Origin of the sequence: Mesorhizobium sp. WSM4904 (assembly GCF_029674545.1) — a bacterium.
Lineage (GTDB): Bacteria > Pseudomonadota > Alphaproteobacteria > Rhizobiales > Rhizobiaceae > Mesorhizobium.
Genome location: NZ_CP121354.1, coordinates 5,467,203 through 5,577,737 on the forward strand (window position 1 = coordinate 5,467,203; position 110,535 = coordinate 5,577,737).

The window sequence follows — 110,535 nt, forward strand, 5'->3', positions numbered from 1 at the left end:
GTCCTCCTTGTGCTCCAGCCCCGGCTCGCGGAAATGCACCTGGCTATCGACGACGCCCGGCAGGATGTGCAGGCCGCGGCAGTCGATCGACTCGCCGGCGGAGGCCTGGCCTAAATCGCCGATAGCGGCAATGCGCCCTGCCCTCACGCCGACGTCGCGCAGACCTTCGCCGTCATGGTTGACCACCGTGCCGCCTGTCAGGATGAGGTCGAAGGTGGTTGCCATGAGCAGGTCCAATCTCTTGCCGGAGGAGTGCGGCCGGCTTACGTAATGGCCAACAATTTTGCAAGATCAGGCCGCTCATGCCCTATGCCCTGCTGAAAGACCGCTCGCTCATTTCCGTGTCAGGCCCGGATGCCGAGCATTTTTTGCAGAACATCCTGACCACCGATCTCGACGCGCTCGGCGCCGGCGAAGCGAAGCCAGGCGCGCTGCTGACCCCGCAGGGCAAGATCCTGTTCGATTTCCTGATATCGCGTGCCGGCGACAACGGCTTCCGGCTGGACTGCCGGTCTGACATCGCCGACGATCTTATGCGCCGGCTGACGCTTTACCGGCTAAGGGCAAAGGCCGAGATTGCCAAGCAGGATCAGGTGGTTGTCACGGTTGCGTGGGGCGATGATTCAACCGCCTCATTTTCTGATTCAACGGCGCTTGCCGACACTCGCTTTCGCGACGTTGCGGTCAAGCGCGCCTATGGCGACGCGGCGCAGAACGGCGGCGATGCCGGCGCCTGGCAGGCGCTGCGCATAGGCAACGGCATCGCCGAAAGCGGGTCCGATTACCAGCTCGGCGATGCCTTCCCACATGACGTGCTGCTCGACGAGACCGGCGGCATCGGCTTCAAGAAGGGCTGCTATGTCGGACAGGAAGTGGTCTCGCGCATGCAGCATCGCGGCACCGCGCGACGCCGCGTGCTGATCGCCGCTGCCGCCGGCTCGCTGCCCCCGACCGGCACCGAGGTGACCGTCAATGGCCGGCCCGTCGGCACCCTGGGTTCGGTAAGCGGCGGACGCGGCCTCGCCATCGCCCGCATCGACCGCGTCAAGGCGGCGCTTGATGCCTGCGACGCGATCATGGCCGGCGAGACAGCAATCATGCTCGCCATCCCGGCCTGGGCGAAGTTCTCCTTCCCGCAGGACGCAGCCAGCGCGGAGGAGGCCTGATGGCAGCCGACAGGGCAGGCGCGCCCCCGCGCGCCTGGCAACGCATGCTCTCCGGCCGGCGGCTCGACCTGCTCGACCCTTCACCGCTCGACATCGAGATTGGCGATATCGCGCATGGGCTCGCCCGCGTCGCCCGCTGGAACGGCCAGACCAGCGGCGAGCACGCCTTCTCGGTCGCCCAGCATTCGCTCGTGGTCGAAGCGCTCTTCGGTGAGCTTTCCGCTGCAGCCTCGGCCGAGGCGCGGCTGGCGGCGCTGCTGCACGACGCGCCGGAATATGTCATCGGCGACATGATCTCGCCGTTCAAGTCGGTGATGGGCGGCTCCTACAAGGACTGCGAACTGAGGCTGCAGCGCGCCATCCATCTGCGCTTTTCGCTGCCGGCGGAGCTCAGCCCGGACCTGCTCAAGGACATCAAGCGCGCCGACCAGATCGCCGCCTATTACGAGGCGACGCTACTTGCAGGCTTCTCGACGGCGGAGGCGACCGAATATTTCGGCCGGCCGCGCGGCTTTTCCGCCGACCGCTTCGACTTCACGCCACGCTCGGTGACCTGGGCGCAAACGGCATTTCTGGAGCGTTTCGCGGCGCTAGAAGCTCATCGCCAGGCTTTTCTTGCTGTGAATTCCGTCAAGTAAAAGAACGCTAAATTAACCGGCGACCACGACAGTAATGTGTTCAGTCACGGTCAGCAGGCGCGCTCATGCCCGTCGCCCATGTCAAGGCTGGTTCGGCAGCAGGCAAGCGGAAAGCAATCCGTATTGGCCCGGCTCGACGGATAGCGGAAGAACTTCGCGCCCAGAACGAGCGTTTTTCGGCCGCCGTCGAGAACATGTCGCACGGCTTGTGCATGTTCGATGCCGAAGAGCGGATGATCATCTGCAACCGCAACTACATCGACCTCTTCCGTCTCGATGCCAAGGTGATGAAGCCCGGCATCCGCTTCTTCGACATCCTGCAGCACAGCGTCGATATCGGCATCGCCTCGCAAAGCGCCGAGGAACTCTACGCCGTCCGCAAGCCCTATATCGACGGCGCGAAGCCCTCGACCTATGAGGAGACTCTGGCGGATGGGCGCATCATCGTCATCTCGCACCGGCCGCTGACTTCCGGCGGCTGGGTGTCGATCTACGAGGACGTCACCGAGCAACGGCGCGCCGAAGAGGAGCTGAAGGAGCAGCACCGCCGCTTCGACGCCGCGCTCGGCAACATGTCGCAAGGCCTGCTGATGTATGACGCCGACGGCAAGATGATCGTGCGCAATCAGCGTTTTCTGGAGCTCTATAAGGTCACCGCGGCCGATTTCCCGTTTGGAACGACGCATCGCGACGCGCTCGAACGATTGCTGGAGCTCGGCATCTACACCAAGATCGACGTCGACAGCGAAGTCGCCAAGACCGAAGCCTGCCTGCGGGCGGGGAAGATGCAGTCGACTTATCGCTATCTTGCCGACGGCAGGACGTTTCTGGTTGTCCGCCAGCCGACGAGCGGCGGCTGGGTGGTTACCTTCGACGATGTCACCGAACAGCACCGCACCGAAGAGCGCATGACCCATCTTGCGCACCACGACACGCTGACCAACCTGCCCAACCGCTCGATGTTCCGCGAGCGGCTCGACCAGGCGCTGGGCGAGCCCAAAGTCGCGCCGCTGGCGATCCTCTCGCTCGATCTCGACCGCTTCAAGGCGGTCAACGACACCTTCGGCCATCCGGCAGGCGACTGGCTGCTGAAATGCGTGGCCGAGCGCCTGCGGCGCTGCCTGCGCAGCGAGAAGGACGTGGCGGCGCGTTTCGGCGGCGACGAATTCGCCGTCATCCAATCCGACGTCAGAGGCGCGGCCGATGCCGAAAAGCTTGCCAAACGCATCGTAGAGGTGATCGGCAAGCCCTATCGCGACAAGGGCCGCGAGATGCATGTCGGCGTCAGCCTCGGCATCGCGCTCTATCCCGGCGATGGGGAGGATGCCGACACGCTGCTCACCAACGCCGACTTGGCGCTCTACCGCGGCAAGAGCGAGGGCCGCAACATCTATCGTTTCTTCGAGCCCGGCATGGACGCCATGGTGCGTGAACGACGTGCACTTGAAGCCGATCTCGAAGCCGCACTCCCGAGGCGCGAATTCGAGCTGGACTACCAGCCGATCCTGGACATAGCGTCCGGCGACATCGTCGGCGCCGAAGCGCTGATGCGCTGGCGCTCGCCGTCGCGCGGGCTGGTGTCGCCGCAAGAGTTCATCGCGGCTGCCGAGGAGACCGGGCTGATCGTGCAGCTCGGCGATTGGGCGCTGCGCAAGGCCTGCAGCGCGGCGGCGGGCTGGCCGCGGGACGTGCGCATGGCAGTCAATGTCTCGGCCGCCCAGATCAAGAGCGGCAGCTTCGCCCGAAGCGTGATCTCGGCGCTCGCCTTCTCCAGCCTGCCCGCAAGCCGGCTGGAACTCGAAATCACCGAAACGGTGATGATGGACGAGAGCGATACGGTGTTGAGGACGCTCGGGCAGCTGCGGGAACTCGGCGTCCGCATCGCGCTCGACGATTTCGGCACCGGCTATTCCTCGCTCGGCTATCTGCGGCGCTTCCCGGTCGACAAGATCAAGATCGACCGCTCCTTCATCCACGACCTCGACAAGCGCGACACGGCGGCGGTCGTGCGGACGGTGATCGGGCTTGGGATAGAACTCGGCATCACCGTCACCGCCGAAGGCGTCGAGACCGAGGCGCAGCTCGACATGCTGCGCAAAGCCGGCTGCGGCGAGGCGCAAGGTTTTCTGATCGGCATGCCGGCCAAGGCCCCCGAGATGAGCCGGCTGCTGCGCTCACGGGAAAAACTGCGCCAATCCGGCTGACAGCCAGATGTTTCGGCCCGTCAGCGCAGCGTCTCGATGTACTTCTCGTGGAAGCTCACATAGCCGGGCTCGACGATCTTGAGATGCCGCTCGATCAGCCGGTGGAACGCCGGCAACTGGTGGAACGGCACGCCGGGATAGGCGTGATGCTCGGCATGGTAGGGCATGTTCCAGGCGAGCTTGCGGACGAACCAGTTGGTCAGTGTCGTCCTGGTGTTTTCCAGCATGTTGGCGACGAAGGGGCAGCGGCCATGCTCGGCCAGCAGATAGAGCCTGAGGAAGGGCTGCCCAAGCAGTGCCGGCACGATCCAGACATAAAGCAGCACGCTTGCCTTGAACCAGACGGCAAGCACCAGAACCACGACGTACAAGGCGATCATCGCCCGCGCCTCGGCCTGCACTTTCGGCAAGCCCTTTGGCGGCACATAGCTGTCGCGGCAGCGGCCACTGGCATTGGCGTAGAGCGTCTTGAAATGCCCCCACCACACCGGCAGGCCCGAGACATGGACGATGTATTGCCGCAAGGTTTCCGGCTTCGGGAAAGCCAATTCCGGATCGTTCTCGGGATCCTGGGTGAAGCGGTGATGCGCGAAATGGAAGTAGCGGAACCAGTCGGCGGGCAGCGCGATCGCCAGGCTGCAGAGCCGCGCGACGGCATCGTTCAGCCATTGCGTCTCGAACGCCGTCCTGTGCACGGTCTCGTGCAGCAGCGTGAACAGGAACACGATCAATATGCCCTGCGGCAGCATCAGAACCGGCCAGAACGGCACCTTGGCCGCGATCAGCGCGCCGAGGACGACGATGGCGCCGAGATGGATGGCGAACTGGATGAGGCCCGGCCAGTCCGACTTGCCGGTCAGCCGCCCGCGCTCCTCATTGGTCAGCGAGGCGATGACGTCGCGGTGGTCGATGGTTTCGGTGCGGTCAATGGCGTTCATGAGGCTACCGTACTGCAGAAAGAAACCTTTCGAAAAACGAGGAATTCTGCAAAATAGATAAGTTTAACTTATCTATGTGGTCGTCATGGTCGCACTTCCTTCCCTGCGCGGACTTCAGGCCTTCGAGGCGGCGGCGCGCACGGGCAGCTTCGCCGCGGCGGCGGAAGAGCTGTCGGTTTCGGCGGCAGCCGTCAGCCAGCTCATTCGCACCGTCGAGGAGCAGATGGGCCGCAAGCTGTTCCACCGCGCCAACCGCCGCGTCGTGCTCACCGAGGCCGGCGTCGAGATGCTGCCCAGGCTCACCATGGCCTTCCAGGAAATCGGCAGCGTCGCGCGCGATGTCGGCGGCGATGCGTTCAGGCCGAGGCTCGTCATCTCGGTGCCGCCTTCGATGGCGATGGGCTGGCTTTCCGAGCGTCTCGCCGGCTTCGTCGCCAGCCACGGCGCCGCGGACATTTCACTGAGAGGCGACGACGATCCGGTGCCGTTCGATCACGAGCTGATCGACATCCGGCTTTCCTACGGTCCGCACTATCGCGAGCACGCGACCGAGGAGATCATACAGGACGCCGTCTATCCCGTCTGTGCGCCAGGCCTTGCCGGCGCAATCAAGCCGGAAAGCCTCGCCGGCCTGCCCTTGATCCACACCGACTGGGGACCGACCGGCGCCGCCTTTCCGTCCTGGCGCAACTGGTTCGAGGCGGCGGGCGTGGGAGCAGGCCGGGCGGCGCAGCGCGGCCTTTCCGCCAATTCGTCGCGGGCAGCACTCGACCTGGCTATTTCAGGGCTAGGTGTCGCGCTGGCACAGGGGATCTACTGTGCCCAGGCGCTGGAAGACGGCCGGCTGGTCCGACCCGTGGCGCGAGCACTGGACCTGCGCCAGCCCTACTGCCTGACGATCCCCGAACGCAGCGCAAGGCGCGACGTGGTGGCGGCATTCCGCGAATGGCTGATCGAGGAATGCCGGCGCGCGGTCAGGTCGCCGGCGCTGGTCGCCTAGCTGGTCAAAGATGACCGGCCAGTGCCGCGACCATGTCCTTGCTGGTCGCGACCGGAACGATCTCGAACTCCACAAGGTCGGCCCATTCGACGACCCAGCGCTGCAGCAGCGTGACGTCATCGGCCTCGACCAGCAGAAAGCAGCGACTCATATCGCCGGCGATCCAGCTGTGATGCACGGTAAGCTCGTCGGGTTTCAGCCGGCCTTTGTCGCGGAAGCGGCGGTAGATGTCCTTGCGGTCGCAACCGCTAAAATCCTCGATCACGAAGAACAGCATTCTTTTCCCTCAGGTTGAACGATCTAATTGGGGAACTGGGGAATTGAGGAACTGAGGAACTGAAGAACTGAAGAACTGAAGAACTGAAGAACTGGAGAATTGAAGAGCTGGAGCAGTCAGAAGGATCATCAGTCCTCACTTCATCAGTTCTTCATCTCCTCAGTTCTTCAGTTCTTCAGTTCCTCAATTCCCCAGTTCCTCAGTTCCTCAATTCCCCAGTTCCTTACTTCCCCGCTTCTCCGGCCGCTACTTGTCCGGCCGCTCCAGGCGCTCCAGGAACCACTGCGTCAGCCGTATCCAGAGCTCGTCCTTCTCGCCGGAATCCTCCCAGCCGTGGTCGAGATTGGGATTGTCGTTGACCTCGATGACGAAGACGCCGTCCTTGGTTTCCTTAAGGTCGACGCCGTAGAGTCCGTCGCCGATGCATTTTGCCGCCTTGACCGCCGTCTCGACGACATGCGGCGGCGTCTGCTTCAGCGTGAAGGTTTTTATCCCGCCCTGGTCAGGCTTGCCGTTGGCCTTGTGGTTGACGATCTGCCAGTGCTTCTTCGCCATCAGATAATGCACGGCAAACAGCGGCTGGCCGCCGAGCACGCCGACGCGCCAGTCATATTCGGTCGGGATGAATTTCTGCGCGATGAGAAGGTCGGAATCCTCCAGCCATTCTGTCGCAAGCTTGGTGAGCTCGGCCAAATTCTCGCATTTCTTGACGCCACGCGAGAAGGAGGAGTCCGGGATCTTCAGCACCAGCGGGAAGCCCAAGGTCTGGGCAGCAAGCTCCAGATCGGAGGTGCCGGCAATCATCACCGTCGGCGGCACCGGCACCTTGTTGTAGGTCATCAATTCGTTGAGATAGACCTTGTTGGTGCAGCGGATCATCGACAGCGGGTCGTCGATCACCGGCATGCCTTCCTGCTGGGCGCGGCGCGCGAAGCGGTAGGTGTGGTTGGAGATGGACGTCGTCTCGCGGATGAACAGCGCGTCATAGTTGGCGAGCTTGGCCAGGTCCTTCCTGGTGATAGGCTCGACCTCGACGCCCATCTTCTCGGCAATCCGCGCCCAGTAGCGCAACGACGAAATCTCCGACGGCGGCAGTTCCTCATGCGGATCGACCAGCGTCGCGAAGGTGTAGCGCGCCGGCGTGCGGCCCTTGGTGTCGCGCCACTCGCGGTTGGTGTAGGTCTCCAGGCACTGCAGGAAGAAGGCCTCCTCCTCGTCGGTCATGCGGGCGAGCGGCAGGAAGCCGATCTTGCGGATCGAAGCCCATTCGGCGGTGTCCTTGATGTGGACCTCCAGCGCCGGCGCGCGGAACCAGTCGAACAACAGCTTGGTGAACCGGTCCCACACCTTCGACGGTCCGATGCCGAAGAAGACGGCGACCTTCGAGGGAAAGATTCCGCCGAGATCCTTGCGGCATTTGTTCAGCGCAAGCTCGAGCTCGGGCAGCGCGTGCTCGTAGAGCTTGCGCTCCGACAGATCGATCATGGTCTCGACGGTCGGGATCACCTTGTGGCCGCGCGAGCCTGCAAGCAGCGAGGCATAGTAGCCGCGGCTCTGATAGCCGTAGTTGTTCGACAGGTTGATCACCTTCGGCCGCTGGCCGCGAAACAGCGCCGGATGGGCGAGATAGTCGCGGTTGGTGATGATCTTGTGCGGCGTCGCCACCTGGTCGAGATCGTTCTGCCTGCCTGTAAGGATGACCCAGGTCATTGTTTCAGCGTTTTCCCAGAGTGATGGCGGCGCGCAAGCCGTCGCGGCCGAACTGAGCCATGTTCATGAAGATGCCATAGGGCACGGGGATGTTGGCGGCGTCGAGGATCGTTTCCTGCCTTTCGTCCTCGACCCAAGGATCATGGATCAGGATGTGGTCGCCGTCGTCGCCGATGGCGAGCACCCAATGCGGCACCTTCTTGCCGAACATCAGGAAGCCGCTGATCAGCACCAGCATCAGCTTGCCGTCGGCAAGGGCCGAGCGGATGTCGTCGATGCCGAACGAACGGTAATTCACGGGGATGCCGTAGAGTTCCGCGCGACGGCGAAAGTCGACCTGGGCGAGTTCCATCACCCGGCGCTTGTCCTCGCTGCGCACCGACTGCAGGAAGAGCGCGCCGTGGAAGGACACGAATATCTCGGCGGCAAGCCCGCTTTCATAGCCTGCAACCGCCAGGCCGAAAGGCTCGCAGCCGCCCGGCCCCGACATCATGAAAACCGTGGTCGCCTCGCGCCACAGGCGGATTTCCATGACGGGGTCGGGCACGAAGCCGCGGTCAAAATTCGCCATCGCCATCATCAGGCAGCACGGGCCGCAGGTGAATTCGCAGGTCTGCTGATAGAACGGCACCCCGGTAGCGGTCGGGACATCGCCGCGCAGTGTCTTTTCGTAACGCAGCGCGGTGGCGCCATCCTCGTAGTAGTCGGGCTCGCGGCCTATCCTGCGGTAGCCTGCCTGCTCGTAAATGTGCATGGCACGCTGATTGTCCTCGCGCACCTCGAGCCGCAGCATCATGCGATCATGCTCGTAAGCCGCCTCTTCGGCCGCGGCCAGCAGCTGACGGCCAATGCCGAGGCTGCCGAAGAAGGGACCTACGGCGATGGAATAGAGCCGGGCCACGCCGCTACCCTTGCGAAACAGCACTACCGCGTAGCCGGCGACATGGCCATCATTTTGAGCCACCAGCATCTCGGCGGTGTCGCGCTCAATCAATTGGCGAAAGGAGCGACGCGACAAGCGATCGCTTGAGAAAACAGCCTTCTCGATGGCGGCGAGGTCATCGACGTCTGACGCGCGGGCCTTGCGGATCTCGGCAGGCATGCGGGCTTGGGAGAACCTCGATTGGGTTAAGGAAATGGCCCCGGTCAACAAGCAACATCCCGGCCGAAGCGCCGGTACTCATCAAGCGCTATCGCTCCTTGATTTGGGCCGAATTGTGACAGGTTGCGCGGCGGCAAGGAAGCGCAAACTGTTTGAACAAGATCACTGTTTGGACGGGCTGCCGGCTGCGAAAAACGCAGCCGGTTTTCAGCTCGAAATACCGGCGAGAAGCTGGCCGTAGGCGCTCTTGGCGACGTCCGACAGGCGCTCGCGCGGCAGCGAGCCGACGACGGCGCAGCCATAGCCTTTGTCGAGCCAGTAGACCGCCTCGGGCCCGTCCGCCTCGGCCGCATAGGTGCCCTTGGCGGTCGCGGACGATTCGGCGGTGACGAAGAGCGAGATGCGCTCGCCCTTGGCGTCCTCGTAAAGCAGCATCGCGGCCTTGCCGTGCTCGCCCGAAGGCAGCAGCCGGCCGCCGACGAGCTCGAATCCTTCGGCCGCCAGATCGGGCGCGACCACCTTCAGCCCGACCCGGTTGGACAGCCAGGTCTGCAGATGGTCCTTGTCGCTTGCCGGCACCTCGACCGCATGGCGCTTCTCGGCGGCGTAGATGACATGGGCGGCTATCGCCTGCTCGGCGAGCTGGTCGTCGCTCTCGCCGCTTCGGCCGATGCCGCCGATGCCGGCGACATAGCCGCCGAGCCCGCCGACCATAAGCACGGCGGCTGCCGCCGCGGAAAGCCACCAGCGCGAGCGCCAGACAGGCGCCCTCGCCGGCGCTTCGCCGAGCACCGCTGCCTTGAGCCTTGCCGGCACCGGCTCGTCCATCATGCCGGCCAGGGCGGCGCGGAGCGCTGCGCGGTCGGCGATGTAGCGAGCGCTCTTCGCCTTCATCTCGGGATTGGCTTCGAGCCAGGCGTCGTAAGCCATGCGCTCCTCGCCCGGCAGCTCGCCATCGAGGGCCATGTGGATATCGCGTTCGGAGAAATCGCGCCTGGTCATCGCTCGACAATCCTTATCGAGCGGCGGCGCGAGGAGTCGTCGAGCAGACCGCGCAGTTCCTCGCGGCCGCGCGCGATGCGCGACATCAGCGTGCCGGCCGGCACGCCCAGAATGTTGGCGGCCTCGGCGTAGGAAAAGCCTTCGATGGCGACCATGACCAGTGCCGCGCGGCGATCGGGGCTGATCGCCTGCAACGCATCCATGATCTCGCGCGAGGCGACCGTCTCGACCTGATCGGCGGGCGCAGATTGGGCTTCGCCGGCTTCCAGCGGCAGCATCGCCGCCTCACCTCGCCGGTTAACCTTGCGCATCTGGTCGATGAACAAGTGATGCATGATCGTAAACAGCCACCTCCTGGGGCTTTCTCCAGTCTGCCAGTTGTCGAGCCGCACAAGCGCGCGCTCCAGGCAGTCCTGCACGAGGTCGTCGGCGGAATCGCGGTCGCGCAGCAGCGAGCGTGCGTAGCGACGCAAACGCGGTATCTCGCTCAGGATCGCTGCCTTCTTGTCGTCCATGACCGCTTGTTTCGAGGTCGTTTTCCATTCGATTGAACGCGCCTTTCCGGCGCGGCGCAAGCAGCCAGCGCGAAGCGGACCACCCGCTCCGGTACCCAAGCACCTTGATAACGCCGGCGAATGCGGATTTATTCCCGCCTTGGGCTGGAGCCCAAGCCAAGGTTGAAAACCGGCTTTGGCCGCCGTATATTCATCCCTGAATATCTTGAATATTCGTATCGGAATATACGCCGGTGGGAGTTTGCTATGTCTTTGTACATCCGCGATGACGAGGTCGACGCGTTGGCTCGTCAGTTGCAGTCCGCGATCAAAGCGCCCACGAAGACGGAAGCAGTACGAATCGCGCTCAAGCGTGAGCTCGAACGGGCGCACGCGGTCCTCCCACTAAGCGAGCGCATCAAAAAGTATCAGGACGCAGTGAGGGCGCTCGGTCCAGACAACCCGGACTTCGACATGAAGAAATTCATGGACGAAGGATGGGGTGACATCTGATGTTTCTCGATGCTTCCGCCATCATCGCGATCATTTCGGAAGAAGCAGATGCCCACCGTCTTCTCAAGAGAGTGGAAGCTGCCGAGAAACTCTATTTCTCGCCGAGTTCCTCATTCGAGGCGATCGTTGGCATAGCTCGTAGGAAATCCGTAGCAGAAAACGGCGACCAGATACCAACACCGCCGGCCCTGATCGAAGAATGTCAAACGATCGTCTTAGGCTTCCTGGCCGAACTCAAGGCCGTCGAGATTCCGCTGGACACGAAGATTCGAGAACTCGCTGTCAAGGCCGCTCGCGAGTACGGTCGATATGTCGGCCATCCCGCCAAACTGAATTTCGGCGACTGCTTCAGTTACGCATGCGCCAAAGCCTACCGCGTACCTCTGCTGTACAAGGGCAATGACTTCGTGCAGACCGATCTGGCCTGACCTTATCTGGTTTCGGACCTCGCCGCCCTTGTCAAAAGCCGCTGATAAAACAGCCCGATGCCGATCAGCACGGCGCCCAAGCCGATGAAGGACAGCGCGCGCAGCACGCCTTCCAGCTCCGACATGTCGAAGAGGAAGACTTTCAGCACCGCGACAGCGATGAGCACGGCCGAGGCGATGCGCAGCACCTGCGACCTCAGCCGGACGCCGGCGGTGAGCAGCGCCACGCCGATGACCAGCCAGAGCGCCGAATAGGTGTAGGTCTCGAGCTGTCCGAGGCCGCTCCACAGGCCGATGAACTCGCCCTTGAACAGGCGCCGCACCGACAGCGTCGCATAGGCGAAGGCAAGCAGCGAGGCGAGCAGCGCCAGCATTGCCGCATACCATCTCGGACGCTTGTCGCGGACATAAAGCGCCAGCGCGCCGGCGGCGATCGCCGGCAGAAGATAGGCGAGGAACAACAGGTTGAAGAACAAAATGGTGCCGGTCGATTCATCCGTCACCAGCGGGTTCAGCACCGCGAAATGCTGGATGACGATCAAGCCCGCCGAGACTACACCGGCGGCCATCGAGCCATAGCGCAGCACCGAGCTCGGTGAGCGCAGGTCGATGGCGACGAGGATCGCGCCGGCGCCGAGCGCGATCAGCGTGTAGATCGCCTGTTCGCCGAGCGTGACGGGGCCGGTGTCGATGACGCCGCCATGCATGGCATGGCGAACCAGCATGGCAATGGCAAGCAGCGCGAACAGCGCCGAGGCCGCCTCCATGGCGAGGCGCGGCCGGCCGTTGGTAGTGCGCGCCAGCTGCCAGGCGGCGAAGCCGAAGGCGAGCGCCGGCACGCCATAGCCCGGCAGCAGCCAGTTGAAGACAGGCGTCTTCGACAGCGCCGCCGCGCCGACGATGGTCGGGTCAAAGGCGACGCGGCCGAGCACGGCGACCGCCGCGCCGACGGCGATCCAGCCCAGCACCGGATAGGAGCGCCAGCGCGTCGCCAGCGCCGGAATGATTGCGGCGGCGCCGAGCAGCACCGTCGTCCAGCCGGAGCCGAAAGCCATGTGCAGCATCAAAAGGCCGGCAAAGCCGGCGCCGGCGAGCGCGAAGGAGACGGCTGGTCCGCCGCCGAGCGGCGGCTCCTCGGCGCGCGCGATCCACTCGCCGCCGGCGGCAAAGACCAACACCATAAGCAGCGCCGGCAGCGCGTAGCCGAGGTCGCGGTCGATATCGCCGAAGGTCAGCCATAGCGCGGTGAGCACGACCAGCGGCGCAATCACGCCCCATGCCGCCCAGGACGCGGCGCGGACGGGTGCCGCGGCGGCAAAGCGGCGCGCGGCCCAGAAGCCCGCCCCGATGAAGACCAGGGCGAGCGCGATGCCCAGGCGGAAGGTCAGCGCGTCGGATGTCGCCAGCGGTTCGGCGCCCAGGCCGACATTGAGCGCGTCGACACCGATGGCGGCGGGCGGGATGATGCCGAGATAGATCAGCACCGTCGCCAGGCCGGCGGCGAAGACCAGTGGCAAGGCGCGCGGCCGGTAGAGCGCCACCGCCACAAGCGCTGCGAGCAGGACCGCGCCATGCAGGGCGTCACCCGCCTTGGCGAAGACCGGATCGACCGACAGCCCGAGCGCGGTCAGCGCCACGAAAAAGCCGGGCGCGACCGACGGCCAGTCGAAGCCGGGCTCCGCTTCATCACGCCGACCGAGCCAGACGAAGACGAGCACGGCGAGCGTCGCCAGGCTGATGAACAGCACCGCGGCAAGGTTAACCTCTGGCGCATCGGTCAGGTAGAGAATGGTCCAGACGCCGGTGCCCACGAACGCCGCAGCGACAAGCGCCTTCCAGTCGCGAATGCGGGCTATGGCCGCCGTGGCGGCGAGCACGACAGCCAGGTAGCCGAACAGCGCCCATGGATTGGGCGCCTGCGAGGCGACCAGTGCCGGCGTGACCATGGCGCCGACGAGGCCGATGCCAGCCAGCGCCAGGCCGTGGACCAGCGAAACGGCGATGGTGGCGACGCCGATCGCGCCGAGCAAAGTGAAGGCCAGCGCCGGGCCGATGAAGCCATAGATGCCATGCGCGGCATAGACAGTGCCGAACAGGATGAAGGCACCGGCCGCCGTCAGGATCGCCGGTATGTAAGCGCCGGCGGCGCCCTGCACCGGCACCCTGAAGCCGGTGCGGCGGATGAACTCGGCGCCGGAGATCAGCACCAGGCCGAGGATGCCGGCCATGGTGAGGCGCACGCCGGGGCCGAAAATGCCGGCCTCGATGGTGTAGCGGATCAGGAAGAGGCCACCCAGCGCCAGCGCGATGCCGCCGACCCAGACCGCCCAGCGTGTGCCGAGCGCCGTCTCGACATCGCGCGCGGCCATTGCAGGCGCAGGCAATTCGGCCGGCGTGGCAGGTTGTGCCGGTCCGGTGGGTTCGGGCGCACTCGCCTCGCCGGCTTGGGCCGGCGCTTCGGCCTTGGGTTCGTCGGGCGTTGCGGCGGCGGCTTGCGGGGCGGGTTCACTTGCCGGCCGCGCGGTCGTCGCTGCTGCCGCGGCGGGAGCTTCGTCCGACGTGCCTTCCGTCGCCTCGCCAATCTTGGGCGCGGGCTGCGGGATACCCGAAAGCACCAAGCTGCGCAGCGCGCCAAGCTCGCGCTCGATCAGCCCGATGCGGGTCTGCTGGCGTGAAATGATGACGAATAGAGCGATGACGGCGGCAATGGCGATCAGGCTGAAAAACATGGCGGTTTCCCCTCAAAACCGGACCAGTCGTGGCCGACAAATACGGCAATGAGACGGCTGCCGAGATCTGCGCCTTGCCGGCCTCACAAGATCGAGCATGTTTCGGCTTCGATTGCCAGCAACTTGACGCTTTGTCCAAAGGCGATAGGTCTAAACGGCTGAGACTCGGGCCAGGAAATTACCTGCCGCTGGCCGCAAAATACTCATGCTATTCTCCGACGATCGCTGACATTGCCTAGAGGGTGACCGATGCCGCAGCGAAGCGCGGGCCTGCTGATCTACCGGCGAACCGCCGGAGTACTGGAGTTCCTGCTGGTTCATCCTGGCGGACCGTTCTGGGCAAGGAAGGACGAAGGCGCGTGGTCGATCCCGAAAGGGCTCACCGACGACAAGGAGGACGAGCTGGACGCAGCCCGGCGCGAGGCCGAGGAGGAGCTCGGCGTCGCCATCGACGGCGACTTCCGGCCCGTCGGCAGCTACAAGCAGCCGGGCGGCAAGATCGTGATCGCCTGGAGCGTGGAAGCGGACATCGACGTGGATGCCGTCAGGAGCAACACGTTCACCATGGAATGGCCTCCGAGGTCGGGCGCCATGAAGGAATTCCCCGAGGTGGACAAAGCCGGCTGGTTTTCGCTTCCCGAAGCCGGGATCAAAATCCTGAAAGGCCAGCGCCCCATGCTGGACGATTTTCTGAAGCGGCGGGGCACCGACTAGACGCCGGTCTATTCGCCGGCGATCGGCTTCATCGCCGCCTGATGCCGGCGCAGCGCGGCGAGGAAGCCGGCGCGGGCGTCGGGCGGCTCGATGCCGCGCGGCTCATAGACATGGCGGGTGAAGAAGAAGCCGGTCAGCCGGAAGGCGTCCTCCAGCGCCGCCTGATCGGCGCGCAGGCCGGAGCCGCGCTGGAGGAAGGCAGGCAGCACCAGCATCTTGTCACGCCAGGGCTCGCCGGCGGCGCGCGAAACCGCGCGCCCGGATTTCGGCGAGACATAGGCGAGGTCCTGCCTCGAACCGGTCGCGGCGCATTGGCTGAGGTCGAGGCCAAAGCCGAGCTCGTCCAGAATGAGCAGCTCGAAACGCGCCACCAGCTCGCCCGCGGCATCAGCATCGTCGAGATGGGAGATCATTACCGCCAGCGCCTCGTAGAGCCCACCATGGGCGTCGCGCTCGGGCAGAAGCCTGAGATGCGCGGCCATGGTCTGCAGGCCGTAGACGGCGACCGCGCTGTCCATCAGCCGGGCGGCGTTCATCTCGATCGCCTCGGCCTGGAAGATGCCCAGATGCTCGTCGAGCCGCGCCCGCCATAGAAGATCGACGCGGTTGCCGGGCTGCAGCACCGGCTGCTGCTTGCGCGAGCGGCCGCCGCGCACGAGACCGAGATGGCGGCCGTGCGCGCGCGTCATCACCTCGAGGATGGCGCTGGTTTCGCCATGCTTGCGGGTGCCGAGAATGATTCCCTCATCGCGCCATTCCATGGCCCGAGCTTTTCACCCGTTGGACGGTGAAATCAAGATTTGCCTGTGTCGTAACTGACACGGAGAAACCAACCAGCGAGCGAACCGAGCGCTTCAACATGAGACGGTTCGCGCGTCGATGACGCTGTCTTTGGCCAACCAGGCAACGATCGGCGGCAAAGTTCGTTATGGCACCCAGAGTGCGTCGCCAAGGAGGGACGAAAAGCTTGCCGCACTCAACGAAGGTACCAACTTCCACCCCAGTTGGTTCGCCCTAGATGAACTGCACCAATGCGAAGATGCGGCTGCCTGCGATCTTGCAAGAATGTCCGAGCCGGCGCCGGCAGCGCGCACCCCGATCGATAGTTTTCCGCCTGGCCCAGCAATGCGAACTCTAATTTCTTTGTTGTTGTTTCTACTGCTCTGCGGGGCACCAAGCTTCGCCCAGCCGGCCGCACAAGGGGGCGCCAAGCCCGGCGAGCCGAACGCCGATGTCCAAGCGCTCATTACCATACTGGAGAACGACCAGGCGCGGCACCGCCTGATCGACAAGCTGCGCGCCGCGGCCGCGGAGGGCAACCAGCCGGCGACCGAGACAGCGCCTGAAGCGACGATCGCCCAGGAGGTCGCCGCGTATACGAGGGACGCGGCAGAGAGCGCCTCCGGCCTGATCAAGACGACCGCCGCCCTCGTCGAGAGAATTGCCGGCATCTTTTCCGGAGGCGTTTCGATCGACGTGCGGAGCCTTTGGAACGCCGTCCGCAACAGCGCCCTTGTCGTGGTCCTCACCTTCGCCGTCTACATCGCATTGCGGTTCGCCTTTGGACGGTTCCAGCGCACATTCGCCAATGCGGCGACACGCGGAGGCAGGTTCGAGCGGTTCGGCTTCATCGGGTTGTCCGCGCTGGCCGACGCGCTCACCGTGCTCGCGGCCTGGGCAATCGGTTCGGTGTCTTCGCTCTCTGCATTCGTTATCGACCAGGCGGGCCAGGCGGAGATGAACCGTGCGCTGTTCCTGAACGCCTTCCTTGTCATCGAGTTCATCAAGGTCCTTGCGCGCACGCTGCTTGCCCCGAGATGGCCCGCGCTGCGGATCTGGGCATTGGGCGATACAACGGCGGCATACTGGTATTTCTGGCTGAGCCGCTTCGTCAGCGTGGTCGGCTACACGATGTTCTTCCTCGCGCCGATCGTTGCGGTCAACGTCTCGGAAGACGCCGCGCAAGTGGTCCGCGTGGTCGTGATGTTTGCCGCGCTGGTGCTTGCCCTGATCGTCATCCTGCAGAATCGCGATCAGGTACGGCGATGGCTGCTGCGCCGCAGCGAGACCCGCCGAACCGACATTCTGGGCAGGTTCCTGGCCGGTCTCGCCAGACTTTGGCACGTCGTGGTGATCGGATACCTGATTCTCGTCTTCGTTCTTTGGCTCGCGGCTCCCGCGATGGCCCTGCCGTTCGTCCTCGCGGCTACCATCCAATCGATCGTCGCGGTGGCCATAGGCGTGCTGCTGACAGGCATCATCGCGCGGGTCGCCGGAGCGGGGATAAACCTGCCCGCCGAAGTCAGCGAGCGCCTTCCGCTGCTCGAGCGGCGCCTCAATGCCTTCGTTCCCAATGTGCTCAGGGCGGTTCGCATCCTGGTCGCCGCGGTTGTGTTGCTGGTCATCGCCCAATTCTGGCGAGCGGCAGACGTCGTCGGATGGCTGTCGAGCGAGGTCGGCCAGCGCTTCGCCGTTTCAATCGTTTCCGCAATCCTGATAATGCTGGTCGGCGGCCTGATCTATCTCGCCGTCCAATCGTGGGTGGAATATCGCCTCAATCCGAATTACGGCCATGTCCCCTCCCCGCGGGAACGGACGCTTCTCTCCCTGTTCCGCAACGCCTTCGTGGTCGCGCTGGGCGTCCTCATCGTCATGCTGGTGCTGTCCGAGTTTGGCGTAAATATCGGCCCACTGCTTGCCGGCGCCGGCGTCGTCGGCCTGGCGGTCGGCTTCGGCGCGCAAAAGCTCGTACAGGACATCATCACTGGCGCCTTCATACAGTTCGAGAACGCGATGAATGAAGGCGATGTGGTAACCGCAGGCGGGGTTACCGGTACCGTCGAGCGACTGACAATCCGTTCCGTGTCGTTGCGTACTATCGACGGCGCCTATCATCTCATCCCGTTCTCTTCCGTCGACGCCGTGACGAACTTCATGAAGAACTTCAGCTATCACGTCGCGTCGATCGGCGTGGACTACGGAGCGAGCATTCCCGAGGTGAAGCAGGCGATGCACGAGGCCTTCGACAAACTGAAGGAGGCCGGGTTCGCGGGCGACATCATCGGCGACCTCGAGATGCATGGCGTGACCGAATTCGCGGACTCCGCCATTCTGGTTCGGGCCCGCATCAAGACCAAACCCGGAAAGCATTTTGCCCTGGGTCGCGCCTATAACGAGATCATCAAGGAGGTCTTCGAGCAGCGCGGCATCGAGATACCTTTCCCTCATGTGACGTTCTACATGGGCGGCGAAGACAAGGCGGGCAAGTCACCGCCGCCGCGCATCAAGCGGCCCGGGCCAAAGCCGACGACGGAAAGGCCCAAGCGCAGCGCGGCGACAAACGCTGCATTGGCCGAGTCGCCCAAACGCGGGCGCAAGACCAAGGTCACCCAGGACGGTCCGTCCGATGAAGGGCACGATGCGCCCGACCAGACCGAGATTTCCTAGGCGATCCTGGCCCGAAAGGTTGAGATTTCCCCAGCAACCCGGAAGCGGGCCACTCGCCAACTAACCGCCCCTTCGGCGTGATCGAGCGCTTTTCATACCGCTCTTGCTCGCAGCTTGTACGTATAGCGTATGTACGCTATGTTACCCATGAGGGAGACATCATGTCCAAGCCAGCCAGCGACAGAACCGAACGCTTCAATATCCGCATACGGCCCGCGCAGAAGGCTATGATCGCCCGCGCGGCGGCGCTGTCGCACAAGGACATGACCGACTTCATCCTCGACAAGGTGCTTCCTGAGGCGGAAGCCGTCATCAAGGCGATCGAAAAGACCGAAGTCTCGGAGCGCGACTTCAAACGCATCCTCGAACTGCTCGAGCATCCACCGAAGCCAAATGCGAAATTGCGGGCCGCCATTGCAGCTCTTCCCGATACGATATGACACTGCCGCGATGGCGCGAGGAGCCGATCTCGAAATCGCATGATCGCGCGTCCTTCGATTGCGGCGACGAACAGATGAACGATTTTCTGCGGCGCTTCGCCAGGCAGAGCCATGAACAGAATGCCTCGAAGACATTTTGCGCCGTCGACAACGCGAACCCGGACCGCGTTCTTGGCTTCTATACGATCGCACCCTCCGCCGTTGCTCATGAGCAAGTGCCTGCGGCCCTGACGAAAGGGCTGGCCCGACATGAAGTATCCGGATTCAAGCTTGCCCGCCTGGCGACCGATCTCTCGGTGGCCGGGCAAGGGCTTGGCGGTCAGCTTCTCGCTGCGGCGGCCTTGCGCTGCCTGCGTGTCGCCGGCGAAGGTGGAGGTCTCCTGTTCATCATCGATGCCAAGAGCGAGCGCGCCGCGAACTGGTACCGTGGATATGGTGCCGAGCCGCTGTCGGGAAAACCGCTGACTCTCGTGATGCCGCTGGCGACGTTCGCTGCCGATCTCAGGGCTAAAGACCTGTTATAATCCGCGTCACGCCCAGCGTTCGTGATCGGCGAGCACCTCGTCGATTACCCGGCGCTGCCTTTCGGCCTCGGCTTGGTTGGCGTCGTGTCCGGCAGCGGTGATCAGGGCCTTCCACAACGTCCAACCTCGGCCGCGCGCCCATGTCGCCCGATCGACGGCGATGCGGGTGCGGAAGGCCTCCCGGCTTTCACCCTCGAAGAACGTCCAGGCGATGGCCAGGTCACAAGACGGGTCGCCGACGCCGGATGTACCGAAGTCGATGACGGCGCTCAGGCGGCCGTCTTCGACCAAGAGATTGCCCGAGGCGACGTCGCCGTGGAACCAGACGGGCGAACCGTGCCAGGTGGCGGCAAGGGCGGCTTCCCAGACGGTGGTGGCGACCTGGGTATCGATCTCGCCTTCGAGCGCGGCGATGGCCTGCCTCGTCTCCCCGTCATAGACCGTCAGCGGTCCGCCGCGATAAAAATTGTGCCGGCCCGGCGCCGGGCCGCCCGCCGGATCGATCCGTTTCAGGGCGACGAGGAAATCGGCGAGCGTCACCGCGAACGCGCGAAGATCGCCGATGCGCGCGGTCCTTGCCGTCTCGCCCTCGATCCAGCGATAGACGGACCAGTGCCAGGGATAGCCCGCCGCCGGCTCGCCCATGGCCAGCGGCGCGGGGATCGGCAGCGGCAGATGCGGCGCGAGCCTTGGCAGCCAGCTATGCTCCTTCTCGACCTGCAGCGAATAGGGAGCCGCGCTTGGCAGCCTGACCGTCATCTCGTCGCCGAGATGGAAGGTGCGGTTGTCCCAGCCGTCGAAGGCGACGGGCCTCACGGGCAGATGGCGCCATTCAGGAAACTGCGTCCCGACCAGGCGGCGCACGAGATCGGTGTCGATATCTAAATTAGGGTTGTGCATGCCGTTGCCCCAGATCGACGGACGGCATTCCTAGCCGACATGCATGTTTGTGCTATGCATGTCGTTGTCCCAAAACCGCTTGGCACTTTTGGGCGACATGCATCAATGGGGAAACTCCAGCCCCATCTCGCGATATCGCTCTGGGTCGTCGCCCCAGTTCTCGCGCACCTTCACGAACAGGAAGAGGTGCACCTTCTGCTCGAGGATCTCGGCGATCTCGGCGCGCGCGGCCTGGCCGATGGCGCGGATCGTCTCGCCCTTGTGGCCGAGCACGATCTTCTTCTGGCTGTCGCGCTCGACATAGATGACCTGCTCGATGCGCACCGAGCCGTCCTTCTTCTCTTCCCATTTCTCGGTCTCGATATGCGAGGAATAGGGAAGTTCCTGATGCAGCCTCAGATAGAGTTTTTCGCGGGTGATCTCGGCCGCTAGCTGGCGCATCGGAAGGTCGGAGATCTGGTCCTCCGGATAATACCAAGGCCCGGCAGGCAGCGTCTCGGCGAGATAGTCGAGCAGATCCTTGCAGCCGGAGCCGGTAAGCGCCGAGACCATGAAGGTGCGCTTGAACGGCACTCGTTCGTTCGCTGCCGCGGCGAGGGCCAGAAGCGTCTCCGGCTTGACCCGGTCGACCTTGTTGAGGACAAGCAGCATCGGCTGCTGGACGTGCTTCAGCCGGTCAAGGATGGCGTCGGCATCGCCCTTGATGCCGCGCTCGGCGTCGACGAGGAGCACCACGACATCGGCATCCTTGGCGCCGCCCCAGGCGGTCGTCACCATGGCGGTGTCCAGCCGGCGCTTAGGCTTGAAGATGCCGGGCGTGTCGACGAAGACGATCTGCGCGTTGTCATGCGTGGCGATGCCGCGCACGATCGCGCGCGTGGTCTGCACCTTGTGGGTGACGATCGAAACCTTGGCGCCGACCAGTTGATTGACCAGCGTCGACTTGCCGGCATTGGGCGCGCCGATCAGCGCGACGAAGCCGGAGCGGGTAGCAGCGACCTCAGGGCTCTCGACTTCCGTCATGCCGCGCTCCATACGCCTTCGCGCAGCAGCAGCACCGCCGCAGCGGCCTGTTCGGCCTCGCGCTTGGAGCGGCCGCTGCCGATCGCCGGAGCAAAGGAGCCGACCTTGACGCTGACGGTGAACAACGGATCGTGGTCGGGGCCCTCGCGACTGTCCACCCGGTATGCCGGGACGGCGCCGGACGCCGCCTGGTGCGCCCATTCCTGCAATTCGGTCTTGGCGTCGCGGCGGGCGGCACCTGTCGCCTGCGAGCGCGGCTGCCAGTAGCGGTGGATGAAGGCGCGCGCCGCCTCCATCCCGCCGTCGAGATAGAGCACGGCAATCAGCGACTCCAGCGCATCGGCGCGCAGGTTGGTTCGCTTGCGGCCTTCGAGGTTGCGCACGTCGGAGCCGGCGCGGATCAGCTCCGGCAGGCCGATCTCCTCGGCGATCTCGGAGAGCGCCTCGGCGTTGACCAGCGCGTTGAGGCGCAGCGACAGCTCGCCCTCGGCGGCCTCGGGAAAGGCCGCCAGCAGCATGTCGGCCACGACGAGGCCGAGAACGCGGTCGCCCAGGAATTCAAAGCGCTCGTAGTCGACGCCGGCATGGGTCGAGCGGGCGCTGGCATGGGTCAGCGCGCGCTGCAGGCGCTGGCGGTCGGCGAAGGCGTGGCCGGTGCGCTCGAAAAGCGCTTCGGCGAGGGCATCGGTGGTCAAACGCTTGGTGGCCGCCATGACCTTAGTGGACGAGATGGAACAGGCGTCCGGCGCGCATCAGCGACGGCCACTTCCAGATTTCCAACGGGCTTGCGCCATCGGCGATCGAGAAGAAGATGACGTTGGCGCGGCCGACAAGATTCTCGGCCGGCACGAAGCCGACGGTAAAGCGACTATCGGAGGAATTGTCGCGGTTGTCGCCCATCATGAAATAGTGACCCGGCGGCACGTCGAACTCGCGCGTGTTGTCGCCGATCGAATTGGGCGTCAGGTCGAGCGTGTCATAGGTGACGCCATTGGGCAGCGTCTCGCGATAGACGTCGACGGGACGGTCGACCTCGGTGATGTCGGGATTGTCGATCTGGCCGACCTTTTCACGCGGCACGGCGGTGCCGTTGATGAAGAGCTGGCCGTCCTTGACCTGGATCTTGTCGCCAGGCAGGCCAACGACGCGCTTGATGTAGTCGACGGACGGATCCGGCGGGAACTTGAACACCACCACGTCGCCGCGCTTGGGCTCGGAGCCCCAGATACGGCCGGAGAACAGGTTCGGGCCGAAAGGCAGCGAATAGCGCGAATAGCCATAGGCCCATTTGGTGACGAAGAGATAGTCGCCTTCGAGCAGCGTCGGCCGCATCGAACCGGACGGGATGGAGAAGGGCTGGAACAGCAGCGTGCGGATCACGAGCGCGAGCAGCAGAGCCTGGATGATGACGGAAAAGGTTTCACCAAGCCCGCCGGATTTCTTCTGCGATTTTTCAGCCACGCTCATGTCGTCCTCGATTGTGCGTTGGTTGGTATAGAGTCTCGGCGGGCGCTGGGCAACGTCATGCCGCCCGTGGTCAGATGGAATCAATGTGGCGCTTGTTCGACGGGCACCGCCTCGATGATCACAAAGGCTTGAGCAAGCGGGAAATCGTCGGTGATGGTGAGGTGTATCAGCGCGCGATGGCCCTTGGGCAGGATTTTTTCCAGCCTGGCGGCAGCACCGCCGGTGAGCGCCATGGTCGGCGCGCCGCTGGGCAGGTTGACTACACCCATGTCGCGCCAGAACACGCCCTCGGCCATGCCGGTGCCCAATGCCTTGGCGCAAGCCTCCTTGGCGGCAAAGCGCTTGGCGTAGGAGGCGGCGCGAGCCGCGCGCTTTTCCGACTTGGCCTGCTCGACCTCGGTGTAGATGCGCTGGACGAAGCGCCGGCCATGCCGCTCCAGCGACTTCTCGATGCGTCTGATGTCGATCAGGTCGCTGCCGATGCCGATGATCATTCCGCGGGCACTTCCCGTCCGCCGGCGCGCTTGGCCTTCTCGGCTCGCTCGGCCATGCGTTTCTTCCGCTGCTCACGAAACACGGTCATGCCCCAGCGCGTGACGCCGTAGAAGACAAGCCCAAAGATCAGCCCGAGCGGCACGGCGCCGATCAGCATCGGCTCAAGCACCGGATGCCACAGCTTGCCGAAGGAAAGCGTGTGCATCATTTCGCCGAGATGCTCGGGCGGCCCGTGTTTGGGCAAGCGCTCATGCAGGATGAGCTTGCCGGTCTCCCATGACGCGCCCCAGAGCAGAGGGAAGGTCAGCGGATTGCCGAAGAACACGGCGCCCAGCGCGGCGGCCACCAGATTGCCGGCGATCACCCAGCAGAGCACGGCGGCGATGACGAAGTGGAAGCCAAGCGGGAAGAAGGAGGCGAAAACGCCCGCCGCGACGCCGGCCGCGACGGAATGAGGCGTCGCCTTCAGCCGCAGGATGCGCTTGGAGAAATACTGCACAGAGCGCGAGAACGAACGGCGCGGCCAAAGGTAAGTACGCACCCGCTCCAGGAGGCCATCAGGCTCTCGGCGTCGAAAAAGCACTCTGTTTCAGTTCCCGGTCCAACACACGCTCCCCTGCCACCCCGGGTCGCGACGACATATCTTGCGCTTCGAGGGCGCAGGAAGGCAACAAAACTTTGATATAGCGACGGGCAGGCCACGGAACAACGAGGGCACCCGCGATGGTCTGCCGCAGGCTGTAACAAGAGCGCCATTCTGGCGAAACTGAGGAAGAACCGGGGAAACGAAGCCGATGATCACCATTCGACCGGCGCGGGCCGGCGACGCCGAAGCATTGCCGGACATCGAGCAGTCCGCCGGGCTGGCGTTCCGCGCCGTCCCGGACCTCGCCTGGCTTGCCGACGGCGACAATGTGAGCGCCGGGCGGCATCGCGCGCTCATCGCCGAAGGCGCATGCTGGGTTGCCGCCGATGACCAGGACCGGCCGGTCGGCTTCCTGAGCGCCGGGGTCGAAGGCGATGCGCTGCACATATGGGAGCTCGACGTGCACCTGGACCGGCAAGGCTCCGGCATCGGCAGCGCTTTGCTTGAACGGGCGATCGAGAACGCCAGGCGGCGCGGCCTGGCGGCGGTGACGCTGACCACGTTTCGCGACGTCGCCTGGAATGCGCCCGTCTACCAAAAGTTCGGCTTTCGCATCCTGGACAGCGCGGCGATCGACGAAAGGCTCGCCGACCTCATCAGCGGCGAGGCAGAACACGGCATGCCGGCCGAGCGGCGCTGCGCCATGCGGCTCGATCTGAACCGCACTAAACCGAATATTCGCTGACCTCGACCAGATTGTCGTCGGGATCGCGGAAATAGACCGACGTCATCCTGCCACGGGCGCCGATGCGCTCGACCGGGCCGACTTCGATCGCCACGCCGTTGGCATCGAGGCTGGCGCGGACTTGCGCAAGGGGCACCGCCGCTACGAGGCAGAAATCGCCGGAGCCCGGCGTCGGCGTCTTCGCCTTCGGCTCGAAGGTGCGGCCGACCTCATGCAGATTGATCTTCTGCGAGCCGAACAGAAGCGCGGTCGGCCGGTTCGGCTCGTCCAGACGCCGCAAGCCAAGCACACGTTGATAGAATTCGCAGGTCGCTTCGACCGAGCGGACCGTCAGCACGAAATGATCGATGCCAGCGATCATCGTGACGCGACTTCAGATATTCCGGCTGCCGGGCTTGACGGCCGGGATGGCGGCAAGCTCCGGCGGCAGGCGGTCTGGCGGATAGGCCGGCACCTCATATTCGGCGAGCGCGATCAGCGGCACGCCGACATCGGTCTTGCCGGCGGAGCGGTCGATGATGCAGGCGGCCGCCACGACGTCGGCGCCGATTTCGCGCAGGCATTCGATGGTCTCGCGGATCGACAGGCCGGTGGTGACGATATCCTCGACGATTACGACGCGTGAGCCCGCAGCGATCTCGAAGCGGCGGAGCCTGAACTCGCCCCCTTCCCGCTCGACCCAGATCGCCGGCGCGCCGAGATGGCGCGAGGTCTCGTAGGCCGGGATCAGGCCGCCGATCGCCGGGCCAACGACATAGTCGATCCTGCCGGGCACGCTTTCTTTGATCTTCCCGGCCAGCGCCTTGCACAGGCGCTCGGTCTTGTCGGCATGCATGAAGACGCGCGCCTTCTGCAGGAAGATCGGACTGCGCAGGCCCGACGTCAGGATGAAATGACCTTCGAGGACCGCGCCCGCCTCGCGGAATATGCCCAGCACTTCGTCGGTATTCATGTTCGCTCCATGCTCTTGGCGAATGGTGAATGGTAGTTAGAGCACCTTCTATTTCACTATTCACCATTCACCATTCACCCGTTCACGCGCCGCGCGTCGCTGACGCTCGAATTGTCCTTGAGCTGCGACAGCAGCCGGTTGAGATGCTTCAGATCCCAGACCTCGAGGTCGATCAGCATCTCGGTGAAATCGGGCGCGGTGCGCACCATCGACAGCGTGTGGATGTTGGCGTCGTTCTGGGCGACGACCTGGGCGATGTCGGCGAGCGAGCCAGGCGCGTTGATGGCAGTGACCGAGATGCGCGCCGGGAAGCGCTCCTTGGTGCGTTCGTCGATGTCCCAGCGCACGTCGATCCAGCGCTCGGGCTGGTCGTCGAACGCCTGCAGCGCTGGCGACTGGATCGGATAGATGGTGATGCCGGTTCCCGGCTGGATGATGCCGACGATGCGGTCGCCGGGCACCGCCCCTTCCGGCGCGAAACGCACCGGCAGATCGCCGCGCACGCCGCGGATAGGCACCGCTCCGTCGCGCTGCTGGTCCTTGCCCTTGCGCGCGGCGCGGCCGGGCATCTGGAACAGCATGCCGGCGGCGTTGCGGATCTTCGACCAACCCTCCTCGCGCTGCTTGGGCGCCGCGACCGTGACGCGCTCGTCCTTGTAGTCGGGGAAGACCGCCTTCATGACGTCGGTCGACGCAAGCTCGCCGCGTCCGACGGAGGCCAGCACGTCCTCGATGTCCTTGCGCGCCAAGCGATGCAGAACCGGCTTCAGGCTTTCCTTGGTGAAGTTCTTGCCGGCACGCTCGAAGGCGCGTTCGAGGATGCGGGCGCCGAGCCCGGAATATTGCTTGCGGATGGCGTTCTTGGTGGCGCGGCGGATGGCGGCGCGCGCCTTGCCGGTGACGACGACCGATTCCCAAGCCGCCGGCGGCACCTGCGCCTTGGAGCGGATGATCTCGACCTCGTCGCCGTTCTTCAATTCCGTCATCAGCGGCATGATGCGGCCGTTGACCTTGGCGCCAACGCAGGTGTCGCCAACATCGGTATGGACGGCATAGGCGAAGTCGATGGGTGTGGCGCCGCGCGGCAGCGCGATCAGCATGCCCTTGGGCGTGAAGCAGAACACCTGGTCCTGGAAGAGCTCCAGCTTGGTGTTTTCGAGGAAGTCCTCGGGGTTGTCGCCTTCGGCCAGCTGCTCGATGGTGCGGCGCAGCCAGGCATAGGCGTTGGTCTCCTTGGAGATCGCGTGCGCGGCGCCATTCGCCTTGCCGCCCGTGTCCTTGTAGATCGAATGCGCGGCGACGCCGTACTCGGCGATCTTGTTCATCTCGCGGGTGCGGATCTGCAGTTCGACACGTTGGCGCGACGGACCGACGATGGTGGTGTGGATCGAGCGGTAGTCGTTCTGCTTCGGCGTCGAGATGTAGTCCTTGAAGCGGCCGGGCACCATCGACCAGGTGGTGTGGATGGCGCCGAGCGCGCGGTAGCAGTCCTCGACCGTGTCGACGACGACACGGAAGCCGAAGATGTCGGAGAGCTGCTCGAAAGAGAGCGCCTTGGCCTCCATCTTGCGGAACACCGACCATGGCTTCTTCTGCCGGCTTTTGACGCTGGCTTTGATGGCGTGCTTTCCGAACAGGCCCGACAGCGCCTTCTCGATCTCGTCCAGCACGCCCTTGTTGCGCTCAAAGATCTCGGCGAGCCTGGCGGTGACGGCGCGGTGGGCCTCCGGATTGATGTAGCGGAAGGCGATCTCTTCCAGTTCCTCGCGCATCCCCTGCATGCCCATGCGCCCGGCGAGCGGCGCATAGATGTCCATCGTCTCCTCGGCAATGCGCAAGCGCTTGGACTCGGGCATATGATCGAGGGTGCGCATGTTGTGCAGGCGGTCGGCGAGCTTGACCAGGAGGACGCGAATATCCTCGGAGATCGCCAGCAGCAGCTTGCGCAGGTTCTCGGCCTGCTCGGCCTTCTTGGAGACGAGGTCGAGCTTCTTCAGCTTGGTAAGCCCCTCGACGAGCTTGCCCATTTCGGGGCCGAAGAGCTCGTCGATCTCGGCCCTCGTCGCGGTCGTGTCCTCGATCGTGTCGTGCAAAAGGGCAACCGCGATGGTCGCCTCGTCCATGTGCATCTCGGTGAGGATGGCGGCAACTTCCAGCGGATGCGAGAAATAGGGATCGCCCGAGGCGCGCTTCTGGTGGCCATGCTTCTGCATGGCATAGACATAGGCCTTGTTGAGCAGCGCCTCGTTGACGTCAGGCTTGTAGCGCTGGACGCGCTCGACAAGCTCATACTGACGCATCATGGGCAGGATCTCGCGGTGCTGAAATGATTGATGCGCCGCACAGGCGTGCGACGCATCCCATAGATAGCCACGAAACTTACGAGACGGAAGTGCCGGATGCTTGATCCAGGCAAGTTCCAGTGACGCTTAGTAGTCGTCGCTCTTTTCCGGCGGCACCAGACCCTCGATGCCGGCGAGCAGGTCTTCCTCGCTCATGCGATCGAAGGCGATGTTCTCTTCGGCATCGTCGGTGTCGGCGGCAGCGGTGGCGGCGCCGGTCTGGTCGGCGATCGCCTCGCCGTCGGCCTCCGGCTCGTCGACCTCGACATGCTTCTGCAGCGAGTGGATCAGGTCTTCCTTGAGGTCGTCGGGCGACAGCGTCTCCTCGGCGATCTCGCGCAGCGCAATGACCGGATTCTTATCATTGTCGCGAGGAACGGTGATCTGCGCGCCCTGGCTGATCTGGCGGGCACGGTGGCCGGCGAGCAGCACGAGCTCGAAACGGTTGTCGACCTTGTCGATACAATCTTCAACGGTTACGCGGGCCATGGACTGCCCCTTTCATGCGTGGATTTGATGGAAAACTGGCGGGCTCCATAACCCGGACGCCGCCTAAATACAAGCTTTATGGCGGCAGCGGCCGAAGGATGCCCCTTTGCCCGGCTCGATAACCGGACACCGGCCGCTGACATAGTGCCGATCACAATTGCTTGCAATGCGCGCCCGCGCCCTTGGATATCCATAAATCTGGCGTTATCTCGAAAGAGACGGCAAAAGGGACCATTATCGGGCCTGCCCGTCGCGTCCATTTAGACGACAAAAATTTTCGAAAGGGATATTTTTCAATGTTCGATCCCCGTGAAAAGATCGCTCTTTTCATCGACGGCGCCAATCTCTACGCCACATCGCGGGCGCTGGGCTTCGACATCGACTACCGCAAGCTTCTGTCGAGCTTCCAGAAGCGCGGCTACCTGCTCAGGGCCTATTACTACACCGCGCTGGTCGAGGATCAGGAATATTCCTCGATCCGGCCTCTGATCGACTGGCTGGACTACAACGGCTTCAAGGTGGTGACCAAGCCCGCCAAGGAGTTCACCGATTCGACCGGCCGGCGCAAGATCAAGGGCAACATGGATATCGAGCTCACGGTCGATGCGCTGGAACTGGCCGATGTCGTCGACCATTATGTCATCTTCTCCGGCGACGGCGACTTCCGCACTCTCGTCGAGGCGCTGCAGCGCCGCGGCCGCAAGGTGTCGATCATCTCGACCATGGCCTCGCAGCCGCCGATGATCTCCGACGACCTGCGCCGCCAGGCCGACCACTTCATCGATCTGATGACGCTGAAGAACGAAGTCGGGCGCGACCCATCGGAGCGGCCGGTACGCCGGCCTGAGCCGGCTGAAGCCGACGAGGACGATTATTGAGAGCGGCGGCTTTGAGCGCCGCGCCTTCCCCCGAACCCAGCCGCGATTGCCCGCTCTGCCCGCGGCTGCACGACTTCATCGCCGCCTGGCGAGAGCGCGAGCCGGGCTGGTTCAATGCGCCGGTGCCGACCTTCCTGCCGCCGGAAGGCGAGGATTCCGTCAAGCTTCTCATCGTCGGGCTGGCGCCCGGCTTGCGCGGCGCCAACCGCACCGGGCGCCCCTTCACCGGCGACTACGCCGGCGACTTGCTCTACGGCACGCTGATCGCGCAAGGCCTGGCGCGCGGCGAGTTCAAGGCGAGGCCGGATGACGGGCTGGAGCTGATCGGCACGGCGATCACCAATGCGGTGCGCTGCGTGCCGCCGGAGAACAAGCCGGCCGGCGCCGAGATCGCCACCTGCCGGACCTTTCTCAAGCCGACCATCGCGCGCTTCCCCAATTTGCGCGCCATCCTGACGCTGGGCTCGATCGCGCATCAGTCGACGGTGCGGGCGCTGGGCGGGCGCGTCGCCGCCCTTCCGTTCCGCCATGGCGGGCGCCAGGAAGCCGGCGGCATCACGCTGTTTTCCAGCTATCACTGCTCGCGCTACAACACCAATACGGGCGTGCTGACGGAAGACATGTTCGTCAACGTCTTCAAGGAGATCGCGGCGTTCCTGCAAGGCTAGGCGTTCCTGAAACGCTGGATTCAGGCGCCGGGGAAAAAAGCTCCGAGAGCCTCGCCGGCCCGCCGTTCAGCACATTCAGGTCGACATCGCCGTCGATGCCGTCGACGCGGCCGGTATCGAGATATTGCCAATAAACCCAATCTTCCTCTTTCGGCGGCATAGCAATCGAGCGCAGCCAGCGCTGGCGAACCGCGATATGAGCGGCATAGGTCGGCGCTGCCTCATCGGTGATGTAGATGATGGCCGGCTTGCCATAGGCCGCCTCGACCGGCCCCAGGAACGCAAGCAGTTCCGCGCTCAGTTCGGCGGGCGAAGGTCGATTCGGACAGTTGCCGTGGAACTCGATATCGACGACCGGCGGCAAAAGCGGCTCGCCGCGCGGCACGACCGAAAGGAAGTTCTTCGCCTGATCGGCGCCCGGGCGGCAGAAGGTGAAGAAATGATAGGCGCCAACCACGAGGCCCGCCGCGCGGGCCTGGCGCAAATTCCCGGCAAAGGCATCGTCGACATGGTCGCCGCCTTCGGTCGCCTTGATGATGGCGAAGGCGACATCGTCGGCCGCGACTCGCTGCCAATCGATATTGCCCTGGTGGTGGGAAACGTCGATGCCCCGGATGGGGAATTCGGCGCGATCCGGCGGGAAGGCGCGAGGCCGGAAGAAGCTGTCTTTCCCGACAGCAAGTGCCAGAAAGACGAAAGCCAGGGCCAGGACAATCAAGCGGTTCCTCAAGCCTTGGCTCCCTGCTAGCCTGCCTGGATATTGTCGATTTGTTTATCCGCGCTCCTTGAGGAGCCGCCCCTTCTCGCGCGACCAGTCGCGCTGCTTTTCGGTTTCGCGCTTGTCGTGCAGCTTCTTGCCGCGAGCGATCGCCAGCAGGAGCTTGGCGCGGCCGCGATCGTTGAAATAGATTTTCAGCGGCACCAGCGTCATGCCTTCGCGCTCGACGCTCTGCGACAGCTTGGCCATCTCGCGCTTGCTGACGAGCAGCTTGCGGCGCCGGCGCGGCTCGTGATTGAAGCGGTTGGCCTGGAGATATTCCGGCAGATAGGAATTGATCAGCCAAATCTCGCCGCCCTCGGCGGAGGCGTAGCTTTCCTGGATGTTGGCCTGGCCCTGGCGCAGCGACTTCACCTCGGTGCCGGTCAGCACCAGGCCGGTCTCGATCGTGTCGAGCACCTCGTAGGAAAAGCGCGCCTTGCGGTTTTCGGCGACCGTCCTGTTGTTGGGGTCGGCTTTCTTGACTTGATTCATAATGCGGAGAGGTGGCGCCTCATCCCTAGTTAATCAAGCCGGCGTGCTTCATCGCCTGATCGAGCTTCTCGGCGGTCGAAGCCTCGACCGTCACCAAAGGCGAGCGGACCACGTTCTCGACCTTGCCCAGCTTCGACAGCGCGTATTTGGCGCCGGACACGCCGGGCTCCATGAAGATCGCCTTGTGCAGTGGCAGGAGACGGTCCTGCAGTTCTAGCGCCTTGGCGCTGTCGCCGGAGAGCGTCGCTTCCTGGAACTCGGCGCAAAGGCGCGGCGCGACATTCGAGGTCACCGAAATGCAGCCGACGCCGCCATGGGCGTTGAAGCCCAGCGCCGAGGCATCCTCACCGGAGAGCTGGATAAAATCCTTGCCGCAGGTCATGCGCTGCTCGGAGACCCGCTCGACCTTGCCGGTCGCATCCTTGACGCCGGCGATGTTCTTGAAGTCGTGGCGGAGCCTGCCCATCGTCTCCGGCGTCATGTCGATCACCGATCGCGGCGGGATGTTGTAGATGATGATCGGCAGCTTTGTCGCCCGAGCGACAGCGGCAAAGTGTTCGTAGAGGCCGCGCTGGGTCGGCTTGTTGTAATAGGGCGTAACGACAAGGGCCGCATCGGCGCCGGCCTTTTCGGCATATTGCACCAGGCCGACGGCTTCCTCGGTGTTGTTGGAGCCGGCACCGGCCACGACCGGCACCCTGCCCTTGGCCACCTCGATGCAGACCTTCACGACATGGCGGTGCTCGTCATGCGACAGCGTCGGCGACTCGCCGGTGGTGCCGACCGGAACGAGGCCCTTGGTACCCTCGGCGATCTGCCATTCGACAAAAGCGCGAAAGGCTTTCTCGTCGAAACGCCCGCTCTTTTCGAACGGTGTGACGAGCGCGGTCAGCGAGCCTCTCAGCATATTGTCCAAACTCCTTGGGACTTTGTTGGCTATGCATGTCGTTGTTTTTGGCGACATGCGTCGGTGTTCATCGATCGGTTTATTTGCGCGCCTTCTAACCGAAAGCGAAGCCGCGCACCATAGTCTCGACATGGTTCAGCGGCAAGCATCGCCATAGTGCCAGCAAGCGCAATTCGGACGGCCTCGATAACCTTTTGTTTACGAGCCTTTCACGACCTAAGTTTAGGCTGCGGACCGGGCCTTCAGCCTCCCTGCCTGCTGACAATGTGCTAGGATATAAAGAATGCCGACGAGGCGGCCCCATCTCTTCGCGCTTCTCAGCGCGGTCGTCGCGCTGATGCCGGGGATGGCGATCGGCGGCAGCGTCGACGTGCGTGTGACGGCGACGATCCCCGCATCCGACGCGCCGCAGGTCCCTGGCGAGGCGCAGCCCTCCCCGCCTCCAGCCAGCATCGCCCAGTTGAAGAGCGGCCTCGACGCTCTGGCCGCCAACGACATCGCCGGCGCGCGCAATGCGCGCGACACGCTGCCCGCCACTTCGCTCGACCGGCACATACTGGCCTGGGCGATCGCGCTCTATGGCGGCGACAAGGTGCCGAGCGGCGAGATCGCCGACGCGGCCAAGATGCTGCCGGGATGGCCCGGCACGATCGCGTTGCGCAAGAACAGCGAGCGCGCGCTCTATCGCGAGTATCCGCTTCCGCAAGTGGTGGTGCAGGCTTTCGGCCGCAGCCAGCCGTTGACGCCGGAAGGCGTAATGATCCTCGCCCGTTCGCAGGTGACGCTGGGCAATGCCGCGGCGGCGCGCGCCGTGCTGGTGCCCTTCTGGCGCACGGAGAAGCTGGAGGCGAAGGACGAAGCCGCTTTTATCAAGGAGTTCGGCGCGCTGATCTCGGTGGCCGACCATCGCTACCGCATGGAGCGCATGTTCTATGCCGAGCGGCCGTCATCGGCGCTGCGTGTCGCCGGTCTCGCCGGCGCCCAGCAATTGGCGGACGCCTGGGCGGCGGCCGACAAGGGCGACAAGAATGCGGCGAAGCTGCTCAAGGCCGTGCCCGCGGCGCAGCGCTCGGCCGGCTATTTCTTCGCCGAGGCAGAATATCTGCGCAAGCAGCAGAAATTTGCCGACGCCGCGGCGGTTCTGATGAAGGCGCCGACCGACCGCGATGCGCTGGTCGACCCCGATGCCTGGTGGGTGGAGCGCCGCGTTCTGTCGCGCGAGCTGGTCGACCAGGGCGACATCAAGACCGCCTACAAGATCGCTTCCATGCATGCTGCCGAAAGCCCGGCCAGCGCCGCCGAAGCCGAGTTCCATGCCGGCTGGTACGCGCTGCGCGGCCTCAACGACCCGGTAACGGCCGCCGCGCATTTTTCGCGCATCTCGGAGCTCGCCCAAGGGCCGGTGTCGCTGTCGCGCGCTTACTACTGGCTCGGCCGCGCCGCCGAAGTCGGCGGTCCGGGCAACGCCAAGGACTATTTCACGCGAGCCGCCGGCTACGGCACGACCTTCTACGGCCAGCTCGCGGGCGAGCGCGTGGGCCTCAGGACCCTCAACATCGTCTATCCGAAACCGAGCGCCGCCGACCGCCAGAGCTTCGAGGGCCGCGAAGCCGTGAGCGCGATCAAGCGCCTGCAGGAAGCGGGCTACGACCGCTATGCCGAAACGCTCTACCGCGACCTCGCGGGACAGTTGACCAGTCCGGGCGAGCTGGCGCTGCTTGCGGTGCTCGCCGAAAAGCAGGGCAACCATTTCATGGCGCTGAAGGTCGGCAAGATCGCCGCCCAGCGCGGCATCGATGTCGGCGCGCTGTCGCATCCGTTGGGCGTCATCCCCGATTCGGCCAACATCTCCGGTTCCGGCAAGGCGCTGGCCTATGCCATCGCTCGCCAGGAGAGCGAGTTCAACGTCGGCGCAATTTCCAGCGCCGGCGCGCGCGGCCTCCTGCAATTGATGCCGGGCACCGCCAGACAGCTGGCGAAGAAGGCCGGCATGATTTTTTCGCAAATGCGGCTGACGACCGATGCGGGCTACAACGCCACGCTCGGATCCGCCTTCCTCGGCGAGCAGCTCGACCGCTTCAACGGCTCCTATGTGCTGACTTTCGCCGGCTACAATGCCGGCCCCAACCGTGCCGCCCAATGGGTGGCGAAATACGGCGATCCGCGCGGCAAGGACGTGGACGCCGTCGTCGACTGGATCGAGCGGATTCCCTACACCGAAACAAGAAGTTACGTGCAGCGCGTGATGGAGAACTACGAAGTCTACAAGATGCGTATTTCGGGGAAGTACGACATCGTGGGAGATCTGGTGAACGGGCGGAGTTGAGGCCTTGCCCTTCTCCCCTTGTGGGAGAAGGTGGCCGAGCGAAGCTCGGTCGGATGAGGGGTGCTCCAGCTTGGCACTGCCCTTTTTCAGCCAAAGTAGACGGCGACAGATCGCCGACCTCGCATTCCTTCCAGCACCCCTCATCCGTCTCGGCGCTGCGCGCCGATCCACCTTCTCCCACAAGGGGAGAAGGAGAAGCCTCCACGATTTGACGCCCCCTGCCCTCGCCTGTAGCTGTCGGTCACCGCAGCAAGGAGCACGATTCCGATGGCGAGCGAAGGCTTTTCCGACTTCTTTTACGCCGCTCCCGATGGGCTGAAGCTCCATGCACGGATCTACGGCGAGTCAAACACCGATGCCTGGCCGGTCGTGTGCCTGCCCGGCCTCACGCGCAATGCGCGCGACTTCCATGAGCTCGCGCTCTACCTTTCGAGCAAGGCGAAGAGGCCGCGCAAGGTCGTCGCCTTCGACTATCGCGGGCGCGGCCGATCCGACTACGACCCCGATATCAGCCATTACAATGTCGGCGTCGAGGCCGGCGACGTGCTGGCCGGACTGTCGGAACTGGGCATCGAAGAGGCAGCATTCGTCGGCACGTCGCGCGGCGGGTTGATCATCCATGTGCTCGGCGCGCTGAAGCCGGCCGCGCTGAAAGCCATCGTCCTCAACGACATCGGCCCGGTGATCGAGGCGGAAGGCCTTGCCCATATCCGCTCCTATCTCGACCGCAACCCAAAACCGAAGACATTCGCCGAGGCGGTGGACGCGCAGCGGCGCGTGCACGGCGCCGGCTTCCCGGCGCTTACCGACGCCGACTGGGCGCGGATGGTGACCGCCATCTGCCGCGATACCGACGCCGGGTGGGTGCCGGATTTCGATCCGGCCCTGGTCGAAACGCTGGCCGGCGTCGACGTCACCAAGCCGCTCCCGGATCTGTGGCCGCAGTTCGACGCGCTCACCGCCGTGCCGCTGCTCGCCATTCGCGGCGGCAATTCGACGCTTCTGTCCGCCGCGACGTTCGAAGAGATGCAAAAGCGCCATCCCGGCATGCAGACGATCACCGTCGAAGGCCAGGGACACGCGCCCTTCCTGGAAACCGGAACCTTGCCGGAAGAGATTGCTGGGTTTCTGGATCGGGCCGAGCGTGAGGTTGTCCCCAAGTAAAACCGAAGATCAGAGCCGGGTGTTGAGACGCCAGGGCAGTATAGGCATCGGCGATGCAAGCGCGTGCCTCCCCCTTCTCCCCTTGTGGGAGAAGGTGGATCGGCGCGCAGCGCCGAGACGGATGAGGGGTGTTCCAGCGGAGTGAGACGCTGGCTTTCCCTGGAGCACCCCTCATCCGTCGCCTTCGGCGACACCGCCCGGCCCTTCGCATGGCTCAGGGCGTTCGAAGCTCGAAAAGCCAAGCAATTGGCTTTTCGTTCGCTGCGCGGACCGCTTCTCACCCCACAAGGGGAGAAAGGGAAGCCAGCGCTACTTGCCTTTCGAACTCTTGCGACGCGCCTTCGCCGGCTCCGATCCGCTCTCCTTGCGAGCAGCCTTGGCGGGTGACGGCGTCGTCAACGGGGAGGCAAAGACGGAGTTCTCCGCCGGACGCGGCGCCTCATCGGCGCGCGGCTTCTCGAGCACGACGACGCAGCCGTCGAGGTCGTTGGTGGCGAGGTGCGCGTAACGCATGGTCATCGACAGCGTCTGGTGGCCGAGCCACATCTGGACACGCCTGATGTCGATGCCGCCCTGAACCAGGCGTGAGGCGCAGGTGTGGCGCAGGATATGCGGCACTACCTGCTCGTCGGCGCCAAGACCAACTTCGGCTTTCGCCTCGTTCCAGATGGCACGGTACTGCGCCTGGGTCAGCTTGGTGAACGGGCCCTTCGGCCGGCGACCTTCGGTGGTCGGCGGCAGCTTGATCACCTCCTTGACCCGTTCGGTCATCGGGATGGTGCGGCTGCGGCCAGACTTGGTGATCCAGAACGAGACGCGGTGCTCCTGGATGTCGTTCCAGATCAGGCCGAGCGCCTCGCCGAGGCGGCAGCCGGTATCGACGAGGAAGACGGAGAGCCTGTAGGCATCCTCGCTGCGACTCTTGATGGCGGCGAACAGCCTCGCCTCTTCGTCCCTTTCAAGGAAACGAATCCGTCCCGCCCGCTCCTTCTGGCGGCGGAACTCGGGCAGGCTGTGGATATCTCCCATCTTGTGAGCCTTGCGCAGCAGCTTGCTGAGTGCAGCCATCTTACGATTGATGGTTGCGTTGCTGTTCCCGCGCTGACGCAAGGTACCGATAAGATTGTCCAGAGTGTTCTGGTCAAAGGTGCTGAAACGTTCTCCCAGAAGGATCTCGTCTATTTCACCGATGAAAGAGCTCACATTGTATTTATGTCGCCCATCATCCCAGAGTATATCCCGGTATGCTGCAAAGAGTTCCCCGATCCTGTACGATTTTACTTCCCGGATCTTGTTGTAGGTGTACCTAAACTTCGAATTCTGAGAAGAAAATACGGCAAAATGACCAGAGGAATCCCCCTCTTGAATCGCTTCGTTCGACATTTTTAGCCACACCCCCTGTGGTTAAGCCATCAGCCCTAACCGTTCGGAGATGTCCTTTCAAGAGTTTTCGAATCTTGCGGCCGACTACATCCGCCGGTGGCGGATCCCACAAAGTCGCTCCACAGACCCGATCAGCTTACCGTTTCACCCCCATCCTTTCGTTTGCCTCGACCAATCGCGAAAACAAAAACGGCCCGGGCGCATTGACGCCCGGGCCGGATTTCAGTTGCGGTCCAGCCCTTAGAAGGAGCGCTGGAAGCGGAGGAGACCGCCGACGCTGTTCTTCTTGTTGGCAGCAGTCCAGTTGCCGTACTCGGTAGCCTCACCGAAGTGACCGAAATGGTCCCAATCAACTTCGGCCGTGACCGTGAAGCCAGGGACGATGTCATAGGCAACGTTCGCCGCAAGACCGTAGTTCTTGTCGTCGTCACCCGACACCTGGAGGTTGAACGAGGTCTTCTCGTTGAACTTGTAAGTGCCGCCGGCCCACCAGGCCCAGTTGCCGCCCCACTGCTTGAAGAAGCCGCGACCGCCACCAGGAATTGCCCAAGTGGGATCGGTGAGGTTGTCGTCGGTACCGTAGCCGAACATGCCGAACAACGAGATCTGGTCGTTGACAGTGACGTCCAAACGGACCTTGGTGGCGACTTCCTCGTAGTTGCTGTCGTAAGCAACGACGCCGGTGATGGCGCCCCAACCCTGGGTCCACTTCACGCCGCCGACGACATGCGGAACGTAGCTGTCGATGGTGCCCTTCTGGCCCGCGCCTTCTTCCAGCGAAACCACCGCCGAGAAGCCGTTGCCGGCGTCGAAGTAGTACTGCACGACGTTGGTATCGAAATCGCCGTACGGGACGATCGTATCCTGGATGACGTTGCCGGCATAGCCGATGAACGTGTTGAAGGCCGATTCGTCCTTACCGACGCGGAGGCCACCGAGCTGGATCCAGGCGAAGTTCAGCGAAACGCCCTTAAAGCCAGCACCGGCGTGGGTATAGTTAGTGGTGGCGTAGGCGTTGCGGTTGCCGAAGTTGAAGCGGGTCTCGGTGTAGGTCTTCAACGTGCCGAGCTCGGTCTCCTGGCCGGTCCAGGTCTTCAGCGTGAAGCGGGCCTGCTTGTACCAGGTGGCCTGGTCGTCGCCGTCCTCATGGTCGAAAGCCCTTGCGCCGTCGAACGAGCCGACGTCGCCGACGCCGATGTCGTAACGGACATAGCCGCCGATGCGCAGGCAGGTCTCGGTGCCGGGGATGTAGAAGTAGCCAGAGCCGTACACGTCGCAGATCTTGACGTATTCAGCCGGTTCCGGCTCGGCGACGGTCACCGCGTCGGCGGCGCGGGCGCCGGAAACTGCGATCAGGGCCGCAGCTGAGCCGAGAAGAAGGCTCTTGATGTTCATTTTCTGACCTCCAGTCAAAAGTTAAAAAACGGGTCTGGGTATTTTTTGCTGAAGGACAGCGTTCCCTGCCCCATCCCCACTTACCGAAAAAGATGCGCACCGCGCCGCTCCTTCGAACGTGACCTTTACCCAGGCGGCGGCGGCGTTCAACCACGATCGTATCGGCGAAAGCCCTATCCGGACGCTATCCCCGGACGTTGTTGCACAAATGACACGATTTGGCCTCACTCCGAAAGTTCTCATTAACCATTAAGGCCTTGCAGCCGGTCGAATCCGGCGGTGGGCGGCCGAAATTGCGGCATGAGAGCCGAGTCTGCCGTCAGGGAATCGCCAAAGAATCGCCGCATGGCGCTATCCGACCTCAGGCCGAAGCCAAATTTTCGGCGATTATGGCGCCGGCTTGTTGATTGTGCCGACGCTTTTCTTTATCCAGCGGCGCGACGGAGAGGTGGCCGAGTGGTCGAAGGCGCTCCCCTGCTAAGGGAGTAGAGGTCAAAAGCTTCTCGTGGGTTCGAATCCCATCCTCTCCGCCATCCTGCTTCGCGCTGCGCGCTTCGCAGGATTGGCCTTGGATGCTTCCTGCGAATCCCTTGCAAAGCTTGGCTCCGAAGCCTCCGGACGTCGTCATCCCAGGGCGGAGCAGGAGCGAAGCTCCGTCGCGAAGACCCTGGGATCCATGCCGTGACATCGGCCGAGAAACGAAGCGGCGCGACGAATTGGCCGATCGCCTTGCGCTGAAGCAGAACCTGCACCGTCGCGATACGTGGACGTAACGGCATGGATCCTCGGGTCTGCGCCGCGTCGCTTCGCTCCTTCTTCGCCCGAGGATGACGACCGGAGAAATGCTTCGGCCAATCTCCAAGGTTTGCGATTGCCACTTGCAGCACATGCGTCCGCGACGCTGTCTCGTGCCCACAAACCAGCGCTGTGACATTCGCAATGCTCTGTCGTGACTCCGCAGATCTGCATCATTTTCCGAAAAAATATAGCAGCATCAATCAATTGCCGTAAGACTGCCCGCCTCAGGTTCAGCTCTTCCGTTCGATTCTGACTGGAGGTCAGAAAATGAACATCAAGAGCCTTCTTCTCGGCTCAGCTGCGGCCCTGATCGCAGTTTCCGGCGCCCGCGCCGCCGACGCGGTGACCGTCGCCGAGCCGGAACCGGCCGAATACGTCAAGATCTGCGACGTGTACGGCTCGGGCTACTTCTACATCCCCGGCACCGAGACCTGCCTGCGCGTCGGCGGCTATGTCCGTTACGACATCGGCGTCGGCGACGTCGGCTCGTTCGACGGCGCGAGGTCGTTCGACCATCAGGACGGCGACGATCAGGCCACCTGGTACAAGAACACGCGCTTCACGCTGAAGACCTGGACCGGCCAGGAGACCGAGCTCGGCACGTTGAAGACCTACACCGAGACCCGCTTCAACTTCGGCAACCGCAATGGCTTCGGCGCCTTCAGCACCGGTGGCGATCCGATCGGCAATCCCGCCGGCAACAAGAACGTTTCGCTGAACTTCGCCTGGATCCAGCTCGGTGGGCTGCGCGTCGGTAAGGACGAATCGGCCTTCGATACGTTCATCGGCTACGCCGGCAACGTCATCCAGGATACGCTCGTTCCCTACGGCGACTTCGACACCAATGTCGTCCAGTACTACTTCGACGCCGGCAACGGCTTCTCGGCAGTCGTCTCGCTCGAAGAAGGTTCGGGCGTCGTCGGCACGATCGACAGCTACGTTCCGCATGTCGTCGGCGGCGTGAAGTACACCCAGGGTTGGGGCGCCATCACCGGCGTCGTTGCTTACGACAGCAACTACGAGCAGGTGACTGGCAAGGTCCGGTTGGACGTCACCGTCAATGACGCGATCTCGCTGTTCGGCATGTTCGGCTACGGCAACGACGGCGACCTGAACGACGACGCCGCCAACGCTATCGACGCTCATGGTCGCGGCTTCTACAAGCAGTGGGGCGGCAACTGGGCCTGGTGGGCCGGCGGTACCTATAAGTTCAACGAGAAGACCTCGTTCAACCTCCAGGTGTCGGGTGACGACGACAAGAACTATGGCCTTGCGGCGAACGTTGCCTATGACATCGTCCCCGGCTTCACGGTCACGGCCGAAGTTGACTGGGACCACTACGGCAACTTCGACACGCCGACCCTGTACGGCAACTGGACCAACGCCAACAAGAAGAACAGCGTCGGCGGTCTCCTCCGCTTCCAGCGCTCGTTCTAATCGGCAGCGTCTGACTGAAATCGAACCCGGCGGGCAACCGCCGGGTTTATATTTTCTGCTGTGGCTCCGAGGCGCCATTTGCATGGCGCTGCATTCGGCGTTCGCAGGGATCCCGCACGCTGGCCGAATCAATTCCGACAGGTCGCAGACATGTCGTCAGCCAAGATTTTCACGGTTCGCTTCGATGAACGATGGCAAGCGTTCGGGAATTAGCCGGAGCGTTCCCCCAACGTCGTCATCCTTGGGCGTAGCGACGCGAAGCGGAGCGAAGACCCAAGGATCCATGCCGTGACCACAGCCACGGTATGCAACGGAGCAGAGTTCTGCACGCAGCGGCGCGTCGAAGTCACGGCATGGATCCTGGGGTCTGCGCGCGTCGCTTCGCTCCTTGCTCCGCCCCAGGATGACGAACTGATAGGCGCTTCGGCCAATCTTCGCGTGCGGTTTTGCCAGCGGAAGTAAGCGGAGTCTCCGCGAAAGGAGCGAGCGTGGGAATTGACTAACTGATTCCTGGGAAGCCGGCTATCTAGAAGCTACAGGTCAAACCTCAGCAAGATCGCCTAAGGCTTCGATCAGTGGCTGAATCTCGCTCTCGTAATTCTTCCATCGCTTGACCGACGACTTGTAGATCGGCTGGCGGACCTGCCAATTGCTATAGGTGTTTACTGAACCAGCTCTGTCAAAGAAACGCAGGCAGGCTTCGTCCCAGGGCAGCCCGAGATAATCTATCAAGCGGCGCGACTGCTTCTCCTGGTTCTCGATCAGTGTCTCGTACTGGTTTTCGAAGATGCGCCCCGGAAGGACCTTGCTCCAATGCCGCATCAGACGGTCATACTCCCTGTAGTAGAGCCCCAGTGTCTCGAGATCCGCGCTGTAGCTATGCGCTTCACTGAACTGCAGGACGAAACAGGAGATGCAATTGTCGATGGCGTCGCGGCGACAATGAATGATGCGCGCGTTGGGAAACAGAATGCCAATCAGGCCGATCAACTCGAAATTGTGGGGCATCTTGTCGACGATTCGGAATGAATCGGGCGCTCGCTCGCGCAGATAGGCAAGATGCTCCGCTGCCAGCGTCTCGGTCAGTTCGGGAGTAATCGTCGCGACCGATTTGGCGATGTTTGCGTCGGCGCTGTCTCTGAGGCCTAGACCATTGGCAATTCGTCTAAGCTTGCTGAGCTCGCCGGCGCCATGGACATCAGGATGGCTGGCGCAAATCTGCTCCGTCAGCGTCGTGCCCGAGCGGGGCATGCCGACGACGAATACGGGCGCCTCCGAGGGATTGCCGTAAGCGGCCATTGACGCCACCAGTTCGGGCGTGAAGGTCTCGATCAAGGCGTCGACCCAGCGACGATAGCTTCCGATGTCGAATATTTGGCCCCTAGCCCGATTCCCTTGCTTGAAGTGGTCTATCGCCTCCTTGTAGCGACGGAGGTCGTTGAGAACCTTTCCGGCGGCGTGATGGAGCGCTGCCGCTTCCTCCGGCATACGGCCCGGGTCCTGAAGCTCCGTTAGGATCGCCGCGAGCTCTGGCGGCTCTTCCGTGTATTTGCGTGTGCCTACAAGCGCGTTATAGGCGGCAGGCACCGCAATGCGCCGTTCAATCGCTTCTTTCAGATGAAGCGCGGCTTCGTCCATGCGTCCGAGGCTAGTCAGCGCACGGGGAAGCCCGATCCGGGCCAGAGGGTGATCTCGGTCGATCTTGAGCGCCTTCTCAAAAAGCGGCAGCGCCATTTCTCCCTTGTCGAACGAGTTGTAGGCATCGCCCAAGGCGCAAAGAGCTTCCACAAGGTTCGGCTTCAAGGCCAAGGCCTGCTGAATATGCCTGATTGCCGGCGTAAATTCGCTGACCTTCAGATAGGCCTCACCGAGGCTAAGGTGGTAGTGAGGATTTCGCGGCTCCTCTGCGACCGCGCGGGCAAAATACCGCAAGGCCTTCTCGTTGTCGTATCCGATGCCGAGGGTTCCCAGGATGTAGAAAGCCAAAGGGTGGTTTGGTGTACGCGCCAGAACCTTCAGGCAGAGTTCCTCGGCCTCCGGCAACTGCTCGGCTTTCTGCAGCTCGAGCGCCTGCCTCAACAGCATATCGTCGGCCTGATTGCGGGAAGGGCCAGCCTTTGGCTGCGCTTTGGGCGGTGCTGCTTTCGGCGCTACCGCCCTCGCCGAGGGCTGCGTCTTGAGGTGCTTTGCCCATGCGGGCGGCAATCGGTTGCTCATCCCGCCTCGCTAGCAAAAGCGGCAGACAGAATCCAGCGATACGTCGTCCGCGTCGAACTCGGAAGCCGACAGCAAGCGCCGCCGCTGCACCCTGTCAACCAACTTGCACCCACCCCTCGCCCACGCTAGCAAGAGGCCTCCTCTCAACCGAGCCCATTGCCATGCGCCAGCGCCCTCCCCTTACGCCGATCATCGGCGCGCTTCCCTCCACGGTGCCGTTCGTCGGCCCGGAGGCGCAGGAGCGCGAGCGGGGGCGGCCCTTCCGCGCCCGCATCGGCGCCAACGAAAGCAGCTTCGGGCCTTCGCCGCGCGTCATTGCCCGCATGGAGAGCGTCGCGCGCGACCAGTGGATGTATTGCGACCCGGACAATTTCGACCTCAAGATCGCGGCGGCCGCGCATCACGATGTCGGCGTCGAGAACGTCGTCGTGGGCGAAGGCATAGACGGGCTGCTCGGACTGGTGGCGCGCATGTATGTCGCGCCCGGCGATGCGGTGGTGACCTCGCTCGGAGCCTACCCCACCTTCAACTTCCACATTGCCGGCGTCGGCGGCCGCCTGGTGACCGTGCCTTACGCCAACGACAAGGAGGACCTCGACGGACTGCTTGCCGCCGTGGCGAGGGAAAAAGCGCCGCTCGTCTATCTCTCCAATCCGGACAATCCGATGGGGAGCTGGTGGGAGGCGCCGGAGGTCATCCGCTTCATCGAGGCGCTGCCGGAAACCACCATGCTGGTGCTGGATGAGGCCTATGGCGAGCTGGGACCGGCCTCGGCGCTGCCGCCGATCGACGTCGCGCGGCCGAACGTGGTGCGCATGCGCACCTTCTCCAAGGCCTACGGACTGGCCGGCATCCGCTGCGGCTATGCGGTGGCCGAGGCAGAAGTGATCCGCGACTTCGAGAAGATCCGCAACCATTACGGCGTCAGCCGCATGGCGCAGATCGCCGGCCTCGAGGCGCTTGCCGACCAGGACTATCTGAATTCGGTGGTGGCGCGCGTGGCCGCCGGGCGCCGGCGCATTGCGGCGATCGCCGAGGAAAACGGGCTGAAGCCGCTGCCCTCGGCCACCAATTTCGTCACCATGGACTGCGGCAGCGACGGCGCTTTCGCACTGAAGGTGATGCAGGCGCTTTTGTCGCGCGACGTCTTCATCCGCAAGCCGATGGCGCCACGGCTCGACCGCTGCATCAGGGTCAGCGTCGGCCTCGACCACGAGCTCGACATCTTCGCCGAGGAATTGCCGGGCGCGCTTGCCGCGGCGCGAGGGAACTGAAGAGCATTAGGGCCGCAGCACCGGCATGAGCTGCGCGGGCATCAGCAGTTCTTGCGCTTTTTATGATTTTTCCAGCAGGCGCGTCACGCGCTTCAGCGCATCCGAAAGCGCCAGGGCTTCCTCATCGCCGAGCTTGTCGGTCAGGCGGGCAAGGTCGCGGATCGTTCCAGCCTCGAGGTCGGCCAGCGCGGCCTTGCCACGCGGGGTGAGCGAAACGAAGGATGGCCCGCCTTCAGGGTCAGCATGTATCCCGGCCAACCCCATGGCGATGAATTTCCTAAGGATTCTCAAAACGTAGACGGGAGCGAGCCGCAGCTCGCCGGCCAGTTCCGACGCTATCGGCGCAACATCGAGATGAAACATCCGCGCCAGGAGGCCGGCCTCGCCGGCCGTTCGGGGCCTGCGGTCAAGCTCGAACAACACGCGAGCCTCGGCCAGCGTGTAGGGGCTCTGGATCAATGTCTCATCGAGCAGTCCAACAAGGCCGGTGTAGAACCGGTTGAAGCGACGAATCTCGTCGACCAGGGCTTCGTGAGGCATGCAGACCTCCCCTCAGAGACATTTGCGCCATCCGACAATTCTCCTTCAACTTGACCAAGTCAACTATTTAATTGACGAAGTCACTTACCCTTCATGGTCGTTGCATTTGATCCGCGCTGCTCCAGATTGATGAGGAAGATACTGGAGCTTGGCAATGCAGGGCGAACAACGGGCTGTCAGGGCGTGCATTTTCGGCACGGTGCAAGGCGTCAGCTATCGGGTCTGGACGCGGAGCGAAGCCGTGCGTCTCGGGGTGACGGGATGGGTGCGAAATGAGGCCGACGGCTCGGTCACGGCGCTCATCGCCGGCGCAGACGCCGCAGTCACCGCCATGATCGAGCGGCTTTGGCAAGGGCCGCGGGGCGCGCTGGTCTCGAGGGTCGAGATCGAGAAAGCCTCGGATGATGCGCCAGCCGACTTCAGGATTGTTGTGTGAGCTGGTTTCTCCCCCCCTTGAGGGCATATGCGCTAAGATAGCTTTGGCATGGCTTGAAATTTGCGTTTTCGCGGTGGCTCACGCCAACGATGCCGCAAGGCATGGAGATTTTGGCGCAAGCTTGCCAAGCGAGGCTGAGTAAAGATCGCTGCGATCAGCGAGGCGACGATCTGGCGGGTGGCGCGCCACAGCAGCGGGCGCCCGTCGCTCAAGGGGGAGAGACACCCAACTCCTGCGAGAGGGGTTCGGTCACAAGCGCGATGAGGAAGTGGGCAAGAATCCAAGGCTTTGCGATCCTTGGGTCTTTGGCGGGAGGCGCGCGCAGCCCGATCAGGCTCTTCAGACGCTTGAAGGCGAGCTCGATGCGCCAGCGCATGCGATAGAGCTTGAGAACCGTGCCGGCGGGAAACTCCTGCCGGTCAAGCGAGGTCACAAGGATGACGAAGCCGGCCGCAATCAGCGTCTCGGGTCGAACCTTGTTGCCCTTGGCCTTGGCTTCCTTGTTGATTTTGCGCCGCGCTTCTTGTGCCGCTGCCTCGGATTTGCGCAAGGCGATCAGGCGCATCTTCACAGGCTCGCCCTTCTTGAGGGCCAACCGGACAGGCGTTTCGAAGACTTCCTCGCGGCGGCTCTCCAGGTAGCCGATGAGATCGAACGCCTTGCCGTTGGCGTCGAGCCATCGCGCATTCTTCCACGACGCGCGCACGACAACGTCGCCGCCTTGCGCCATGACCCTTGCGATCCGCTCGGCCTGCAGATAGGCGCGGTCGCCGATGCGGATCTCGCCCGCCACCACCGGCACGCGGTCGATCAGCTCGGCCTCGCTTTGGTCGGTGATCTCGAGGAAATCGAACTGCTCGCGCTCAAGCTCGAAGGCGCAGTGCATGCGCCAAAGGCCATTGTTCTTCTTCTCATGCGCACCGGCCTTGGCAACCGCCGTCGCATCGAGGATGCGGATCAGCCGGCCCTTGGCCAAGCCTTTTTCCTCGCGCTTCAAAAGATGCCCAATCAACTGCTGCAGCCACGGCCCTGCATTGCGCAGCCGGCCGAGCAAGGCCACGTCCGAGATGTCGGCAATCCCGCTCGCCGCCGCCCAGGCCACGACGCCCCGCATGCCCACCTTGCCAAGGCAGTAAGCCAATGTCAGGCGCAACAGATCGCACGCCGACCGGATACCCCGCGGTCGCAGGAACGCCTTCGTCTCGCGCGCACTTCCTGCGATCAACTCTTCGCCGCCGAGAAGCGCAATCGTCTCGGCCCAGCCGTCATCAACAAGTGATTCGTGTGTCATCCTCAGCGTAGAATCACAACCGATTCCGCGCTGCAACACCTATCTTAGCGCCTATGCCCTTGAGGGGGAGATGGCCGGCAGGCCAGAGGGGGTCGTCTCACGTAGGTCTCGGGCGTTGCTTCCTGCCGCAAAGGGCGTTGGCGCTTCACGCGAGACGACCCCCTCTGTCGCCTTTCGGCGACATCTCCCCCTCGAGGGGGGAGATTTGACCCTTGAATTAATTGAACGTTCGTTTTATTAATGCTCCTGGAGGCGAATATGGCACGCACCACGGGTTCCGACGGAGAAAAAACCGAGGCGGCCGTCCGCGAGGCGGCGGTCAGCCTGATCGCGCGTCTCGGCTACGAGGCGATGTCGATGCGGCAGTTGGCGGCCGAAGTCGGCGTGCAGGCCGCCGCGCTCTATCGCTATTTCCCGACCAAGGAAGACCTGTTGTTCACGCTGATGCGCGAGCACATGGAAGGCCTGCTGGACGCCTGGAACACGGCGCGCCCGGCCACACTCGATCCCGCGGCGCGGCTTGCCGCCTATGTCGAGAACCATATCGCCTTCCATATCGAGCGGCGCCACGCCACTCATGTCTCCAACATGGAATTGCGCAGCCTCTCGCATGAGCGGCTGACGCAGATCCTCAGGCTGCGTGCCGCCTACGAAAAGGAATTGCGCGCGGTCCTGCGCGACGGCGCGGAGGCAGGCGTCTTCGAGATCGACGATGTCGGGCTCACCGCCATGGCGCTGATCCAGATGATGACCGGCGTCATCGTCTGGTTCCGGCCGGGCGAACGGCTGTCGATCGCCGAGGTCACGGCATCATATCTTTCGATGACAATGCGCCTGGTCGGCGCGACAATCAGCCATGGCACCGCGCGCCGTTCCGGGCGCGCCAAGGATGCCGCGGCACTCTGATACACGCACGATCCCCCGCGAGGACCGGGGCGTGCACGGGAGGAACGCCATATGTACACGAATACGCTGAATTTCGGGCTCGATGCCGATATCGAGGCGCTGCGCGATACGGTAAGGCGCTTCGCGCAGGACAGGATCGCGCCGATCGCGGCCGAGATCGACCGCTCCAACGAATTCCCGGCACATCTGTGGACCGAGCTCGGCGCGCTCGGCCTGCTCGGCATCACCGCCGATCCGGATTTCGGCGGTAGCGGCATGGGCTATCTCGCGCATGTCGTGGCGATGGAAGAGATTTCGCGCGCATCCGCCTCGGTCGGCCTTTCCTACGGCGCGCATTCCAATCTCTGCGTCAACCAGATCAACCGCTGGGCGACACCGGCGCAGAAAGAAAAGTACCTGCCCCCGCTCTGCAGCGGCGAAAGCGTCGGCGCGCTGGCGATGTCAGAACCAGGCGCCGGCTCCGACGTGGTGTCGCTGCGCCTGCGCGCCGAAAAGCGCAACGACCGCTACGTGCTCAACGGGTCGAAAATGTGGATCACCAACGGCCCTGACGCCGAGACGCTGGTGGTCTACGCCAAGACCGACCCGGAGCGCCATTCGCGCGGCATCACCGCCTTCATCATCGAGAAGGCCTTCGCCGGGTTTTCGGTGGCACAGAAGCTCGACAAGCTCGGCATGCGCGGCTCCAACACCGGCGAGCTCGTCTTCGAGAATGTCGAGGTGCCGTTCGAGAATGTGCTGCATGAGGAAGGGCGCGGCGTCGAGGTGCTGATGTCGGGCCTCGACTATGAGCGCGCCGTGCTTTCCGGCGGGCCGATCGGGCTGATGGCGGCCTGCCTCGACGTGGCGGTGCCTTATGTGCACGAGCGCAAGCAATTCGGCCAGCCGATCGGCAGCTTTCAGCTGGTGCAGGGCAAGCTCGCCGACATGTACACGACGATGAACGCGGCGCGGGCCTATGTCTATGCGGTGGCCGCCGCCTGCGACCGCGGCGAGACCACACGCAAGGACGCCGCCGGCTGCGTGCTGTTTGCCGCCGAGAAGGCGACGCAGATGGCGCTCGACGCCATCCAGCTCCTCGGCGGCAACGGCTACATCAACGATTATCCGACCGGACGGCTGCTGCGCGACGCCAAGCTCTACGAGATCGGCGCCGGCACCAGCGAGATCCGCCGCTGGCTGATCGGCCGCGAGATCATGGCGGAGGGGGTGTGATGTTCCCCTCCGCCACCTCAGCCGAACGCCTTGGGAAGGTCGTCGGTTGGCTTGGCGACGATCTGATGCGCATCGCGCCACAGAATCTCGCGTTGGCGCCGCGACGTGATCGAACGCACAGGCAAGCCGCCCTCCTCGATCAGCCAAGCGCAATAGCGCGCACGGCTGATGGCTTCCCTGGCGTCCGGGCGGAACCAGCAGATACCCCAGATCGAATTTCGCCGCTTGAAATGCCGGCCAACCCGACCGGGAAAGGGCAGATGCTGGTTGAACCAGTCGAACTGATCCTCAAGCTCACCATGAATCCAGTCAGGGCATCCGTTCCGGTGCAGATACCCGGACGCATGAAAAAAGCCGGTCTCCACCCGGCTCTTCGGATGGATCAGCGGCGTTACAAACCGCACATACATGACGACACCCACGACGCTCTCGGGCGTCGTGTTCCTCTTGCTCAAATTCGGGACGTGGAAGGCCGCCCTTCGGCGGCGTCAGGCCATGGCCGAAGGGAGACATCTGGTGAAGCGCATATGCATGCCTTTCATCATCGCCTCCTGAGTGTGTCGCTCATACAAAAGATGCAACGCTTGGCACGCAGCATCCGGGCGCGGGCTGTTACACTGGTTTCGTTGCGGCATCAAGAGGTGTGAGGAACAACGTGGCCACACTGCAAACCCAAATCTCCCCCTCCACCGACACCTTCCGCGCCAATGCCGAACGCATGCGGGCGCTGGTCGACGATATTGCCGAGAAGGCGGCGGGCATCGAGCGCGGCGGCTCGGACGAAGCGCGCGAGCGCCACCAGGGCCGCGGCAAGCTGTTGCCGCGCGAGCGGCTGGCGCAACTGCTCGACACCGGCTCGCCCTTCCTCGAGGTCGGCCAGTTCGCGGCATGGTCGATGTATGGCGAGGACATTCCGGCAGCGGGCATCATCACCGGCATCGGCCGCATCGAGGGCAAGGAGGTGATGGTCGTCGTCAACGACGCAACGGTGAAGGGCGGCACCTATTATCCGCTGACGGTGAAGAAGCATTTGCGCGCGCAGGAGATCGCGCTGCAGAACAACCTGCCCTGCGTCTACCTGGTCGACAGCGGCGGCGCCAATCTGCCCAATCAGGACGAGGTCTTCCCGGACCGTGAGCATTTCGGCCGCATCTTCTACAACCAGGCCAACATGTCGGCGGCCGGCATCCCGCAGATCGCCTGCGTCATGGGCTCCTGCACGGCGGGCGGCGCCTATGTGCCGGCGATGTCGGACGAGACGATCATGGTGCGCAACCAGGCGACCATCTTTCTCGGCGGCCCGCCGCTGGTAAAAGCCGCCACCGGCGAGGATGTCAGCGCCGAGGAACTCGGCGGCGCCGATGTCCACACCCGGCTTTCCGGCGTCGCCGACCACTACGCCATGGACGACGAACACGCCTTGGCCATTTGCCGGCGCATCGTCAGGAACCTCAATCGGAACAAGGCCGCAAGCCTGAACTTGCAGAAACCTGCACCGCCGCTTCACGACCCGCATGAACTTTACGGCATCGTGCCGACGGATTTGCGCCAGCCCTATGATGCGCGCGAGGTGATCGCACGTCTTGTCGACGGCTCCGAGTTCGACGAGTTCAAGCAGAATTACGGCACCACCCTGGTCACCGGCTTTGCCCATCTGCACGGCATGCCCGTCGGCATCCTCGGCAACAACGGCGTGCTGTTTTCGGAAAGCGCGCTGAAGGGCGCGCATTTCATCGAGCTCTGCTGCCAGCGCGGCATTCCGCTGATCTTCCTGCAAAACATCACCGGCTTCATGGTCGGGCGAAAGTACGAGGCCGGCGGCATAGCCAAGGATGGCGCCAAGCTGGTGACGGCGGTCGCCACGGCCCGCGTGCCCAAGCTTACCGTCATCATCGGCGGCTCCTTCGGCGCCGGCAATTACGGCATGTGCGGGCGCGCCTATTCGCCCCGCTTCCTGTGGATGTGGCCGAACGCGCGCATCTCGGTGATGGGCGGCGAGCAGGCGGCGACCGTGCTCGCCATGGTCAAGCGCGAGGGCATCGAGCGCAAGGGCGGGCAATGGAGCGCCGAGGAGGAAGCAAAGTTCAGGAAGCCGATCCTGATGAAGTACGAGCATGAGGGCCACCCGCTCTATTCCTCGGCAAGGCTCTGGGACGATGGCATCATCGATCCGGCGAAGACGCGCGAGGTGCTGGCGCTCAGCCTCTCTGCCGCGCTCAATGCCGGGGTCGAGGAGACGAAGTTCGGCGTGTTCAGGATGTGACGATGAACGGCGTCAGTGACAGGATCCGGGTCCACACCGGCGACATCACCAGGCTCGCGGTCGATGCCATCGTCAATGCCGCCAATTCTTCGCTGCTCGGTGGCGGCGGCGTCGACGGCGCCATCCACCGCGCCGCAGGGCCGGAGCTTCTCGCCGAATGCCGCATGCTGAACGGTTGCAGCACTGGCAACGCCAAGCTGACCAAGGGATATCGCTTGCCGGCGCGCTATGTCATCCACGCCGTTGGGCCAGTCTGGCAGGGCGGCGACAGGGGCGAGGCCGATCTGCTCGCCTCCTGCTATCGACGCTCGCTCGAAATCGCCCGCGACCATGACTGCCGGACGGTCGCTTTTCCGGCGATCTCGACCGGCATCTATCGCTATCCGAAGGACGAGGCGGCTGGGATCGCCGTGGCCACGACAGCCGACTTCCTGCGACAAAACACCGTGCCGGAGGTCGTTACTTTCTGCTGCTTCGACGAAGCGATGGCGGAGCTATACCGGCGGGCCCTTACTGGTATTGGGGAGAACTGAGTCCATGGGCCAAATGATTGCTCAAGCGACGACGTTGGTAGGGCACTCCCTTGGCAAGGAGGTGTTCTGGCATGTCAGGAGAAGCTGGCGGGACAGCGCCCCCCTCTGTCCTGCCGGACATCTCCCCCACGAGGGGGGAGATTGGCAGCTTCGGCGACAGCGCCCGTACTGTAACGTTGGCGATCGGCGAAAACGTCGGCGGCGTCCGATCTCCCCCCATGTGGGGGAGATGTCCGGCAGGACAGAGGGGGGCGCGAAGGAACGCCTTCTTAACGCGAAGCACACTCTGCCTGCGGAGGCTCCATGTTCGGCAAGATCCTGATCGCCAATCGCGGCGAGATCGCCTGCCGCGTCATCCGCACCGCGCGCAAGCTCGGCGTGCGCACTGTCGCGGTCTACTCGGATCCCGATGCCCGCGCCTTGCATGTCGAGATGGCCGACGAAGCGGTGCATATTGGCCCCTCACCCGCCGGCGAAAGCTATCTGCGCGGAGACAAGATCATTGCCGCGGCGCTTGCCACCGGCGCCGAGGCGATCCATCCCGGCTACGGCTTCCTGTCGGAGAACCCCGACTTCGTCGACCAGGTGACGAAGGCCGGACTGGTCTTCATCGGGCCATCGGCCGCCTCGATCCGCGCCATGGGGCTGAAGGACGCCGCCAAGCGGCTGATGGAAAAGGCCGGCGTTCCGGTGGTGCCTGGCTATCACGGCGAAGCGCAGGAGATCGTGCTGCTCGCCTCCAAGGCGCGCGAGATCGGCTATCCCGTGCTGATCAAGGCGCGCGCCGGCGGCGGCGGCAAGGGCATGCGGCGCGTCGACCATCCGGACGATTTCTCGGAGGCGCTGTCCGGAGCGCGGCGCGAGGCCAAGGCCGCCTTCGGCGACGACCGCGTGCTGGTGGAAAAATACGTCGACAAGCCGCGCCATATCGAGGTGCAGGTGTTTGGCGACAATTTCGGCAATGCCGTGCATTTGTTCGAGCGCGACTGCTCGGCGCAGCGCCGCCATCAGAAAGTGATCGAGGAGGCGCCCGCCCCCGGCATGACGCCTGAATTGCGCGAGGCGATGACGGAAGCGGCCGTCACTGCCGCCAAGGCAATCAACTACTCGGGCGCCGGCACGGTCGAATTCATCGTCGACGCCTCCGCGGGGCTCAAGCCCGACCGCTTCTGGTTCATGGAAATGAACACGCGGCTCCAAGTCGAGCATCCCGTCACCGAAATGGTCACCGGCGTCGATCTGGTCGAATGGCAATTGCGCGCCGCTTCGGGTGAAAAACTGCCGAAGACGCAGGACGAGATCGTGCTTGCCGGACATGCCTTCGAGGCGCGCCTCTACGCCGAGGACGCGTCGAAAGGCTTCCTGCCCGCGACAGGAACGCTGCACCATTTGAAATTCCCGGACGCCTCGCACGCGGGCACCGCCATGCGTATCGAAACCGGCGTGCGGGCCGGCGACGCGATCTCGCCCTTCTACGACCCGATGATCGCCAAGCTGGTGGTGCGGGCCAAGGACAGAACCACGGCGCTCGGCGCGCTGCTCGACGCCCTTGCCCGGACGGAAATTGCCGGCTCGACCGTCAACACCGCCTTCCTCGCGGCACTCGCCGCCGACGCCGATTTCGCGGCCGGCGACGTCGACACCGGCCTGATCGGCCGTCATCAGGATGCTCTCGTCGCCGTTGCCGCGCCAAGCGATGAGGCAATCGCCGCGGCGGCACTGGCGGCGACCGATGCGGGCGCGCCCGGCCCGGCCGCCGATCCATGGTCTGCGCTCGCGGGTTATGCGCATTTCCATACGCTCGCGCGCCGCATCCGGCTGCGCTTCGGCGAGGAGAACATACTGGCGCGCGTCTCAGCACGACCGGACGGCCGCTTCCAGGTGGCGCTGGAGGCGCCGCATGACGCAATCAATTCGCACGACCTCAGGAACTTGCCGCGCACCGCCCGCTGGCCGGGCCACGTCACCGTGTTCGAAGGCGCGGCCGGCTACACCTTCGCGGTTCCCGACCCGCTCGCCAAGTCGGACGAGGCCGCGGCCGCTTCGGGTAGCCTGCGCGCGCCGATGCCGGGACTGGTCAAGCTGGTGCGCGCGGCCACGGGCGATGCCGTGATCAAGGGCCAGCCGCTGTTGATCCTCGAGGCGATGAAGATGGAGCACACCATCGCCGCCCCGCACGACGGGGTGGTCGCCGAGATCGCGGCCGAGGGCGCGCAGGTGAGCGACGGCACGGTGCTGGTGCGGTTTGTCGAGGACGCCCAAGGCTGAGGCGGGGACGGCGGGACAGCGCCAGCGTCGGTCAGCAATTCCAATCCGCCAAAAGAAATGGCCGGGATGTACCCGGCCATCTCCGTCCGTATGCAGAAGCGATTACGGCTTGATCGGCGCGTATTTGCCGTCGTGCCACTGGTTGATGTCATAGCTGGCGTTCTTCAGATCGCCCTTCTCGTCGAAGATGACGTCGCCGACCACGGTGCTGATCGGCTTGCCGTCCTTCAGCGCCTCAGCGACCTTGCCCGGATCGTCGGTGCCGGCGCGCTTGATGCCTTCGGCGACGGCCTGGATCACCGCATAGGAGAACAGCGTGAAGCCTTCCGGGGTGAAGCCGCCGGCCTTGATCTTGGCGACCGCGTCCTTCGCTTCCGGCTTGGCCTGCGGGTCCGACGGGAAGACGAACATGGTGCCTTCACCGGCCGGACCGGCGACCTGCCAGAATTCCGGCGAGGCGATCGAGTCCGGCATGATGAGCTGGAACTTGACGTTCTGCTCGGCCGACTGGCGCAGGATGAGGCCGGCTTCCGGGTGATAGCCGCCGAAATAGACGACGTCGGCCTTGAGCTCCTTCAGCTTGGTGACCAGAGCCGAATAGTCCTTCTCGCCGGCATTGATGCCTTCGTAGTCGACCTCCTTGAGTCCGCCGGCGTTCATCGTCGCCTTCACGGCATCGGCAACGCCCTGACCGTAGGCGCTCTTGTCGTGCAGGATGACGATGTTCTTGCCGGCATATTTCTTGGCGATCCAGGGGCCGATGAAGGCGCCCTGGGCGTCGTCACGCGTGTAGAGACGCATGATCGTCGGCCAGCCGGACTTCGCCGCGGCGTCGGTCAGCACCGGGTTGGATGAGGCCGGGGTCATCATCAGCGTGCCGGCCTCGGCATAGACGGCGGAGGCCGGGATGCTCGAGCCCGAGCAGGCGTGGCCGTCGACGAACTTGACGCCGTTGGCGACGATGCGGTTGGCGACCGACACAGCCTGCTTCGGATCGCACTGGTCGTCCTCGATGTCGAGCTTTATCTGGGAGCCATTGACGCCGCCGGCCGCGTTGATGGCGGCGGCTGCCGCCTGCGCGCCCTGCTTGAATTGATCGCCGATCGTGGCGAGCTGACCGGTCATCGGGCCGACCACCGAAATGGTGATGTCGTCGGCGAAGGCAACCGATGCGCTCATCATCAGGCCCAATGCGGCCGCGCTCAAAATACCCAATCTTTTCATGACAATAGAACTCCTCCACTTGCGCGCGGCCCTTCCGGCCACGCTTCTTCCAGAGAGCCGGGACAATTTCACCCTTCGCCGGAACTGTCGAGAGGACAGTGCAACCGGATTTGGTTCATTTTTGAGAGGATTGCTTGGGCCAAGCCGCGATGAAAGCAGGAGGATCGTGAAATGCAAAAAGCCGCGCCGGCCTTGTCCCGGCCGGTCGCGGCTTTTTGCAGTCGAGCTTCCCCGACGCCCCCGCGCCTGAACCCGCTCGCTTCCCTGTCTTGTCGCACGGCTTGGTTCGTTGACCTGCCGCGTTCTTTCTCGTTATTTTGCCGGCCGTCTTTTCGCGGCCTTGTCCCCTGAAGACTCCTGGCCCCGCAAGATCAGTGCATCGTCATCCATTCGCGTGCTTCGCGCAGCGCCCTGGCGATATCGGCTTTCGACATCGTGGCCGACAGTTCCGAGCGCAGCTCCGCGGCCCGGGCCGAGCCCTTGATCGCGGCGATGTTGAACCATTTGTGGGCGGCGACGACGTCGGTCTCGCAGTCGCGGCCGGTCGCATACATCATGCCCAGTTCGAAAAGAATGTCGGCCTGGGCAGTTGCCCCCATGGCGCCGAAGCCGTCTTCAAGCATTTCAAAACGTGCCATTTCAATCCCCTGTCTGCTCCCGAGAGCTGCCTCCTTCTGTCCCCTGAAGTCCCTCGGGACGGGCCGCTCTTTCGATGCTTTCGAGGATGACGGCTCGCCTTGAATCCGTCGTTAAATGGCTTGCTTAATTTGAAGAAAACAAAGCTAAAACAAGAAGTAAACGCGAAAAACTGTTAAGCATAGGAATGGCGCAATTCCGCCTCTTTGCGCTAAATTCGATGAAAATTTCAGGCGCCGGAATCAAGACTTCGCTAACCACGGAAACCGAAGCCTTTTTCGCCACCCGTTCATTTTCAGGGTCCCGGGCGGCCAAAATCCTTGCAACCTTCCGCGGCGGCACCGCTTTCGTTTTGGCGGCGGCTGGATTAGCTTACGTTTGCGTAAGGGACAGAGAGGCGGAGCGAGTCCCGCCGGAACCTGTAGGGAGGAGGACAGATATGTTTCGAAAAGTAAGCCTGGCCCTGGCGGCCACCCTGATCATGGCCGGCGCCGCGTGGGCCGACCCGATCGAAGGCAATTGGAAGACGCAGGCCGGCTCGACCGCGGCGATCGCCGGCAGTGGCTCGTTTTCCATCACGCTGAAGTCCGGCAAATATGCCGGCAAGACCATCGGCTCATTCAAGGCAGCCGGCGACAACAAATACACCGGCACCATAACCGACCCGGAAACCGACAAGACCTACTCCGGCAAGGCGACGCTTTCCGGCGCCTCGCTCAAGATGAGCGGCTGTGTGCTCGGCGGGCTGATCTGCAAGAGCCAGACCTGGCACAAGCTCTGATCGCCGTACAGCTGACGATGCAAAACGGGGCCTGCCGGGCCCCGTTTTCTTTTGGGAGCGTTCGGAGCGCGTCGGCAGGCTGCCTGTTCTCAGGCACGTCGCTTTTCCCGAGACCGGTGCGCACTTTTGGGCGACTTGCATCAGCCAGACCAAGGCCTCATCAACCAATTTGAACGGTAGATGAATACCGGTCTCAGAACCGGTTCAGAGGCATGCGGGCATTCTCCTCACCATTGAAGGAGAGACCAATGCTTGTCCGCCGCTTCACCATCGTCTGCCTGCTGATGAGCCTGTTCGGCATGTCCTTCGCCATCCTCGTGGCCGAAGCCGACCGTCCGGGCCGCTCATCGGGAATGGCCGACGCCTGCCGACTGGACTGCGTGAACCATTTCGACCGCTGAAGCGACCAATACTCGAAACCGGAACGACCACCATGAACCGCATCGCCACCTCCACCCTCAAGGCTCTTCGGCTCCTGCCGCGGGCGATGCTCATCCTGGTGCTGCTTGCCGCTCCCGTGCTGGCGGTGCCGATGATGCGCGCCGACGCCGGTTCGGTCATCGAGGCGCCGACGCCGAAGAAGGCAGGCATCGGCTTCGTGCTGCTGGTCAGCCTGCAGCGCGGCTGACACGGTCGAAGAAAAATACGCCGCAGGGCAGGCTTCGCGCCTGCCTCCCCCTCCCAAGCGCTCTTCCAAATCCCTATATTGGGCCATGGAAAAGCGAATCTACCCCCAAGCAATCGAATCGGTCGTGATGCCGGAGCCTTTCGGCAGGCAAAGTTTCGACGACGCCAAGAAGGCGGTCGCGGCGCTGGAGGCGCTTTACGACCGCAACACCAAATTCCTGCGCGATTCCTTCGCCAAGCTCGCCGCCGGCGGAGACGAGAGCAAGCGCTACAGGGCCTTCTATCCGCAGATCGGCGTCACCACGACCTCGTTCTCCCAGATCGACTCGCGCCAGGCCTACGGCCATATGCCGACGCCCGGGCATTTTGCCACCACCATCACCCAGCCGAAGCTGTTCGAGAACTATCTCATCGAGCAGCTTCGGCTCATCATGCGCAATCACGGCGTCCAGGTGACGGTATCGGAATCGACCACGCCGATCCCGCTGCATTTCGCCTTCCTGGAAGGCACCTATGTCGATGGCACGGCTGCCGAGCGCATCAAGCGGCCGATCCGCGACCTGTTCGACGTGCCGGACCTCGACGGCACCGACGACCAGATTGCCAACGGCACCTTCGAGGTGGCGTTCGGCGAGCCGAGGCCGCTGGCGCCGTTCACCGCGCAGCGCATCGACTATTCGCTGCACCGCATGACGCACTACACGGCGACCAGTCCGCAGCATTTCCAGAATTTCGTGCTGTTCACCAATTACCAGTTCTACATCGACGAGTTCGTCGCGCGCGCCCGCGACCTGATGGAGAAGGGCGGTGGCGGCTACAGCGAGTTCGTCGAGCCGGGCAATGTGGTGACGAAAGCCGGGGCGAGCGCGCCAAGCGAAGGCACGACGCCGCAGCGCCTGCCGCAAATGCCGGCCTATCACCTGAAGAAGCCGCGCCATGGCGGCATCACCATGGTCAATATCGGCGTCGGCCCCTCCAACGCCAAGACCATCACCGACCATATCGCGGTGCTTCGGCCGCATGCCTGGGTGATGCTCGGCCATTGCGCCGGTCTGCGCAACACGCAGGCGCTGGGCGACTATGTGCTGGCGCATGCCTATGTGCGCGAGGACCATGTGCTGGACGACGACCTGCCGGTCTGGGTGCCGATCCCGCCGCTGGCCGAAATCCAGGTGGCGCTGCAGGAAGCGGTGGCCGAAGTCACGGGGCTTTCCGGCTACGATCTGAAGCGCATCATGCGCACCGGCACCGTCGCCACCATCGACAACCGCAACTGGGAGCTGCGCGACCAGCGCGGACCGGTGCAGCGCCTGTCGCAATCCCGCGCCATCGCGCTCGACATGGAATCGGCGACGATCGCGGCCAACGGCTTCCGCTTCCGCGTGCCTTACGGGACGCTGTTGTGCGTCTCCGACAAGCCGCTGCATGGCGAGTTGAAGCTGCCAGGCATGGCGACGGAATTCTACAAGCGGCAGGTGGCGCAGCATCTCACCATCGGCATCAAGGCGATGGAGAAGCTGGCCGAAATGCCGATGGAACGGCTGCATTCGCGCAAGCTGAGAAGTTTTTCCGAGACGGCCTTCCAGTAGCAGAGGCAATCCGTCACCTGCTCAGGCCGCAATTTGGCCGATAAGCAGGCCGAACAGATTGCCAGCGGCATTCGACAGACCACGACTGAGATGGCAACAGGCGGCGCGCGCTCGAACATGACGGCTGGGGTGGCATTCCTGGCGATGATGGCACTCTCGGCCGCGCTGCTGGCCGGGTTCCTCGGCGCACTGCATCCGGCCTTCGATTCGTTCTCGCATTTCCGCATTCATCTGAGCGTCTTGACTGCGCTGCTGGCATTGCCGCTGCTTGCCGGCTCGTACCGGCTGCAAGCGGCGGCCGTGCTGCTCTTCGCCATAGCCAGCCTCGCCACGACGATGAGCGCGCTGCCCAGGCTGTGGCCGCAGCAGGCGGTCGCCAAGCCCGTCGACCGGATCGTCTACAGCCTGCTGCAGATGAACCTGCTCTACGACAATCCGACACCGAAGAAGGTGCTGTCGCTGATCGGTCGGACCAATCCTGATGTGATCACCCTCGACGAGGTGTCGGAGATGTGGGCGACCGAGCTCGGCTATATCGCAAGCGCTTATCCGTACCGCATCCTTTGCGCCTATCCGAACGGGGTATTCGGCGTCGCACTGCTGTCGCGGCGGCCCTTTGCCGCCGGCACTGCGCCGCACTGCGAACCGCGTGGCGCGATGGCGACCGCCACGATCGATTTCGGCGGCACCGGCGTCGACGTCGCCGCGATCCATCTGAGCTGGCCCTGGCCGCGCGAGCAGTATTGGCAGATCGGCGAGCTGGCGGAGCCGCTTGCCGCGCTCGGCGAAACCGCCATCATGGCCGGCGACTGCAACGCCGTGCCGTGGAGCGCGGCGGTGCGGCGCGTCGCCTCGCTCGGCGGATTGACCGTGATGCCTTCGGCCGGGCCAACCTGGATCCACGGGAAGCTGCCGGACTTCGTGCGACGCTTCGCCGGCCTGCCGATCGACCAGGTGTTCAGCAAGGGCGGAGTGACGATCCATTCGGCGACGCGGCTGGAGGACAACGGCTCGGACCACTTGCCGGTGCTGGTCGAGTTCTCGCTGCGGCCCGACGACAGAGCGCCAGAGGACGAGCATGAATCGGCGCTGGCGGCAAACGCACAACTTGGCAAGACGGGCAGTTAGTCTAGCGCCGTATTCCTTCGCGCCTCCTCTGCCCTGCCAGCGTCAACTGTTTCGCAACGCGCCGCTAAGGCTTGATCAACGCTGCGACCAGGTGCTCGACGTTGCCGCCGTCGCGGTGCTCGCGGGCATCGAAGGCATTCTGCTTGGCCTCGTATTCGGCGTAGGCGGCCTGGATACGCTGGCGCGCCTCGCGGCGCGTCTTGTAGCAATAGGGATCGTCCGCGACCTTGAGGCCGGTGATCGACCGCTCGGTGACGCGCATCATTTCCCTGGCGATGCGGCCATGGGTTTCCTCGTGGGCGCGCACACCGGCGAAAAACCGGGTCCATCGCTTCTTCAGTGCCGGCGTCGCCGAGGCGACGCGCGGAAAGGTGTAGAAGAGATTGAGCGTACCGTTTGCCTGCTTGAGCCGGCACGAGCCCTTGTCCGGGATGACGCCCAGCTCCCAGTCGGCCGTGTAGGCGGTCTGGGCGATGGCATGCGTCATGAAGCCGTGCTTGGGGCCTTTGCTGTCCATGGCCTCGATGAGCGCCGCGCCGGAATTGCCGGCAATGTCGTAGGTGCGCGTCTGGACCAGCACCCTGGTGCCGGCCGAAGCCTGTGGCGCCGACAGCGCGCCGAGGGCGACAAGGCATGTCAGAACCGCCAGCCGCATGGTCGTTCTCCCTATCTTCAGGAAAAGGAAACACAAGCAGGCGGTGGTTTCAACAGCCTTGAGGTTGCGATGCCGCAACCTATTCGCAGGCAGGCGCCGGCGGCGGCGCCACCGAAGACGTATGGGTCAGGGGCAGCGAGAAACCTTTGGCAATTGCCTTCTACATGCCCTGATAGACGGGCCCCTCTCCGCCTTGTGGCGGCACCCAGTTGATGTTCTGGTTCGGGTCCTTGATATCGCAGGTCTTGCAGTGAACGCAGTTCTGCGCGTTGATGACGAAGCGCACGTCCTTGGCGGACGGATCAGCGGCGGCGTTGCCGTCCTTGTCCACCCATTCATAGACGCCTGCCGGGCAGTAGCGGGTCGACGGACCGGCGAAGACGTCGTGCTCGGACCGCTGCTGCAGCGCCGCGTCGGCGACGATGAGATGCACCGGTTCGTTTTCCTCGTGATTGGTGTTGGACAAAAACACCGAGGAGAGCCGGTCGAATGTCAAGACGCCATCCGGCTTGGGATAAGCGATCTTCTGATGCTTGGAGGCGGGTTCGAGCGTGGCGTAGTCGGCCTTGCCGTGCTTCAGCGTGCCGAAAGGCGAGAAGCCGAACAGCGTGTTCAGCCACATGTCGAGACCGCCGATGCCGACGCCGACGATGGTGCCGAAGCGTGACCACAATGGCTTGACGTTGCGAACCTTCTTCAGGTCCTTCCCGATGTCGCTGCCACGCCAAGCCGCTTCGTAGGAGGTCAACTCGTCATTGGCACGGCCAGCGCCGATCGCCTCGGCAACATGCTCGGCCGCCAGTATGCCGGACAGCACCGCATTGTGCGAACCCTTGATGCGCGGCACGTTGACGAAGCCGGCCGCGCAGCCCATCAGCACGCCGCCCGGGAACGACAGCTTCGGCACCGACTGCCAGCCGCCTTCGGTGATGGCGCGGGCGCCATAGCCGATCCGCTTGGCGCCCTCGAAGGTGCCTTTGATCGTCGGATGCGTCTTGAAGCGCTGGAATTCCTCGAAGGGCGAGAGATAAGGATTCTTGTAGTTCAGGTGGACGACGAAGCCGACAGCCACCTGGTTGTCTTCGAGATGGTAGAGGAAAGAGCCGCCGCCGGTCTTCATGTCGAGCGGCCAGCCGAACGAATGCTGCACCAGCCCCGGCTTGTGGTTCTCCGGCTTGACCTGCCAGAGCTCCTTGAGGCCGATGCCGTATTTGCCGGGTTCGCGGCCTTCGGAAAGTTTGTATTTGGCGATGAGCTGCTTGGCCAAAGAGCCGCGCGCGCCCTCGCCGATCAGCACATATTTGCCCATCAGCGCCATGCCGGGCGCGTAGGCCGGGCCGTGCGTGCCGTCCTTCTCGACGCCCATGTCGCCGGTGATGACGCCGGTGACGGCGCCAGCCTCGTTGTAGACGAGGCTGGCCGCGGCGAAACCCGGATAGATCTCGACGCCGAGCGCCTCGGCCTTGGTTGCCAGCCAGCGGCAGACATTGCCGAGCGAGACGATGTAGTTGCCGTGATTGTTCATCAGCGGCGGCATCAGGAAATTGGGCAGGCGGAACGAGCCGGCGGGACCGAGCACCAGGAAATGATCGTCGGTCACCGGCGTCTTGAACGGGTGCCCCTCCTCCTCGCGCCACCCAGGCAAAAGGCGGTCGATGCCGATCGGGTCGACGACGGCGCCTGACAAAATGTGGGCGCCGACCTCGCCGCCCTTTTCCAGCACGACGACGGAAAGGTCGGGATTGAGCTGCTTCAAACGGATAGCCGCGGCAAGGCCGGCAGGACCGGCGCCGACGATCACCACGTCGAATTCCATGCTTTCGCGTTCGATATCGCTCATCGACCCCTCACTGGCTTTGCCATATTCTTGCATTTTGCTGGCTCACGCGCTGCATAGCGCATCAATTCGCGACGCGAAACCGGTGCTGACGTGACAACGCCGATTTCGACAAAAAGTCGCGGTTTTCCATACGAAACAGCCCTGGGATGGGCCACCGCAAAGCATAGGCCAGGGCCGTTCAGTTGGAAGGCCAGGCCTGTCCGGCACGTTTTTAATTGTTTGGCGGCTTGCTTATCGGCAATACTTGACCCCATGCGCACTCCCGAGCCATCCGGCTTTTCATTGAAGCGCTTACTCTTCACGCCCGGCGTGCTCTGCCGCGCGGTTCTTCCGCTCCTCTTTCTGATCGCTCCGGCGCAAGCCGATCCGCAGAAAGTCTGGGCGACCGGCGCCTACTCCTTTTCCGACGAGCTCGGCGGCTTCCGCATCACCGGGGTCTCTGGCATCGGCACCAAGGAGGACCCGCTGATCGTCACCGAGGAACTGAATTCGGCGACACCGGTGACGCTGACCATCCGCGCGACCAGGCCGATCGAGGCCTTCGGCAAGGCCGGCGACGTCGCCAACGGCATCATGTACATGCGCATCGACGTGCTGAACAACAGCGCGCTTCCTTGGGTCGAGTTCCAGTTCGAGCTGCAGGAAATCCTCGACCAGCCAAGCGTGTTTGGCGACGGCCTGTCCTTCGACCAGCGCAACAAGAAGCCCGACAATATCGTCTCGAGCAATTTCGCCGATTTCGACCGCCAGTTCGAACCCTATGACCGGCTCTTGTTCAAGAACGGCAAGGTCGACCCGCTGAAGACGGCGACCTTCGAGTTCCTGATCACCGACTACACGCCGCGCTGGACGTTTTTCCTGGTGCAGGATCCGCGCATACCCACGGGGTAAAGGTTGCAAATCTTCGCCTCGCGGACGATGGTGGCGCCATGACTGCCGCCTCCCCCAACAATCCGATCGATATTGCCGAGTTGCTGGCCTTCTATGCCGGCGCCGGCGTCGACGAGGCGCTCGAGGACGCGCCCGTCAACCGGTTCGCTGAGGCCCGGCCCAAGCAGGCCGAGCGCGCGCCGGCGCCGGTCGCGCCCGTCCGTGAAAAAAGGCCTCAAGAAAGAGGGGCGGCTGAGCCAAGTCTCGACGCAGGCAGGGCGTCGGCGCGACCTGCGCCTTCGCTCGGGCTGGATGCGAGCGGGATACCGGACGCGCCGGCTCGCCCGATGCCCGCCACCGCCGCGGTGCCCGACGAGGCGCAGGCTTTGCTCGCGCGGCAGCTCGCGGCGAGTGCCTCGACGCTGGACGAGCTGCGCCAGCACATGGCGGCCTTCGACGGCTGCAACCTCAAATTCACCGCCAAGAACCTGGTCTTCGCCGACGGCAATCCGAATGCCGACCTGATGCTGGTCGGCGAAGCGCCGGGTCGTGACGAGGACCTCGAAGGCCTGCCCTTCGTCGGTCGCTCGGGCCGGCTGCTCGACCGCATGCTGGCGGCGATCGGGCTCGATCGGACCTCCGCCTACATCGCCAACGTCATTCCGTGGCGGCCGCCGGGCAACCGCACGCCGACGCCGCACGAAACGGAGATTTGCCGCCCGTTCATCGAAAGGCAGATCGAGCTGGTCAATCCAAAAGTGTTGGTCAATCTCGGCGGGCCTTCCGCCAAGACGCTGCTCAACACGACGGAGGGTATCCTGCGCCTGCGCGGCAATTGGCGCGTCCACACGACTGCGTCGGGCGTCGCTATTCCGGCCATGCCGACGCTGCATCCAGCCTATCTGCTCAGGACGCCGGCGCACAAGAAGCTGGCCTGGCGGGATTTCCTCGAGGTGAAGGCGAAGCTGAGGGCGTTGGGGTAAAGCTCCCCTTCTCCCCTTGTGGGAGAAGGTGGATTGTCGCGAAGCGACAAGACGGATGAGGGGTGTTCCAGCTTGGCGATGGCTTTCGTCACCAAGGTATTGGTGCCAAATATCCGCCGCCTCACTCCGTCCAACACCCCTGATCCGTCGCCTTCGGCGCACCTTCTCCCACAAGGGGAGAAGGGGGAGCCATAACCTCCCAGGTAATTGAAACGCATCTCTCTCCGCCCTAGTCATCCCCCATGACCACATCCCAAATCTCAGCCGGCAGCCTCATTCGCGAATGGCGCACGCGCCGGCGCATGAGTCAGCTCGACCTCGCCATGGAAGCCGATATCTCGCAGCGGCATCTTTCCTTCGTCGAGAGCGGCCGCGCCCAGCCTTCGCGCGAGATGGTGCTGCATCTGGCCGAGCAGCTTGCGATCCCGCTGCGCCAACGCAACCAGCTTTTGCTTGCGGCCGGCTTCGCGCCGAGCTTCAGCGAAAGGCCACTTACCGATGCGACGCTGGCACCGGCGATGGCCGCGGTCGAGACGGTGCTTCGAGGCCACGAACCCTTCCCGGCGCTTGCCGTCGACCGGCACTGGAACCTCGTTTCCGCCAACGCGGCGATCGGCCCGTTCCTGGCCGACGTTTCCGAGCCGTCGCTGCTCAAACCGCCGATCAACGTGCTGAGGCTCAGCCTGCATCCGGGCGGCGTCGCGCCGCGCATCGTCAATCTTGCCGAATGGCGGGCGCATCTGCTCGAACGCCTCAAGCATCAGAACGACGCCACCGGCGATCCGGCGCTGATCGAGTTGGAGCGCGAGCTGCGCGCCTATCCGTCCGGGCTGAAGAGCAGCAGGCCGTCGCCGGTCGAGCCGAGCGGCATCGTGCATCCGCTCAGGCTCGCGCATGGCGATCAGGTGCTGTCCTTCATCAGCACGATCACCGTGTTCGGCACGCCGCTCGACGTCACGCTGTCGGAACTGGCGATCGAATCCTTCTTTCCGGCAGACGAGCAGACACGGACGGTGCTGGTGCGGCTGGCGAAGGAGCGGGCGACGTAGGCGTCTCAGCTGGACGCTGCTTTCAGACGTTCGGCAGGACGGAACTCGGCCTTTGCGGCGTTCTTTTTTAAACAGATCACCCCTGCGGCGGCGTGGCCCGCCTCGTGCGCGTGCGCTCGAGCCCGAGTTGCCGTTCGCGCCAGATGATGAAGATGCCGGCGGCCACCACGATCACGCCGCCAATCAGCGTATTGAGCGACGTCACGTCGCCGAAGACGAAATAGCCGACCACGACGCCGAGGATCATCGAGGTGTATTCGAAGGGCGCCACGACCGAGGCCTCGGCGTGGCGGTAGGCGGCCGTCATCAGGATCTGGCCGAGCCCGCCGCAGAAGCCGCCTATGACAAGGAGCGCGGCTTGCATCGGCGTCAGCGCCTGCCAGCCGAAAGGCAGAGTGAACAGCGCAAGCACGCTCGCGGTCGAGGAGAACCACAGCACGATGGTCGCCGTCTTTTCGGTCTGCACGAGGTTGCGCACCAGAAGCATCGCCACAGCCGAGATCGCCGCGGCGATCAGCGCCGCCATGACGCCCAGCACTTCCTGGTCGTCGAGCGCTTCGTCGGAATTCAAGAGCGTCAGTTCGGGCCAGGATATGATGAGCACGCCGACGAGGCCGACGGCGACCGCGCTCCAGCGATAGACACGGATCGTCTCGCCGAGGAAGACCGAGGAGAACACCACCACAAGCAGCGGCTGGGCATAGTTCAGCGTGATCACCTCCGGCAGCGGCAGCCTGGTCAGCGCGAAGAAGCCGAGGCCCATGGCGCCGACGCCGACGACGCCGCGCGCGATGTGGTTGAACGGCCGCTTCGTGGCGAAGGCCGTGGCCAGCTGTCCCTTGAACGCCAGGAAGCCGACGATCGGGAAAATGGCGAAGAAGGAGCGGAAGAAGACGATCTGCCCGGCGGGCACCTCGCCGGCCGCCTTGATGCAGGTCTGCATGCCGACGAAGACCGCCACGGAGACGATCTTCAGCGCAATGCCGCGCAGCGTGTCGTGGCCGACGGCGTGATCGACGGTCATCTTGCCTCGTGACGATGGTCGGAAACGAAGCCCAGAAATAGACCCCTGCGCAGTTTTGTCGAGTGACCGTTTCGTGTAAAGAGCGCGGACTTCAAAATTCTTAGGCCAGCAACAGACGCTGTCCGCTTGAAATCGACAGGAAAACCAACGGAATGCGCACCGATACCGGCCATGTCTTCAAACTCGAAGACTACCGCCCCAGCGATTATCTCATTCCGCGGACCAGTCTCGATTTTAGCCTGTCACCGGATGCGACCCGCGTCACCGCCGTGCTGACCATCGAGCGGCGCGAAGGCGTGGCCGCTTCCGCACCGCTGGTGCTCGACGGCGACGGGCTGACGCTGATCAGCGTTGCCGTCGACGGGCATGCGCTCGCGCCGGCACAGTACCAGGCGACGCCTGACCTGTTGACCATTCCGACGCCGCCGGCGGCACGGCGCTTCGAGCTTCGCCTCGAGACCGAGATCGCGCCGTCCAAGAACGAGGCCCTGATGGGCCTCTATCGCTCCAACAACGTCTACTGCACGCAATGCGAGGCGGAGGGCTTCCGCCGCATCACCTATTTCCTCGACCGGCCCGACATCCTCTCCGTCTACACCGTGCGCATCGAGGCGCCCCACAACGAGGCGCCGCTTTTGCTTTCCAACGGCAACCCCGTCGAAAGCGGCACGCTCGCAGACGGCAAGCACTTCGCCGTCTGGCACGACCCCTTCCCGAAACCCTCCTATCTCTTCGCGCTGGTGGCGGGCGCGCTCGGCAAGGTGGCGGGCAGCTTCACCACCATGTCCGGCCGCGAGGTCGAGCTGGGCATCTATGTCGAGCCCGGCAAGGAGCGGCTCGCCGGCTACGCGATGGACGCGCTGAAGCGCTCGATGAAATGGGACGAGGAAGCATTCGGCCGCGAATACGATCTCGACGTCTTCAACATCGTCGCCGTGTCGGACTTCAACATGGGAGCGATGGAGAACAAGGGGCTCAACATCTTCAACGACAAATATGTCCTGGCCGACGAGGAAACCGCCACCGACGCCGACTTCGCCAATATCGAGGCGATCATCGCGCATGAATATTTTCACAATTGGACCGGCAACAGAATCACTTGCCGCGACTGGTTCCAGCTCTGCCTGAAGGAAGGGCTAACCGTCTACCGCGACCACGAATTCTCCGCCGACCAGCGCTCGCGCGCGGTGAAGCGCATCGCCGAGGTGCGCACGCTGCGTGCGCACCAGTTCCCCGAGGACCAGGGACCGCTGGCGCATCCGGTGCGGCCGCGCCGCTACCGCGAGATCAACAACTTCTATACAGCGACCGTCTACGAGAAGGGCTCGGAAGTGGTGCGCATGATCCGCACCATTCTCGGTGCCGAACTCTTCCGCGCCGGCATGGACCTCTATTTCGAGCGGCATGACGGAGAGGCTGCAACCATCGAGGATTTCCTCAAAGTCTTCGAGGACGTTTCGGGCCGCGACCTCGCGCAGTTCGCGCTCTGGTACCACCAGGCCGGCACGCCGAACCTGACGGTGAGTTCCTCCTACAATGCGGCGGCCAAGGTGTTCACGCTGGAGATCGAACAATCGGTGCCGCCGACGCCGTCTGAAAGCCGCAAGCGGCTGATGCATATTCCGCTGGCCTTCGGCCTGGTCGGCGCGAGCGGCAAACCTGTCACTTGGGCGGCCGTCGACGGCGCCAGCGTGGAAAATGGCGTCATCCATGTCCGCAAGCGGCGGCACACGGTGCGCTTCTCGGGCGTTTCGGAGCGGCCTTCGGTCTCGCTCAACCGCGGCTTCTCGGCGCCGATCACGCTCTCGGTGCAGCAGAAGGCCGACGACCAGTTCTTCCTCGCCAGCCATGACAGCGACTCTTTCTCGCGTTGGCAGGCCTTCAACACACTGCTCACCGACGCGCTGATCGCGGCCTTCCGCCAGGTGCTTGGCGGCAAGGAGCCGGTCTTCGCGGAAAGGCTCGCCGAGCTTGCCGGCAGAATCGCCGGCGACGAGGCGCTGGAGCCGGCCTACCGGGCGCTGGCGCTGTCGCTGCCCGGCGAGGTCGACATCGCCCGCGACATCGGCAAGGGCATCGACCCCGACGCCATCTTCGCGGCCCGCGAGGCGCTGGCGCGGTCGATCGCCGCCGCAAACCGCGACACCTTCTCGGCGCTCTACGACAGCCTCGCCGACGAAGGTCCGTTCACGCCGGACGCGGCGAGCGCCGGGCGGCGGGCGCTGCGCAACATCCTGCTCGACTACCTGTCGTTGCTGCCCGAGGGCACGGCACTTGCCGCCGCGCATTTCGGCGCGGCAACCAACATGACCGACCGCGCCGCGGCGCTCACCGTGCTGGCGCACCGCCACGCCGGCTCTCCTGAAGCGGACGAGGCGCTGGCAAGCTTCGAAGCAAGATATCGCGGCGACGCGCTGGTGCTCGACAAATGGTTCCAGATCCAGGCCGGTGTGCCCGGAGCGCAGACCGTCGACAAGGTGCGTGCCCTGATGCAGCACCCTGCCTTCTCGATCGCCAACCCGAACCGGGTGCGCTCGCTGATCGGCACTTTTTCCAGCGCCAACCAGACCGGCTTCCACCGCGCCGACGGTCAAGGCTACCGCTTCTTTGCCGAGACCGTGCTGGAGGTGGAGAAACGCAACCCGCAAGTGGCGGCAAGGCTGGCGACGGCGCTGCGGTCCTGGCGCTCGCTGGAGCCGATCCGGCAGGACAAGGCAAGGCAGGCGCTGCTGCAGATGGCGAACGCCGAGGACCTGTCGGCCGATCTGCGCGACATCGTGGAGCGCACGCTGGCGTGACGTCCTCTCCTTCTCCCCTTGTGGGAGAAGGTGGATCGGCGCGCAGCGCCGAGACGGTTGATGGGTGTTGGAAGGAATGAGACGTCGGTGTTTACTGGAACACCCCTCATCCGGCCGAGCTTTGCTCGGCCACCTTCTCCCACAAGGGGAGAAGGCAAAAGCGACGAATTTCAATCAACTTTTAATCTTTTTTGGCCCTGCCTCTGGACAAGGCGAATCACCTTTGATTCTTTACTGACGATTCGGGCGTGCGGCGTAGCCGGGTCGTCAAGTATGCGGCAAATCGGGGAGTGCCATTTATGGCCAAGACGGACGCGTGGGGCGCGCCCGGAGGAAAGGCTTTTGCGCGTCGCGAAGCAAGGGGCGACGGGCTTGCCGGCAATGCACGTCTGATCGCCGAACCCGCCTACCAGCGGCTGCTGGCGGCGGAGCCGCTGCTGCGCCGCTCGATCCCGGCGCTGATCATCATCTTCCTGATCGTCATCGCAGCCCTTCGCTTCCTGTCGCTGGTGAACGAGCGCGACGAGGTCGAGCGCGACGCCAAGGCGGTGCTGGCTTTGGCCGCCGGCCAGATGGCGCAGGCGATCACGGCGGATCCGAATGCCGCCGGCGCCAATGCCATGGATCTTCTGGAAAACACCAGCCGCCAAGGCGCCATGAGCCGCAGCCATGTGCTGGCGATCACCGACGGCGCCTTCAAGATCATCGCCGTATCGCCGTTGTCGACCGGCTGGCAGGGACGCTCGCTGGACAGCCTCGTGCTCGGCGGCCAGCCGCTGTTCATGTTCGGCGACCGCGCCGGCGTGATGGATGTCGGCATCGGCGGCAAGGACTGGTTCGCCGCCGTCAGCCTCACGGGCGACCGCAAGAATGCCGCGGCGGTGCTCGTGCCCAAGGAGGCGGTATTCGAAGGCTGGCGCAAGACGGTGTCGCTCAACGTCACGCTGTTCGTGCTGACGGCCGGCGTGCTGATCGTCATCCTCTATGCCTATTTCGGCCAGGCGGCGCGCGCCCAGGCAGCCGACCGCATCTATCTCGAGGCGCATCAGCGCATCGACATGGCGCTGGTGCGCGGCCGCTGCGGCCTGTGGGACTGGGACATGGTGCGCGGCAAGATGTACTGGTCGCGCTCGATGTACGACATGCTGGGCTACGAGCCCTGCGATACGATGCTGTCGTTCGGCGAGGTCGACGAAATCATCCATCCCGACGACGGCGATCTCTTCGAGCTCGCCAACCGCATCGTCGAGCGCGAGATCGACCATATCGACCAGGTGTTCCGCATGCGCCATGCCGATGGGCAATGGGTGTGGATGCGCGCCCGTGCCCAGGTGATCGATCCGGAAGCGCCCGAGATCCAGCTGATCGGCATCGCCGTCGACGTCACCGAGCAACGGCATCTGGCGCTGCGCTCGGAAGCGGCGGACATGCGGCTCAGGACAGCGATCGAAAACATCAACGAGTCCTTCGTGCTGTGGGACGCCGCCGAGCGGCTGATCATGTGCAACTCCAAATTCCAGAAGGACAACGGGCTCTCGGACCGCGACGTGGTGCCGGGCGCGACCCGCGACATGCTGGAGGAGCGGATGCTCGCCTTCGCCTCGGAGCGCAGGCTGGCCAACGCCAATGGGCCACATGGCGGCATCACGATTGAAAGGCAGCTGGCGGATGGCCGCTGGCTTCAAGTCAACGAGCTCAGGACCAGGGACGGCGGCATCGTTTCGGTCGGCTCCGACATCACCCAGATCAAGCTGCATCAGGAAAAGCTGGTTGACAGCGAACGGCGCCTGATGGCGACCATCCACGACCTCAGCCTCGCCCGCCGCGCCGAGGAGGAACGCGCCAAGGAATTGGTCGAGCTCAACCGCAAATACATGAAGGAGACGGAGCGCGCCGAGGCGGCCAACCGGGCGAAATCCGAATTCCTCGCCAACATGTCGCATGAGTTGCGCACGCCGCTCAACGCCATCATCGGCTTTTCCGAACTGATGGAACAGCGACTGTTCGGGCCGCTCGGCTCCGAACGCTACGAGGAATATGCCAGCGACATCAACGGCAGCGGCAAATATCTGCTCGGGGTCATCAACGACATACTCGACATGTCGAAGATCGAGGCCGGCCAGTTCTCGCTCGACCGCGAGGAGATCGACCTCTGCCCGCTGATCAAGGAGACGGTGCGCGTCATCTCGCTGCAGGCGGCGGAAAAGTCGATCACGGTGGAAACGCGCATCGCCGACTCCATGCGGCTCTACGCCGACCGCCGCGCGATCAAGCAGATCGCCATCAACCTGCTCTCCAATGCGGTGAAATTCACCGGACAGGGCGGCAAGATCACGGTCAGGGCGCGCAGCGCGTCCGGCGCGCTGGTGCTCACCATCGAGGACAATGGCTGCGGCATCCCGAAACAGGCGCTGAGCAAGCTCGGCCGGCCGTTCGAGCAGGTGCAGAACCAGTTCTCCAAGAACCACACCGGCTCGGGCCTCGGGCTGGCCATCTCGCGCTCGCTGGCCGAATTGCAGGGCGGCGCGCTGAAAATCCGCTCCACCGAAGGCGTCGGCACCATCGTGTCAGTGCGCATCCCGCTGAAGAAGGCACCGGCTTCGGTGAAGGCCGCGGCCTGAGGGCCGCTGCGGTAACTGCACGATCAAAGCGCGATGTCATTCTTGAAAAAGTCATCTATTTTATCTATTTTGGATAAAGAGGTGGCTTATGATGCGTGTGACATCGACGGAATTCCAACAGAATGTTGGTCGTTTTCAGGATGCCGCTCAGCGAGCGCCGGTCGCCATAACGAAGAACGGCCGAACTCATACCGTGCTCCTGTCGGCGGCAATGTTCGAAGTGCTGGTCAAGGGACGGGTCGCTCGTCCGGTTGAGGAACTGGACGACGAGACGCTGAGAGCCATCGCAGAAAGCGCAGTCCCATCCCAGTTTGATGAGCTGGATGAAATGCTCAAAGACTGGACGCCGTGAGCCTGCCCAAGCCTGTTCCCGGCCTGGTGATTTCCTACTCCTACCTCTGGTCGCGCGAGCACAAGGACGGCGCTGAAGAGGGGCGAAAGAACCGACCATGCGCCATTGTCGCTGCGCGTCGGATCGTGGAGGGGCGCGAGGTCGTGACGGTGGTTCCGATCACGCATTCCGTCCCGGCTGATCCTGGCGATGCAATAGAGATGCCGGCGCCTCTCAAGGCTTACCTTGGGTTCGACGACATGCCATCATGGGTCGTGGTGAGCCAAACCAACGATTTCCTCTGGCCGGGTCCCGACCTCAGACCCATTCCGGGAAGCAGTCCCTCCCGCTTTCACTACGGTATGCTGCCGCCCCGCTTCTATGCCTATCTCCGCGATCGGCTCCTGCAGGCGCATGCGCGCCGCAGGCTCCGCCGAGTTCAACGCACCGAATAGTCGCGCGGCCTCACGGCTCCTAGCCCACCGCCGCTCCCCGCACGAAGCAGAAGGTCGAAATCCTCGCGGACCTTGCGCGACGTCTCCTTCAGATGTGCTTCCAGCACGCCGAAATCCGGCAGGTCGGTGGCCGCCAGCAGCAGATCCGAAAGTCCCGGCGGGACATCGTCGCGCTGGAATTCGCCGGTAAGGCAGAGCCTGATCATCTGGGTCAGCGCCTGATAGAGCCGCCAGGCCTCGCAGAGCTCCTGCCGGACATCGGGCGCCGCGAAACCGGGGGCCAGCCGCGCCAGCACTTCCGCCGTCGCCGTCGCCCGCAGGCTGGGTTCGATCGCGCCGGTGATGACGGCGACCTGGGCGATGAATTCGAGATCGATGAGGCCGCCCGGGATCAGCTTGATGTCCCAGAGATCGCGCGGCGGCTTCTCCTTCTCGATCAGCGCCCGCATCTCCGATGCTTCCGCCTTCACCTTGGCGCCGTCGCGCGGCTGGGCGAGCACCGCCGCGACATCCTCCTCGACCTCGGCGCAGAGTTCGGTATCGCCGCCGATCGCGCGAGCCCTTGCCAGCGCCATGTGTTCCCAGGTCCAGGCGTCCTGGCGCTGATATTTCTTGAAGGCGTCGACATGCGTGGCGACCGGCCCCTTGTTGCCGGAGGGACGCAGGCGAAGGTCGAGCTCGTAAAGCACGCCTTCGGCCGTTGGCGCCGAGACCGCGGCGATCAGACGCTGGGTCATGCGGGTGTAGTAATGCGAGGGCGCCAGCGGCTTCTCGCCGTCGGATTCCTCCGCATCGGCATCATGATCGTAGAGCAGGATGAGATCGACATCCGAGCCGGCGGTGAGCTCGCGGCTGCCGAGTTTGCCCATGCCGAGCAGCGCCACCCTGGCCCCGGCGATCCTGCCGTGGCGCAGCGCGAATTCGGCGATCACGGCATGAAGCGCAGCCTCGATGGTGAGATCGGCGAGATCGGAGAAGGCACGGCCGGCCCGAGCGGGATCGATGGAGCCCGCAAGCAGGCGCACGCCGATCAGGAATTTTTGCTCGGAGGCGAAGATGCGCAGGCGGTCGAGCACATCCTCATAGGCGCGGTCGCCCTCGATGAAAGCCGCAAGACGCGCCGAGAGATAGGCACGGTCCGGCAGTTCAGTGAGCAGCGCCGGATCGAGCAGGCCGTCGAAGACATGCGGCCGGCGCGTGATGATGGCGGCGAGCCGCGGCGCGCCGCCCATGATCGTCGCCATCAGCTTGAGCAGCGCCGGATTGGACTGCAGCAACGAGAAGAGCTGGATACCGGCCGGCAGCCCGGCGAGAAACTCGTCGAAGCGGATCAATGCCTCGTCGGCGCGGCGCGTCTGGCCGAAGGCCTTGAGCAGCGCCGGCGTCAGTTCGGTCAGCCGCTCGCGCGCTTCCGCCGATTGGGTGACGCGGTAGCGGCCGAAATGCCAGCCGCGGATGACGCGACAGATGTCGCTCGGGCGCTGGAAGCCGAGGCCATGCAAGGTCCGCAGCGTGTCGGGGTCGTCGACATCGCCGGTGAATACAAGGTTGCCGACGCCCGCCGACAGTTCGGGCGCTGTCTCGAACAGCGCCGCATAGTGGCGCTCGACCTGCTGCAGCGAGGCGCGAAAGGCTTTGGCAAACTCCGCCTCGCCGGCAAAGCCCAGCATCAGCGCTATGCGCTCCAATTCCTCATCATCGTCAGGCAGGACATGCGTCTGCTCGTCGGCCACCATCTGGATGGCGTGCTCGACACGGCGCAGGAACCAGTATTGCCGCGTAAGGGCATCGCGCGCATCGGCGGTGATCCAGCCGCGCGCGGCGAGCGCACCCAGCATCGGTACCGTCTCGCGGCCGCGCAATTCCGGAAAGCGGCCACCGGCAATCAGCTGCTGCGTCTGGACGAAAAACTCGATTTCGCGGATGCCGCCGCGGCCGAGCTTGACGTTGTGGCCCTTCACCGCGATCTCGCCATGTCCCTTGTGGGCATGGATCTGGCGTTTGATCGAATGGACGTCGGCGATCGCAGCGTAGTCCATGTATTTTCGCCAGACATAGGGCTGCAATTCCTTGAGGAAGGCCGAGCCCGCGGCAAGGTCGCCCGCCACCGGCCGCGCCTTGATCATGGCGGCGCGCTCCCAGTTCTGGCCGCGCGCCTCGTAATAGCGCAGCGCCGCCTCGACCGGGATCGCCAGCGGCGTCGAGCCGGGATCCGGCCGGAGCCTCAGATCGGTGCGGAAGACGTAACCGTGCTCGGTGCGGTCCTGCAGGATGCGCACGAGCCGGCGGGTGAGGCGCGAGAAGAGCTCCGTCGCGTCGAGCGGATCGATGACGGCCGACGCTTCCGGATCGAAGAAGACGACAAGATCGATGTCGGAAGAGAAGTTCAGCTCATGCGCGCCGAGCTTGCCCATGCCGAGCAGGACCCAGCCCGAGCCGCGCGCGGGGTGTTTCGGATCAGGCAGCTTGAGCTTGCCCTGCCCATGCACGTCGAGCAGTAGGAAATCGACGGCGGCGCGTGTTGCGGCGTCGGCAAGGTCGCTGAGGCGGCGCACGGTCAGCGCCGTCTCGGCTTCGCCGGAAAGATCTGCCAGCGCGATCAGGAAATGCGCCTCGGCCTTGAACTGCCTGAGCGCCATCATCAGGCTCGATTCCGAAACATTCTCGGCCCGCGCCGCGCGATCGATCGCCTCGCCGATGTCGCTGAGCCGCGCTTCGATCGTCTGATCGAACAGCGTGTCGAGAACGGCCGGCCGGCGGCGCGCCGTGTCGCGCAGGAACGGCGACAAGTCGAAGATCGCGGCGAGCAAATCCTGCTGCGGCCCCTTGTCCGCCAGGAACGCGGCGAGACGCGCAAGGCCGTCTTCCTCGGCGGCATCGGCGATCTCGGATAGTTCCCGCCGGGCGTGGTCGCCATCCAGCGGGCGAAGCGCCAGCGTCGGTCGGAGTTGCCATTCGGTTTCGATCTTCTTCTTTGCCATCTCGCCGCCGTCAACGCGTCTCCCGTGCCGGGAAACTCATGACCACGGACAATCCGGGATTGGCGGGCAAAAGATCAAGCCTGCCGTTGTGGAAAGTCATGATCGCCTTGGCGAGGCTGAGGCCCAGGCCCGAGCCCGGCTGCGAGCGGCTTTTCTCCAATCGCACGAAACGCTCGGTGACCCTCGCGCGGTCGGCATCGTCGGGAATGCCGTGGCCGTTGTCGGAAACGGCGAGCTTGATCTCGCCGCCGGCGCGTTCCAGCGTGACGCACACTTTCGGATTCTCGGCGGCGCCGGTCGAGTATTTGATCGCGTTGTCGACGATGTTGGACAGCGCCTGGCCGATCAGCTCGCGGTTGCCGTTGATCGTGAAGGCCTCCGGCACCGTGGTTTCCAGCGCAACGCCCGCCTCCTCCGCCACCGGCTCGTAGAGCTCGACGACGTCGCTCACCGTGGCGGCGAGGTCTACCGGGCTGGTCGTCTCCGAGGAATAGCCGGCCTCCAGCCGCGAAATCATCAGGATGGCGTTGAACGTCTTGATGAGCTGGTCGGACTCCGCGATCGTGCCCTCCAGCGCCTGACGGTAGTCGATCGTCTTGTGCTTGCCGGCAAGTGTGGCCTCGGCGCGGTTGCGCAGCCTGGTCAGCGGCGTCTTCAGGTCATGGGCGATGTTGTCGGAGACCTGCTTCAGCCCCTCGTTCAGCATCGCTATGCGGGCAAGCATCGTGTTGAGGTTTTCCGACAGGCGGTCGAATTCGTCGCCCGCGCCGGTCACCGGCAGCCGTCCGCTGAGGTCGCCGCCCATGATGCGGCGGCTTGCATCGGAGACGCTGTCGATGCGCTTCAGCGCCGCGCGCCCGACGAAGAACCAGATCAAGAGCCCGCCGAGCCCCATCATGCCCAGCGCCAGCATCAGCGAACGTTTGATGACGGCGCGGAAGCGCTCCGGCTCGCCGAGATCGCGGCCGACCAGCATGATCATCTGGTTGGGCAACCTCAGCACCAGCGCGATGGCGTTGTGGCCCTTCTCCCCCTCGGATTGCGCGCCGCCCGTACCGGTCGAAGGCGCGGTCTGGTCTCCGCTGCGCAACCGGTCGAGCTCGCCCTCGCCGAAGCGCTGGTAGGAAAAGGGCTCCGTGGTCCAGCCCTCGGTCTCGATGACCCCAGGCTCCAGACTCTGCACGTTGCCGGTCAGGATCTGGCCGTTGGCGTCGGCGATCAGATAGAGGTTGGCGCCGGGCTGGCGGGAGCGGGCCTCGACCACGCGCACCAGCACCGGCAGCCCGCCGCGCTGATAGGCATTGGCAAGGCCGAGCACCTCGTCGTTGATGGTCTCCTGGGTCTGCGCGGTCAGCATGCGCGCCGACAGCGACGTCATGTAAAGGACCAGCAACACGGCGCAGAGCGCGAAAAGCAGAAGATAAAGCGCCGAGAGCCGGGCCGCCGTCGTCCTCATGATGGCCGGCAGGGAAAGAGCCATGATCGGCTTTACCCGCCTTTCAGCATGTAGCCGGCGCCGCGGATCGTGTGCAGGATCGGCTTGTCGAAGCCTTTTTCGATCTTGCCGCGCAGGCGCGAGACGTGAACGTCGATGACGTTGGTCTGCGGATCGAAATGATAGTCCCAGACATTCTCGAGCAGCATGGTGCGCGTCACCACCTGGCCGGCATGCCGCATCAGATATTCGAGCAGGCGGAACTCGCGCGGCTGCAGCGTGATCTCGCGCCCGGCGCGCTTGACCGAATGCGACAGGCGGTCGAGCTCGAGATCACCCACGCGGTAGACGGTCTCCGACTCGCGCGCACTGGCGCGGCGGTTCAGCACCTCGACGCGGGCGAGCAGTTCGGAAAAGGCATAGGGCTTGGTCAGGTAGTCGTCACCGCCGGCGCGGAGGCCGGTGACGCGATCGTCGACCTCCCCCAACGCCGACAGGATCAGCACCGGCGTGGTGTTGCCGCGCGAGCGGAGCGCTGCGATCACCGACAGGCCGTCGCGGCGCGGCATCAAGCGGTCGACCACCATCACGTCATAATCACCGGCATCGGCAAGCGCGAAGCCGGTCTCGCCGTCGCCGGCGACATGGGCGGTGTGGCCCGCCTCGGCAAAGGCCTTCTTGAGGTAGTCCGCCGCCTCGCGATCGTCTTCCATGACGAGAATCTTCATGGAGCCGTTATACGCGATTTCACCGGAAGATTGAGGGGCAGCCATGACTTAGCGCCTTTGCGTTCGCCAGCCGCATGTCGTGAATCCCAGACCGACACCCACTTTGTGGGCGCCACGCTTGGTAAAGCGGCAGCGGGTGATGGGAAACCCGCTGCCGCCAGGAGCGAAACACGGTGACTGACTGACGTGCTCGGCCCCATGTTTTCCCGGCGGCGGCTCGGGGGTGTTGAAACCGCCGCAAGGAAAAGTCGTTCGACTTCAAACGACGCATGATCCTTCCGAAAACCCATGCGGTTTTCGGGTCATGCGCTATCAGCCCTTGCCGACCGGCAGCGCGACGAAGCGGTTCGCATCATCGCGGGTGATCTGCATCAGCACGGCCTTGCGGCCCGACTTGGCGGCGTCCGTCATCGCCTTGGAAACGTCGTCGGTGGTGTTCACCTCATTCGAATTGATCGAGGTGATGACGTCGCCGGGCTGGATGCCGCGGTCGGCCGCATCGCTGTCCGGGTCGACATCGGTGACCACCAGACCCTTGCCGTTCTCCGACTTGGTGACAGTGAGGCCGAGATCGGCCAGCGTGTCGGCCTTGGCGGGGGCAGCCTGCTTGTTGCTGTCTTCGTTCGATGCCTGCTTGTCGCTCGAAGGCAGCGTGCCGAGATCGACCTTGACCGTCTCGTTCCTGCCGTTGCGCCAGACGGTGACGTCGACCGACTTGCCCGGCGCATAGGCGCCGATCACGCGGGCGAGTTCCTTCGGCGAAGCAACATCCTTGCCATCCACCTGGGTGATGACGTCGCCGGCCGTGATGCCGGCCTTCTTGCCGGGACCGGCATCCTGGGCGCTAGACACCAGCGCGCCCTTTTCCGACTTCAGGCCGAGCGACTCGGCGATGTCGGAGGTGACCGGCTGGATCTCGACGCCGAGCCAGCCGCGCTGGACGGAACCGTTCTTCATCAGGTCTTCGACGACCTGCTTGGCGGTCGAGGCCGGAATGTCGAAGGCGATGCCGACGCTACCGCCAGACGGCGAGAAGATGGCGGTGTTGATGCCGATCACCTGGCCGTTGAGATTGAAGGTCGGACCACCCGAATTGCCGCGGTTGACCGAGGCGTCGATCTGGATGAAGTCGTCATAGGGGCCGGCGCCGATGTCGCGGCCGCGGGCCGAGACGATGCCTGCGGTGACGGTGCCGCCGAGGCCGAACGGGTTGCCGACGGCCACCACCCAGTCGCCGATGCGGATCTTGGAGTCGTCGGCGAAGTCGACATAGGTGAACTTGCCGCCGCCATCGACCTTCAGCACGGCGAGGTCGGTGCGCGGATCGGTGCCGATCAGTTTGGCGTCGAGTTCCTTGCCGTCATTGGTGACGACGGTGAAGTCCGAGCCTTCCGAAACGACGTGGTTGTTGGTGACGAGATAGCCGTCCTCGGAAATGAAGAAGCCCGAGCCTTGGGCGACCGGGCGCGGCTCGCCATTGCCGTGGTTGCGGTGGTTGAAGCGGCGCATGCCGAACTGGCCGCCCTGATCGCCGAAGCCGCGGAATTCCTTGAAGAAGCGGCGCAGCTGCGGATTGTCCGGCAGGTTGTCGAAGCCGTCCTGATCGTCTGAGCCGTCATCGGCCGTCGGCTGGACCTTGGCCTTGACCTTGACGCTGACGACCGCCGGCGAAACGTGCTCGACCACGTCGGCGAAGCTCGGGACCTGCGGGGCGTCGACGCGCACCGCGTCAGCCAGCACGGGGGCGGTGCCGGTTGCGAGCATGGCCGCGCCGGCCGTGCCGACGACGGCCAGGGAAGCGACGGCCGCCATCAGGCGCTTGCGGGTGCGGGAATATGAATTGGGGGCGATATTCATGGATTTCGTTTCCTCTTTCGAAGGGATGCGCTCAGGCGAAGCATCCTCGGGCAAGAGGATTAGAGCGGCGCACATTACGGCGCCATTTCCGGTGCATGAAAATTTTGTAATGTGCCGGCAGCGAGGCGCACAATTCCCTTGGTTACGCCCGTCTGCTGCATTACCTTGTACACAGTTCAGCACAAGGCTTTCATTATGCCAACAAGCACCACCATGACAATTCGGGTTTCGAGCGAAACCAAACTGAAGCTTGAGCGGATCGCCAATGACACGCGCCGCAGCAAATCCTTCCTCGCGGCCGAGGCGGTTTCGGCCTACGTCGATCGCGAGCTTGAGATCATCGAAGGCATCAAGCGTGGCATGGCCGACGCAGAGGCTGGCCGTGTCGTGCCCCACGATGAAGCCATGGCGGAGATCGACGCCATAATCGAAGCGGCGGAAGCTAAGCGTGCTGGTAACGCGTGAAGCGGCACGTCAGTTGGTCGCGAGAGGCGCTTGAAGACCTCAGCCAGCAGATCGGCTTCGTCGCGCGGGATAATCCGGCAGCCGCCAGACGCCTCGCTGATCGCATTCGCGAGGCCGGCCAAAATCTTGGCGATATGGCGACCGGCCGGCCTGGCCGCGTGACAGGTACTTATGAGAAGCCCATCGGGCGCCTCCCCTACGTCATTGCCTATAGCCTGAGGCCTATCGCTGGCCGTGAGAGCGTCGTCATCCTTCGCGTCATTCACACGTCGCGGGACTGGCCGTCCGAGGAATGGCCTATTTAATCGCTAAGCAGCTTGTCCAGCGCCGCCTTCTCGTCCGCCGAGAGCGCTGCTGATACCGGGCGGCGCGAACGCGCGCTGAACAGGATGAAGATGCCGCCGGCCAGAAGCAGAAGCGCCGGGGTGCCCCATAAAAGCGCGTTGCGCAGGCTGAAGCGCGGCTTCAACAGCACGAACTCGCCATAGCGCGAGACGATATAGTCCATCACCTGCTGGTCGGTGTCGCCGGCGACGAGGCGCTGGCGCACGAGGATGCGCAGGTCACGCGCCAGGTCGGCGTCGGATTCGTCGATCGACTGGTTCTGGCAGACCATGCAGCGCAGGCCTTCGGAGAGCGCGCGGGCGCGGGCCTCCAGCGCCGGATCGGGCAGCACCTCGTCGGGCTTCACCGCCTGCGCCGTGCCGGCGAAGAGCAGAGCCAGCAGCAGGATCAGCGAGGCGGCCGAAAACTTCGCCTTCATGTCGGGCTCGCCGATACCGTGGCGGCAGCCGGCTTGCGGCGCCTGGCGGGCGCGCCGACGCGCAGGCGGCGGTCGAGCAGCGACATGGCGGCGCCAGCCATCATCACCAGCCCGCCGCCCCAGATCAGCGTCACCAACGGCTTCCACCACAGGCGCACGACGACGGAGCCGTCATTGCCCTCATCTCCGAGCGACAGATAAAGCTGGCTCAAGCCCAGCGTCCTGATGCCGGACTCGGTCGTCACCGTCTGCCGCACCGGATAGAAGCGCTTGGCCGAGGTGATCTGGCCATCGGCGTTGCCGTCGGCGCCAATCAGCAGGAAACGGCCGCGATCCTCGGTGAAGTTCGGGCCTTTCTGCGGGAACAGCCCTTCGAAGCGCAGCGTGTGGCCGGAAAGCTCCACCGTCTCGCCGGCGCGCATGGTGAGGATCCTCTCGGTGCCGAAGCAAAGCGTGGAGACGATGCCGAGCAGGGTGAGCCCGAGGCCGAGATGGGCCAGCGCGGTGCCGAAGACCGAGCGCGGCAGGCCGGCGAAGCGCCTCAGCATGACGGCCGGCGCCACCGAGCCGACACCCGACTTGACGGCAAGGTCGGTGAGCGCGCCGGCGACAAGCCAGACGGCGAGCCCGACGCCAAGCGCGGCGAAGACCGAGGCGCCGTCGATGAACAGGCCGGTGATCAGCATCGCCGCGAGCGCCACGGCAAAGGCCGCCATCAGGCGCTGCGAAGCGGCAAGCACGTCGCCGCGCTTCCAGGCAAGCAGCGGCCCGAAGGGCACGATGGCGAGCAGCGGCAGCATCAGCGGGCCGAAGGTCAGGTCGAAGAAGGGCGCGCCGACCGAGATCTTGCCGCCGGTGATGGCTTCGAGCGCCAGCGGATAGAGCGTGCCGACGAGCACCGTCGCGGTCGCAGTGGTGAGGAACAGATTGTTGAGGACCAGCGCGCCTTCGCGCGAGATCGGGTGGAACAGGCCGCCGGCCGTCAGCGTGGAAGCGCGCAGCGCGAACAGCGTCAGCGAGCCGCCGATGAACAGCGTCAGGATGCAGAGGATGAAGACGCCGCGCGCCGGATCGGAGGCAAAGGCATGCACCGAGGTGAGCACGCCGGAGCGGACCAGGAAGGTGCCGAGCAGCGACAGCGAGAAGGTGAGAATGGCAAGCAGCAGCGTCCAGATCTTCAGCGCCGAACGCTTTTCCATGACGATCGCGGAGTGGAGCAGCGCGGTGCCGGCAAGCCAGGGCATGAAGGACGCGTTCTCGACCGGGTCCCAGAACCAGAAGCCACCCCAGCCAAGCTCGTAATAGGCCCAATAGGAGCCCATGGCGATGCCGCCGGTCAGGAACATCCAGGCGACCAGCGTCCATGGCCGCACCCAGCGCGCCCAGGAGGCGTCGATGCGGCCTTCGATGAGAGCGGCGACCGAGAAGGAGAAGCAGATCGAGAAGCCGACATAGCCGAGATAGAGCAGCGGCGGATGGACGGCGAGGCCGAGATCCTGCAGGACGGGGTTGAGGTCGCGGCCCTCGATCGGCGCCGGGTTCAGGCGGATGAAGGGGTTCGAGGTCGCCAGGATGAACAGCAAGAAGGCGGCGCCGATCATGCCCTGCACGGCAAGCACATTGGCCTTGAGCGTCGCCGGCAGGTTGTTGCCGAAGACGGCGACGAGCGCGCCGAAAAAGGTCAGGATCAGCACCCAGAGCAGCATCGAGCCTTCGTGGTTCCCCCAGGTGCCGGTGATCTTGTAGATCATCGGCTGCAACGAGTGCGAATTCTCCCAGACGCTCGCCACCGAGAAGTCGGAGCCGGCATAGGCGGTGGCCAGCGCCGCGAAAGAGAGCGCGGTCAGCGCAAAGCCGGTCACCGCGACCGGACCGCCGACCGCCATCAGCCGCTGATTGCCGGTGCGGGCGCCGACCAGCGGCACCAGCATCTGAACCAGCGACAGCGCGAAGGCGAGGACGAGGGCGAAATGTCCGGTCTCAACCAAGTTCGTTACTCGCTCTTGCTTTCCTGCCACACGCCCTTGGCCTTCAGGCCGTCGGCGACTTCCTTCGGCATATAGCGCTCGTCATGCTTGGCCAACACGCTGTCGGCGACGAAGACGCCGTCCGGGCCGAAGGCGCCCTCGGTGATGACGCCCTGCCCCTCACGGAACAGATCGGGCAGGATGCCGGTGTAGGTGACCTTGACCGACTTCTGGGTGTCGGTAACCGAGAAGGCCACGGTTGCACCGTTGCCGCGCACGACGGTGCCGTTTTCGACAAGGCCGCCAAGGCGGATGCGCTGTCCGGGCTGGACGCTTGCCGTGGCTAGCTCGGCCGGCATGTAGAAATAGGAAGCCTTCTGGCCGAGCGCGTAGAAGGTGAGCCCGGTGGCGGCGCCGAGGAAGGCCAGCCCCGCCACGATCACCGACAATCGCTTCTGCTTGCGCGTCATCTCTTACTCCGTCGCCGTCACGCCGAGGGAGGCGGCAAAGGCGGTGAATTTCTTGGCTTGCTCGCTATCGGCGCCAAAGGCGGCGACAGCGCGGCCGAGCGCGTCGCGCGCCTGGTCGGCCTTGCCGAGCACGACATAGGAACGGATGAGCCGCATCCATCCTTCCTCATCGCGCGGATTTTGCTTCAACCTGTCGTCGAGCCCGGCGACCATGGTTTCGATCATCGCCTGCCGGTCCTGCGGCGACATCTGCTGCGCCGCCTCGACCTGATCGGCATCCGGGCCGGCGGCCGGTTTGCCGGCCGTGGCCTCGGCCGTATCGGCGAGCGCCTGCTGGACGGCGCTGCGCCAAGGCGAATCCGGCGCGAGCTGACCGAGCATCTTTTGCCAGGCAGCGTCGGCCTCTGCCTTCTTGCCTTCCTGGGCAAGCCCCATCGCCAGATAGAAATTCGCCTTGGCGTTGGCGGGATCGAGCTTCAGGGCAGCCTCGAAGGCATTTTGAGCATCGGCGGAGACGATGCCGCCGGCGGCGTTGGCGATCGCCTCGCCGAGGCCAGCCTGGCGAACCGCGCTGTCGCCATCGAGGCGGATGGCGTTGCGATAGGCCGTCACCGCGTCGGTGTAGCGCTGCAGGCGCAGATAGACCGGCGCCAGCACGTCCCAGCCCTTGCCGTCGGAGGGATTGGCGGCAAGATGCGCCTCGGCGCGGGCGATCAGCTCGTCGACCGATGAATCGGCAGGATTTTTGGCGAGCCGTTCGGCCAGCGGCTGCGACGGCAGGTCGGGTGAGCCGAGCTCGCCGTAAAGTCCCCAGCTCACCAGCGGCACCGCCAGCACGGCGACTGTGGCAACCAGCCTCGCGGCTCGCGAAGGGCGCGGCGCGTCCGTGCCCGCCTGACTGGCGGAGCCGAGACGCAGGATGCGGCGGCCGATCTCGGCGCGCGCTTCCTCGGCCTCGCCCGGCTGGATCAGGCCGCGCGCCATGTCGCGGTCAAGCTCGGAAAGCTGGTCGCGATAGACTTCGAGATCGTGATCGCCGGCGGCCGACGCGCCTTTCGTGCCGCCGGCCAGCGGCAAAAGCACCGCGAGGCTGGCGCCCAGCGTAAGGATTGCGGCTATGACCCAGAACAGCATGGCTATTCCAATAAAGGCAGAGCCCTGCCCTGCCAACACAAGCATACTGCGACGCTTTGACGGCAGACGCGCCGGCCGACCTTGATAAATATCAAATCGCGCCGGCTGTTGCCTGGCTTAGGTCAGCGGCGTCCAACTGCCGTCGGCATTGCGGCAGGCCGTGCCGCGCGCGGTGACGCCCGATGCGCCAGCATACACGGTGTGCGTGTACTGGCGGCAGTCCTGGGAGCCGACCCGGTAAGGCTGGGCCGCCACGACCTCGCCGTAATGGGACGAGCTATCGCCCTTCCACGTCACCTTCTGACCGCTGGCGTTGTATTCCAACGCCTTGTACTCCGCCTCGAGGCCCTTGCGTTTCTCGGCGTCGCTCAGACCCGAGCCGATCGAACCGCCGATGAGCCCGCCATTCATGGCCGCGACGATGCTGGTTGCCACCTTGCCGCCGGCCGGCGGAGTGGCGACCGGCGTGACCGGCGAGGTCGGGCCGGTCCTGCCCAGCGTGGTGCAGCCCGAAACGGCCATCAGGGCGGAAACGAGCGCAACGCGAATCTTCATGCCAGCAACCGGTTCTCTGGAGCGGGATGGACTTCTTGAACGAGATGCACCGGGAGCCGCGCCATCGGGGAGGATGGCAAGCCCATAGTGTTGATATTTGTCGGAAATTTGGCCGCAGCCAGCCGCACGCAAATCGATAAAAAACATTATTGAAGGCTCCGCAATCTCACCACCGCCCTCAAGCCGCCCATGCCGGACCGTTCCAGCGCCAGGGCGCCTCCATACTCGTTGACGAGGTCGGCGACAATGGCCAATCCCAGCCCCGTTCCCGGCTTCGTCTCGTCTAACCTCTTGCCACGTTTCAACACTTCCCGCGCGCTGTCCTCGGGAATGCCGGGGCCGTCATCCTCTATAACGATTTCAAACAGGTTGGCGCTTCCCGGAACTGCGGCGACCGAGACGGCGACGGCGCTTTTTGCCCATTTCATGGCATTGTCGAGCAGATTGCCCAGCAATTCCTCCAGATCCTCGCGCTCGCCGGCAAAGACGATCTCTGCCGGCGGCGGCGACAGCGATAGCTTCGTCTGCGGATTGAGCTTCCGAAGCACGCGCACCATGCGCTCGACAAGCGGCGCCACCGGCGTGCGGAAGACCACGCTGTCGCGCTGGGCGGCGACGCGGGCGCGCTGCAGATAATGATCCACCTGCTTCTGCATCGAGGCGGCCTGCTCGGCGATGAGCTGGCCCTTGGCGCCGCCGAGCGCGCGGCCCTCGTTGATCAGCACGGCGAGCGGCGTCTTCAGCGAATGGGCGAGGTTGCCGACCTGGGTTCGGGAGCGCTCGACGATGCGCCTGTTGTTCTCGATCAGCGCATTGGTCTCGTTGGCCAGGGGCTCGATCTCGGCGGGGAAACGGCCGTCGAGCCGCTGCGCCGTGCCCTCGCGCACCATGGCCAGCGCATTGCGCACGCGGCGTAAGGGCTGCAGGCCAAGCAGGATGGCGATGGCGTTGATGGCGATCATGCCGACGCCGAAGAGCGACAGATAGGTGAGCAGGCGACGCTGGAAGCTGGCGATCTCCTGTTCCAGCTCGCTGTGGTTGCCCATGACGCGGAAGCGCGCGGCGCGGTTCTTGGCATCGAGCACGAACTCGCTCTCGAAGACCTCCAGTTCCTCGCCCTTGATGCCTTCGGTCGAATAGCTGCGCTGGAAATTCGCGTTGAAGGGAACTTCGGCGACGCTCGGCGACAGGACCGAGGTCGTCATCGAGGAGGAATGGATCTCGCCGTGAACACCTTCGGAGGCTGGCTCAACGGACCAGTACCAGCCGGAATTCGGCTCGGAGAAGCGCAGGTCGCCAAGGTCGGGCGAGCCGGTGAGCGCGCCGCTGTCGGAAATGCCGACCGAGCCGATCAGGTTGAACAGATGCGCCGAAAGCAGGCTGTCGAAGCCGCGTTCGCTGGCCTGGCGGTAGAGCGTGGTGATGAGGGTGAAGATGACGATCAGCGTCAGGATCGCCCAGACCGTCGAAAAGGCGATGACGCGGAAGGTCAGCGAGCGCGGCCAGAGCCGCAGCCTTGAAAGCCACGTTCTCATCGTCGGCTTCAGCGGTTCCGCGTCACGCCTCCGGCTCTCGCATGCGATAGCCCATGCCACGCACGGTTTCGATCATGTCGATGCCCATCTTCTTGCGAAGCCGCCCGACAAACACCTCGATGGTGTTGGAATCGCGGTCGAAATCCTGGTCGTAGAGGTGCTCGACCAGCTCGGTGCGCGACACCACCTCGCCCATATGGTGCATCAGATAGGCAAGCAAACGGAACTCGTGCGAGGTGAGCTTCAGCGGCACGCCGTTGACATCGGCCTTGGAGGCCTTGGTGTCGAGCCTGAGCGGCCCGCAAGTAAGCTCGGACGAGGCATGGCCGGCGGCGCGGCGGATCAGCGCCCTCACCCTGGCCAGCACCTCCTCGATGTGGAACGGCTTGGTAACATAGTCGTCGGCGCCGGCGTCGATGCCGGCCACCTTGTCGCTCCAGCGGTCGCGCGCAGTCAGGATCAGCACCGGCATCTTGCGCCCGCCGCGGCGCCAGCGCTCGACGACGCTGATGCCGTCCATCTGCGGCAGGCCGATGTCGAGGACGACGGCGTCGTAGGGCTCGGTGTCGCCGAGGAAATGCCCCTCCTCGCCGTCATAGGCGCGGTCGACGACATAGCCGGCATCGACCAGCGCGTCTGCCAGCTGGCGATTCAGATCCTTGTCATCCTCGACGACGAGCACGCGCATGGGTTGAAGCCTGTTGATGGGGAAAGATATAGGCCGATTCCGCCGGCCAGGGAAACTTAAGCCTGTTAAAGGGATGGGGCCTCAGTTGAGCGGCACCACGATCTCGGAACGGCGCGGGCGCTGGCCCTCCTTGCCGGGAACCAGCACGACGATGACGCAGACCTGCTGGCCGCCGCGCGTCGACGGCGAGGCCTTGGCGAGCGTGCCGCCATTCTGCGCGGCGACCTGCTGGCCGATCGCGTAGCAGTCACCTGCAGCAAGCACGACCGGCTGCTCGACCGACGGTTCGACGACCGGCATGGCCGTCGCCTGCGACACAAAGAGGCCGGCTGCGGCAAGCGTCAGCGCCGCGGTGCGGATATGGGAGCGGAACGTTTTCATGATCACGGTTCTAACGCATGTGTGCTGAACGTGAAATGAACGGTGAACGGCCGAAAATCCATGCCCGCCATGCCCCCTGAACGCGAGACATCCAACTGCCCGAGCCCCCATCAAGCCGGACTTCGAAATTCATAGCCGGAAAATCACCGGCGCGGCTACGGTTTTCGCGTGCGCGATTGTGCTCTAGTTAGCGCCGAAAAGCTGGATGACCCGAAGCTGGACGACCATGGGAGAATGCCGTGACGAGCGAGGACCTTGCAGATCGTTACAAGGGCTATATCGCCTGCCTCAACGAACAGGACTGGAACAATCTCGGCCGCTTCGTCGGCGAAGAGGTGCAATATAACGGCGAGACGATCGGGCTTTCGGGCTATCGCCGCATGCTGGAAGGCGATTTCGAGTCCATTCCCGATCTGCGTTTCAACATCGAGCTTCTGGTATCGGAGCCGCCGCGCGTGGCGGCCCGCCTGCATTTCGACTGCAGGCCCAAGGGCGTCCTGTTCGGCCTGCGGGTGAACGGCAAGCGCGTCTCCTTCGCCGAGAACGTCTTTTATGAGTTCCAGGACGGGCGGATTCGCGAGGTCTGGTCGGTCATCGACAAGGTCGCCATCCAGGCCCAGCTTTAGGGTAGATTGGTGCTTCAGGCATCCTCTTGCGTCAGCGCGCGAAAGCGCAGCAGCCCGTGGTGGACCGCCAAGTCCTCGTCATAGCGCGCCTCGGCGAATTCCAGCGACAGACGGGTCTGGCCGCGCTGGCCGATGGAGAGCGCCGCACCGTCGAGGCGTGCCCTGATGCTGTCCATGATGAGACGAACCTCGGCCTCCCCTTGAGCCTTCGACCAGACATGCAGCGTGATGAGCTGATCATTGTCGTTGTCGGCGCCGGTTTCGAGGTCGAAGGCGCTGGTGCGACCGTAGGTCACGTTGGGAAAAGCGGCCTTGTCGTTGGCACGCTCGAGCAGGCCGGCGCCGCCGAGCAGCGCCGACAGCGACGCGTCGGTCTTTAGCCGCAGGAACAAGGCCTGCATCAAATCGCCAGGCGCCGTCATCTATCGTCTCCGTTCGCCTGATAAGCCCTGAACGCCGGCAGTTTCGCGCGCACCGTAACCGCGTTGCCCTCACTTCGCCAGAGCAACGGCGCTTGATCCGCGACCGCTTTCGGGAGGTCGGCGCGGCTCACCGCCGATCATCGCCGCATGGTCCTTGATCACGGCGATCACGAAACGGATCACGGCGCGCACCGGCGCTTCATCACCGATGTCGCGGCGATAGACAAGCGAAACCGGGTGGCTGCCGAGAATATCGGGGGTGAGCCGCATCATTCGCGGCTCCGGTTCCGCCAGCATGCAGGGCATCACGGCCAGCCCGGCGCCGGCCAGCGCCGCCGCCAGCATCTCGGTCATTTCCGCAACGCGAAACACGATCATCGCGCCCTTGCCATAGGCTTCGACCCAGCGGGCACCGGGCACGCCGACGAGACTCTCGTGAAAGCCGATGATTTCGTGCCCGGTGAGCCGACGCGGATCGATCGGCATCGGATGGCGATCGAGATAGGTTCGGGATGCGTAGAGCGACCAGCCCGATTCGCAAAGCCTGCGCGCGACCAGCGTTTCATCGGCCACAGGCCCAATCCTGACCGCGAGGTCGGCCTCGCCATGCTGGAGATCGACGGGGCGGCTGCCGCTGGTCAATTCGAGGCCGATGTCGGGACAGGCCTTGCGGAAAGCCGCCATGCGTTCGGCAAAGAAGGGGCTGAACCCGGTAGGCAACGCGAGCCTGACGCGGCGCGTGCCCGACCGGACCAGCGCGGTCATCGCCTCGACGGCGCGTTCCAGATCCTCGCCGAGCGGCAGCAATCTCAGGCCGAGCGGCGTCACCTCGAGGCCCTGCGGCCCGCGCAGGACCAGCGAGGCCCCGAGCGCGGCTTCGAGGGCCGCCAGGCGCCGGCTGATTGTGGTGTGCCGCACGCCTAAGGCGCGCGCCGCGCCGGACAGCGTTCCCGCCCGCGCGGCGGCGAGGAAATAGCGCAGATCGTTCCAGTCCGGTTCGCCGATTGTCATCGCCGGCGCATTCTAGACCAACTCGTCGCCGGACGCCTGTGCGGATTTGCACAGGCTTGCGCGAAAATCGGCAATGGTCGGACCGGGCCGCCCGCGCGAGACTCTGGCAGAATCCGCAGTCAGAGGAGCAAGCCATGGGCATGGAGAACCTGCGAGCAGTGGTGGCGCGGCACGCGGCATCGGCAAACGCGCTGGCAGCGCTCGGCCTTGCGCTGGAGACACGGCTCCATGGCACGGCGCTGGAGGACGAAGCCGCCCACCGCATCGAAGCCGTGCTCGGCTGCCTCGGCATATCCGACATTGTTGCCGACGCCAGCGCCGCCGAGCTTTTGCCGGTGCTGGCCAGCATCAAGGTCGAACTCTTGTCGGGGAGCAAGCTGCTGTCGGCGCCCTCCGCCAGCGCCGAAACCATGGAAGCAAATCTGCGGCAGGCCCTGGGCGACGTTTCCACCGGCTTCCCAGCGCTGCTGAAGCGATCGATCGCGCCGCAGCTTGCCGGCCTGCAGGAGCGGCTCGAGGCGCCGGGCGCCGCCTTTCTCGATATCGGCGTCGGCGTCGGGGCGCTGTCGATATCGATGTTGTGGGAGTGGCCGGAACTGTGGGCGGTCGGCATCGATCCGGCGCCCGACGCCATCGCCCAGGCGCACGCCAATGTCAGGGCGGCCGGGTTCGCGGACCGCATCGCACTGCGCATCGGTTTCGGCCAGGAGATCGCCCTCGAAGAAATGTTCGATCTCGCCTTCGTGCCAAGCGCCTTCATTCCGGAAGCGCATGTCAGGGCGATCGTCCCGCGCTGTCTGGCGGCCTTGAAACCCGGCGGCTGGCTGCTGCTGGCGATGATAAATCCCGGGCCGGATGCGCTGGGAGAGGCGCTGGCCAGCTTCCGCACCGCAATGTGGGGCGGCACCGTTTTCGAGAAAGGCGCGGCACAGGCGCTGGTCGAGCGATGCGGTTATGCCGACACGAGGCTGCTGCCTGGCCCCGCTGGAGCACCGGTCGCTTTTGTCGCCGGGCGCAAGCCTAGCTGACGATGATCGGGAGGCTGGCGATGAGATTGCTGATCTTTGGCGCCTCGGGCGCGACGGGCCGCGTCCTCGTCTCGGCGGCGCTGGCGGAAGGTCATCTGGTGAGCGCCTTCGTCCGCGCGCCCGGCAAGCTCGCCGTCAGCCACGAGCATCTGAGCGTTATCGTCGGAGACGTCGCCGACCGCAAAGCGGTGGAGGGCGCGATTGCCGGTCACGATGCGGTGCTGAGCTGCCTCGGCGTCGGCGTACCGCTGAGGCACGATGGCGCGGTGATTGCCGGCATCGGCTTCATCGTCGAGGCGATGCAGCGGAGCGGGCCGGGCCGGCTCGTCTACCTGTCCTTCCTTGGCGTCCGCGACGGCCGCCGGCAACTGGGCCCGCTGCTCGGCGGCATCGTCGCGCCGCTCGTGCTGCGCCATGAGGTGGCGGATCACGAAGCGAAGGAAAGGCTCATCGCGCAGTCCGGCCTCGACTGGACGATCGTGCGGCCGCCAAGGCTCGGCAACGGCCCGGCAACCGGCGCGTTCCGCCACGGCAACGGCATTCGGGCCAATTCGCTGCTGCCGACACTGGCGCGCGCAGACGTCGCGGCCTTCATGCTTGCCCAGGTCGGCGACACCACATATTCGCGTAAGGCGGTTGCCCTGCTGCCTTGATGTTCACGACACCGGCGCGGCGCCGCCCTCTTCGGTGCGCCGCGCGATGAACTCGTCGAGCACACCGGCGGTGGCGGCGGCGGATTGCGGCGGCTGAAAGTCGGAAAGAATCCGCTTCCAGATGCCGGTGGCGCGCTCGGTCGCGGTCTTGCCGCCTGACTGCGTCCAGTTGCCGAAATTCGACCAGTCGGCGACCAGCGGCTCGTAGAAGGCGGTGCGGTAGCGCGTCATGGTGTGAGCCGCCGAGAAGAAATGACCGCCGGGCTGCACCTCGGCGATGGCGTCGAAGCCGATGGCGTCGGCGTCGCCCGGCGTCTTCGCGCAAAGCTCAGCGATCGTCTGCAAGGCCTCGATGTCGGTGATCAGCTTTTCAAAGGAGACGCTCAGGCCGCCCTCCAGCCAGCCGGCGGCATGGATGCAGACGGTGGCGCCGGCAAGCACCGAGCCCCACAGCGCGAACTGTGTTTCATGCGCCGCCTGCGCGTCGGAGATGTTGGCGGCGCTGCCGCCGCCCGAGCGCCAGGGCAGGCCGGTGAAGCGCGCCAACTGGCCGGCGCCCAAGGTCGCCTTGATGTGCTCCGGCGTACCGAAGGCCGGCGCGCCCGACTTCATGTCGACGTTGGAGGAAAAGGAGCCATAGACCACCGGCGCGCCGGGACGCACGATCTGCGCCAGCGTCAATCCGGCCAGCGCCTCCGCGTGCTGCAGCGTCAGCGCGCCGGCGACCGTGATCGGCGCCATGGCGCCGGCCAGGCAGAAGGGCGTGATGATCGAAACCTGGCCGGCCTTGGCGAAGTCGATGATGCCCTGCGCCATCGGGATGTCGAGCTGGCGCGGCGAGTTGGTGTTGATGACCGTGTAGCAATAGGCGCCGCTGCGGAACTCGTCCTCCGAGAGACCGCGCGCCAGACGGACCATCTCGAAGCTGTCCTCGACCTGCGGCGTGCCGCGCGCGAAGACGAAGGGGAGCTTGTCTGACAAAGTGAGCTGCGCCCGGCCGGTTGCATAGTGGCGAAAGCGCGTGTCGACGTCCTGCGGCTCGATGCAGGGACCGAGCATATGCAGCACGTCGAAATGCTGCAGCAGCTTCATGAATTCCTCGAAGGCGGCCAGCGTGCCCGGCCGGCGGCCGCGTTCGAGATCGGTGACGTTGGGCGCACCGGACCCGGCGAGGAACGCCATCGTGCCGAGCTCCAGCGCAAGATCGCGGGAGCGGTCGCCGCCATAGGCAGGGATCGAGCGCGGCGCGGAAGCCAGGGCCGCATCGACCATGTCGCGGCCAATCCTCACCATCTGGCTGTCCTCGTCGACCAGGGCGCCAGCCTTGGCAAGAATGCCGCGCGCCTCCGGCAGCAGCACCTTGATGCCGAGCTCCTCCAGTACTCTCAGCGCCGTATCGTGGATCGCGGCGACCTGATCGTCGGAAAAGACGGGCTGCGGCAGGAACGGGTTCTTCAGCGAACGGTAGTTCGGGCGACGGCCGGATTCGCTGCCCGCCTCGCCATTGCGTCCGCGCCGGCGTTCTCGCCTCAGGTCGCGTGCGGCCTCGTCAATCATGCCCAATCCTCCTATTGCCGCATTGCCTCGCCCTTGGGGTCATAGGGCGAGGCCGCGATGACGCGCGCCGGCCGTTCGACGCCGACAATGTGTACGGAAAGCTCGGTTCCCTCCCCGGCGAATTCGTCATCCACCAACGCCAGGGCGACGCTCTTGCCGACGGTATAGCCATAGCCGCCGGAAGTGACGAAGCCGACGCGCCGACCCTTGCGCCAGACCGGCTCGAAGCCGCTGGCGTCGGCATCGACGGCGTCGACCTCAACTGTCACGATCCGTTGCGAAACTCCGGCCTTGCGCTCTTTCAACGCCGCTTCACGGCCGATGAAGTCGCCCTTGTCGAAGGCGATGAAGCGGTCGAGGCCTGTCTGTCCTGGCGTGTAGCCTTGCGTGAACTCGCGCGACCAGATGCCGAAGCTCTTTTCCAGGCGAAGCGCGTTGAGCGCGTAATAGCCGATCTCGGCGAGACCGAGATCCTCGCCGGCGGCAAGCAGCGTCTCGCGAAGGGTCGCATGCAGGGCGGCCGGGCAGTTGATCTCGAAGCCGAGCTCGCCGGCGATCGACAGCCGCGCGATCCGGGCGCGCACCATGCCGATGTCGAACGCGCCGCAGGCCATGAACGGCAAGGTCTTGGCGGATACGTCCTGATGCGTGGTGCGTTCGACGATCCTGCGTGCGTTGGGTCCGGTGACTAGAAAGCCGGACACCGTGTCCGAGATGTCGGTGACGGAAACGCCGTCCGCCATATGCGCCTCGAACCAGCGCATGTGGAATTCGCGCAGGTAGTAGGACCCCATGATCCAGTATTCTTCCCCGCCCCAGTTGAGAACGGTGAGATCGCCCTTCAGCCTGCCGTCAGACCCAAGCATCGGCGCCAGCTTCGCGCGGCCGGGCTTCGGCAGCTTGCAGGCGAACAGCCGGTCTAGCCAGGCCTCGGCGCCCGGTCCCGACACGGCGTAACGCGAGAAGGCCGTGGTATCGACGAGGCCGGCGGCGCGGCGCACCTGCAGGACCTCGTCGCCGACGATGTCGAAGGCGTTCGAGCGCTTCAGCGTCGTCTCCTCGCGAAAACCCATCGGCGCGAAATACGCCGGGATTTCCAGCCCCCAGGATGCCGTCCACTCGCAGCCGGCGGCGCTCATGCCGTCATAGGCGCCGGGGCGCTTCAGCGGCCGGCCCGCCGGTAGGCGCTCGTTGGGGAAGGTCATGACGAAGCGGCGGGCGTAGAACTGGCGCGTGGTCTGCCTGAGATACTCGCGGTTGGCGGCGAACGCGCCGTAGCGGGCGATGTCCATGCCGAAGATGTCGGCCTGCGGCTCGCCATGGATCATCCATTCGGCCAGCGACTTGCCGACGCCGCCGCCCTGGCTGAAGCCGGCCATGACGCCACAGGCGACCCAGTAGTTGCGTAAGCCCCTGACCGGACCGACCAGCGGGTTGCCGTCCGGCGTGAAGGTGAAGGCACCGTTCACCCATTTGCGGATGCCGGCCTTGGCCAGGCAGGGGAAACGCTGATAGGCCTTGGAAAGCTCCGGGCTGATGCGATCGATGTCCTCGGGGATCAGCTCGATGCCGTAGTCCCAGGGCGCGCCGTCCATGTTCCAGTGTTTCGGGTTCTGCTCGTAGACGCCGAGCAGCACGCCCTTCCGCTCCTGCCGCAGATAGGAGAAGCCGTCGAGGTCGACGGCGAGGCCGAGCTCCTTGTCGAGGGCCGCGACCTCGGGAATGTCCTCGGTGACGAAATAATGGTGCTCCATCGGCGTCACCGGCAGGTCGACGCCAGCCATCAGCCCGACTTGCTTGGCCCAGAGCCCACCGGCATTGACGACATGCTCGGCGACGATCGTGCCCTTTTCGGTGACGACATCCCAGCCGCCGCCGGCACGCTGCTTCAGCTCGACGACGCGGTTGCGCAGAATCACGTCGGCGCCACGCTTCTTCGCGGCGCCGGCATAGGCGTGCGTCGTGCCATAGGGGTCGAGATGGCCTTCGTTGGAATCGTAGAGGCCGCCCAGCACGTCGCTGACATCGACGATCGGGCAGATCTCCTTGATCTCATCGGGCGTCACCAAGCGGGCCGTCTCGATACCGACCGACTGGAACACCGCCCAGGCCGATTTCAGCCATTCCCAGCGCTGCGGGTCGCTCGCCATGTTGACGCCGCCGGTCATGTGCAGGCCGGCATTCTGGCCGGACTCGGCCTCGATCTCGCGATAGAGCTTGATCGTGTAGTCCTGCAGCGCCGCGACGTTGGGATCGGCATTGAGCGCGTGGAAGCCGGCGGCCGCATGCCAGGTCGAACCGGCCGTCAGCTCGGCGCGCTCGATGAGCGCCACGTCGTTCCAGCCGAACCTCGTCAGGTGGTAGAGCACCGAGGCGCCGACCACGCCTCCTCCGATGACGACCGCGCGATAATGCGACTTCACGAGCTCTCTCCCTCTCGTTGAAGGCTCTAAGATATACAGACTGGACATACATGTCTAGACACTTCTGTCCAGAGCTTGCGCGCGGCTTCGCGCCATGCCTATTGTGCGGCCATGATCATCGCCGCTCCCCAGGCCGAACCGACGCCCGGAAACATCAAGGTCACGCGCTGGGACTGGATCAATCTCGCGTTGCAGACGCTGATCTCGGACGGCATCGAGAGCGTGCGCGTGCTTACGCTCGGTCAGAAGCTCGGCGTGTCGCGCTCGAGCTTCTACTGGTATTTCGAAAGCAGGCAGGACCTGCTCGACCAGTTGCTCAAGCACTGGCACGACACCAACACCACGGCGATCGTCGAGCGCGCCCGGCGCCCTGCCGAAACCATCATCATGGGCGTGATGAACGTGTTCGAATGCTGGGCCGACGAGCGCTTGTTCGACCCGAGGCTCGACTTCGCCGTGCGCGAATGGGCAAGACGCTCGGACGATGTGCGGCGCATGATCGACCAGGCGGACGACGAGCGCCTCAGCGCCATCCGCGACATGTACCGCCGGCACGGCTACGACGACGAGGACGCCTTCATCCGCGCCCGCGTCCTCTATTACATGCAGATCGGCTACTACGTGCTCGACCTCAAGGAGCCGGTCGAGGCCCGCGTCAGCCATCTCGCCGCCTATCTGCGCTCCTTCACCGGCCAGGAGCCGACCGAGGCCGATGTGGCGCATTTCATGCGCTTCATCGCAGCGCGGTGATATCGCCGCGAAGTATCAACCTTGGCGTTCAACAAAGCCTGGGTGTGGCTTCGCTGCCCTTGTGAGCGGTGATAAAATGGTTGATTAGTCGTGCAGGGGTGGCGCCCGAAACCGTTCACGCGGTTTCGGTCGAAAGCGCGTTGGGGCGGAAGTCTGGAATGGCAAGTCCTTCGAAACCACGCAAGAGAAGAGGCCGGATCGCCTCAGCGGCTCTTGCGGTCGACGCATGGCTCGATTCCTCGCTTTATGAAATCGGCTTCAAGGCGCGCGAATTCTGGGAAGCAGCCACCATCTTTTCCCGCCGCTTTCGCCTGCATGGCTGGCGGCGCGCCATCATCGAGGTGCTGAGCGAGGGCTTCACCATGGGCGCCGGCGGCTTCGTGGTGCTGTTGGCGCTGGCCATGCCCGCCTTCGAGATCACCGCCGGCGACTGGCGCAACCAGGGCGATTTCGCCGTCACCTTCCTCGACCGCTACGGCAATGAGATCGGCCAGCGCGGCATCATCCAGCGCGATTCAGTGCCGGTCGACGAGATGCCGGACATCGTCATCAAGGCGGTGCTGGCGACAGAGGACCGGCGGTTCTTCGATCATTACGGCATCGACGTCCTCGGCCTGTCGCGCGCCATCTTCGAGAATGTGCGCGCCAATTCGGTGGTCCAGGGCGGCTCCAGCATCACGCAGCAGCTCGCCAAGAACCTGTTCCTTTCCAACGAGCGCACCTTGGAGCGCAAGATCAAGGAAGCGTTTCTCTCGCTGTGGCTGGAGGCGAACCTCTCCAAGAAGGAGATCCTGCAGCTCTATCTCGACCGCGCCTATATGGGCGGCGGCACGTTCGGCATCGAGGCGGCGGCGGATTTCTATTTCGGCAAAAGCGTCAAGGACCTGAACCTCGCCGAGGCGGCGATGCTGGCCGGCCTGTTCAAGGCGCCGACCAAATACGCCCCGCACATCAACCTGCCGGCGGCACGCGCGCGCGCCAATGTGGTGCTTTCCAATCTGGTCGACGCCGGCTTCATGACCGAGGGCCAGGTGCTGCAGGCGCGGCTCCATCCGGCCGACGTCGTCGACCGCGGCGAGAAGCAGAGCCCCGACTATTTCCTCGACTGGGCCTTCGACGAGGTGAAGAAAATCGCCAAGCCCGGCCAGCATTCGCTGGTCGCGCATACGACCTTCGACGCCAACATCCAGAAGGCGGCGGAAGAATCGGTCGAGTTCCACCTCCGCCAGTTCGGCAAGGAATACAACGTCACCGAGGGCGCGGTGGTGGTGATCGAGACCAATGGCGCGGTGCGCGCCATCGTCGGGGGCCGCGACTATGGCGCCAGCCAGTTCAACCGTGCGACCAAGGCGCTGCGCCAGACCGGCTCGTCCTTCAAGCCCTATGTCTACGCCACCGCGATGGAGCATGGCTTTACGCCGGATTCCGTGGTTTCCGGCGGTCCGATCTCCTGGGGCAACTGGTCGCCGCATAACTATAGCGGCGGATCGGCCGGCAATGTCACGCTGCTGACCGCGATCGCCAAGTCGATCAACACGGTGCCGGTGCGGCTCGCCAAGGATCATCTCGGCATCGCCCCGATCAAGGCGATGGCCGAATCGATGGGTGTCGAATCGCCGCTGGAATCGCACAAGACCATGGTGCTCGGCACGTCCCTCATGACGGTGATGGACCAGGCGACGGGCTACAGCGTCTTTGCCCAGAACGGCTTTGTCGGCTCCAGGCACGGCATCACCCAGCTCGTCACCCGCACCGGCGACGTGGTCTATGACTGGACCAAGGACGCGCCGCCCCCGCACCGGGTGCTGTCGGAACAGGCGCTGAAATACATGAATACCATGCTGGCTGCGGTGCCGGTGATCGGCACGGCACGACGCGCCCAGCTTCCCAACATCGTCGTCGCCGGCAAGACCGGCACCACACAATCGTACCGCGACGCCTGGTTCGTCGGCTTCACCGGCAACTACACGGCCGCCGTCTGGCTCGGCAATGACGACTTCACGCCGACCAACAAGATGACCGGCGGTTCCCTGCCGGCGATGGTATGGCAGCGGCTGATGGTCTATGCGCACCAGAATATCGACCTGAAGCCGATCCCGGGCCTCGATCATCCTTTCGTCGACCCGGAGGTCGCGGCCAAGGCCGAGGAAGCGGCGAAGAAGGAGGCCGCGGATGCCGAGGCGCAGGCCGAGGCCGAGCGCCCGCCGGTGCTATCCAGCCGCACCACGCAGACGCTGAGGGACATGACCAAGGTGTTCCAGTCCGCACCCGTGCTCGACGCACCCACCCTGCCGGAGACCCTGTCGGCGCTTTAGGTTTTGATCTTGCTCAGGCCTTTGTCCCGAAACCGGCTCCCACTTTCGGGAGACATGCTTTTTATCCTGCGCATGTCTTTGTCCCGAAACCGGCTCCCACTTTCGGGAGACATGCTTTTTATCCTGCGCATGTCTTTGTCCCGAAACCGGCTCCCACTTTCGGGAGACATGCTTTAGCGGAGACTTGGCAATCTGAGACGGGCCCAATCGCCGGCTGGGATCTCAGCGCCGACGCGGAAGTTGAACGACAGGACCCTCGTCGCATCGGTGTCGACTTCGCACCGGAAGCTTAGGCGGTACCATGTGGTTGTGGTGCTGAAGGCGGTCTCCGCAGGGCTAAGAACATTGCCCGCCTTCAGCGGAATAGATGGCAGCCATTTGGGAGAATAAGAGGCGTCCTGCAATTCCTGATTCAAGACGCTGCCGCAAAGGTTGGCGACCCGCTGATCGCGAGGCACGCCGGTCATGGAACTTGTGGCCAGTGCATCGCCGGTGGCGCCCTGCGAGTAGAGCTTTCGGACACCAGGAAGACCCGAATAGGTAGGCGATCCAGCAACGGCGGCTTTTGTGGAACCTGGCGTCCCGGTGCTCCTGCTTCGGGACTTCGAGCCCTTGGCAGGCTTGAACTTCAGCGCATTTGCGGGTTTGGGCTTTGGCTTTTCGGCGGTTTGCGCTCCTGCCTCTTGCCCGTCTGCCTGTTGTCTGTCCGCGTTCTGGGCTGCCTGCTTTTCCTCGCTCTGCGTGGGGTTGGCGTCCGTCTCGGCGGTCGCCGGCTTGTCGTCAGCCTTGCTTGGATCTGCCTGCTGATCGGCGCCGGCCGGCACGGCAGATTGGTTCTCAACCGGCTTCGGCAAGGCTGGCGGCTTCGAATCGCTATCCTTGGCCGGCGAAGGCGTGTTGTCTCGATCGCCGCCTCCATCCAGGGATTTCCTCGGGCCAGCATCCTTGTCGCCGTACTGAAAAACGGGCTTCAGCACCGCGATTGCCGGCGGCTTCGGCGGCTGCTTTTCCGGCAAAGGCGGCTTTTCAACTTTCTGCTCGGGCGGTTTTTCAGCCTTCGGTTCCGGCGGCTTTTCGGCCTTGGGCTCCTTTGGCTGCGGCGCGGGCGGAGGCTTCGGTTTCGGCTGCTCGGGCGGAGGCACAAGCGCGACATTGACCGGCTGCTCCCGATCCGGCTGTTGAGCAGGCCTCGGCAGGCTGTAGACCAGAAATACCGCTATGAGCGCATGCAGGATCAGCGATGCGGGCAAGGCGCACGCCAAATTCCAACGCCGTTCTTCCGTCTCGCCCTTCATCCCGATCGATGTGGAACGAAAAGGCGGCGGCTTCAAGCACAGACACCGATTGAACGGCCACCCGCAGCGACGCAGGAGGAAGCCGCCGCTGCGTGCCGGTTTCACCCGAATATCGCCACGCCTTGGAGCAAGCCGGCTTGCCACGGGGGCCCGCGCCGCGATATCCCGAGCAACCTCCTCTGTTCCGGCCCTTCATGCTCAGAAACGCATTCCTCACGCTGCTTTCGCTTGCCATAGCCATCGGCCTTGGCGGCGGCAGCGTCTGGTACGCACTAAACGCGCAGGACGGCGTCGGCGCGATCCGCATCGGCCGATGGACCGCCTTTCCCGACATCGGCACCCAGGCCGCCGATCCCTATTCGAAGGCGCGCATAGCGCGTGAGGGTGTGCTGGCGCTCGGTCGGGCCGAGGGACTCTCCTTCGTCGCCGAGCGCGACGAGACCGGTGAGCCGTTGAAACGCGAATGCGCCTATACGATTGAAGGCGGCTACCCGACGGCCCGGTTCTGGACGCTCTATGCCGCCGACCAGTCGCTCGGCGTCATCGACACCGGCAAAGCGAGGCGGGCCGCGCTGCAATCCTATGAGGTGCTGCGCCAACCGGATAATTCGGTCGTCATCGCCGTCGGCAACCGCCCCGCCCCCGGCAATTGGCTGCTCACCAACGGCTTCGGCAAGATGTATTTCGTGCTGACCTTCTACGATACGCCGATCGCGAGCAGCACCGGGCTTTCCGACGTGACGCTGCCGCGCATCCTGAAGGCGGGCTGCAATGCGTAGCCTGCTGCACGCGCTCATCCTCGGCCTGCTGGGCGCCGGCATCGTGCATATCGTGGTGCTGTTCCTGGTGCCGGAATTTTCCGAGCGCGATGCCTGGTCGCGGCTGGCGATGGCCTCCGACCTCTACAAGATGACGCGCCTGGACGCCGAGGCCGGCGGCGCGCCTGTGGTGAAGTCGGTCGACCCCATGTTCTACGCGGCAGCCTGCCGCTTCGACCTCGCCGACGGGCTGGTGCGGATCCGGGCGCCGGGCGACGTTCCGTTCTGGTCGGCCTCGGTCTATGACCGCAGCGGCCACAACATCTATTCCTTCAACGACCACAACGCGAACGGCGAGAAGCTCGATGCCGTTGTGCTGACGCCGGCGCAGATGATCGACGTGCGGCGCGATCTTCCGGAGGAATTGCAGGGCGCGATCTTCGTCGAGGCGCCTATCGAGGACGGCATCTTCGTCGTCCGCGCCTTCGTGCCGGACGACAGCTGGAAGCCGATCGTTTCACGCTTCCTCGAGCAGAGCGCTTGCGAGCTGCAGGACTATTGAGCGGAAAACGGATCAGTGGCGCGGAACGGTGGGTCGCGGCGAGCCTGGCTTGTCGGGACCGTCCGGGCGCGCCGCGCCGACCTGCGGCTGTGGCTCGTAGCGGACGCCGGGGAAGATGATGACCGCCGCCGCTGTATCGGTGGCGTGAGCTACTCGATTGACCGGTGCCGTTCTCGGCACAAAAGACAGGACCATGCCCATGGTTCGCGCATTCCTCTCGGTTTGACCGGAGCACAACGCAACGCCTCCAAAGTTGATTAAGGCGGGCAGAGGGTTAACGGAGCGCTAACGGATCGCGGCTAATTTGATCTTTAGTTCCCTGGAGACGCGAAACCCGCTTGGCCGGATTGCGCGGGGCCAGGTCTGTGTCGAGTGTCGGGCGTATCGTGTCATCTTCGGATTTCAGGCAAATCGCTATCCGGACCGAAGCGGGAAAAGCCGAAAGGCTGTTCCGCGCCGCCGTGTCGGCCTTCTGCTCGCTGACGCGGCCCTCGCGCCGCGAGATCGCCCAACTCGAGGATCTGACGCTGCCGCTGTTCGACGAGGTGTCGGTCGAGTCGCGCCGCTATGTCGCCGCCGCTCTTTCCGAATGCGAGTATGCGCCGGCCGCGCTTGTGCGACGGCTGGCGGAGGAGCCGGTCGAGATCGCGGCACCGCTGCTCACCCGCTCGAACGCGCTGAGCGACATCGACCTCATCGCGCTGATCGGCCGCCATGGCCTGCCGCACGCACGCGCGATCGCCCGCCGCAAAGAGCTCAATGCGACCATCGCCCACCTCATCCGCGCGCTGGAGAAGCCGACGCTGGTCAAGACCCGGCCACCGGAGACGGTGACGAAGCTCGCGCCGGTGAAACCGGCGCCCGCCGAGGCCGGCGAGGACAAGCGACCGCTCCCAGGCGAAGCCGAGGACAATGCGCGGCGCCGCCTGCGCTCGATGATGCGCCCCGCCGGCGAAGGTGTCGCCGTCAACCCCGTTGAGCCAACCTACGCGAAGCTGCGCGAGACGGCGCTGACCGGCAATGCTGCCTTCTTCCAGACAGCGCTTGCCGATGCGCTCGACATCGATTTTACCACGGCTCGCTTGGTGACCGGGCAGTCGAGCTACACGGCGCTGCTATCGGCGCTCAAGGCGCTCGACCTCAGTGAGGACAGAGCCTTCCTGATCGCGGTCGCGGTCTATCCCGGTGAGTTCCCGCATCCGCAGGCGATCCGTCTGTTCCTCGACCGCTACCGGCTGCTGCATCGCGAAGCGGCGCTCGACAAGGTACGGGCCTGGAAAACCGAAACGCCGTCGCGAGCGATCCGCGGCAACGCCGTCGAGACGGCAGGCGCCGAGCACCAGGCGTCGAACAGCGACGGCACGGCCGCTAGCCTGAAGGCGTCCTAGCCGTCCAGCGCTGGGCCTGCTTTGCATCGTCGAAGAGGCAGGATTTTCGCGAGGCGAAGATCCCCTCGCCCGCCGTTCGCGATTTTTCGGGAATAGAGCGACGCAGGACCGCGTTGAGGAGATGAAGGGCGATCACCCCTTCAGCAAACAGCGTCGCCTCTTCTGCAAACCTTCCCAGCAACTGAAGGTCGGGCATCGGACGGGACGCTGAACAATCCCCAACACTATGATTGGAGAATCCATGATGCGAACACTTGTGTTCTTTGCCGCGCCATTGCTGTTTGCCGGCTCCGCGTCGGCTTCCGATCACCTTTTCACTGCCGTAGGAGCAGGTGGCTTGACGACATCGAGCCAGCCTTTCCAGAACGGCACAGATAACCCAGGCCGACCAGGCACTTCCGTCTCAGGCGAGGGCAGTCCCCTGTCAGGAGACGAGCATACGGTGCCTGCGACGGAGACGGCGACGGGGGCCACCTCAAAGACCCCACCGTCGGTTGATCAGGGCAAGACGGCGCCGTCGGACCACGCACGCTGACAGTCGCGTTGCCTTCCCGCACATTCGGGGCAGTTCAGCGTTTGGCAGAAGCGCTGAACTGCCTCATTTGTTTCGCCAAATCCCTAAACAGGCCGGGCCTATTCCGCCTTGACGGAAACAAGTTCCTCGACCGGAACGGAGCCGGCCTCGATCTCGACCACCCAGATGTCCGGATCGAATCGCTTTTCTTTCTCGAGCCGCGCATCGAATGCCGCAGCATCGTCGCCGGAGTCGAGCAAGGTGAAGAAGCGCTCGTCGGGCTTGGCGGAATCGTAGCTCGTCTGCGGCGCCGGCCCGTAGAGAGCCGCCTCCCCCATCCGGCCGCGCGACAGCACGAAGACGGCGCCCGCCTCGGTCGCGCCACGCTTGACCACGGCGGCAAAGCCGCCGGCGGTGAAGACACGGCGCAGCAAAGCCGATACCCACAGATCGGTGGTCACGCGCATGGCAAGGTTCCGGATGACATGCGCGGCTCCTTACAGCATTGCGGCAGCGACAGGAACGGCATCACCGAAAGCGCCCCTCAAATCAAGCTCGCACTGGTTGGCCCAAGCTCCTTACCGCCGCTCTTCGAACAGCTCCGGTGTGATGTTCCGCCCGCCATAAAAGATGCCTAGAATCAGGACGCGTTCGTTCTCGACGGCAAAGGCGATGCTGACGGTGCGGCGGCAGCCGACAATACGCAGACCCGGCATGATCTCGGTCCGTTCGGTACCTCGCGCTGGAAATGTCGAGAGGCTGCGGCAATGATCGCGAATGCCGGCAACGAAATTTCATGCAACAGCGGGCGAAGCGCGCTCCGAAATATGCTCGTAAAGCTCTTCTAGCTCGACCTTCGCCTGAGGATGGAACACAACCTCATGCTCCATCCTTACTTGGCTTTCGCCAGCTTAGCGCGGTGGCGCGTTTCCAGCTCGGAGAAAACGGCGTCTGCCGGGATGCCCTTCGCGGGATTCTGCCGAAGCTCGGCAAGACGGGACGGTATCTCGCCGCGCAGCCATTTCTCCCGCTCCGCCTCGAAATCCTCAAGCATCCGCAGGCCCGCGCGGACAACTTCGCTGGCATTGTTGTAACGGCCGGATTCGACCTGCTTGCGAATGAAGTTCTCATAGTGGTCGGTAAGGGCGTAATTGGGCATTGGCGACCTCCTGCCTGAACAGGACTACAGTTAGCAATAGATGTCAGCTATACCTTTGGCTCAGATTTTACGCGCCATCCTGCTCGTCGGCCTTCCACTGGCAACAGCAGAAGAAAACCCCTGCTCAGTTGGTCAGGCCGATCTCGCGCATCTTGGCGTAGACCGCTTCGTCCGGCTCGCCTGTCTCCGGCAGGCCGAACAGCGCCTGGAACTCCTTGATCGCCGCCTTGGTGCGGGCGCCGACGACGCCATCAAGCTGCATATCGTCATTGCCGAAGGCCTTCAGGCCAGCCTGGATCTTGACGATGCGGGCATCGGGCGTCTGCGTTGCACCATTGGCCGGGGCGGAGACCGGAATTGCCATCGCCGCCGGTTTGGCGGCCTGCGCGGCTGCGCTGTCTGCCGGCCGCGGCGCCGGGTGCGGAATGGCCGCGGTCGTCTGCCTGGCGCCGAGCTGATCGAGCAGCGCGCCGTCGACCTCGCCGGAGGCCGGCAAGCCGACCTTTAGCTGGTAGGCCTGGATGGCTTTCCGCGTCGCAGGACCCGTGAGGCCGTCGACCGTGCCGTCATAGAAATTGAGATCCTTCAATATGCCCTGCACCTGCTGGACCACCGGGTCGGGCTTGGGAGCCGGCTGCGCCGGCGCCTGCCTCACGATGTTGATGGTGGTCTCCGGCTCGTCGGAGACGGCGTGCGGAAAATTCTCGATGCTCCTAGTGGCGAAGAAGGCGCCGGTATGCGGAAAAGGCTGATACCAGAGCGCGTTGGCCGAAACGTAGAAGAGCGTCACCAGGAAGGCGGTCGAGCCACCGACCAGAACCGGATTGCGCGAGATCATCTGGCCAACTGCCACAGCGCCCTCGGCAAGGGCGCCGCGCTCGGGTTCGACCACCTTAGGCCGTCTTGCGGAGCGAGCCATTGCTGTCCCCATTTGCATCCCCCTTCGGCTTTGCAACCGGCACCGGAAGCACGCCGACCGGTGCGCCCGAACGCCGCTTCGGTCCGTTCACCGGCAGGCTGATCGTCACCGTCGTACCCTCGCCCGGGGCGCTCTCGATCGACATCGTGCCATCGTGCAGCGCCACAAGGCCCTTGACCAGCGACAGGCCGAGCCCGGTTCCCTCGAAACGGCGCGTATAGTCGTTCTGGATCTGCATGAACGGCTTGCCGAGATTGGCCATATCCTCCTCGGCGATGCCGATGCCGGTATCGCTCACCCAGAAATGCAGCCGCGAGCCGACGCGCTTGGCGCCGATCACCACACTGCCGCCGTCGGGCGTGAACTTCACCGCGTTCGAAACGAGATTGATCAGGATCTGCTGCACGGCGCGGCGGTCGGCGTTGATCTCGCCGGCGTCCGGCGCGATCTGCGCGCCGAGCGCAATGCTCTTGGCTTCCGCCAACGGCCGCATCATCGAGCGGCACATGTCGACGGCCTCGACGAAGCGGAACGGCTCAAGCTCGGTGGCATAGGCGCCGGCCTCGATGCGCGAAACATCGAGGATCGAGGTGACGACGGACAGAAGATGCTGGCCGGACTCCCTGACTAGACCGACATACTCCTTCTGGCGCGGATCGCGGAAGGCGCCGAACATCTCGTGCAGCAGCATATCGGAGAAGCCGATGATGGCGTTGAGCGGTGTCCGCAACTCGTGGCTGACTACCGCCAGGAAACGGCCCTTGGCCACTTCGGCAGCGGCCGTGGCATCCCTCGCCGAGGCAAGCTCTTCGCGTAGCGCCGCGACGTCGTCGTTCTCACGAAGCACGAGGGTGAAGACGTCCTGCTCGAGCTCGCCGCGCATCAATTCCAGGCGGAACGGGCGGAAATTGTCGGCCGAGCCGCCGCCGTCGCGCGGCAGCCGGATGCGCAGGTCGAGCCGGCGCTTCGGGGCGCCCTCACGCATGTCCGCGAGTGCGGTGAGATAGGCGACGCGGTCGGAAAGATGGACGCGCTCGAACAGGCCCGTGCCGAGCAGGAGCTCCGGCGCCAGCTTCAGGATGGAACGCGCCTTGACCGAGGCGTCGAGCACTTCGCCCTGGCGGCCGACGCGCAGCACCACGGCGTCGATGATGTCCTCGAGACGGTCGGCCGCGGACTCTGCCTGGCGCGCGCTGACCGGGTTGGCCAAGACGGCCGCGCGCGGCAACAACGTCAGCGCCCAGGCAAGCGGCAGCAGCCAGTGCCAGGCGGCGATGCCGGTCGCGCCGAGGGGCAGGAACTGGCTCGCGAAAGGCTGCAGCAGAAGGGCGGCGAGTGCCGCCAGCGCGCCCGAAAGTGCTGCGCGGCGCGATCCTGTGATCCACCAGGCCTCGACCGGCAAAGCGACGGCAAGCAGCGCAACCGGCGAGGCCAGACCGCCCGCCGCGGCTATTGCGCCCGCGAGGGCGAGGCCGCCCGTCGCGATCGCCGCGCGGCCGGCGAGCGCCATGTGGCCGGTGGCGGCAACCAGAAGCGCTGCGAACCAGCACAGGCCGAAGGCGGCGAAGATCGCGGCCACGGTCACGGCCGCGCCGAGGCTGGAGGTGACCAGCGTCACCGCAGCGCCCGCGGCGAGGAAGGGAGCGGCGAGCATGACGCCGATGAAGCGGCGCTGACGCAGGCGCTCGGCCTCGCCCGTGACTGTCGGGTGAACCATGCGTTCGCAGCCGGCGGCAACCGCGCCCGGCAGATGAACGTATCTGGCCGTAATCGAACTCAACGCACTCGTACCCGGTCGTGAAACTGCCCTGCTTTGCAGGCGACTCTTAATTGGCTTGAAACTCGCACCCAGCGTTTAAGGAATGGATAAGGCAGACAAGGCGAGCGCCCCGCCCACGGCAAATATTGGGATGCCAGCACCGCAAAGCCCGTCGATCTGCCGCCATGGTAAATGGAGCGTTAGCCGCGACCAGCGCGCCACGACTGCCGAAAAGCTCGCGCCGGCGGCAGTCAAATCAAAAATTTTTCTTTGAAAACAGATATATAAATGGTTATCGCAAACTTAATGCAATCGATGAGATTTGAGTGAAACCAAACTCGAAAACCATTCCTTTCGAATTTATCTAAAATTTGAAGAAAATTCGCGGCTTCGGCGCAAGCCGCCTTTTGCGCGGCTGTGCCACTATCTCGCCCATAAAAGAGGTCATGCCGATGGATGCGTGATCCGGTCACGGACGAGAGGATTGAGATGGGCTTTCTGATCAGGATGGCTTTCTGGTTTTCGCTGGTGCTTCTGGCGCTGCCGCTCAGCGTCGGCCCCGACGCGGATGGCCGCGAGGCGGTCGGACCGATCCAGGCGCTGTTTGCGGCGCGCGAGGCGGTCGGCGACATTGCCGGCATCTGCGAGCGCAAGCCGGACGTCTGCGAGACCGGCAAATCGGCCATGCACACCATTACCGTCCGCGCCCAGGAAACCGCCAAGATCGCCGCGGCCATGCTTGACGACCAGCAGTCGGAAAAGGCGGCGGCGTCCGAGACGAAGGTGGCGCAAACGTCCTCCGAGATCACCGGCAGCGTCGCCGAGGGCATCGTGCTACCCGCCAAGGTCAACATCCCGGTGATGAAGAACTGAGATTCCCTTTCAGCCCTTCGCTCGGCTTCTTTAGTTTCGGCGCAATTCCGGACGGAAAACCGTTCACCCCTTTTCCTGGAATTGCTCTAACGCCGCGGGCCCCGTCCGACCTCTCGACGCCCGCGGCGTCTTTCTTTTTCCGTGACGTGGCGGCGCCGGGTCACTATATCCGGGTGATGACGACCTCGATCGAAACAATCCGCGACGACTTCTCCCTGCTCGACGAGTGGGAGGACCGCTACCGCTATGTAATCGAGCTCGGCGAGGGGCTGCCGCCGTTTCCCGAGGCCGAACGCACCGCGGCCAACAAGGTGCCGGGCTGCGTCAGCCAGGTTTGGCTGACGACCGAGCAGGGTCCGGGCATCGATCCGGTGATCAGCTTCCAAGGGGATTCGGACGCCCACATCGTGCGCGGCCTCGTCGCCATCATGCTGGCGCTGTTTTCGGGCCGGCCGGCCAGCGAAATCCAGAACACCGACGCGGAAGTGACGCTCAAGGAGCTCGGCCTCGACGAGCATCTGTCGCCGCAGCGCGCCAACGGCCTTCGTTCGATGGTCAAGCGTATCAAGCGCGACGCCGAAGCCGCCTTGAAGCAGATCGCCTGAGCACGGCTCCCCTGCCCTTCCACAAAAAACAAGACGGCGCCCCGAAGGACGCCGTCGAGCTGCCGAATAAGAGCTGCGCTAAAGCGCGTCGCGATCTTTCAGATTCGCTCGTGCGCTTTAGGTTTTTGATTTTTACGCATGTCTTTGTCCCGAAACCGGTTCCCACTTTCGGGAGACATGCTTTAGTCAGCGGCCCTTGCGCTTGCGGCCAAGGCCCATCTTCTTGGCGAGCTGCGAACGGGCAGCGGCGTAGTTGGGCGCGACCATCGGATAGTTGGCGTCCAGACCCCACTTCTCGCGGTATTCTTCCGGGGTGAGGTTGTAGTGGGTCATCAGGTGGCGCTTCAGCGACTTGAACTTCTTGCCGTCTTCGAGACAGACGATGTAGTCGTCATGCACGGAGCGCTTCGGGTTGACGGCCGGCTTCTGCTTCTCGGCCGACGGCTGCTCCGCCGTGCCACCGACGCGGCCGAGCGCGGCATGGACGTCGGCGATCAGGTTCGGCAGTTCGCCGACCGGCACCGGGTTGTTGCTGACATAGGCCGCGACGACATCGGCGGTCAGCTCGATTAGCGCGTCACTATTGCTTGAAGGTGTTTCGACGATATCCATTGTGCTCAGGCCCCAACGAGAGTTTGTTTCTAGACTGTGCCCTTTTTTGAGATCGGGCATCGCGCGAATTTCATGCAGGCAAGCCCCTGCGATTCGCGTCGCGTCATCTTAATGACGCTGTGCTGCAAGTAAGTCAATTCGCCTATTGAATTATATTGAGCGATATTCATCAAATATTGCCGATTCAGCTTCAAAAATTCGTGCGCGGTGTAACTTAGCGAGATTTTTCTGGCCGGACCAGCGCGACCTCACGTGGCGTTAGGCCTGCTTTTACACCTTAGGCGAGCCTATAAATGGTTCTTGATGCTTGACTAATGCTTGACCGCCTATGGCGGCCAGCACGAAGAATCCCGCGGATCGCAGGTCGCGGATATTCTTCGCGCGTGAAAGCAACCAGCTGGCCGCGACGAGCTCTCAATAGGGCGCGATGTACTTGCCATAGACCCAGCCGGTGACGAAATGACCGTTCTGCGCCGGGTCGTGCCAGACCTCGCACCAGCGATAGCGGATCGCCTGCCGCTGCTTCCATTGCGGCTGACCGGCAATGTCGAGCAAGTCTACCCCGCCCGTGCAGCGGCCGGTCATCTGCAAGACGGTGCCGTTCGGATAGGCCGCCTGCTTTTGCGACGTGTTTGACGGATATTTGCGCGCGTTGAGCGTGTCGCCGAACGGCACGCCCGCCACTTGCCAGGCGGCGAACACGGTTGCATGAGACTGGCCGGAAAAGGCCCAGACTGCCGACACGACAGCAAGGGCCGCCGCGGCGCGAACATAGGATTTCATCTTTTCCCCCTTCGACTTATCTTGTGCAGACCACCCTGAGCCCTGCCCCTTGAACCACTGCTGAGCGGCGTGTTCATTCGCCATTCAAGCAAATTGCGAGACGTGATGACCAGACCTTCCAGCTTCTTGGCCGCCTTCCCGACCGCCAACCCGCCGCAGCCCGAGAAACACCCTGTCTTCGATGTGCATCACGGCATCACCCGCACCGACGACTATGCCTGGATGCGGGCCGACAACTGGCAGGCGATGTTCAGGGACCCATCGCTCCTCGACGACGCGATCCGCTCCCATCTCGAGGCCGAGAATGCCTACCAGGCGACGCTGATGGCCGACACGGCCGAGCTGCGGAGCAAGCTGTTCGCCGAGATGAAGGGGCGCATCAAGGAAGACGATTCCACCGTGCCGATGAAGGACGGCCCCTATGCCTATGGCTCGTCCTTCCGGCTGGGTGGCGAGCAGCCGCGCTACTTCCGCACGCCGCGCGAAGGCGGCGCCGACGAGATCCTGCTCGACGGCGACGCGGAAGCCGAAGGCAAGCCCTATTTCCGTCTCGGCGGCGTCGACCATTCGGCCGACCATCGCAAGCTGCTCTGGGCCTTCGACGACAAGGGCTCGGAATTCTTCACGCTGCGCGTGCGCGACATCGCCAGCGGCAAGGAACTGGCCGACCATATCCCCGATACGGGTGGCGGCGGCGTGTGGAACGCCGGCGACGACGGCTTCTTCTACACGCGCCTCGACGACAACCACCGCCCGTCAAAAGTGTTCTTCCATGCACTTGGCGACAAGCCGGAAAACGACCGGCTGATCTACGAGGAAACCGATCCGGGCTTCTTCATGGATGTCAGCGGCACGCGTTCCAATGAATGGATCATGATCGGTATCAACGACCATGAGACTTCAGAATACCGGCTGCTCGGCGCCAGCGAGCCGTTCGCCGAGCCGACGCTGGTGGCGGCGCGCCAGACCGGACTGCAATATGATCTGGAGGAAGGCGGCGACGTCTTCTTCATCCTCACCAATGCGGACGGCGCCAAGGACTTCAAGATCATGACCGCGCCGGTGGAAAATCCGGTGCGTGCCAACTGGCAGGAGCTGGTGGCGCACGAGCCGGGCCGGCTGATCCTGTCGGTGCTCGGCTTCAAGCGCCACATGGTCAGGCTGGAGCGCAAGGACGGCCTGCCGCGCATCGTCGTGCGCGACCGGCTAAGCGGTGAGGAGCATTTCATTTCCTTCGACGAGGAGGCCTTCTCGCTCGGGCTCTCCGGCTCCTACGAATACGACACCGAGGTGATGCGCTTCACCTATTCGTCGATGACGACGCCGGCACAGGTGTTCGACTACAACATGCGCACCCGCGAGCGCGTGCTCTTGAAGACGCAGGAAGTGCCTTCAGGCCATGATCCGGAGCGCTATGTCACGCGCCGGCTGATGGCCCCCGCCGCCGACGGCGAATTGGTGCCGATCTCGCTCCTGC

General features: G+C 64.3%; 107 protein-coding genes and 1 tRNA gene (2 of these 108 running past the window's edge). 49 read left to right on the top strand and 59 right to left on the bottom strand.

The window, feature by feature from the left end:
• Positions 1-225: the 5' portion of a dihydroorotase gene (locus QAZ47_RS26585; protein WP_278231332.1), read on the bottom strand. Its footprint begins 1,107 nt before the window's first position; 225 of the gene's 1,332 nt are visible here — the first part of the coding sequence; it begins with the start codon at positions 223-225; its stop codon lies beyond the left edge, outside the window.
• Between the two features lie 77 nt (positions 226-302).
• Between QAZ47_RS26585 and QAZ47_RS26590 the strand changes: the two genes are divergently transcribed.
• From QAZ47_RS26590 to QAZ47_RS26600, 3 genes are all read left to right on the top strand, one after another.
• Positions 303-1,166, top strand: a complete 864-nt coding sequence (locus QAZ47_RS26590) for a folate-binding protein YgfZ (protein WP_278231333.1) — start codon at positions 303-305, stop codon at positions 1,164-1,166.
• The gene (locus QAZ47_RS26595; RefSeq protein ID WP_278203733.1) at positions 1,166-1,804 is read left to right on the top strand and encodes an HD family hydrolase; all 639 of its coding nucleotides are present in this window, start codon (positions 1,166-1,168) and stop codon (positions 1,802-1,804) included. The genes QAZ47_RS26590 and QAZ47_RS26595 overlap by 1 nt, the downstream gene beginning before the upstream one ends.
• 65 nt (positions 1,805-1,869) lie before the next feature.
• The gene (locus QAZ47_RS26600; RefSeq protein WP_278231334.1) at positions 1,870-4,008 is read left to right on the top strand and encodes an EAL domain-containing protein; all 2,139 of its coding nucleotides are present in this window, start codon (positions 1,870-1,872) and stop codon (positions 4,006-4,008) included.
• A 20-nt stretch (positions 4,009-4,028) separates the two neighbouring features.
• Here QAZ47_RS26600 and QAZ47_RS26605 read toward each other — a convergent pair whose 3' ends face one another.
• Positions 4,029-4,919, bottom strand: coding sequence for a fatty acid desaturase family protein (locus QAZ47_RS26605; RefSeq protein ID WP_347567208.1), 891 nt, complete (start codon positions 4,917-4,919; stop codon positions 4,029-4,031).
• A gap of 112 nt (positions 4,920-5,031) precedes the next feature.
• Between QAZ47_RS26605 and QAZ47_RS26610 the strand changes: the two genes are divergently transcribed.
• Positions 5,032-5,946, top strand: coding sequence for a LysR substrate-binding domain-containing protein (locus QAZ47_RS26610; protein ID WP_278231336.1), 915 nt, complete (start codon positions 5,032-5,034; stop codon positions 5,944-5,946).
• Positions 5,947-5,950: 4 nt separating this feature from the next.
• Here QAZ47_RS26610 and QAZ47_RS26615 read toward each other — a convergent pair whose 3' ends face one another.
• The 5 genes from QAZ47_RS26615 to QAZ47_RS26635 all read right to left on the bottom strand — a co-directional run bounded on the left by QAZ47_RS26615 (position 5,951) and on the right by QAZ47_RS26635 (position 10,552).
• Complete coding sequence (locus tag QAZ47_RS26615) at positions 5,951-6,223, bottom strand: DUF3303 family protein (protein WP_278203740.1); 273 nt, start codon at positions 6,221-6,223, stop codon at positions 5,951-5,953.
• A 246-nt stretch (positions 6,224-6,469) separates the two neighbouring features.
• On the bottom strand, positions 6,470-7,933 hold the full coding sequence (locus QAZ47_RS26620) for a RimK family protein (protein WP_278231337.1): 1,464 nt from the start codon (positions 7,931-7,933) through the stop codon (positions 6,470-6,472).
• Positions 7,934-7,937: 4 nt separating this feature from the next.
• Positions 7,938-9,035 (bottom strand): GNAT family N-acetyltransferase/peptidase C39 family protein, encoded by a 1,098-nt coding sequence (locus tag QAZ47_RS26625; protein WP_278231339.1) that lies wholly within the window; start codon positions 9,033-9,035, stop codon positions 7,938-7,940.
• Positions 9,036-9,242: 207 nt separating this feature from the next.
• Complete coding sequence (locus QAZ47_RS26630; protein WP_278231340.1) at positions 9,243-10,037, bottom strand: anti-sigma factor; 795 nt, start codon at positions 10,035-10,037, stop codon at positions 9,243-9,245.
• The gene (locus QAZ47_RS26635) at positions 10,034-10,552 is read right to left on the bottom strand and encodes an RNA polymerase sigma factor (protein WP_126085039.1); all 519 of its coding nucleotides are present in this window, start codon (positions 10,550-10,552) and stop codon (positions 10,034-10,036) included. The genes QAZ47_RS26630 and QAZ47_RS26635 overlap by 4 nt, the downstream gene beginning before the upstream one ends.
• A gap of 246 nt (positions 10,553-10,798) precedes the next feature.
• On the opposite strand from QAZ47_RS26635, the gene QAZ47_RS26640 reads away from it, so the two are divergent.
• On the top strand, positions 10,799-11,044 hold the full coding sequence (locus QAZ47_RS26640) for a type II toxin-antitoxin system VapB family antitoxin (protein ID WP_278203746.1): 246 nt from the start codon (positions 10,799-10,801) through the stop codon (positions 11,042-11,044).
• Positions 11,044-11,472 carry a type II toxin-antitoxin system VapC family toxin gene (locus tag QAZ47_RS26645; RefSeq protein WP_278231341.1) on the top strand — a complete coding sequence of 143 codons (429 nt, stop codon included), beginning with the start codon at positions 11,044-11,046 and terminating at the stop codon, positions 11,470-11,472. The genes QAZ47_RS26640 and QAZ47_RS26645 overlap by 1 nt, the downstream gene beginning before the upstream one ends.
• Positions 11,473-11,474: 2 nt before the next feature.
• Here the strand turns inward: QAZ47_RS26645 and QAZ47_RS26650 are convergent, their stop codons facing one another.
• Positions 11,475-14,201, bottom strand: a complete 2,727-nt coding sequence (locus QAZ47_RS26650; protein WP_278231342.1) for a DUF2339 domain-containing protein — start codon at positions 14,199-14,201, stop codon at positions 11,475-11,477.
• A gap of 249 nt (positions 14,202-14,450) precedes the next feature.
• Between QAZ47_RS26650 and QAZ47_RS26655 the strand changes: the two genes are divergently transcribed.
• Complete coding sequence (locus QAZ47_RS26655) at positions 14,451-14,915, top strand: NUDIX domain-containing protein (protein ID WP_278231343.1); 465 nt, start codon at positions 14,451-14,453, stop codon at positions 14,913-14,915.
• 8 nt (positions 14,916-14,923) lie between these two features.
• Here the strand turns inward: QAZ47_RS26655 and recO are convergent, their stop codons facing one another.
• Positions 14,924-15,676, bottom strand: coding sequence for a DNA repair protein RecO (gene recO / locus QAZ47_RS26660; RefSeq protein ID WP_278231344.1), 753 nt, complete (start codon positions 15,674-15,676; stop codon positions 14,924-14,926).
• 130 nt (positions 15,677-15,806) lie between these two features.
• Between recO and QAZ47_RS26665 the strand changes: the two genes are divergently transcribed.
• The 3 genes from QAZ47_RS26665 (at position 15,807) to QAZ47_RS26675 (ending at position 19,326) form a co-directional block, all read left to right on the top strand.
• Positions 15,807-18,362, top strand: coding sequence for a mechanosensitive ion channel domain-containing protein (locus QAZ47_RS26665; RefSeq protein ID WP_278231345.1), 2,556 nt, complete (start codon positions 15,807-15,809; stop codon positions 18,360-18,362).
• Between the two features lie 161 nt (positions 18,363-18,523).
• Positions 18,524-18,802, top strand: a complete 279-nt coding sequence (locus QAZ47_RS26670) for a DUF1778 domain-containing protein (protein WP_278203757.1) — start codon at positions 18,524-18,526, stop codon at positions 18,800-18,802.
• Positions 18,799-19,326, top strand: coding sequence for a GNAT family N-acetyltransferase (locus QAZ47_RS26675; RefSeq protein ID WP_278231346.1), 528 nt, complete (start codon positions 18,799-18,801; stop codon positions 19,324-19,326). Before QAZ47_RS26670 ends, QAZ47_RS26675 begins: the two co-directional genes overlap by 4 nt.
• A gap of 6 nt (positions 19,327-19,332) precedes the next feature.
• On the opposite strand, the gene QAZ47_RS26680 is transcribed toward QAZ47_RS26675, so the two are convergent.
• The 6 genes from QAZ47_RS26680 to QAZ47_RS26705 form a co-directional block, all read right to left on the bottom strand.
• On the bottom strand, positions 19,333-20,226 hold the full coding sequence (locus tag QAZ47_RS26680) for an aminoglycoside phosphotransferase family protein (protein ID WP_278231347.1): 894 nt from the start codon (positions 20,224-20,226) through the stop codon (positions 19,333-19,335).
• Between the two features lie 102 nt (positions 20,227-20,328).
• Entirely contained in the window at positions 20,329-21,261 is a 933-nt protein-coding gene (gene era, locus QAZ47_RS26685; protein WP_278231349.1) for a GTPase Era, read from the bottom strand.
• Positions 21,246-21,962 (bottom strand): ribonuclease III, encoded by a 717-nt coding sequence (rnc, locus tag QAZ47_RS26690; protein ID WP_278077900.1) that lies wholly within the window; start codon positions 21,960-21,962, stop codon positions 21,246-21,248. Before rnc ends, era begins: the two co-directional genes overlap by 16 nt.
• A gap of 4 nt (positions 21,963-21,966) precedes the next feature.
• The gene (lepB, locus tag QAZ47_RS26695; protein ID WP_278077899.1) at positions 21,967-22,716 is read right to left on the bottom strand and encodes a signal peptidase I; all 750 of its coding nucleotides are present in this window, start codon (positions 22,714-22,716) and stop codon (positions 21,967-21,969) included.
• Between the two features lie 80 nt (positions 22,717-22,796).
• Positions 22,797-23,210, bottom strand: a complete 414-nt coding sequence (gene acpS, locus QAZ47_RS26700) for a holo-ACP synthase (protein ID WP_278077898.1) — start codon at positions 23,208-23,210, stop codon at positions 22,797-22,799.
• Complete coding sequence (locus QAZ47_RS26705) at positions 23,207-23,794, bottom strand: DUF2062 domain-containing protein (RefSeq protein ID WP_278231350.1); 588 nt, start codon at positions 23,792-23,794, stop codon at positions 23,207-23,209. The genes acpS and QAZ47_RS26705 overlap by 4 nt, the downstream gene beginning before the upstream one ends.
• A gap of 211 nt (positions 23,795-24,005) precedes the next feature.
• Between QAZ47_RS26705 and QAZ47_RS26710 the strand changes: the two genes are divergently transcribed.
• Positions 24,006-24,542, top strand: a complete 537-nt coding sequence (locus QAZ47_RS26710; protein WP_278231351.1) for a GNAT family N-acetyltransferase — start codon at positions 24,006-24,008, stop codon at positions 24,540-24,542.
• On the opposite strand, the gene QAZ47_RS26715 is transcribed toward QAZ47_RS26710, so the two are convergent.
• From QAZ47_RS26715 to rpoZ, 4 genes are all read right to left on the bottom strand, one after another.
• Positions 24,523-24,903, bottom strand: coding sequence for a VOC family protein (locus QAZ47_RS26715; RefSeq protein ID WP_278231352.1), 381 nt, complete (start codon positions 24,901-24,903; stop codon positions 24,523-24,525). The two genes, QAZ47_RS26710 and QAZ47_RS26715, sit on opposite strands and share 20 nt — an antisense overlap.
• Positions 24,904-24,915: 12 nt before the next feature.
• A complete protein-coding gene (pyrE, locus tag QAZ47_RS26720; RefSeq protein ID WP_278203769.1) occupies positions 24,916-25,494 on the bottom strand; it encodes an orotate phosphoribosyltransferase in 579 nt (192 codons plus the stop codon).
• Positions 25,495-25,568: 74 nt separating this feature from the next.
• Positions 25,569-27,797 (bottom strand): bifunctional (p)ppGpp synthetase/guanosine-3',5'-bis(diphosphate) 3'-pyrophosphohydrolase, encoded by a 2,229-nt coding sequence (locus QAZ47_RS26725; protein ID WP_278203770.1) that lies wholly within the window; start codon positions 27,795-27,797, stop codon positions 25,569-25,571.
• Positions 27,798-27,923: 126 nt separating this feature from the next.
• Complete coding sequence (gene rpoZ / locus QAZ47_RS26730; protein WP_040972027.1) at positions 27,924-28,325, bottom strand: DNA-directed RNA polymerase subunit omega; 402 nt, start codon at positions 28,323-28,325, stop codon at positions 27,924-27,926.
• Between the two features lie 296 nt (positions 28,326-28,621).
• On the opposite strand from rpoZ, the gene QAZ47_RS26735 reads away from it, so the two are divergent.
• Positions 28,622-29,203, top strand: a complete 582-nt coding sequence (locus QAZ47_RS26735) for an NYN domain-containing protein (RefSeq protein WP_066997475.1) — start codon at positions 28,622-28,624, stop codon at positions 29,201-29,203.
• Positions 29,200-29,871: a uracil-DNA glycosylase gene (locus QAZ47_RS26740; protein WP_278203774.1), complete on the top strand. Its 672-nt coding sequence runs from the start codon at positions 29,200-29,202 to the stop codon at positions 29,869-29,871. Before QAZ47_RS26735 ends, QAZ47_RS26740 begins: the two co-directional genes overlap by 4 nt.
• Here QAZ47_RS26740 and QAZ47_RS26745 read toward each other — a convergent pair.
• The 3 genes from QAZ47_RS26745 to dapA are packed head-to-tail and all read right to left on the bottom strand — an operon-like array spanning position 29,840 to position 32,030.
• Entirely contained in the window at positions 29,840-30,601 is a 762-nt protein-coding gene (locus tag QAZ47_RS26745; RefSeq protein ID WP_278231353.1) for a GH25 family lysozyme, read from the bottom strand. The genes QAZ47_RS26740 and QAZ47_RS26745 overlap by 32 nt on opposite strands.
• A gap of 42 nt (positions 30,602-30,643) precedes the next feature.
• Positions 30,644-31,123, bottom strand: coding sequence for an SsrA-binding protein SmpB (gene smpB / locus QAZ47_RS26750; RefSeq protein ID WP_041002108.1), 480 nt, complete (start codon positions 31,121-31,123; stop codon positions 30,644-30,646).
• A gap of 25 nt (positions 31,124-31,148) precedes the next feature.
• Complete coding sequence (gene dapA / locus QAZ47_RS26755) at positions 31,149-32,030, bottom strand: 4-hydroxy-tetrahydrodipicolinate synthase (RefSeq protein ID WP_278077890.1); 882 nt, start codon at positions 32,028-32,030, stop codon at positions 31,149-31,151.
• Between the two features lie 283 nt (positions 32,031-32,313).
• Between dapA and QAZ47_RS26760 the strand changes: the two genes are divergently transcribed.
• Both QAZ47_RS26760 and QAZ47_RS26765 read left to right on the top strand, forming a co-directional pair.
• Positions 32,314-34,356: a lytic transglycosylase domain-containing protein gene (locus QAZ47_RS26760; RefSeq protein ID WP_278231355.1), complete on the top strand. Its 2,043-nt coding sequence runs from the start codon at positions 32,314-32,316 to the stop codon at positions 34,354-34,356.
• Between the two features lie 267 nt (positions 34,357-34,623).
• Positions 34,624-35,520, top strand: coding sequence for an alpha/beta hydrolase (locus QAZ47_RS26765; protein WP_278231356.1), 897 nt, complete (start codon positions 34,624-34,626; stop codon positions 35,518-35,520).
• A 309-nt stretch (positions 35,521-35,829) separates the two neighbouring features.
• Here QAZ47_RS26765 and QAZ47_RS26770 read toward each other — a convergent pair whose 3' ends face one another.
• Entirely contained in the window at positions 35,830-36,903 is a 1,074-nt protein-coding gene (locus tag QAZ47_RS26770) for a site-specific integrase (RefSeq protein WP_278231357.1), read from the bottom strand.
• A gap of 240 nt (positions 36,904-37,143) precedes the next feature.
• A complete protein-coding gene (locus QAZ47_RS26775; RefSeq protein WP_278231358.1) occupies positions 37,144-38,298 on the bottom strand; it encodes a porin in 1,155 nt (384 codons plus the stop codon).
• 442 nt (positions 38,299-38,740) lie between these two features.
• Between QAZ47_RS26775 and QAZ47_RS26780 the strand changes: the two genes are divergently transcribed.
• Both QAZ47_RS26780 and QAZ47_RS26785 read left to right on the top strand, forming a co-directional pair.
• A tRNA-Ser gene (locus tag QAZ47_RS26780) sits at positions 38,741-38,831 on the top strand.
• 532 nt (positions 38,832-39,363) lie between these two features.
• Positions 39,364-40,533 (top strand): porin, encoded by a 1,170-nt coding sequence (locus tag QAZ47_RS26785; RefSeq protein ID WP_278203786.1) that lies wholly within the window; start codon positions 39,364-39,366, stop codon positions 40,531-40,533.
• Positions 40,534-41,073: 540 nt separating this feature from the next.
• On the opposite strand, the gene QAZ47_RS26790 is transcribed toward QAZ47_RS26785, so the two are convergent.
• Positions 41,074-42,750, bottom strand: a complete 1,677-nt coding sequence (locus QAZ47_RS26790; protein ID WP_278231359.1) for a tetratricopeptide repeat-containing sulfotransferase family protein — start codon at positions 42,748-42,750, stop codon at positions 41,074-41,076.
• A gap of 161 nt (positions 42,751-42,911) precedes the next feature.
• On the opposite strand from QAZ47_RS26790, the gene QAZ47_RS26795 reads away from it, so the two are divergent.
• A complete protein-coding gene (locus tag QAZ47_RS26795; protein WP_278231360.1) occupies positions 42,912-44,024 on the top strand; it encodes a pyridoxal phosphate-dependent aminotransferase in 1,113 nt (370 codons plus the stop codon).
• A 60-nt stretch (positions 44,025-44,084) separates the two neighbouring features.
• Here QAZ47_RS26795 and QAZ47_RS26800 read toward each other — a convergent pair whose 3' ends face one another.
• Positions 44,085-44,564: a MarR family winged helix-turn-helix transcriptional regulator gene (locus QAZ47_RS26800; protein WP_278231361.1), complete on the bottom strand. Its 480-nt coding sequence runs from the start codon at positions 44,562-44,564 to the stop codon at positions 44,085-44,087.
• 154 nt (positions 44,565-44,718) lie between these two features.
• Between QAZ47_RS26800 and QAZ47_RS26805 the strand changes: the two genes are divergently transcribed.
• A complete protein-coding gene (locus tag QAZ47_RS26805; RefSeq protein ID WP_278231362.1) occupies positions 44,719-45,000 on the top strand; it encodes an acylphosphatase in 282 nt (93 codons plus the stop codon).
• Positions 45,001-45,208: 208 nt separating this feature from the next.
• On the opposite strand, the gene QAZ47_RS26810 is transcribed toward QAZ47_RS26805, so the two are convergent.
• Positions 45,209-46,291, bottom strand: coding sequence for a transposase (locus QAZ47_RS26810; protein WP_278230985.1), 1,083 nt, complete (start codon positions 46,289-46,291; stop codon positions 45,209-45,211).
• 258 nt (positions 46,292-46,549) lie between these two features.
• On the opposite strand from QAZ47_RS26810, the gene QAZ47_RS26815 reads away from it, so the two are divergent.
• Positions 46,550-47,197, top strand: coding sequence for a TetR/AcrR family transcriptional regulator (locus QAZ47_RS26815; RefSeq protein WP_278231364.1), 648 nt, complete (start codon positions 46,550-46,552; stop codon positions 47,195-47,197).
• Between the two features lie 51 nt (positions 47,198-47,248).
• Positions 47,249-48,412 carry an isovaleryl-CoA dehydrogenase gene (locus tag QAZ47_RS26820; RefSeq protein WP_278231365.1) on the top strand — a complete coding sequence of 388 codons (1,164 nt, stop codon included), beginning with the start codon at positions 47,249-47,251 and terminating at the stop codon, positions 48,410-48,412.
• A gap of 17 nt (positions 48,413-48,429) precedes the next feature.
• Here QAZ47_RS26820 and QAZ47_RS26825 read toward each other — a convergent pair whose 3' ends face one another.
• Positions 48,430-48,777 (bottom strand): hypothetical protein, encoded by a 348-nt coding sequence (locus QAZ47_RS26825; protein WP_278231366.1) that lies wholly within the window; start codon positions 48,775-48,777, stop codon positions 48,430-48,432.
• Between the two features lie 290 nt (positions 48,778-49,067).
• On the opposite strand from QAZ47_RS26825, the gene QAZ47_RS26830 reads away from it, so the two are divergent.
• The 3 genes from QAZ47_RS26830 to QAZ47_RS26840 all read left to right on the top strand — a co-directional run bounded on the left by QAZ47_RS26830 (position 49,068) and on the right by QAZ47_RS26840 (position 53,476).
• A complete protein-coding gene (locus tag QAZ47_RS26830) occupies positions 49,068-50,675 on the top strand; it encodes a carboxyl transferase domain-containing protein (protein WP_278231367.1) in 1,608 nt (535 codons plus the stop codon).
• Between the two features lie 2 nt (positions 50,676-50,677).
• On the top strand, positions 50,678-51,208 hold the full coding sequence (locus tag QAZ47_RS26835; RefSeq protein ID WP_278231368.1) for an O-acetyl-ADP-ribose deacetylase: 531 nt from the start codon (positions 50,678-50,680) through the stop codon (positions 51,206-51,208).
• 303 nt (positions 51,209-51,511) lie between these two features.
• Entirely contained in the window at positions 51,512-53,476 is a 1,965-nt protein-coding gene (locus tag QAZ47_RS26840; protein ID WP_278231369.1) for an acetyl/propionyl/methylcrotonyl-CoA carboxylase subunit alpha, read from the top strand.
• Positions 53,477-53,578: 102 nt separating this feature from the next.
• Here QAZ47_RS26840 and QAZ47_RS26845 read toward each other — a convergent pair whose 3' ends face one another.
• Together QAZ47_RS26845 and QAZ47_RS26850 are read right to left on the bottom strand one after the other, a co-directional pair.
• Complete coding sequence (locus QAZ47_RS26845) at positions 53,579-54,700, bottom strand: ABC transporter substrate-binding protein (RefSeq protein ID WP_278203803.1); 1,122 nt, start codon at positions 54,698-54,700, stop codon at positions 53,579-53,581.
• A gap of 371 nt (positions 54,701-55,071) precedes the next feature.
• On the bottom strand, positions 55,072-55,338 hold the full coding sequence (locus QAZ47_RS26850; RefSeq protein WP_278203805.1) for a sel1 repeat family protein: 267 nt from the start codon (positions 55,336-55,338) through the stop codon (positions 55,072-55,074).
• Positions 55,339-55,775: 437 nt separating this feature from the next.
• Between QAZ47_RS26850 and QAZ47_RS26855 the strand changes: the two genes are divergently transcribed.
• The 5 genes from QAZ47_RS26855 to QAZ47_RS26875 all read left to right on the top strand — a co-directional run bounded on the left by QAZ47_RS26855 (position 55,776) and on the right by QAZ47_RS26875 (position 59,461).
• Positions 55,776-56,117 (top strand): DUF2147 domain-containing protein, encoded by a 342-nt coding sequence (locus tag QAZ47_RS26855; RefSeq protein WP_278231370.1) that lies wholly within the window; start codon positions 55,776-55,778, stop codon positions 56,115-56,117.
• Between the two features lie 248 nt (positions 56,118-56,365).
• A complete protein-coding gene (locus tag QAZ47_RS26860) occupies positions 56,366-56,518 on the top strand; it encodes a hypothetical protein (protein WP_278231371.1) in 153 nt (50 codons plus the stop codon).
• A 32-nt stretch (positions 56,519-56,550) separates the two neighbouring features.
• On the top strand, positions 56,551-56,745 hold the full coding sequence (locus QAZ47_RS26865; RefSeq protein ID WP_278203809.1) for a hypothetical protein: 195 nt from the start codon (positions 56,551-56,553) through the stop codon (positions 56,743-56,745).
• A gap of 127 nt (positions 56,746-56,872) precedes the next feature.
• Complete coding sequence (locus QAZ47_RS26870) at positions 56,873-58,333, top strand: AMP nucleosidase (protein ID WP_278231373.1); 1,461 nt, start codon at positions 56,873-56,875, stop codon at positions 58,331-58,333.
• A 117-nt stretch (positions 58,334-58,450) separates the two neighbouring features.
• Positions 58,451-59,461, top strand: a complete 1,011-nt coding sequence (locus tag QAZ47_RS26875; RefSeq protein WP_278233882.1) for an endonuclease/exonuclease/phosphatase family protein — start codon at positions 58,451-58,453, stop codon at positions 59,459-59,461.
• 64 nt (positions 59,462-59,525) lie between these two features.
• Here the strand turns inward: QAZ47_RS26875 and QAZ47_RS26880 are convergent, their stop codons facing one another.
• Together QAZ47_RS26880 and QAZ47_RS26885 are read right to left on the bottom strand one after the other, a co-directional pair.
• Positions 59,526-60,116, bottom strand: coding sequence for a DUF922 domain-containing protein (locus QAZ47_RS26880; protein ID WP_278231374.1), 591 nt, complete (start codon positions 60,114-60,116; stop codon positions 59,526-59,528).
• Between the two features lie 160 nt (positions 60,117-60,276).
• The gene (locus QAZ47_RS26885) at positions 60,277-61,956 is read right to left on the bottom strand and encodes an electron transfer flavoprotein-ubiquinone oxidoreductase (RefSeq protein ID WP_278231375.1); all 1,680 of its coding nucleotides are present in this window, start codon (positions 61,954-61,956) and stop codon (positions 60,277-60,279) included.
• Between the two features lie 252 nt (positions 61,957-62,208).
• Here QAZ47_RS26885 and QAZ47_RS26890 point away from each other — a divergent pair, with 252 nt between their 5' ends.
• From QAZ47_RS26890 to QAZ47_RS26900, 3 genes are all read left to right on the top strand, one after another.
• Positions 62,209-62,847, top strand: a complete 639-nt coding sequence (locus QAZ47_RS26890; protein ID WP_278231376.1) for a hypothetical protein — start codon at positions 62,209-62,211, stop codon at positions 62,845-62,847.
• Positions 62,848-62,885: 38 nt separating this feature from the next.
• Positions 62,886-63,809, top strand: a complete 924-nt coding sequence (locus QAZ47_RS26895) for a uracil-DNA glycosylase family protein (protein WP_278231377.1) — start codon at positions 62,886-62,888, stop codon at positions 63,807-63,809.
• Positions 63,810-64,051: 242 nt separating this feature from the next.
• Complete coding sequence (locus tag QAZ47_RS26900) at positions 64,052-64,858, top strand: helix-turn-helix transcriptional regulator (RefSeq protein ID WP_278231378.1); 807 nt, start codon at positions 64,052-64,054, stop codon at positions 64,856-64,858.
• A 76-nt stretch (positions 64,859-64,934) separates the two neighbouring features.
• Here QAZ47_RS26900 and QAZ47_RS26905 read toward each other — a convergent pair whose 3' ends face one another.
• Positions 64,935-65,882, bottom strand: coding sequence for a DMT family transporter (locus tag QAZ47_RS26905; protein ID WP_278231379.1), 948 nt, complete (start codon positions 65,880-65,882; stop codon positions 64,935-64,937).
• A gap of 152 nt (positions 65,883-66,034) precedes the next feature.
• Here QAZ47_RS26905 and pepN point away from each other — a divergent pair, with 152 nt between their 5' ends.
• The 4 genes from pepN to QAZ47_RS26925 all read left to right on the top strand — a co-directional run bounded on the left by pepN (position 66,035) and on the right by QAZ47_RS26925 (position 72,087).
• Positions 66,035-68,680 carry an aminopeptidase N gene (gene pepN / locus QAZ47_RS26910; protein ID WP_278231380.1) on the top strand — a complete coding sequence of 882 codons (2,646 nt, stop codon included), beginning with the start codon at positions 66,035-66,037 and terminating at the stop codon, positions 68,678-68,680.
• Between the two features lie 299 nt (positions 68,681-68,979).
• Positions 68,980-71,301, top strand: a complete 2,322-nt coding sequence (locus tag QAZ47_RS26915) for a PAS domain-containing sensor histidine kinase (protein ID WP_278203823.1) — start codon at positions 68,980-68,982, stop codon at positions 71,299-71,301.
• 88 nt (positions 71,302-71,389) lie between these two features.
• On the top strand, positions 71,390-71,653 hold the full coding sequence (locus QAZ47_RS26920; RefSeq protein WP_278203825.1) for a type II toxin-antitoxin system prevent-host-death family antitoxin: 264 nt from the start codon (positions 71,390-71,392) through the stop codon (positions 71,651-71,653).
• Positions 71,650-72,087 (top strand): hypothetical protein, encoded by a 438-nt coding sequence (locus QAZ47_RS26925; RefSeq protein WP_278203826.1) that lies wholly within the window; start codon positions 71,650-71,652, stop codon positions 72,085-72,087. Before QAZ47_RS26920 ends, QAZ47_RS26925 begins: the two co-directional genes overlap by 4 nt.
• Here the strand turns inward: QAZ47_RS26925 and QAZ47_RS26930 are convergent.
• The 4 genes from QAZ47_RS26930 to QAZ47_RS26945 form a co-directional block, all read right to left on the bottom strand.
• Positions 72,072-75,068, bottom strand: a complete 2,997-nt coding sequence (locus QAZ47_RS26930; protein ID WP_278231381.1) for a bifunctional [glutamine synthetase] adenylyltransferase/[glutamine synthetase]-adenylyl-L-tyrosine phosphorylase — start codon at positions 75,066-75,068, stop codon at positions 72,072-72,074. The two genes, QAZ47_RS26925 and QAZ47_RS26930, sit on opposite strands and share 16 nt — an antisense overlap.
• A gap of 10 nt (positions 75,069-75,078) precedes the next feature.
• Positions 75,079-76,548 (bottom strand): HAMP domain-containing sensor histidine kinase, encoded by a 1,470-nt coding sequence (locus tag QAZ47_RS26935; protein WP_278231382.1) that lies wholly within the window; start codon positions 76,546-76,548, stop codon positions 75,079-75,081.
• 8 nt (positions 76,549-76,556) lie between these two features.
• Entirely contained in the window at positions 76,557-77,231 is a 675-nt protein-coding gene (locus QAZ47_RS26940; RefSeq protein ID WP_278203829.1) for a response regulator transcription factor, read from the bottom strand.
• A gap of 312 nt (positions 77,232-77,543) precedes the next feature.
• A complete protein-coding gene (locus QAZ47_RS26945; protein ID WP_278231383.1) occupies positions 77,544-79,088 on the bottom strand; it encodes a Do family serine endopeptidase in 1,545 nt (514 codons plus the stop codon).
• Between the two features lie 195 nt (positions 79,089-79,283).
• On the opposite strand from QAZ47_RS26945, the gene QAZ47_RS26950 reads away from it, so the two are divergent.
• Complete coding sequence (locus QAZ47_RS26950; RefSeq protein WP_278203831.1) at positions 79,284-79,553, top strand: CopG family ribbon-helix-helix protein; 270 nt, start codon at positions 79,284-79,286, stop codon at positions 79,551-79,553.
• Positions 79,550-79,858: a type II toxin-antitoxin system RelE/ParE family toxin gene (locus QAZ47_RS26955; protein ID WP_278203832.1), complete on the top strand. Its 309-nt coding sequence runs from the start codon at positions 79,550-79,552 to the stop codon at positions 79,856-79,858. The genes QAZ47_RS26950 and QAZ47_RS26955 overlap by 4 nt, the downstream gene beginning before the upstream one ends.
• Here the strand turns inward: QAZ47_RS26955 and QAZ47_RS26960 are convergent.
• The 8 genes from QAZ47_RS26960 to QAZ47_RS26995 all read right to left on the bottom strand — a co-directional run bounded on the left by QAZ47_RS26960 (position 79,855) and on the right by QAZ47_RS26995 (position 87,046).
• Complete coding sequence (locus QAZ47_RS26960; RefSeq protein WP_278231384.1) at positions 79,855-80,316, bottom strand: cytochrome c-type biogenesis protein; 462 nt, start codon at positions 80,314-80,316, stop codon at positions 79,855-79,857. The two genes, QAZ47_RS26955 and QAZ47_RS26960, sit on opposite strands and share 4 nt — an antisense overlap.
• Complete coding sequence (locus tag QAZ47_RS26965) at positions 80,313-82,304, bottom strand: heme lyase CcmF/NrfE family subunit (RefSeq protein ID WP_278231385.1); 1,992 nt, start codon at positions 82,302-82,304, stop codon at positions 80,313-80,315. The genes QAZ47_RS26960 and QAZ47_RS26965 overlap by 4 nt, the downstream gene beginning before the upstream one ends.
• Positions 82,305-82,309: 5 nt before the next feature.
• Positions 82,310-82,753 carry a cytochrome c maturation protein CcmE gene (gene ccmE, locus QAZ47_RS26970; RefSeq protein WP_278073079.1) on the bottom strand — a complete coding sequence of 148 codons (444 nt, stop codon included), beginning with the start codon at positions 82,751-82,753 and terminating at the stop codon, positions 82,310-82,312.
• Between the two features lie 3 nt (positions 82,754-82,756).
• Entirely contained in the window at positions 82,757-83,887 is a 1,131-nt protein-coding gene (gene ccmI, locus QAZ47_RS26975) for a c-type cytochrome biogenesis protein CcmI (RefSeq protein ID WP_278231386.1), read from the bottom strand.
• A gap of 117 nt (positions 83,888-84,004) precedes the next feature.
• Positions 84,005-84,442 carry a hypothetical protein gene (locus QAZ47_RS26980; protein WP_278203837.1) on the bottom strand — a complete coding sequence of 146 codons (438 nt, stop codon included), beginning with the start codon at positions 84,440-84,442 and terminating at the stop codon, positions 84,005-84,007.
• A 146-nt stretch (positions 84,443-84,588) separates the two neighbouring features.
• Positions 84,589-85,977 (bottom strand): ATP-binding protein, encoded by a 1,389-nt coding sequence (locus tag QAZ47_RS26985; RefSeq protein WP_278231387.1) that lies wholly within the window; start codon positions 85,975-85,977, stop codon positions 84,589-84,591.
• Positions 85,978-85,999: 22 nt separating this feature from the next.
• On the bottom strand, positions 86,000-86,665 hold the full coding sequence (locus QAZ47_RS26990) for a response regulator transcription factor (protein WP_041002188.1): 666 nt from the start codon (positions 86,663-86,665) through the stop codon (positions 86,000-86,002).
• Between the two features lie 81 nt (positions 86,666-86,746).
• Positions 86,747-87,046, bottom strand: a complete 300-nt coding sequence (locus QAZ47_RS26995; protein ID WP_278203840.1) for a hypothetical protein — start codon at positions 87,044-87,046, stop codon at positions 86,747-86,749.
• A 239-nt stretch (positions 87,047-87,285) separates the two neighbouring features.
• Between QAZ47_RS26995 and QAZ47_RS27000 the strand changes: the two genes are divergently transcribed.
• Entirely contained in the window at positions 87,286-87,672 is a 387-nt protein-coding gene (locus QAZ47_RS27000) for an ester cyclase (RefSeq protein WP_278231388.1), read from the top strand.
• Between the two features lie 14 nt (positions 87,673-87,686).
• Here the strand turns inward: QAZ47_RS27000 and QAZ47_RS27005 are convergent, their stop codons facing one another.
• Positions 87,687-88,094 carry a DUF3168 domain-containing protein gene (locus tag QAZ47_RS27005; protein ID WP_278231389.1) on the bottom strand — a complete coding sequence of 136 codons (408 nt, stop codon included), beginning with the start codon at positions 88,092-88,094 and terminating at the stop codon, positions 87,687-87,689.
• A 69-nt stretch (positions 88,095-88,163) separates the two neighbouring features.
• Positions 88,164-89,105, bottom strand: coding sequence for a LysR substrate-binding domain-containing protein (locus QAZ47_RS27010; RefSeq protein ID WP_278231390.1), 942 nt, complete (start codon positions 89,103-89,105; stop codon positions 88,164-88,166).
• A 134-nt stretch (positions 89,106-89,239) separates the two neighbouring features.
• Here QAZ47_RS27010 and QAZ47_RS27015 point away from each other — a divergent pair, with 134 nt between their 5' ends.
• On the top strand, positions 89,240-90,133 hold the full coding sequence (locus QAZ47_RS27015) for a class I SAM-dependent methyltransferase (RefSeq protein WP_278231391.1): 894 nt from the start codon (positions 89,240-89,242) through the stop codon (positions 90,131-90,133).
• 20 nt (positions 90,134-90,153) lie between these two features.
• Entirely contained in the window at positions 90,154-90,786 is a 633-nt protein-coding gene (locus QAZ47_RS27020) for an NAD(P)H-binding protein (protein WP_278231392.1), read from the top strand.
• Between the two features lie 3 nt (positions 90,787-90,789).
• Here the strand turns inward: QAZ47_RS27020 and QAZ47_RS27025 are convergent, their stop codons facing one another.
• Both QAZ47_RS27025 and QAZ47_RS27030 read right to left on the bottom strand, forming a co-directional pair.
• Positions 90,790-92,343, bottom strand: a complete 1,554-nt coding sequence (locus tag QAZ47_RS27025) for a trimethylamine methyltransferase family protein (protein ID WP_278231393.1) — start codon at positions 92,341-92,343, stop codon at positions 90,790-90,792.
• 11 nt (positions 92,344-92,354) lie between these two features.
• Complete coding sequence (locus tag QAZ47_RS27030; protein WP_278231394.1) at positions 92,355-94,766, bottom strand: FAD-dependent oxidoreductase; 2,412 nt, start codon at positions 94,764-94,766, stop codon at positions 92,355-92,357.
• A gap of 111 nt (positions 94,767-94,877) precedes the next feature.
• Between QAZ47_RS27030 and QAZ47_RS27035 the strand changes: the two genes are divergently transcribed.
• Together QAZ47_RS27035 and QAZ47_RS27040 are read left to right on the top strand one after the other, a co-directional pair.
• Positions 94,878-95,516: a TetR/AcrR family transcriptional regulator gene (locus QAZ47_RS27035; protein WP_278233883.1), complete on the top strand. Its 639-nt coding sequence runs from the start codon at positions 94,878-94,880 to the stop codon at positions 95,514-95,516.
• 158 nt (positions 95,517-95,674) lie between these two features.
• Positions 95,675-97,831, top strand: a complete 2,157-nt coding sequence (locus tag QAZ47_RS27040) for a penicillin-binding protein 1A (RefSeq protein WP_278231395.1) — start codon at positions 95,675-95,677, stop codon at positions 97,829-97,831.
• A 173-nt stretch (positions 97,832-98,004) separates the two neighbouring features.
• Here the strand turns inward: QAZ47_RS27040 and QAZ47_RS27045 are convergent, their stop codons facing one another.
• Positions 98,005-99,126, bottom strand: a complete 1,122-nt coding sequence (locus tag QAZ47_RS27045) for a DUF930 domain-containing protein (protein WP_278233884.1) — start codon at positions 99,124-99,126, stop codon at positions 98,005-98,007.
• 194 nt (positions 99,127-99,320) lie between these two features.
• On the opposite strand from QAZ47_RS27045, the gene QAZ47_RS27050 reads away from it, so the two are divergent.
• Entirely contained in the window at positions 99,321-99,905 is a 585-nt protein-coding gene (locus QAZ47_RS27050; protein WP_278203852.1) for a DUF1214 domain-containing protein, read from the top strand.
• Positions 99,898-100,446, top strand: coding sequence for a DUF1254 domain-containing protein (locus tag QAZ47_RS27055; RefSeq protein ID WP_278231396.1), 549 nt, complete (start codon positions 99,898-99,900; stop codon positions 100,444-100,446). Before QAZ47_RS27050 ends, QAZ47_RS27055 begins: the two co-directional genes overlap by 8 nt.
• A 12-nt stretch (positions 100,447-100,458) precedes the next feature.
• On the opposite strand, the gene QAZ47_RS27060 is transcribed toward QAZ47_RS27055, so the two are convergent.
• A complete protein-coding gene (locus QAZ47_RS27060) occupies positions 100,459-100,647 on the bottom strand; it encodes a hypothetical protein (RefSeq protein WP_278203856.1) in 189 nt (62 codons plus the stop codon).
• 185 nt (positions 100,648-100,832) lie between these two features.
• Here QAZ47_RS27060 and QAZ47_RS27065 point away from each other — a divergent pair, with 185 nt between their 5' ends.
• Positions 100,833-101,834 carry a DUF2336 domain-containing protein gene (locus QAZ47_RS27065; protein WP_278231397.1) on the top strand — a complete coding sequence of 334 codons (1,002 nt, stop codon included), beginning with the start codon at positions 100,833-100,835 and terminating at the stop codon, positions 101,832-101,834.
• Here the strand turns inward: QAZ47_RS27065 and QAZ47_RS27070 are convergent.
• The 6 genes from QAZ47_RS27070 to QAZ47_RS27095 form a co-directional block, all read right to left on the bottom strand.
• Positions 101,815-102,030, bottom strand: coding sequence for a hypothetical protein (locus tag QAZ47_RS27070; RefSeq protein ID WP_278231398.1), 216 nt, complete (start codon positions 102,028-102,030; stop codon positions 101,815-101,817). The two genes, QAZ47_RS27065 and QAZ47_RS27070, sit on opposite strands and share 20 nt — an antisense overlap.
• A 437-nt stretch (positions 102,031-102,467) precedes the next feature.
• Positions 102,468-102,815, bottom strand: a complete 348-nt coding sequence (locus QAZ47_RS27075) for a DUF1491 family protein (protein ID WP_278203859.1) — start codon at positions 102,813-102,815, stop codon at positions 102,468-102,470.
• Positions 102,816-102,926: 111 nt separating this feature from the next.
• Positions 102,927-103,064, bottom strand: a complete 138-nt coding sequence (locus QAZ47_RS32155) for a hypothetical protein (RefSeq protein ID WP_347567166.1) — start codon at positions 103,062-103,064, stop codon at positions 102,927-102,929.
• A gap of 176 nt (positions 103,065-103,240) precedes the next feature.
• Positions 103,241-103,507: a type II toxin-antitoxin system ParD family antitoxin gene (locus tag QAZ47_RS27085; RefSeq protein WP_278073098.1), complete on the bottom strand. Its 267-nt coding sequence runs from the start codon at positions 103,505-103,507 to the stop codon at positions 103,241-103,243.
• A gap of 124 nt (positions 103,508-103,631) precedes the next feature.
• A complete protein-coding gene (locus QAZ47_RS27090) occupies positions 103,632-104,426 on the bottom strand; it encodes a peptidoglycan-binding protein (protein ID WP_278231399.1) in 795 nt (264 codons plus the stop codon).
• Entirely contained in the window at positions 104,401-106,143 is a 1,743-nt protein-coding gene (locus QAZ47_RS27095; protein ID WP_278233885.1) for a PAS domain-containing sensor histidine kinase, read from the bottom strand. Before QAZ47_RS27095 ends, QAZ47_RS27090 begins: the two co-directional genes overlap by 26 nt.
• 531 nt (positions 106,144-106,674) lie before the next feature.
• On the opposite strand from QAZ47_RS27095, the gene QAZ47_RS27100 reads away from it, so the two are divergent.
• Positions 106,675-107,058 carry a DUF5330 domain-containing protein gene (locus tag QAZ47_RS27100; protein ID WP_278203866.1) on the top strand — a complete coding sequence of 128 codons (384 nt, stop codon included), beginning with the start codon at positions 106,675-106,677 and terminating at the stop codon, positions 107,056-107,058.
• 176 nt (positions 107,059-107,234) lie between these two features.
• On the top strand, positions 107,235-107,663 hold the full coding sequence (locus QAZ47_RS27105) for a SufE family protein (RefSeq protein ID WP_278231400.1): 429 nt from the start codon (positions 107,235-107,237) through the stop codon (positions 107,661-107,663).
• Positions 107,664-107,849: 186 nt separating this feature from the next.
• Here QAZ47_RS27105 and QAZ47_RS27110 read toward each other — a convergent pair whose 3' ends face one another.
• Together QAZ47_RS27110 and QAZ47_RS27115 are read right to left on the bottom strand one after the other, a co-directional pair.
• Positions 107,850-108,275 (bottom strand): MucR family transcriptional regulator, encoded by a 426-nt coding sequence (locus QAZ47_RS27110; RefSeq protein WP_278073102.1) that lies wholly within the window; start codon positions 108,273-108,275, stop codon positions 107,850-107,852.
• Between the two features lie 414 nt (positions 108,276-108,689).
• Positions 108,690-109,058 (bottom strand): SH3 domain-containing protein, encoded by a 369-nt coding sequence (locus tag QAZ47_RS27115; RefSeq protein ID WP_278203870.1) that lies wholly within the window; start codon positions 109,056-109,058, stop codon positions 108,690-108,692.
• A 105-nt stretch (positions 109,059-109,163) separates the two neighbouring features.
• On the opposite strand from QAZ47_RS27115, the gene QAZ47_RS27120 reads away from it, so the two are divergent.
• Positions 109,164-110,535: the 5' portion of a S9 family peptidase gene (locus QAZ47_RS27120; protein ID WP_278231401.1), read on the top strand. It continues 740 nt past the right edge of the window; 1,372 of the gene's 2,112 nt are visible here — the first part of the coding sequence; it begins with the start codon at positions 109,164-109,166; its stop codon lies beyond the right edge, outside the window.

What these genes read in the sequence shown, in the direction of transcription:
- QAZ47_RS26590 (WP_278231333.1), top strand. Translation starts at nt 303, where the DNA reads ATGCCCTATGCCCTGCTGAAAGACCGCTCGCTCATTTCCGTGTCAGGC.
- QAZ47_RS26595 (WP_278203733.1), top strand. Translation starts at nt 1,166, where the DNA reads ATGGCAGCCGACAGGGCAGGCGCGCCCCCGCGCGCCTGGCAACGCATG.
- QAZ47_RS26600 (WP_278231334.1), top strand. Translation starts at nt 1,870, where the DNA reads ATGCCCGTCGCCCATGTCAAGGCTGGTTCGGCAGCAGGCAAGCGGAAA.
- QAZ47_RS26610 (WP_278231336.1), top strand. Translation starts at nt 5,032, where the DNA reads ATGGTCGCACTTCCTTCCCTGCGCGGACTTCAGGCCTTCGAGGCGGCG.
- QAZ47_RS26615 (WP_278203740.1), bottom strand. Translation starts at nt 6,223, where the DNA reads ATGCTGTTCTTCGTGATCGAGGATTTTAGCGGTTGCGACCGCAAGGAC.
- QAZ47_RS26620 (WP_278231337.1), bottom strand. Translation starts at nt 7,933, where the DNA reads ATGACCTGGGTCATCCTTACAGGCAGGCAGAACGATCTCGACCAGGTG.
- QAZ47_RS26625 (WP_278231339.1), bottom strand. Translation starts at nt 9,035, where the DNA reads ATGCCTGCCGAGATCCGCAAGGCCCGCGCGTCAGACGTCGATGACCTC.
- QAZ47_RS26630 (WP_278231340.1), bottom strand. Translation starts at nt 10,037, where the DNA reads ATGACCAGGCGCGATTTCTCCGAACGCGATATCCACATGGCCCTCGAT.
- QAZ47_RS26635 (WP_126085039.1), bottom strand. Translation starts at nt 10,552, where the DNA reads ATGGACGACAAGAAGGCAGCGATCCTGAGCGAGATACCGCGTTTGCGT.
- QAZ47_RS26640 (WP_278203746.1), top strand. Translation starts at nt 10,799, where the DNA reads ATGTCTTTGTACATCCGCGATGACGAGGTCGACGCGTTGGCTCGTCAG.
- QAZ47_RS26645 (WP_278231341.1), top strand. Translation starts at nt 11,044, where the DNA reads ATGTTTCTCGATGCTTCCGCCATCATCGCGATCATTTCGGAAGAAGCA.
- QAZ47_RS26650 (WP_278231342.1), bottom strand. Translation starts at nt 14,201, where the DNA reads ATGTTTTTCAGCCTGATCGCCATTGCCGCCGTCATCGCTCTATTCGTC.
- QAZ47_RS26655 (WP_278231343.1), top strand. Translation starts at nt 14,451, where the DNA reads ATGCCGCAGCGAAGCGCGGGCCTGCTGATCTACCGGCGAACCGCCGGA.
- recO (WP_278231344.1), bottom strand. Translation starts at nt 15,676, where the DNA reads ATGGAATGGCGCGATGAGGGAATCATTCTCGGCACCCGCAAGCATGGC.
- QAZ47_RS26670 (WP_278203757.1), top strand. Translation starts at nt 18,524, where the DNA reads ATGTCCAAGCCAGCCAGCGACAGAACCGAACGCTTCAATATCCGCATA.
- QAZ47_RS26675 (WP_278231346.1), top strand. Translation starts at nt 18,799, where the DNA reads ATGACACTGCCGCGATGGCGCGAGGAGCCGATCTCGAAATCGCATGAT.
- QAZ47_RS26680 (WP_278231347.1), bottom strand. Translation starts at nt 20,226, where the DNA reads ATGCACAACCCTAATTTAGATATCGACACCGATCTCGTGCGCCGCCTG.
- era (WP_278231349.1), bottom strand. Translation starts at nt 21,261, where the DNA reads ATGGAGCGCGGCATGACGGAAGTCGAGAGCCCTGAGGTCGCTGCTACC.
- rnc (WP_278077900.1), bottom strand. Translation starts at nt 21,962, where the DNA reads ATGGCGGCCACCAAGCGTTTGACCACCGATGCCCTCGCCGAAGCGCTT.
- lepB (WP_278077899.1), bottom strand. Translation starts at nt 22,716, where the DNA reads ATGAGCGTGGCTGAAAAATCGCAGAAGAAATCCGGCGGGCTTGGTGAA.
- acpS (WP_278077898.1), bottom strand. Translation starts at nt 23,210, where the DNA reads ATGATCATCGGCATCGGCAGCGACCTGATCGACATCAGACGCATCGAG.
- QAZ47_RS26710 (WP_278231351.1), top strand. Translation starts at nt 24,006, where the DNA reads ATGATCACCATTCGACCGGCGCGGGCCGGCGACGCCGAAGCATTGCCG.
- QAZ47_RS26715 (WP_278231352.1), bottom strand. Translation starts at nt 24,903, where the DNA reads ATGATCGCTGGCATCGATCATTTCGTGCTGACGGTCCGCTCGGTCGAA.
- pyrE (WP_278203769.1), bottom strand. Translation starts at nt 25,494, where the DNA reads ATGAATACCGACGAAGTGCTGGGCATATTCCGCGAGGCGGGCGCGGTC.
- QAZ47_RS26725 (WP_278203770.1), bottom strand. Translation starts at nt 27,797, where the DNA reads ATGATGCGTCAGTATGAGCTTGTCGAGCGCGTCCAGCGCTACAAGCCT.
- rpoZ (WP_040972027.1), bottom strand. Translation starts at nt 28,325, where the DNA reads ATGGCCCGCGTAACCGTTGAAGATTGTATCGACAAGGTCGACAACCGT.
- QAZ47_RS26735 (WP_066997475.1), top strand. Translation starts at nt 28,622, where the DNA reads ATGTTCGATCCCCGTGAAAAGATCGCTCTTTTCATCGACGGCGCCAAT.
- smpB (WP_041002108.1), bottom strand. Translation starts at nt 31,123, where the DNA reads ATGAATCAAGTCAAGAAAGCCGACCCCAACAACAGGACGGTCGCCGAA.
- dapA (WP_278077890.1), bottom strand. Translation starts at nt 32,030, where the DNA reads ATGCTGAGAGGCTCGCTGACCGCGCTCGTCACACCGTTCGAAAAGAGC.
- QAZ47_RS26760 (WP_278231355.1), top strand. Translation starts at nt 32,314, where the DNA reads ATGCCGACGAGGCGGCCCCATCTCTTCGCGCTTCTCAGCGCGGTCGTC.
- QAZ47_RS26765 (WP_278231356.1), top strand. Translation starts at nt 34,624, where the DNA reads ATGGCGAGCGAAGGCTTTTCCGACTTCTTTTACGCCGCTCCCGATGGG.
- QAZ47_RS26770 (WP_278231357.1), bottom strand. Translation starts at nt 36,903, where the DNA reads ATGTCGAACGAAGCGATTCAAGAGGGGGATTCCTCTGGTCATTTTGCC.
- QAZ47_RS26775 (WP_278231358.1), bottom strand. Translation starts at nt 38,298, where the DNA reads ATGAACATCAAGAGCCTTCTTCTCGGCTCAGCTGCGGCCCTGATCGCA.
- QAZ47_RS26785 (WP_278203786.1), top strand. Translation starts at nt 39,364, where the DNA reads ATGAACATCAAGAGCCTTCTTCTCGGCTCAGCTGCGGCCCTGATCGCA.
- QAZ47_RS26790 (WP_278231359.1), bottom strand. Translation starts at nt 42,750, where the DNA reads ATGAGCAACCGATTGCCGCCCGCATGGGCAAAGCACCTCAAGACGCAG.
- QAZ47_RS26795 (WP_278231360.1), top strand. Translation starts at nt 42,912, where the DNA reads ATGCGCCAGCGCCCTCCCCTTACGCCGATCATCGGCGCGCTTCCCTCC.
- QAZ47_RS26800 (WP_278231361.1), bottom strand. Translation starts at nt 44,564, where the DNA reads ATGCCTCACGAAGCCCTGGTCGACGAGATTCGTCGCTTCAACCGGTTC.
- QAZ47_RS26805 (WP_278231362.1), top strand. Translation starts at nt 44,719, where the DNA reads ATGCAGGGCGAACAACGGGCTGTCAGGGCGTGCATTTTCGGCACGGTG.
- QAZ47_RS26810 (WP_278230985.1), bottom strand. Translation starts at nt 46,291, where the DNA reads ATGACACACGAATCACTTGTTGATGACGGCTGGGCCGAGACGATTGCG.
- QAZ47_RS26815 (WP_278231364.1), top strand. Translation starts at nt 46,550, where the DNA reads ATGGCACGCACCACGGGTTCCGACGGAGAAAAAACCGAGGCGGCCGTC.
- QAZ47_RS26820 (WP_278231365.1), top strand. Translation starts at nt 47,249, where the DNA reads ATGTACACGAATACGCTGAATTTCGGGCTCGATGCCGATATCGAGGCG.
- QAZ47_RS26835 (WP_278231368.1), top strand. Translation starts at nt 50,678, where the DNA reads ATGAACGGCGTCAGTGACAGGATCCGGGTCCACACCGGCGACATCACC.
- QAZ47_RS26840 (WP_278231369.1), top strand. Translation starts at nt 51,512, where the DNA reads ATGTTCGGCAAGATCCTGATCGCCAATCGCGGCGAGATCGCCTGCCGC.
- QAZ47_RS26845 (WP_278203803.1), bottom strand. Translation starts at nt 54,700, where the DNA reads ATGAAAAGATTGGGTATTTTGAGCGCGGCCGCATTGGGCCTGATGATG.
- QAZ47_RS26850 (WP_278203805.1), bottom strand. Translation starts at nt 55,338, where the DNA reads ATGGCACGTTTTGAAATGCTTGAAGACGGCTTCGGCGCCATGGGGGCA.
- QAZ47_RS26855 (WP_278231370.1), top strand. Translation starts at nt 55,776, where the DNA reads ATGTTTCGAAAAGTAAGCCTGGCCCTGGCGGCCACCCTGATCATGGCC.
- QAZ47_RS26860 (WP_278231371.1), top strand. Translation starts at nt 56,366, where the DNA reads ATGCTTGTCCGCCGCTTCACCATCGTCTGCCTGCTGATGAGCCTGTTC.
- QAZ47_RS26865 (WP_278203809.1), top strand. Translation starts at nt 56,551, where the DNA reads ATGAACCGCATCGCCACCTCCACCCTCAAGGCTCTTCGGCTCCTGCCG.
- QAZ47_RS26870 (WP_278231373.1), top strand. Translation starts at nt 56,873, where the DNA reads ATGCCGGAGCCTTTCGGCAGGCAAAGTTTCGACGACGCCAAGAAGGCG.
- QAZ47_RS26875 (WP_278233882.1), top strand. Translation starts at nt 58,451, where the DNA reads ATGACGGCTGGGGTGGCATTCCTGGCGATGATGGCACTCTCGGCCGCG.
- QAZ47_RS26880 (WP_278231374.1), bottom strand. Translation starts at nt 60,116, where the DNA reads ATGCGGCTGGCGGTTCTGACATGCCTTGTCGCCCTCGGCGCGCTGTCG.
- QAZ47_RS26885 (WP_278231375.1), bottom strand. Translation starts at nt 61,956, where the DNA reads ATGAGCGATATCGAACGCGAAAGCATGGAATTCGACGTGGTGATCGTC.
- QAZ47_RS26890 (WP_278231376.1), top strand. Translation starts at nt 62,209, where the DNA reads ATGCGCACTCCCGAGCCATCCGGCTTTTCATTGAAGCGCTTACTCTTC.
- QAZ47_RS26895 (WP_278231377.1), top strand. Translation starts at nt 62,886, where the DNA reads ATGACTGCCGCCTCCCCCAACAATCCGATCGATATTGCCGAGTTGCTG.
- QAZ47_RS26900 (WP_278231378.1), top strand. Translation starts at nt 64,052, where the DNA reads ATGACCACATCCCAAATCTCAGCCGGCAGCCTCATTCGCGAATGGCGC.
- QAZ47_RS26905 (WP_278231379.1), bottom strand. Translation starts at nt 65,882, where the DNA reads ATGACCGTCGATCACGCCGTCGGCCACGACACGCTGCGCGGCATTGCG.
- pepN (WP_278231380.1), top strand. Translation starts at nt 66,035, where the DNA reads ATGCGCACCGATACCGGCCATGTCTTCAAACTCGAAGACTACCGCCCC.
- QAZ47_RS26915 (WP_278203823.1), top strand. Translation starts at nt 68,980, where the DNA reads ATGGCCAAGACGGACGCGTGGGGCGCGCCCGGAGGAAAGGCTTTTGCG.
- QAZ47_RS26920 (WP_278203825.1), top strand. Translation starts at nt 71,390, where the DNA reads ATGATGCGTGTGACATCGACGGAATTCCAACAGAATGTTGGTCGTTTT.
- QAZ47_RS26930 (WP_278231381.1), bottom strand. Translation starts at nt 75,068, where the DNA reads ATGGCAAAGAAGAAGATCGAAACCGAATGGCAACTCCGACCGACGCTG.
- QAZ47_RS26935 (WP_278231382.1), bottom strand. Translation starts at nt 76,548, where the DNA reads ATGGCTCTTTCCCTGCCGGCCATCATGAGGACGACGGCGGCCCGGCTC.
- QAZ47_RS26940 (WP_278203829.1), bottom strand. Translation starts at nt 77,231, where the DNA reads ATGAAGATTCTCGTCATGGAAGACGATCGCGAGGCGGCGGACTACCTC.
- QAZ47_RS26945 (WP_278231383.1), bottom strand. Translation starts at nt 79,088, where the DNA reads ATGAATATCGCCCCCAATTCATATTCCCGCACCCGCAAGCGCCTGATG.
- QAZ47_RS26950 (WP_278203831.1), top strand. Translation starts at nt 79,284, where the DNA reads ATGCCAACAAGCACCACCATGACAATTCGGGTTTCGAGCGAAACCAAA.
- QAZ47_RS26960 (WP_278231384.1), bottom strand. Translation starts at nt 80,316, where the DNA reads ATGAAGGCGAAGTTTTCGGCCGCCTCGCTGATCCTGCTGCTGGCTCTG.
- ccmE (WP_278073079.1), bottom strand. Translation starts at nt 82,753, where the DNA reads ATGACGCGCAAGCAGAAGCGATTGTCGGTGATCGTGGCGGGGCTGGCC.
- ccmI (WP_278231386.1), bottom strand. Translation starts at nt 83,887, where the DNA reads ATGCTGTTCTGGGTCATAGCCGCAATCCTTACGCTGGGCGCCAGCCTC.
- QAZ47_RS26980 (WP_278203837.1), bottom strand. Translation starts at nt 84,442, where the DNA reads ATGAAGATTCGCGTTGCGCTCGTTTCCGCCCTGATGGCCGTTTCGGGC.
- QAZ47_RS26985 (WP_278231387.1), bottom strand. Translation starts at nt 85,977, where the DNA reads ATGAGAACGTGGCTTTCAAGGCTGCGGCTCTGGCCGCGCTCGCTGACC.
- QAZ47_RS26990 (WP_041002188.1), bottom strand. Translation starts at nt 86,665, where the DNA reads ATGCGCGTGCTCGTCGTCGAGGATGACAAGGATCTGAATCGCCAGCTG.
- QAZ47_RS26995 (WP_278203840.1), bottom strand. Translation starts at nt 87,046, where the DNA reads ATGAAAACGTTCCGCTCCCATATCCGCACCGCGGCGCTGACGCTTGCC.
- QAZ47_RS27005 (WP_278231389.1), bottom strand. Translation starts at nt 88,094, where the DNA reads ATGACGGCGCCTGGCGATTTGATGCAGGCCTTGTTCCTGCGGCTAAAG.
- QAZ47_RS27010 (WP_278231390.1), bottom strand. Translation starts at nt 89,105, where the DNA reads ATGACAATCGGCGAACCGGACTGGAACGATCTGCGCTATTTCCTCGCC.
- QAZ47_RS27015 (WP_278231391.1), top strand. Translation starts at nt 89,240, where the DNA reads ATGGGCATGGAGAACCTGCGAGCAGTGGTGGCGCGGCACGCGGCATCG.
- QAZ47_RS27020 (WP_278231392.1), top strand. Translation starts at nt 90,154, where the DNA reads ATGAGATTGCTGATCTTTGGCGCCTCGGGCGCGACGGGCCGCGTCCTC.
- QAZ47_RS27025 (WP_278231393.1), bottom strand. Translation starts at nt 92,343, where the DNA reads ATGATTGACGAGGCCGCACGCGACCTGAGGCGAGAACGCCGGCGCGGA.
- QAZ47_RS27035 (WP_278233883.1), top strand. Translation starts at nt 94,878, where the DNA reads ATGATCATCGCCGCTCCCCAGGCCGAACCGACGCCCGGAAACATCAAG.
- QAZ47_RS27040 (WP_278231395.1), top strand. Translation starts at nt 95,675, where the DNA reads ATGGCAAGTCCTTCGAAACCACGCAAGAGAAGAGGCCGGATCGCCTCA.
- QAZ47_RS27045 (WP_278233884.1), bottom strand. Translation starts at nt 99,126, where the DNA reads ATGAAGGGCGAGACGGAAGAACGGCGTTGGAATTTGGCGTGCGCCTTG.
- QAZ47_RS27050 (WP_278203852.1), top strand. Translation starts at nt 99,321, where the DNA reads ATGCTCAGAAACGCATTCCTCACGCTGCTTTCGCTTGCCATAGCCATC.
- QAZ47_RS27055 (WP_278231396.1), top strand. Translation starts at nt 99,898, where the DNA reads ATGCGTAGCCTGCTGCACGCGCTCATCCTCGGCCTGCTGGGCGCCGGC.
- QAZ47_RS27060 (WP_278203856.1), bottom strand. Translation starts at nt 100,647, where the DNA reads ATGGGCATGGTCCTGTCTTTTGTGCCGAGAACGGCACCGGTCAATCGA.
- QAZ47_RS27070 (WP_278231398.1), bottom strand. Translation starts at nt 102,030, where the DNA reads ATGCCCGACCTTCAGTTGCTGGGAAGGTTTGCAGAAGAGGCGACGCTG.
- QAZ47_RS27075 (WP_278203859.1), bottom strand. Translation starts at nt 102,815, where the DNA reads ATGCGCGTGACCACCGATCTGTGGGTATCGGCTTTGCTGCGCCGTGTC.
- QAZ47_RS32155 (WP_347567166.1), bottom strand. Translation starts at nt 103,064, where the DNA reads ATGCCGGGTCTGCGTATTGTCGGCTGCCGCCGCACCGTCAGCATCGCC.
- QAZ47_RS27085 (WP_278073098.1), bottom strand. Translation starts at nt 103,507, where the DNA reads ATGCCCAATTACGCCCTTACCGACCACTATGAGAACTTCATTCGCAAG.
- QAZ47_RS27090 (WP_278231399.1), bottom strand. Translation starts at nt 104,426, where the DNA reads ATGGCTCGCTCCGCAAGACGGCCTAAGGTGGTCGAACCCGAGCGCGGC.
- QAZ47_RS27095 (WP_278233885.1), bottom strand. Translation starts at nt 106,143, where the DNA reads ATGGTTCACCCGACAGTCACGGGCGAGGCCGAGCGCCTGCGTCAGCGC.
- QAZ47_RS27100 (WP_278203866.1), top strand. Translation starts at nt 106,675, where the DNA reads ATGGGCTTTCTGATCAGGATGGCTTTCTGGTTTTCGCTGGTGCTTCTG.
- QAZ47_RS27105 (WP_278231400.1), top strand. Translation starts at nt 107,235, where the DNA reads ATGACGACCTCGATCGAAACAATCCGCGACGACTTCTCCCTGCTCGAC.
- QAZ47_RS27110 (WP_278073102.1), bottom strand. Translation starts at nt 108,275, where the DNA reads ATGGATATCGTCGAAACACCTTCAAGCAATAGTGACGCGCTAATCGAG.
- QAZ47_RS27115 (WP_278203870.1), bottom strand. Translation starts at nt 109,058, where the DNA reads ATGAAATCCTATGTTCGCGCCGCGGCGGCCCTTGCTGTCGTGTCGGCA.